The 111,652-nt window shown below is 70.6% G+C and carries 102 protein-coding genes, 2 pseudogenes and 1 riboswitch (1 of these 105 only partly in view); of the genes and pseudogenes, 51 read left to right on the top strand and 53 right to left on the bottom strand.

The genetic code is table 11. The annotated features are described in order from the left end of the window. The 6 genes from WMF11_RS07015 to WMF11_RS06990 all read right to left on the bottom strand — a co-directional run. On the bottom strand, positions 1–1,234 hold the 5' portion of the coding sequence (locus WMF11_RS07015) for a methyl-accepting chemotaxis protein (protein ID WP_437976885.1). 449 nt of this gene lie to the left of the window's left edge; the window shows 1,234 of its 1,683 coding nt (coding positions 1–1,234); it begins with the start codon at positions 1,232–1,234; the stop codon falls past the left edge of the window. Continuing rightward, the gene (locus tag WMF11_RS07010; RefSeq protein ID WP_437976884.1) at positions 1,213–2,208 is read right to left on the bottom strand and encodes a CheR family methyltransferase; all 996 of its coding nucleotides are present in this window, start codon (positions 2,206–2,208) and stop codon (positions 1,213–1,215) included. The genes WMF11_RS07015 and WMF11_RS07010 overlap by 22 nt, the downstream gene beginning before the upstream one ends. Further along, complete coding sequence (locus WMF11_RS07005; RefSeq protein WP_437976883.1) at positions 2,205–2,759, bottom strand: chemotaxis protein CheW; 555 nt, start codon at positions 2,757–2,759, stop codon at positions 2,205–2,207. The genes WMF11_RS07010 and WMF11_RS07005 overlap by 4 nt, the downstream gene beginning before the upstream one ends. A gap of 55 nt (positions 2,760–2,814) precedes the next feature. Further along, complete coding sequence (locus WMF11_RS07000) at positions 2,815–4,503, bottom strand: chemotaxis protein CheA (RefSeq protein WP_437976882.1); 1,689 nt, start codon at positions 4,501–4,503, stop codon at positions 2,815–2,817. Between the two features lie 5 nt (positions 4,504–4,508). Beyond that, entirely contained in the window at positions 4,509–5,060 is a 552-nt protein-coding gene (locus WMF11_RS06995; protein WP_437976881.1) for a chemotaxis protein CheD, read from the bottom strand. Between the two features lie 61 nt (positions 5,061–5,121). After that, positions 5,122–5,523 (bottom strand): response regulator, encoded by a 402-nt coding sequence (locus WMF11_RS06990; protein ID WP_437907656.1) that lies wholly within the window; start codon positions 5,521–5,523, stop codon positions 5,122–5,124. A gap of 745 nt (positions 5,524–6,268) precedes the next feature. Next, positions 6,269–6,383: riboswitch (SAM riboswitch) on the top strand. A gap of 36 nt (positions 6,384–6,419) precedes the next feature. Here WMF11_RS06990 and WMF11_RS06985 point away from each other — a divergent pair. Next, a complete protein-coding gene (locus tag WMF11_RS06985) occupies positions 6,420–7,874 on the top strand; it encodes an aminotransferase class V-fold PLP-dependent enzyme (RefSeq protein WP_437976880.1) in 1,455 nt (484 codons plus the stop codon). 15 nt (positions 7,875–7,889) lie between these two features. Here WMF11_RS06985 and WMF11_RS06980 read toward each other — a convergent pair whose 3' ends face one another. Continuing rightward, positions 7,890–8,906 carry a lipoyl protein ligase domain-containing protein gene (locus WMF11_RS06980; RefSeq protein WP_437976879.1) on the bottom strand — a complete coding sequence of 339 codons (1,017 nt, stop codon included), beginning with the start codon at positions 8,904–8,906 and terminating at the stop codon, positions 7,890–7,892. Positions 8,907–9,026: 120 nt separating this feature from the next. On the opposite strand from WMF11_RS06980, the gene WMF11_RS06975 reads away from it, so the two are divergent. Further along, positions 9,027–10,862, top strand: coding sequence for a vWA domain-containing protein (locus WMF11_RS06975; protein WP_437976878.1), 1,836 nt, complete (start codon positions 9,027–9,029; stop codon positions 10,860–10,862). Between the two features lie 106 nt (positions 10,863–10,968). Further along, on the top strand, positions 10,969–11,922 hold the full coding sequence (locus tag WMF11_RS06970; RefSeq protein WP_437550329.1) for a serine/threonine-protein kinase: 954 nt from the start codon (positions 10,969–10,971) through the stop codon (positions 11,920–11,922). 128 nt (positions 11,923–12,050) lie between these two features. Here the strand turns inward: WMF11_RS06970 and WMF11_RS06965 are convergent, their stop codons facing one another. Next, positions 12,051–12,962: a LysR family transcriptional regulator gene (locus tag WMF11_RS06965; protein WP_437976877.1), complete on the bottom strand. Its 912-nt coding sequence runs from the start codon at positions 12,960–12,962 to the stop codon at positions 12,051–12,053. Between the two features lie 57 nt (positions 12,963–13,019). Here WMF11_RS06965 and WMF11_RS06960 point away from each other — a divergent pair, with 57 nt between their 5' ends. Both WMF11_RS06960 and WMF11_RS06955 read left to right on the top strand, forming a co-directional pair. Then, on the top strand, positions 13,020–14,027 hold the full coding sequence (locus WMF11_RS06960; protein ID WP_437976876.1) for an aldo/keto reductase: 1,008 nt from the start codon (positions 13,020–13,022) through the stop codon (positions 14,025–14,027). Between the two features lie 71 nt (positions 14,028–14,098). Next, the gene (locus tag WMF11_RS06955) at positions 14,099–14,761 is read left to right on the top strand and encodes a glutathione S-transferase family protein (RefSeq protein WP_437550324.1); all 663 of its coding nucleotides are present in this window, start codon (positions 14,099–14,101) and stop codon (positions 14,759–14,761) included. 36 nt (positions 14,762–14,797) lie between these two features. Here WMF11_RS06955 and WMF11_RS06950 read toward each other — a convergent pair whose 3' ends face one another. Next, positions 14,798–15,175, bottom strand: a complete 378-nt coding sequence (locus WMF11_RS06950; protein ID WP_437907650.1) for a response regulator — start codon at positions 15,173–15,175, stop codon at positions 14,798–14,800. Next, complete coding sequence (locus WMF11_RS06945; RefSeq protein WP_437976875.1) at positions 15,159–17,177, bottom strand: sensor histidine kinase; 2,019 nt, start codon at positions 17,175–17,177, stop codon at positions 15,159–15,161. The genes WMF11_RS06950 and WMF11_RS06945 overlap by 17 nt, the downstream gene beginning before the upstream one ends. Before the next feature lie 769 nt (positions 17,178–17,946). On the opposite strand from WMF11_RS06945, the gene WMF11_RS06940 reads away from it, so the two are divergent. The 3 genes from WMF11_RS06940 to WMF11_RS06930 are packed head-to-tail and all read left to right on the top strand — an operon-like array spanning position 17,947 to position 20,625. After that, the gene (locus WMF11_RS06940) at positions 17,947–18,600 is read left to right on the top strand and encodes a hypothetical protein (RefSeq protein ID WP_437976874.1); all 654 of its coding nucleotides are present in this window, start codon (positions 17,947–17,949) and stop codon (positions 18,598–18,600) included. 26 nt (positions 18,601–18,626) lie between these two features. Continuing rightward, complete coding sequence (locus WMF11_RS06935; RefSeq protein ID WP_437976873.1) at positions 18,627–20,138, top strand: hypothetical protein; 1,512 nt, start codon at positions 18,627–18,629, stop codon at positions 20,136–20,138. Between the two features lies 1 nt (position 20,139). Next, on the top strand, positions 20,140–20,625 hold the full coding sequence (locus WMF11_RS06930; protein ID WP_437550315.1) for a hypothetical protein: 486 nt from the start codon (positions 20,140–20,142) through the stop codon (positions 20,623–20,625). A gap of 10 nt (positions 20,626–20,635) precedes the next feature. On the opposite strand, the gene WMF11_RS06925 is transcribed toward WMF11_RS06930, so the two are convergent. The 4 genes from WMF11_RS06925 to WMF11_RS06910 all read right to left on the bottom strand — a co-directional run bounded on the left by WMF11_RS06925 (position 20,636) and on the right by WMF11_RS06910 (position 25,705). Further along, entirely contained in the window at positions 20,636–21,709 is a 1,074-nt protein-coding gene (locus tag WMF11_RS06925) for a hypothetical protein (protein WP_437907645.1), read from the bottom strand. Positions 21,710–21,939: 230 nt separating this feature from the next. Then, the gene (locus WMF11_RS06920; RefSeq protein WP_437976872.1) at positions 21,940–23,361 is read right to left on the bottom strand and encodes a multicopper oxidase family protein; all 1,422 of its coding nucleotides are present in this window, start codon (positions 23,359–23,361) and stop codon (positions 21,940–21,942) included. 86 nt (positions 23,362–23,447) lie between these two features. Beyond that, positions 23,448–25,025, bottom strand: coding sequence for an alkaline phosphatase D family protein (locus WMF11_RS06915; protein WP_437976871.1), 1,578 nt, complete (start codon positions 25,023–25,025; stop codon positions 23,448–23,450). 179 nt (positions 25,026–25,204) lie between these two features. Continuing rightward, entirely contained in the window at positions 25,205–25,705 is a 501-nt protein-coding gene (locus WMF11_RS06910) for a response regulator (protein WP_437907642.1), read from the bottom strand. A 191-nt stretch (positions 25,706–25,896) separates the two neighbouring features. Here WMF11_RS06910 and WMF11_RS06905 point away from each other — a divergent pair, with 191 nt between their 5' ends. The 3 genes from WMF11_RS06905 to WMF11_RS06895 all read left to right on the top strand — a co-directional run bounded on the left by WMF11_RS06905 (position 25,897) and on the right by WMF11_RS06895 (position 30,564). Next, the gene (locus tag WMF11_RS06905) at positions 25,897–26,511 is read left to right on the top strand and encodes an NAD(P)H-dependent oxidoreductase (protein ID WP_437907641.1); all 615 of its coding nucleotides are present in this window, start codon (positions 25,897–25,899) and stop codon (positions 26,509–26,511) included. Positions 26,512–26,769: 258 nt separating this feature from the next. Beyond that, on the top strand, positions 26,770–28,812 hold the full coding sequence (locus WMF11_RS06900; RefSeq protein WP_437976870.1) for an ABC transporter ATP-binding protein: 2,043 nt from the start codon (positions 26,770–26,772) through the stop codon (positions 28,810–28,812). A gap of 99 nt (positions 28,813–28,911) precedes the next feature. Continuing rightward, entirely contained in the window at positions 28,912–30,564 is a 1,653-nt protein-coding gene (locus tag WMF11_RS06895; RefSeq protein WP_437979284.1) for a glycerol-3-phosphate dehydrogenase/oxidase, read from the top strand. Positions 30,565–30,577: 13 nt separating this feature from the next. Here the strand turns inward: WMF11_RS06895 and WMF11_RS06890 are convergent, their stop codons facing one another. The 4 genes from WMF11_RS06890 to WMF11_RS06875 all read right to left on the bottom strand — a co-directional run bounded on the left by WMF11_RS06890 (position 30,578) and on the right by WMF11_RS06875 (position 34,817). Further along, positions 30,578–30,961, bottom strand: a complete 384-nt coding sequence (locus WMF11_RS06890; RefSeq protein WP_437716135.1) for a response regulator — start codon at positions 30,959–30,961, stop codon at positions 30,578–30,580. 230 nt (positions 30,962–31,191) lie between these two features. Next, positions 31,192–32,841, bottom strand: a complete 1,650-nt coding sequence (locus tag WMF11_RS06885; RefSeq protein WP_437976869.1) for a hybrid sensor histidine kinase/response regulator — start codon at positions 32,839–32,841, stop codon at positions 31,192–31,194. Between the two features lie 117 nt (positions 32,842–32,958). Next, positions 32,959–33,636, bottom strand: a complete 678-nt coding sequence (locus WMF11_RS06880; RefSeq protein ID WP_437976868.1) for a hypothetical protein — start codon at positions 33,634–33,636, stop codon at positions 32,959–32,961. Next, on the bottom strand, positions 33,633–34,817 hold the full coding sequence (locus tag WMF11_RS06875; protein WP_437907636.1) for a hypothetical protein: 1,185 nt from the start codon (positions 34,815–34,817) through the stop codon (positions 33,633–33,635). Before WMF11_RS06875 ends, WMF11_RS06880 begins: the two co-directional genes overlap by 4 nt. A gap of 294 nt (positions 34,818–35,111) precedes the next feature. Between WMF11_RS06875 and WMF11_RS06870 the strand changes: the two genes are divergently transcribed. The 5 genes from WMF11_RS06870 (at position 35,112) to WMF11_RS06850 (ending at position 39,441) form a co-directional block, all read left to right on the top strand. Further along, positions 35,112–35,429 (top strand): putative quinol monooxygenase, encoded by a 318-nt coding sequence (locus WMF11_RS06870; protein ID WP_012233804.1) that lies wholly within the window; start codon positions 35,112–35,114, stop codon positions 35,427–35,429. Position 35,430: 1 nt separating this feature from the next. After that, on the top strand, positions 35,431–36,609 hold the full coding sequence (locus WMF11_RS06865; RefSeq protein WP_437976867.1) for an iron-containing alcohol dehydrogenase: 1,179 nt from the start codon (positions 35,431–35,433) through the stop codon (positions 36,607–36,609). A gap of 27 nt (positions 36,610–36,636) precedes the next feature. Further along, a complete protein-coding gene (locus WMF11_RS06860; protein ID WP_437298260.1) occupies positions 36,637–36,837 on the top strand; it encodes a hypothetical protein in 201 nt (66 codons plus the stop codon). A gap of 43 nt (positions 36,838–36,880) precedes the next feature. Beyond that, positions 36,881–38,023 (top strand): class I SAM-dependent methyltransferase, encoded by a 1,143-nt coding sequence (locus WMF11_RS06855; RefSeq protein ID WP_437907633.1) that lies wholly within the window; start codon positions 36,881–36,883, stop codon positions 38,021–38,023. Between the two features lie 251 nt (positions 38,024–38,274). Further along, positions 38,275–39,441, top strand: coding sequence for an acyl-CoA dehydrogenase (locus WMF11_RS06850; RefSeq protein WP_437976866.1), 1,167 nt, complete (start codon positions 38,275–38,277; stop codon positions 39,439–39,441). Positions 39,442–39,480: 39 nt separating this feature from the next. Here WMF11_RS06850 and WMF11_RS06845 read toward each other — a convergent pair whose 3' ends face one another. The 5 genes from WMF11_RS06845 to WMF11_RS06825 all read right to left on the bottom strand — a co-directional run bounded on the left by WMF11_RS06845 (position 39,481) and on the right by WMF11_RS06825 (position 43,008). After that, positions 39,481–39,702 (bottom strand): addiction module protein, encoded by a 222-nt coding sequence (locus WMF11_RS06845; protein ID WP_437976865.1) that lies wholly within the window; start codon positions 39,700–39,702, stop codon positions 39,481–39,483. 58 nt (positions 39,703–39,760) lie between these two features. Continuing rightward, positions 39,761–40,240, bottom strand: a complete 480-nt coding sequence (locus WMF11_RS06840; protein ID WP_437907630.1) for a DUF2383 domain-containing protein — start codon at positions 40,238–40,240, stop codon at positions 39,761–39,763. A 303-nt stretch (positions 40,241–40,543) separates the two neighbouring features. Then, entirely contained in the window at positions 40,544–41,050 is a 507-nt protein-coding gene (locus tag WMF11_RS06835) for a hypothetical protein (protein WP_437907629.1), read from the bottom strand. Between the two features lie 257 nt (positions 41,051–41,307). Next, a complete protein-coding gene (locus WMF11_RS06830; RefSeq protein WP_437976864.1) occupies positions 41,308–42,645 on the bottom strand; it encodes a DNA topoisomerase IB in 1,338 nt (445 codons plus the stop codon). Between the two features lie 12 nt (positions 42,646–42,657). Continuing rightward, positions 42,658–43,008 carry a polyhydroxyalkanoic acid system family protein gene (locus WMF11_RS06825; RefSeq protein ID WP_437716126.1) on the bottom strand — a complete coding sequence of 117 codons (351 nt, stop codon included), beginning with the start codon at positions 43,006–43,008 and terminating at the stop codon, positions 42,658–42,660. 403 nt (positions 43,009–43,411) lie between these two features. Here WMF11_RS06825 and WMF11_RS06820 point away from each other — a divergent pair, with 403 nt between their 5' ends. Together WMF11_RS06820 and WMF11_RS06815 are read left to right on the top strand one after the other, a co-directional pair. Then, positions 43,412–45,256: a hypothetical protein gene (locus tag WMF11_RS06820; protein WP_437976863.1), complete on the top strand. Its 1,845-nt coding sequence runs from the start codon at positions 43,412–43,414 to the stop codon at positions 45,254–45,256. Positions 45,257–45,453: 197 nt separating this feature from the next. Next, the gene (locus WMF11_RS06815; protein ID WP_437976862.1) at positions 45,454–46,980 is read left to right on the top strand and encodes an amidohydrolase family protein; all 1,527 of its coding nucleotides are present in this window, start codon (positions 45,454–45,456) and stop codon (positions 46,978–46,980) included. A gap of 28 nt (positions 46,981–47,008) precedes the next feature. Here WMF11_RS06815 and WMF11_RS06810 read toward each other — a convergent pair whose 3' ends face one another. Next, on the bottom strand, positions 47,009–48,397 hold the full coding sequence (locus WMF11_RS06810; RefSeq protein ID WP_437907624.1) for an MATE family efflux transporter: 1,389 nt from the start codon (positions 48,395–48,397) through the stop codon (positions 47,009–47,011). A gap of 55 nt (positions 48,398–48,452) precedes the next feature. Further along, positions 48,453–49,061: a DUF2239 family protein gene (locus WMF11_RS06805; protein ID WP_437976861.1), complete on the bottom strand. Its 609-nt coding sequence runs from the start codon at positions 49,059–49,061 to the stop codon at positions 48,453–48,455. 111 nt (positions 49,062–49,172) lie between these two features. Here WMF11_RS06805 and WMF11_RS06800 point away from each other — a divergent pair, with 111 nt between their 5' ends. The 3 genes from WMF11_RS06800 to WMF11_RS06790 are packed head-to-tail and all read left to right on the top strand — an operon-like array spanning position 49,173 to position 51,162. Beyond that, a complete protein-coding gene (locus tag WMF11_RS06800; RefSeq protein ID WP_437907623.1) occupies positions 49,173–49,604 on the top strand; it encodes a hypothetical protein in 432 nt (143 codons plus the stop codon). A gap of 14 nt (positions 49,605–49,618) precedes the next feature. Next, positions 49,619–50,791, top strand: coding sequence for a hypothetical protein (locus WMF11_RS06795; protein ID WP_437976860.1), 1,173 nt, complete (start codon positions 49,619–49,621; stop codon positions 50,789–50,791). Next, the gene (locus tag WMF11_RS06790; RefSeq protein ID WP_437976859.1) at positions 50,788–51,162 is read left to right on the top strand and encodes a hypothetical protein; all 375 of its coding nucleotides are present in this window, start codon (positions 50,788–50,790) and stop codon (positions 51,160–51,162) included. The genes WMF11_RS06795 and WMF11_RS06790 overlap by 4 nt, the downstream gene beginning before the upstream one ends. 195 nt (positions 51,163–51,357) lie before the next feature. Here the strand turns inward: WMF11_RS06790 and menD are convergent, their stop codons facing one another. The 4 genes from menD to WMF11_RS06770 form a co-directional block, all read right to left on the bottom strand. Further along, complete coding sequence (gene menD, locus WMF11_RS06785) at positions 51,358–53,103, bottom strand: 2-succinyl-5-enolpyruvyl-6-hydroxy-3-cyclohexene-1-carboxylic-acid synthase (RefSeq protein ID WP_437907620.1); 1,746 nt, start codon at positions 53,101–53,103, stop codon at positions 51,358–51,360. Between the two features lie 232 nt (positions 53,104–53,335). Then, positions 53,336–53,719, bottom strand: a complete 384-nt coding sequence (locus WMF11_RS06780; protein ID WP_437907619.1) for a VOC family protein — start codon at positions 53,717–53,719, stop codon at positions 53,336–53,338. Positions 53,720–53,898: 179 nt separating this feature from the next. After that, positions 53,899–54,594, bottom strand: a complete 696-nt coding sequence (locus WMF11_RS06775) for a hypothetical protein (RefSeq protein ID WP_437976858.1) — start codon at positions 54,592–54,594, stop codon at positions 53,899–53,901. A 117-nt stretch (positions 54,595–54,711) separates the two neighbouring features. Continuing rightward, positions 54,712–55,773, bottom strand: coding sequence for a beta-propeller fold lactonase family protein (locus tag WMF11_RS06770; RefSeq protein WP_437976857.1), 1,062 nt, complete (start codon positions 55,771–55,773; stop codon positions 54,712–54,714). 811 nt (positions 55,774–56,584) lie between these two features. On the opposite strand from WMF11_RS06770, the gene WMF11_RS06765 reads away from it, so the two are divergent. Next, a complete protein-coding gene (locus WMF11_RS06765; RefSeq protein WP_437976856.1) occupies positions 56,585–57,316 on the top strand; it encodes a hypothetical protein in 732 nt (243 codons plus the stop codon). A gap of 49 nt (positions 57,317–57,365) precedes the next feature. On the opposite strand, the gene WMF11_RS06760 is transcribed toward WMF11_RS06765, so the two are convergent. The 6 genes from WMF11_RS06760 to WMF11_RS06735 all read right to left on the bottom strand — a co-directional run bounded on the left by WMF11_RS06760 (position 57,366) and on the right by WMF11_RS06735 (position 65,034). Then, a complete protein-coding gene (locus tag WMF11_RS06760) occupies positions 57,366–58,025 on the bottom strand; it encodes a hypothetical protein (RefSeq protein WP_437976855.1) in 660 nt (219 codons plus the stop codon). A gap of 317 nt (positions 58,026–58,342) precedes the next feature. After that, positions 58,343–58,885, bottom strand: coding sequence for a YkgJ family cysteine cluster protein (locus tag WMF11_RS06755; RefSeq protein ID WP_437976854.1), 543 nt, complete (start codon positions 58,883–58,885; stop codon positions 58,343–58,345). Between the two features lie 83 nt (positions 58,886–58,968). After that, positions 58,969–60,420 (bottom strand): FAD-dependent oxidoreductase, encoded by a 1,452-nt coding sequence (locus WMF11_RS06750; RefSeq protein ID WP_437976853.1) that lies wholly within the window; start codon positions 60,418–60,420, stop codon positions 58,969–58,971. Further along, positions 60,420–62,552: a molybdopterin oxidoreductase family protein gene (locus WMF11_RS06745; protein WP_437976852.1), complete on the bottom strand. Its 2,133-nt coding sequence runs from the start codon at positions 62,550–62,552 to the stop codon at positions 60,420–60,422. The genes WMF11_RS06750 and WMF11_RS06745 overlap by 1 nt, the downstream gene beginning before the upstream one ends. A 99-nt stretch (positions 62,553–62,651) precedes the next feature. Beyond that, positions 62,652–64,361 (bottom strand): WD40/YVTN/BNR-like repeat-containing protein, encoded by a 1,710-nt coding sequence (locus WMF11_RS06740; protein ID WP_437976851.1) that lies wholly within the window; start codon positions 64,359–64,361, stop codon positions 62,652–62,654. An 85-nt stretch (positions 64,362–64,446) separates the two neighbouring features. Beyond that, positions 64,447–65,034, bottom strand: a complete 588-nt coding sequence (locus WMF11_RS06735) for a hypothetical protein (RefSeq protein WP_437976850.1) — start codon at positions 65,032–65,034, stop codon at positions 64,447–64,449. Positions 65,035–65,465: 431 nt separating this feature from the next. On the opposite strand from WMF11_RS06735, the gene WMF11_RS06730 reads away from it, so the two are divergent. The 3 genes from WMF11_RS06730 (at position 65,466) to WMF11_RS06720 (ending at position 68,119) form a co-directional block, all read left to right on the top strand. After that, complete coding sequence (locus tag WMF11_RS06730; RefSeq protein WP_437976849.1) at positions 65,466–65,741, top strand: barstar family protein; 276 nt, start codon at positions 65,466–65,468, stop codon at positions 65,739–65,741. A gap of 821 nt (positions 65,742–66,562) precedes the next feature. Continuing rightward, positions 66,563–67,102 (top strand): hypothetical protein, encoded by a 540-nt coding sequence (locus tag WMF11_RS06725; protein WP_437907608.1) that lies wholly within the window; start codon positions 66,563–66,565, stop codon positions 67,100–67,102. 606 nt (positions 67,103–67,708) lie between these two features. Beyond that, positions 67,709–68,119, top strand: coding sequence for a hypothetical protein (locus WMF11_RS06720; RefSeq protein WP_437976848.1), 411 nt, complete (start codon positions 67,709–67,711; stop codon positions 68,117–68,119). Between the two features lie 106 nt (positions 68,120–68,225). Here WMF11_RS06720 and WMF11_RS06715 read toward each other — a convergent pair whose 3' ends face one another. Then, the gene (locus tag WMF11_RS06715; RefSeq protein ID WP_437976847.1) at positions 68,226–68,936 is read right to left on the bottom strand and encodes a DUF3943 domain-containing protein; all 711 of its coding nucleotides are present in this window, start codon (positions 68,934–68,936) and stop codon (positions 68,226–68,228) included. Positions 68,937–69,264: 328 nt separating this feature from the next. On the opposite strand from WMF11_RS06715, the gene WMF11_RS06710 reads away from it, so the two are divergent. After that, positions 69,265–70,011 carry an SDR family oxidoreductase gene (locus WMF11_RS06710; RefSeq protein WP_437976846.1) on the top strand — a complete coding sequence of 249 codons (747 nt, stop codon included), beginning with the start codon at positions 69,265–69,267 and terminating at the stop codon, positions 70,009–70,011. Positions 70,012–70,099: 88 nt separating this feature from the next. Here the strand turns inward: WMF11_RS06710 and WMF11_RS06705 are convergent, their stop codons facing one another. Together WMF11_RS06705 and WMF11_RS06700 are read right to left on the bottom strand one after the other, a co-directional pair. Next, a complete protein-coding gene (locus WMF11_RS06705) occupies positions 70,100–70,606 on the bottom strand; it encodes a hypothetical protein (RefSeq protein ID WP_437907604.1) in 507 nt (168 codons plus the stop codon). Positions 70,607–70,951: 345 nt separating this feature from the next. Beyond that, positions 70,952–72,529, bottom strand: coding sequence for a PLP-dependent aminotransferase family protein (locus tag WMF11_RS06700; protein WP_437976845.1), 1,578 nt, complete (start codon positions 72,527–72,529; stop codon positions 70,952–70,954). A 68-nt stretch (positions 72,530–72,597) separates the two neighbouring features. Here WMF11_RS06700 and WMF11_RS06695 point away from each other — a divergent pair, with 68 nt between their 5' ends. Both WMF11_RS06695 and WMF11_RS06690 read left to right on the top strand, forming a co-directional pair. Next, the gene (locus WMF11_RS06695) at positions 72,598–73,881 is read left to right on the top strand and encodes a hypothetical protein (RefSeq protein ID WP_437976844.1); all 1,284 of its coding nucleotides are present in this window, start codon (positions 72,598–72,600) and stop codon (positions 73,879–73,881) included. Further along, a complete protein-coding gene (locus WMF11_RS06690) occupies positions 73,878–74,471 on the top strand; it encodes a GNAT family N-acetyltransferase (RefSeq protein ID WP_437976843.1) in 594 nt (197 codons plus the stop codon). The genes WMF11_RS06695 and WMF11_RS06690 overlap by 4 nt, the downstream gene beginning before the upstream one ends. Here WMF11_RS06690 and WMF11_RS06685 read toward each other — a convergent pair. Next, positions 74,375–75,766, bottom strand: a complete 1,392-nt coding sequence (locus tag WMF11_RS06685; protein WP_437976842.1) for a sensor histidine kinase — start codon at positions 75,764–75,766, stop codon at positions 74,375–74,377. The genes WMF11_RS06690 and WMF11_RS06685 overlap by 97 nt on opposite strands. Before the next feature lie 295 nt (positions 75,767–76,061). Here WMF11_RS06685 and WMF11_RS06680 point away from each other — a divergent pair, with 295 nt between their 5' ends. The 5 genes from WMF11_RS06680 (at position 76,062) to WMF11_RS06660 (ending at position 79,375) form a co-directional block, all read left to right on the top strand. Next, the gene (locus tag WMF11_RS06680) at positions 76,062–76,505 is read left to right on the top strand and encodes a substrate-binding domain-containing protein (protein ID WP_437976841.1); all 444 of its coding nucleotides are present in this window, start codon (positions 76,062–76,064) and stop codon (positions 76,503–76,505) included. Between the two features lie 62 nt (positions 76,506–76,567). Next, the gene (gene modA, locus WMF11_RS06675) at positions 76,568–77,398 is read left to right on the top strand and encodes a molybdate ABC transporter substrate-binding protein (RefSeq protein ID WP_437976840.1); all 831 of its coding nucleotides are present in this window, start codon (positions 76,568–76,570) and stop codon (positions 77,396–77,398) included. Beyond that, complete coding sequence (locus tag WMF11_RS06670) at positions 77,395–78,210, top strand: ABC transporter permease (protein ID WP_437976839.1); 816 nt, start codon at positions 77,395–77,397, stop codon at positions 78,208–78,210. Before modA ends, WMF11_RS06670 begins: the two co-directional genes overlap by 4 nt. Next, a complete protein-coding gene (locus WMF11_RS06665) occupies positions 78,210–78,986 on the top strand; it encodes an ABC transporter ATP-binding protein (protein WP_437976838.1) in 777 nt (258 codons plus the stop codon). The genes WMF11_RS06670 and WMF11_RS06665 overlap by 1 nt, the downstream gene beginning before the upstream one ends. A gap of 158 nt (positions 78,987–79,144) precedes the next feature. After that, positions 79,145–79,375, top strand: a complete 231-nt coding sequence (locus tag WMF11_RS06660; RefSeq protein WP_437550225.1) for a hypothetical protein — start codon at positions 79,145–79,147, stop codon at positions 79,373–79,375. Between the two features lie 311 nt (positions 79,376–79,686). Here the strand turns inward: WMF11_RS06660 and WMF11_RS06655 are convergent, their stop codons facing one another. The 3 genes from WMF11_RS06655 to WMF11_RS06645 form a co-directional block, all read right to left on the bottom strand. Next, the gene (locus WMF11_RS06655) at positions 79,687–80,178 is read right to left on the bottom strand and encodes a Fur family transcriptional regulator (RefSeq protein ID WP_437976837.1); all 492 of its coding nucleotides are present in this window, start codon (positions 80,176–80,178) and stop codon (positions 79,687–79,689) included. 93 nt (positions 80,179–80,271) lie between these two features. Next, the gene (locus WMF11_RS06650; protein ID WP_437976836.1) at positions 80,272–80,631 is read right to left on the bottom strand and encodes an ArsR/SmtB family transcription factor; all 360 of its coding nucleotides are present in this window, start codon (positions 80,629–80,631) and stop codon (positions 80,272–80,274) included. Continuing rightward, positions 80,615–81,133 carry an SRPBCC family protein gene (locus tag WMF11_RS06645; protein ID WP_437976835.1) on the bottom strand — a complete coding sequence of 173 codons (519 nt, stop codon included), beginning with the start codon at positions 81,131–81,133 and terminating at the stop codon, positions 80,615–80,617. Before WMF11_RS06645 ends, WMF11_RS06650 begins: the two co-directional genes overlap by 17 nt. A 108-nt stretch (positions 81,134–81,241) precedes the next feature. Here WMF11_RS06645 and WMF11_RS06640 point away from each other — a divergent pair, with 108 nt between their 5' ends. From WMF11_RS06640 to WMF11_RS06630, 3 genes are all read left to right on the top strand, one after another. Further along, complete coding sequence (locus WMF11_RS06640; RefSeq protein WP_437744628.1) at positions 81,242–81,571, top strand: ArsR/SmtB family transcription factor; 330 nt, start codon at positions 81,242–81,244, stop codon at positions 81,569–81,571. Between the two features lie 10 nt (positions 81,572–81,581). Then, positions 81,582–82,091: an SRPBCC family protein gene (locus WMF11_RS06635; RefSeq protein WP_437907591.1), complete on the top strand. Its 510-nt coding sequence runs from the start codon at positions 81,582–81,584 to the stop codon at positions 82,089–82,091. Between the two features lie 122 nt (positions 82,092–82,213). Continuing rightward, a complete protein-coding gene (locus WMF11_RS06630; RefSeq protein ID WP_437976834.1) occupies positions 82,214–82,882 on the top strand; it encodes a glutathione S-transferase family protein in 669 nt (222 codons plus the stop codon). A 121-nt stretch (positions 82,883–83,003) separates the two neighbouring features. Here the strand turns inward: WMF11_RS06630 and WMF11_RS06625 are convergent, their stop codons facing one another. Beyond that, a complete protein-coding gene (locus WMF11_RS06625) occupies positions 83,004–83,861 on the bottom strand; it encodes a ketopantoate reductase family protein (RefSeq protein ID WP_437976833.1) in 858 nt (285 codons plus the stop codon). A gap of 85 nt (positions 83,862–83,946) precedes the next feature. Between WMF11_RS06625 and WMF11_RS06620 the strand changes: the two genes are divergently transcribed. The 7 genes from WMF11_RS06620 (at position 83,947) to WMF11_RS06590 (ending at position 89,338) form a co-directional block, all read left to right on the top strand. Next, complete coding sequence (locus WMF11_RS06620; RefSeq protein ID WP_437976832.1) at positions 83,947–84,813, top strand: LysR family transcriptional regulator; 867 nt, start codon at positions 83,947–83,949, stop codon at positions 84,811–84,813. A gap of 200 nt (positions 84,814–85,013) precedes the next feature. Next, positions 85,014–85,679, top strand: a complete 666-nt coding sequence (locus WMF11_RS06615; RefSeq protein ID WP_437976831.1) for a TetR/AcrR family transcriptional regulator — start codon at positions 85,014–85,016, stop codon at positions 85,677–85,679. A 17-nt stretch (positions 85,680–85,696) separates the two neighbouring features. Then, positions 85,697–85,993 (top strand): YciI family protein, encoded by a 297-nt coding sequence (locus tag WMF11_RS06610; RefSeq protein ID WP_437976830.1) that lies wholly within the window; start codon positions 85,697–85,699, stop codon positions 85,991–85,993. Next, positions 85,990–86,604 carry a DNA-3-methyladenine glycosylase I gene (locus tag WMF11_RS06605; RefSeq protein ID WP_437976829.1) on the top strand — a complete coding sequence of 205 codons (615 nt, stop codon included), beginning with the start codon at positions 85,990–85,992 and terminating at the stop codon, positions 86,602–86,604. Before WMF11_RS06610 ends, WMF11_RS06605 begins: the two co-directional genes overlap by 4 nt. Positions 86,605–86,820: 216 nt before the next feature. Beyond that, complete coding sequence (locus WMF11_RS06600) at positions 86,821–87,462, top strand: class I SAM-dependent methyltransferase (protein ID WP_437976828.1); 642 nt, start codon at positions 86,821–86,823, stop codon at positions 87,460–87,462. Further along, positions 87,459–88,247 (top strand): MBL fold metallo-hydrolase, encoded by a 789-nt coding sequence (locus tag WMF11_RS06595; protein WP_437976827.1) that lies wholly within the window; start codon positions 87,459–87,461, stop codon positions 88,245–88,247. Before WMF11_RS06600 ends, WMF11_RS06595 begins: the two co-directional genes overlap by 4 nt. An 8-nt stretch (positions 88,248–88,255) precedes the next feature. After that, a complete protein-coding gene (locus WMF11_RS06590; RefSeq protein ID WP_437976826.1) occupies positions 88,256–89,338 on the top strand; it encodes a GNAT family N-acetyltransferase in 1,083 nt (360 codons plus the stop codon). Positions 89,339–89,385: 47 nt separating this feature from the next. On the opposite strand, the gene WMF11_RS06585 is transcribed toward WMF11_RS06590, so the two are convergent. Further along, positions 89,386–90,792, bottom strand: a complete 1,407-nt coding sequence (locus tag WMF11_RS06585) for an MFS transporter (protein ID WP_437976825.1) — start codon at positions 90,790–90,792, stop codon at positions 89,386–89,388. Continuing rightward, positions 90,789–91,328: a hypothetical protein gene (locus WMF11_RS06580; RefSeq protein WP_437976824.1), complete on the bottom strand. Its 540-nt coding sequence runs from the start codon at positions 91,326–91,328 to the stop codon at positions 90,789–90,791. Before WMF11_RS06580 ends, WMF11_RS06585 begins: the two co-directional genes overlap by 4 nt. Positions 91,329–91,477: 149 nt before the next feature. Here WMF11_RS06580 and WMF11_RS06575 point away from each other — a divergent pair, with 149 nt between their 5' ends. Next, entirely contained in the window at positions 91,478–92,437 is a 960-nt protein-coding gene (locus tag WMF11_RS06575; RefSeq protein ID WP_437976823.1) for a LysR family transcriptional regulator, read from the top strand. A gap of 34 nt (positions 92,438–92,471) precedes the next feature. Here WMF11_RS06575 and WMF11_RS06570 read toward each other — a convergent pair whose 3' ends face one another. Next, positions 92,472–93,536: an NAD(P)-dependent alcohol dehydrogenase gene (locus WMF11_RS06570; RefSeq protein WP_437976822.1), complete on the bottom strand. Its 1,065-nt coding sequence runs from the start codon at positions 93,534–93,536 to the stop codon at positions 92,472–92,474. Positions 93,537–93,996: 460 nt separating this feature from the next. Between WMF11_RS06570 and WMF11_RS06565 the strand changes: the two genes are divergently transcribed. The 7 genes from WMF11_RS06565 (at position 93,997) to WMF11_RS06535 (ending at position 101,515) form a co-directional block, all read left to right on the top strand. Next, positions 93,997–94,149, top strand: coding sequence for a YetF domain-containing protein (locus tag WMF11_RS06565; RefSeq protein WP_437907579.1), 153 nt, complete (start codon positions 93,997–93,999; stop codon positions 94,147–94,149). 444 nt (positions 94,150–94,593) lie between these two features. Beyond that, entirely contained in the window at positions 94,594–94,872 is a 279-nt protein-coding gene (locus tag WMF11_RS06560; RefSeq protein ID WP_437976821.1) for a BrxE family protein, read from the top strand. Continuing rightward, positions 94,869–96,299, top strand: coding sequence for an ATP-binding protein (locus WMF11_RS06555; protein ID WP_437976820.1), 1,431 nt, complete (start codon positions 94,869–94,871; stop codon positions 96,297–96,299). The genes WMF11_RS06560 and WMF11_RS06555 overlap by 4 nt, the downstream gene beginning before the upstream one ends. A gap of 24 nt (positions 96,300–96,323) precedes the next feature. Continuing rightward, complete coding sequence (locus WMF11_RS06550) at positions 96,324–97,217, top strand: hypothetical protein (protein WP_437976819.1); 894 nt, start codon at positions 96,324–96,326, stop codon at positions 97,215–97,217. Positions 97,218–97,612: 395 nt separating this feature from the next. Next, positions 97,613–99,076 carry a sigma factor-like helix-turn-helix DNA-binding protein gene (locus WMF11_RS06545; protein ID WP_437976818.1) on the top strand — a complete coding sequence of 488 codons (1,464 nt, stop codon included), beginning with the start codon at positions 97,613–97,615 and terminating at the stop codon, positions 99,074–99,076. Continuing rightward, positions 99,073–100,239 (top strand): hypothetical protein, encoded by a 1,167-nt coding sequence (locus WMF11_RS06540; protein ID WP_437976817.1) that lies wholly within the window; start codon positions 99,073–99,075, stop codon positions 100,237–100,239. The genes WMF11_RS06545 and WMF11_RS06540 overlap by 4 nt, the downstream gene beginning before the upstream one ends. Before the next feature lie 148 nt (positions 100,240–100,387). After that, the gene (locus WMF11_RS06535; protein ID WP_437976816.1) at positions 100,388–101,515 is read left to right on the top strand and encodes a hypothetical protein; all 1,128 of its coding nucleotides are present in this window, start codon (positions 100,388–100,390) and stop codon (positions 101,513–101,515) included. Positions 101,516–102,101: 586 nt separating this feature from the next. On the opposite strand, the pseudogene WMF11_RS06530 reads toward WMF11_RS06535, so the two are convergent. The 7 genes and pseudogenes from WMF11_RS06530 to WMF11_RS06500 all read right to left on the bottom strand — a co-directional run bounded on the left by WMF11_RS06530 (position 102,102) and on the right by WMF11_RS06500 (position 111,632). Further along, positions 102,102–103,108: pseudogene (locus WMF11_RS06530) on the bottom strand (virulence RhuM family protein). Positions 103,109–103,188: 80 nt separating this feature from the next. Continuing rightward, positions 103,189–103,485 carry a hypothetical protein gene (locus tag WMF11_RS06525; protein WP_437976815.1) on the bottom strand — a complete coding sequence of 99 codons (297 nt, stop codon included), beginning with the start codon at positions 103,483–103,485 and terminating at the stop codon, positions 103,189–103,191. A 140-nt stretch (positions 103,486–103,625) separates the two neighbouring features. Further along, positions 103,626–107,342, bottom strand: a complete 3,717-nt coding sequence (locus WMF11_RS06520; RefSeq protein WP_437979283.1) for an SNF2-related protein — start codon at positions 107,340–107,342, stop codon at positions 103,626–103,628. A 419-nt stretch (positions 107,343–107,761) separates the two neighbouring features. Continuing rightward, positions 107,762–107,965: a helix-turn-helix domain-containing protein gene (locus tag WMF11_RS06515; protein ID WP_437976814.1), complete on the bottom strand. Its 204-nt coding sequence runs from the start codon at positions 107,963–107,965 to the stop codon at positions 107,762–107,764. Positions 107,966–108,076: 111 nt separating this feature from the next. Beyond that, positions 108,077–109,441, bottom strand: a complete 1,365-nt coding sequence (locus tag WMF11_RS06510; RefSeq protein ID WP_437976813.1) for a S8 family peptidase — start codon at positions 109,439–109,441, stop codon at positions 108,077–108,079. A 104-nt stretch (positions 109,442–109,545) separates the two neighbouring features. Then, positions 109,546–109,842, bottom strand: a pseudogene (locus WMF11_RS06505) (S8 family serine peptidase); the annotation flags it as partial. An 803-nt stretch (positions 109,843–110,645) separates the two neighbouring features. Next, a complete protein-coding gene (locus WMF11_RS06500) occupies positions 110,646–111,632 on the bottom strand; it encodes an AAA family ATPase (RefSeq protein WP_437976812.1) in 987 nt (328 codons plus the stop codon). Positions 111,633–111,652: the final 20 nt, after the last annotated feature.

The raw sequence follows: 111,652 nt of genomic DNA, 5'->3' as shown, positions 1-111,652 counted from the left end.
CGAACGAGCCGATCTCCTTCGCCGCATCCCGGCTTCGCTCGGCCAGCCGCCGCACCTCCGTGGCGACCACGGCGAAGCCCTTGCCGTGCTCGCCCGCGCGAGCCGCCTCGATCGCGGCGTTCAAGGCGAGCAGGTTCGTCTGGTACGCGATCTCCTCGATGATCACGATCCGCTGGGTGATCGCCTTCATCGCCTCGACCGTCTCCCGGACGGCCTGACCGCTCTGCTCCGCGTCCCTCGTCCTCCGGTGCGCCGTCTCCTCGACCTGCTTGCAGTTGGCGGCGTTCTTCGCGATCGTGCCGCTCAGCTGCTGCAGGCTGGTCATCGTCTCCTCCACGGACGCCGCCTGCTCGCTGGTGCCCTGCGACAGGCTCTGCGCCGTCGCCGAGAGCTGCACCGAGACCGACGAGACCGAGACCGCGCCGCCCCGGACCTCGCCGATGAGGCCCGCCAGGCGCTCCGACATGGCCTTCACGGCGCCGAGCATCTGGCCGAACTCGTCGGAGCTCTTCACCGTGACCTGGCCCGTGAAGTCGCCCCCGGCGATGCGCTGGTGGATCGACACCGCCTGGGTGAGCGGCAAGAGGATCATCCTGCTGAAGACGACGGCGAGCACGGCGGCGACGACGATCGCGAGAAGGCCTCCTATCTGCAGCGTCACGTACATCGTCTTGACGAGCGCGTTCGTCGCCGCCTGCCGCTGGGCGAGGAGGGAGATCTCCTCGTCGTCGATCTCCTTGAGCGCCGTGCGCATCTGGTCCATGAGGCCCTTCCCGCGCCCCTGCTTGACCTCCTCGACGGCGCGATCCGCCGGCGCCTTCGCCTCGTCCGCGCTGCGGCGCTGCTGGATGATCGGCTCCAGCACGGAGGAGAGCCACTCGTCGTGGAGCTTGTCGATCCTGTCGAGGCGCGTCTGCTGGCGCGGGTTGTCCCTGGTGAGCTCCCGGGCACGGCTCAGGTTTTTATCGAACCGGTCTCGCCCGCTGCGGTACGGCTCCAGGAACGATTCCACCCCGGTGATGACGAAGCCGCGCTCTCCTGTCTCGGTGTCGAGCAGCGACGCCATGATCTCTCTCGTCGTGAGCATCACCTCGTAGGTGTGCTGGTCCCACGAGCGGGCCTCGTCGAGCTCCGCGAACCTCATGTAGGACGTGCCCGCCAGTCCGAGGACGAGGACGACCATGGCGGCGAAGCCGAGGTAGAGCTTCCGGCCTACTCCGATATGCGCAAGCATGATGCATGCTCCGGGCTAGATGTGGTGCGGCTTCCTGCGAGCCCCGCCGGGGGCAGGAGCCGATAAACGGATGGCGCGACGCACCGCACGCGGTGGTCCGTCCCGTGGAGGCCCTCGGCGTGTCCGAGGAACAGGTACCCTGAAGGCGCGAGGCTGGCGATGAGCCTCGCCACGATCGACGCCTTCGTCGCGGCGTCGAAGTAGATGAGGACGTTCCGGCAGAAGATCAGATCGAACAGGCCGAATCGCTTGGGCGCCGCGTCGAGCAGGTTGAAGCGCCGGAAGGTGATGAGCCTGCGCAGCTCCGGCCGGGCCTTCATGAGGCCCGCGCTCGCGCCCGTCCCGCGGAGCATGTAGCTGCGCAGGCGCTCCTCCGGGATCTCCGAGGCCCGCTCGAGCGGCCACACCGCGCGTTGCGCCTGGTCGAGCGCGCGGACGGACAGGTCCGTCGCGAGGATGCAGATCCCCGGAGCGCCGGGCGACGCGGCGGCGGCCCATGGCGGCGCCTGTCCCGCCGTGTCGCCGCGATCCCGAGAGGGCAGGCTGTCGAGCAACGACATCGCTATCGAGTAGGGCTCTTCCCCGGTCGAGCAGGCCGCGCTCCAGGCGCGCAGCGGGCGGCGGCCGCGCGCGAAGGGCGCTCCGTGGCCCGCGCTCTCGTGCCACGCCGGGAGGATCTCGCGCTCGAGGAGCTCGAACTGAGCGCGCTCCCGGAAGAAATGGGTCTCGTTCGTGCAGATGCAGTCGAGCATGTGCACGAGCTCGCCCTCGCCGTCCGGCGCGGTCACGCGGCGGTAGTACTCGCCGAAGCTGCGGAGCCCGAGCGCGCGGAGCCGGGGCCCGAGGCGGCAGAGCAGGAGCGGCTTCTTCTGCGGGCCGAGCGCGATGCCCGAGGCGCGCTTGACGAGCCGCTGGAACAGCCCGAACTCCTCGTCGCTGAGGGCGCGCGGGCCCAGCTCGGCGAGCGAGATCATGGCCTGTCCCCTTGGCCGGCCGGCGCGCCGTGGCCGCCTGGGAGCGCCGGCGGGGCCCCGGGGGCCGAGGGGCCGGACGGCGTCGAGGCCAGGAGCTCCGCCGGCGAGAGGATGCGGTCGATGTTGAGCAGCAGCACGAGCTTCTGGCCCACCTTCGCCATCCCGAGCAGCTGATCCACGCGCACCTGCGCGCCAAAGGCCGGCGCCTGCTCGATCTCGTCCTCGGAGAGCGTGAGCACATCGCCCACGCCGTCGATGAGCAGGCCGAGGCGGGTGTTCTCGCCGTCGAGCTCGGTCTCGACGATGAGGACGCACGTCCACCGGCTCACCCTCGTCGGCGGCAGCCCGAGCTTGACCGCGAGATCGATGACCGGCACGACGCGGCCCCGGAGGTTCATGGCGCCGACGATGCACGCTGGCATCATCGGGACCCGCGATGTGACGCTGTGCTCGACGATCTCCCGCGCCCGGAGGATGTTCACCGCGTACTCGTCACCCGCGATGATGAAGGAGATGTATTGCGACACGGGGCTCGACGCGTCGGAGATCATGACGCCTCCATGGAGAGAGATGGCAAACGGGCGCCCTGCGCGCCGGGGCGCCGGCTCATCCTGGGCTGCCTCCGGCGGCCGATGGCGCTGCCCTGCGCTCGTCGGGGGCGTCGACCGGGCCGAGGTCCCCGAGGACGCCGCCGAGCAACGCGTCGACGTCGAGGATCATCGCCACGCTGCCGTCGCCGAGGATGGTCGAGCCGGAGATGCCCCGGACGCGGCGAAACAGCTGGCCGAGCGGCTTGACCACCGTGCGCCCCTCGCCGTCGAGGAGGTCGACAACGAGGCCGGCCTCGGAGCCGTCGTGCGCGACGACGACGACGCGCTCCTCCGGCGGGGGAGATCCGCCGAGCCCGAAGAGCGCCCGGAGGCGGACGCACGGCAGCGCGCGCCCGCGCCGGATCATGAGCCCCTGGGCGCCGCCGTGCGCGAGCGTGCCGCGGGGCAGATCACAGCAGGCGAGCACCGCGCGGAGCGGGATCACGTACCGCTCGCCGCCGATCCCGACGGAGAGCCCCTCGATGGTGGCCAGGGTGAGCGGGAGCTGGATCGACAGCGACGTGCCGATCCCTTCGCGGCTCTCGATCCGGATCGTCCCCTGGATCGACTCCACGCTGCGCCGCACGACATCCATGCCCATGCCGCGCCCCGCCAGGTGCGACGACTCCGCCGCCGTGGAGAACCCGGGCTCGAAGACGAGGCTGAAGAGCTCATGATCGGGGAGCGTCTCGGGCGCCGGGTGCCTCCCCAACGCGCAGACGCGGGCGGCGATGCGCTCGCGGCTCATCCCGGCGCCGTCGTCGGAGATCCGGAGCGCGATGCCGCCCCGCTCGTGCGCGGCGTGAAGGGTGATCGTGCCGCAGGGGTCCTTGCCCGCGGCGCGCCGCGCCTCGGGCGGCTCGATGCCGTGACAGATCGCGTTGCGCAGGATGTGCGTCAGGGCGTCCCGGAACCGCTCGACAACGGCCGTGTCCACCTCGACGTCGCCGTGCACGACGAGGAGGCGCGCCTGCCGGCCGTGCGCGTGGGCGAGATCGCGCACCGTGCGCTCGTAATGCCGGAACCAGGGGCCGACCGGCACCATGCGCGCGGCGCGCACCGCCTCCTCCAGCTCCTTGCAGAGCCGATCTTGCTCCTCCATCTCGTCGCGCAGCGCAGCGCCGGCCTCGCCGCGCACCGCGCGGAGCGTCCGAGCGATCCTGTTCCGGCCGAGGGTGAGCTCTCCGATGAGATCCGCCATGCAGTCCAGCTTCTCGACGGCGACACGGATGCTCTTGATGCCGGTCGCTCCCTCCGCGTCGTCCTCGGTCGCGCGGCGCGCGCTCGTCGCCCCCGCGTCCTCCTTCGCCGTGAGCCCTCCATGCCGCGCCTGCTCCAGGCGCGCGACGACCTCTCTGTACGAGGTGCTGCGCTCGGCTTGCCCCCGCTCGACCTCGGCGACGAGCCGGCGAGCTGCGTCCACCGTCTCGAGCAGCAGCGAGACCACGGGCGTCGAGAGCGGGAGCTCGCCGCGGCAGAGCGCCTCGATGATGTCCTCGGCGGCGTGCCCGAGCTCGCTCAGGCCGCCGAGGCCTACCGAGCCGGCGCTCCCCTTGAGCGTATGGGTGGCGCGGAAGACGCGCTGGAGGACCTCGTGAGCGTCGCGGCCGGTCTCGAGTTGCAGCAGCGCGCGCTCGATCTCGTCGAGGATCTCGTGCGCCTCTGGCGTGAACGTCTGGAGCAGCTCGTCGCGATCGCTGTCCATGCGGCTCACAGAGGCTGGATCGAGATGGCGCCGTCGCTCGTCCGGAAGACGATCTTGCGTCCCCGGTTGCCGCCCGTGTCCAGCTGGGCGATCCGTATTCGCTCCGCGCGCAGGAACGCGAGCCCGGCATCCACGTTCTGGGCGCCGAGGTGGGTGCCGCGCTCCCGGAACGCGGAGATGAGGCAGGCGCCCCCGACGACGTGCGCTTGCAGCGCCTGGCTGGAGGCCCCGAGCGCCACGAGCCGCTCGAGGAGGCGCCGGCATGCGAACTCGGCGAAGCGGACCGAGGCCATCGCCGGGTTCGGGCATTCCGGAAGCACGTAATGGTTCATCCCGCCGACGCCGGCGGTGGCGTCCCAGAGGCAGATCGCCACGCAGGACCCAACGATGGTGGTCACCATGGTCGGCTCGGGCGAAGCGAACAGCTGGCCTGGCATGACGTGCTGGGCCTCCGCCGGCAGCGAGCGCCAGCTGGACGGTCCGGCCGACGCGGACGGCGCCCTCGGGCCGGACGGGCTCGTCCTCTCCTCTCCGCCGACATCGTCGGGCAGGGCCATGGATCCATCGTCGCCGCTGGAAGGGGCGAGACGTGCGCCCTCGAATGCCCTCGCCGCCGAGTCAGTCGCCAAGGCAGTTCCTGACCTTTTCCAGGAGCTCCATCGTGTCGATAGGCTTCGTGACGAAATCGGAGCAGCCGCACCGGAATCCCTGTTCCATGTGCGCGACATCGCTCCGGCTGGTGACGAGCAGGATCGGCGTACCGCGCGTCGCGTCCTCCGCGCGCAGCTGCTGGCAGGCGTCGAACCCGTTCATGTGCGGCATGACGACATCAAGGAGGATGAGATCCGGCCGCTGCGCCAAGGCCACTTCGATCCCCTGGCCGCCGTCGTTCGCCGTGATGAGATCGTAGTCCTTGCTCAGCGCCATCTGCTCGATACGCAGGATGGTCTGAGAATCGTCGACCAGCAGAATCTTCTTCCGAGGCATCGTTGCCCCCCCTCGATCCGATTCAGCGGACATGGCCCGGCCGTGCCGTCGCGCATGAGCACGACTCCCCCTCTTCCCACCTACCTGCAGGGCGTCTCCCCCGAGCAGGATCACCCTACCACGAGGGCAGGCGGAATCTCCAATAGAAATTTGCAACAGGCACGCATCTGGTCCCTGTCGGTCGCGATGATTTGCCGGCGCGCCCGGATCCTCTCCATGAGGTTCGCGGCCACGGCGCTGGCGGCACGCGGGCGGGCAGGCGCTGGCAGGCCTGTAGCCGGAGCGCGCGGCCTCGAGTGGAGGCGCCATCCCCGCGGCGGCGGCGATCGAGCGCGGAACAGGCGCGCGAGCTCCGCGACCGTGAGCTCATGGAGGTCGAAGGCCGCTGGAAGGGAGGCGGTAGGGAGACAGGTAGCGGGAAGGCAAAGGATGTGCGCCGCAACCATGCACAGCAAGCCTGAAGGCGCGACGCGCGGGTGCGTTCGGATGTCGCGCCCAGGCAGAGTCATCGTCCACCTGGTCGACGGCCGCCCGCGTCGCCGAGGGGGTGGACACGGAGGAGAGGACGAAGAAACGTCGCGCCCTCTTCATGGCTCAGATTTGGTGTGTTCGAGTTCTTCCCCATCACGGCGCCAGGGATGAGCTTGGGAAACGCTCTGTTGGGCTCCGCCCGACGGCCGTCAAGCGCCCGGGGAGCGCGCGCGAGGAAGACGGAGACCGCTCCGGTCGATCGAGGCGGTCCTTGCCACGAGGCGACCAACGCGGTAATGGTTCGGCAGGTCATGAGCGCCAGCGCGTAGCCCCGGCTCGCTGGCCGACAACCCTCCGATCCGCGGTGGGGTGTCCCGGGTGACGACCTGGCCGGCCGCATGTGCGGCGGGCAAGCGCGGACTTCGGTCGCCCGGAGTCCCCTGGACTCCTGAGGTGATATGTCGATCGCTTCCATCGTGGACTGGCGCCCTTCCGCGGGCGCGCCGGCGCCGTCTGCCCTCGGTTCGCTCCCTTTGCCCGTCGTCGGGGCGGATCTCGCCGTGCCGCTCGTCACCGGCGAGCAGGTGGGCTACGTGAACCTCGATTACGCGGCGAGCGCCCCGTGCCTGCGCTCGGTGCTCGACGCGGTCTCGGCGCTGTTGCCCTGGTACAGCAGCGTGCACCGCGGGGCGGGGTTCGCGTCCACCGTGACGACGGAGCTCTATGCCGCCGCTCGCCGGGAGGTGGCGGGCTTCGTGGGAGCGCGCGACGAGGACACGGTGGTGTTCACGAGGAACACGACCGACGCGCTCAACCTGCTCGCCGCGGCGCTGCCCGAGGACACGACGGTGGTGATGTTCGCCTCGGAGCACCACGCGAACCAGCTGCCGTGGCGGCGCGGCCGGTCTGTCGTCCTCCCGGTGCCCGCGAGCGCGGGCGAGGCGATCGCGCGGGCCGACGACGCGCTGCGCGGCGTGCTCTCACGCCATCGGCTGCTCGCCGTGACGGGGGCGAGCAACGTCACGGGCGAGCTGTGGCCGCTCCCGGAGCTCGCCGCGGTCGCCCATCGCCACGGCGCGCGGCTCGCCGTGGACGCGGCCCAGCTCGCGCCGCACCGCGCGATCGATCTCGCCGGGATCGGGGCCGATTATGTCGCGCTGTCCGGTCACAAGCTCTACGCCCCCTTCGGCGGCGGGGTGCTCGTCGGCCGCGGCGACTGGCTCGACGCCGCGCGCCCCTACCTCGCCGGCGGCGGCGCCGTCCGGCGCGTCACGCACGACGGCGTCGAATGGGCGAGCGGCGCGCCCCGCCACGAGGCCGGCACGCCCAACGTGGTCGGCGCGGTGTCGCTCGCGGCGGCGTGCCGCGCGCTCTCCGAGGTGGGCATGTCCGCCGTGGCGGCGCACGAGGCGCGCCTGCTCGACCGCGTCACGCGCGGCCTGTGCGCCGTGCCCGGGGTCGAGCGCCTCGCGATGTGGGGCCCGGAGAGCCCGCGGATCGGCGTCGTGACGTTCAATGTGCGGGGCCTCCATCCCGGCGCGGTCGCCGCGGCCCTGAGCGCCGAGCACGGCATCGGCGTGCGGGACGGGTCGTTCTGCGCGCACCCGCTCATGACGGCGCTCGCCGGGGATCGCGCGCCGGAGGCGAGCGGGAGCGCGGCGGTGCCCCTCGCGGTGCGGGCGAGCTTCGGCGTCGGCACCGGCGCGGCGGACATCGACCGGTTCGTCCTCGCGATCGCCGATCTCGTCGCCCGGGGTCCCCGCTGGCGTTATCGCCTCGACGGCGGGCGGCATGTCCCCGATCCGGATCCTCGCCCGCGCCCCGCGCTGGCGGGCCTCCTCGCCGGGGGCGCGGCCGGCGCGGCGCTCGGGCCCCTGGCGAGCCAGCTCGCGCCCTGCCAGGCGCTTCTCTGAGGCCTCCGAGGCGGATCAGCCCCCGGGCGCGCGGCCCAAGGCGAGCGCGCGCCGCGCGAGCGCGCGCAGGTCGGCGAGGGTCGCCCCCTCCAGCGGCGAGGCCTCGGCGTCGATGTCCTCGCCGCGCGCCGGCGCATCCCCCCGGCCGAGCGCGTCGAGGAGCCAGCGCGCCGTGAGAACGTCGCCGCCGAGCCACGCGCGCGCCGGTGGAACGTGCGGAACGTTCGAGAGCGCCGCGGCCTCGATCCAGCCGATGGGCACGCGCGCCAGCGCCGCGGCGGAGGCGCCCGGCGGCACCGGGTCGTCGGGCGCGGTCACGGGCTGGAAGCGCTCGGCCGCGAGCTCTGGCGCCTCGCCGCCGTCGAGCAGCGGGAGCGCGGCGCGGAGGGCGACCCCCTCGACGACGGCGCGCGCGAGCGCCTCGAGCGAGAGGCGCGCCGGGAGGACGTCGGAGAGCGCGGCCGGGGCCTTGCCCAGCCAGCGGTCGATGACGCGCTCGTCCGGCGCCGCGAGCTCCGGGGGGATCGCGGGCGGCGCGTCGAGGCCCGCGAAGACCTCGATGAGGACCGCGCCGTCCGGCGTGGCGTCGAGGCCGACCAGCGCGGCGGGGCGGTGCTGCAGCGAGATCCACTCGCGCCCGAAGTAATGCGCGGGCGCGCCGGCGCGGGAGAAGCCCTTGAGAAAGCCGCGCACGTTGCGGTTGAGGAGCGTCCGGGCCGTTGCGTCGGGCGCGAGCGCGGCGGCGTGCGGCAGCGCGAGGGTCCACACGACGCCGCGCCCGCCGAGGAACGCGGCGGTGCCCGTCGTGGCGCGCCGCAGGACCTTCGCGCCGCGCGCGGCGCAGGCCGAGAGGTCGACCACGCGCGCTGCGCGCTGGGCCGCGCCCAGCACCACGGCGGGGCCCTCGACGAGGCTGGCGGCGAGCCAGGGCGCCGCCTCTGCGGAGCCGGCGCGCGCGAGCAGCGCGGGGCCGAGCGCGAGCGCGTCCTCGAGAGGGCGATGAACCGGCGGGAGCGAGTGCATGGCGGGCATCGAGGGAGTCTCCTTGGCGTGAAGCTCGGCGCGCGGCGATGCGGCGAGGCGGCGATCTGCCGGCCTGCGGAAGCCATCGACCCGTTGACGGCAGCCCGGGGCGGGGTGTGCCATGGTGCCATGTTCAACGCCCGCCCCGATCGCCCCTTGCTCCCCGCCGAGCCCTCGGAGCGACTGCTCCGGGTGGAGATCACGGTACCCCGGCCCGAGGGGAGCCAGGCCCGCAAGCCTGTCCACCTCTCGCTGGTGATCGACCGCTCCGGCTCGATGTCCGGCGAGAAGCTCCGGCTCGCGCTGGAAGCTGCTCGCCAGGCCATCCGCACCCTCCAGCCCGGCGACCGCTTCAGCGTGGTCACCTTCGACCACCAGGTCGAGGTGCCCATCCCCTCCACCGAGGCCACGCCCGGAGCGCGGCTCCGCGCCGAGGCCGCGCTCGACACGGTGACAGCGCGAGGCAACACCGACCTGGGCGGCGGCTGGCTCCGCGGCTGCGCGGAGGTGGGCGCGCACCTGCCCGAGGAGGCCATCGGCCGCGTCCTCCTGCTCACCGACGGCCAGGCCAACCACGGGATCACCTCGCCCGACGAGCTGACCTCCCGCGCCCGCTCCCAGCGGCTGCGCCGGGTCACCACCAGCACCCTTGGCCTGGGCGAGGGCTTCAATGAATTCCTCCTGGGCCGCCTCTCCGAGGAGGGCGGCGGCAACTTCTATTTCGCCGCGCGCGCCGACGAGCTCCCCGGCTTCGTCGGCCGGGAGATCGGCGAGGTGCTCTCCGTGGTCGCCCGCGACGCCGCGCTCGTGATCCGCGCGCCCGAGGGCGTCGAGGTGGAGTCGCTCAACGACTACCCCTGCACCCGCGACGGCGGGACCTGCTCTTTCTCGCTCGGCTCGCTCCCGGGCGGGATGGTGCTGGCCCCGATGTTCCGGCTGCGCTTCCCCGCCGGCGCGATCGGCGAGACGCTCCCCGTCAACGTCGCGCTCACCGACCGGGACGGCGCGCTGTCGAAGGAGCCCTGGACGCTGGCGTGGCCTCGGGTCGCGGAGGAGCAGATCCGCGCCCAGCCGGCGGATCGGGAGGTGCTCCGGGCCGCGGCTGCGCTCGACGCCGCCCGCGCTCGCCGGGTGGCCCTGGGGCTCAACGACGCTCGCCGGTGGCAGGAAGCCGCGTCCACGCTGGCCGACGCGGCCAACCGACTCCGAGGCTACGCCGACGGGGATCCCGAGATCCTGGCCGAGGCGGACCGGCTCGACGCCGAGCGGGACGCCTATTCCAGGCCGATGTCCTCCCTGAGCAAGAAAGGCCACTATTTCGACGCGATGATGGCCATGAAGATGGGCGTCCGCGGCCGCGCCAGGCCAGGCCCTCAGGTCCTCGGTCTCCCCACGGCTGCCCGGCTGGCGCCGCTGCTCCGGACGGCATCCCAGGCGCTCGGCGGTGTGAAGGGGGCGCCGGCCTTCGACGTGGACGAGTCGCTCCAGGGGTCCCCGATCCCCGCCGGTCCGCTCTCGCAGCGCGACGAGGACGAGCTGGCCGCCGACGCGGACTTGCTGGACCCAGGCGCCCTCAAGGTGGTCTTCGTGGAGCAGCCCCTGCCGGACGGCTGGTTCTCGCACTGGCATCCGGGATCCCGGACGGCGGTGATCTCGCTGGCCGGCCTGGACCAGCTCATCTCCTTGCCAGCCGCGTCCTTCGTGGCCTACGAGCTGCTCCTCTACGGGCTGCACGCTCTCTCCGCCGAGTATGAGCCGGCGAAGCTGTTGCACGCCGAGACCCTCGCCTGCCTCTTCGACCTCTGCCAGCAGAGGTCCGAGGTGGGGCTCAAGCTCCAGGCCGGTCATGTCTGCGCCGGGTGCCTCGGGAAGCTCTCCACCGTCGGCCTGGATCGCGACGTGGTGACCCAGCTATGGCGAGCGGTCCAGGCGCTCGCTCAGTCGGGGACGTCGACAGGGCGTTGACCGCCAGCATCCCCCGGGGAACGCGGACGAGGCCCTGCAAGAGGGGCGCGGACGAGACCCTGCGGGACGAGGCCCGGCGGGGAGCCGCCGGTGGTAGCATCTCCCCATGGCGACCGAAGAGGAGCTGGCGGAGCAGCGCGTCGGCACGTGGATCGGCCCCTGGGCGGTGGAGAGCGTCCTCGGGGTCGGCGGCATGGCGAGCGTCTTCTTTTGCCGCCGGGCTGACGGGTGCGTGGCGGCGGTCAAGCTCCTGCACGCCGAGCTCGCCGAGATCGAGGCGGTGCGAAAGCGGTTCTTGCGCGAGGGGCCGATCGGGAGCGCGCTGGCCGCCGTGGCGCCGCTCTGCGAGGGGCTCCCCCAGGTGCTGGAGGCCGCGGCCACGGCTGACGGCCTTGTCTACATGGCCATGGAGGTGCTCGAGGGAGAGACCGTGTTCGACCGCATGGCCCGGCACGGGACGCTCCCTGTCGGTCAGGTGATCGCGCTCGGCGAGCGGGTCCTCGACGTGCTGATCGTGGCGCACGAGCACGGCGTCGTTCACCGCGATCTCAAGCCCGAGAACCTCCATATCGGCAACGACGGGCGCGTGAGGGTGCTCGATTTCGGCCTCGCGCGCGTCCTCGACCCGCTGCTCGAGGACGTCGCCGGGGTGCCCGAGATGACGAAGACCGCGACGGGCGTGTCGATCGGCACCGACGATTACATGGCGCCCGAGCAGGCCCTCGGCCTCATCCGCGAGATCGACGGCCGGACGGACCTCTTCGGCCTCGGAGCGACGATGTTCCGGCTGCTCGCGGGCCGCACGATCCACGGCAACCTCGAGGACGCGCGCCTGCTCATCGCGGTCGCCACGGAGAAGGCGCCGCCCCTCGCGATGCACGCCCCCACGGCGCCGCCCGGCCTGTGCGCCGTTGTCGACCGCGCCCTCGCCTTCCTCAAGCAGGAGCGTTATCCCGACGCGAGGACGATGCGCGCCGATCTCGCCGCCGTGCGCGCCGGCCGCGAGCCGCCCTATGCGACGGCCGTTGCGCGGCAGCCGCGCGGGGCGACGGGCGCGTAAAGACCAGGGGCAGACCGCGCTCCAGGTGGAGCCAGAAGGCCGGACGAAAGATCGATGATCTTCGTGCCTTCATGGAACTCTCTCCGGGCCGACGGGCGCTGACGGGCGCTGACGGGCCGGCAGGCCGGTCATCCCTTGCTCAGCTGCCGCGCGATCTGGACGATCTTCTCCCGAGCGAACTTGCACGCTTCGTCGTCGTCCGTGGCGGCGGGCCAGAGCAGCTCCATGTACCCGGGCTGGACCTCGAACGGCAGGGGCTTGGTCCGAAGGTGCGGCCTGACGGCGCGGATGTCGTCGGCGACGATCTCGGGCACGGTCGCCAGCATCGCTGTGCCGTCGATCAGCGCGCCCAGGTTGGAGAAGCTCGCGACGGAGCACCGGATCCTCCGCGTCTTGCCGAGCAGGTCCTCCACGAAGCCGCGCAGGTCCCCGTTGTACGAGACGATGACGTGATCGTGCGCGAAGTACTGGGCCTCCGTCAGCTTGCGCAGGCGCGCGTGGCGCGGGTCGTACAGGCAGGTGAAGCCGGTCTTCAAGAGCCGCTGGCGGCGGACGTTCGAAGGGAGATCGTCGGCGACCGTGATCGCCGCGTCGACGCCGCCGGCGAGCGCGGCGCCCACGGTGCGGAACTGCACGGGGACGGCGACGACGCGCACGCGCGGCGCCTCGCGCTCCAGCGCGCGCAAGAGCGGCGGGAGCAGCCACACCTCGGCCGTGTCGGAGAGCCCGAGGCGGAGGGTGCGCTCGCACGTCTTCGGGTCGAAGGTCGGCGGCGCCAGCGCGGCGTCGATCAGGGCGCCGAGGTGCGGCTTCAGCGACGCGCGCAGCCGTTCGCCGCGGCTCGTCAGCGCGACCCCGCGCCCGCTCCGCACGAAGAGCGGCGCGCCGATCGTCGCGGTCAGGCGCCGGAGCGCGGCGCTCACCGCCGGCTGCGTCAGGTACAGCCGGCTCGCCGCCTCCGTGACGCTGCCCGCCTCGGCGACGACGGCGAAGACGCGGAGCAGGTTCAGGTCGAGGTTTCTCCCATAAACGTCAGGCATGTCGAGAATACATCGTATTCATTGGAGCAATGAAACGCGAGCGCCTAGGGTGACGGCATGACGACGACGAACACCACCAAGCTCGGCAAAACTGGCCCCTTTGTCTCTCCCCTCGCTCTCGGCTGCATGAGCATGGCCGGCGGCAGCCCGTACGGCGAGAGCGACGAGGCGGAGAGCATCGCGACCATCCACGCGGCGCTCGATCGGGGCGTGAGCCTCCTCGACACCGGCGACTTCTACGGCATGGGCAAGAACGAGATGCTCGTCGGCCGGGCCATCAAGGACCGGCGCGACAAGGCCGTGCTCAGCGTGAAATACGGCGGCCTGCGCGCGCCCGACGGCACCTTCCTCGGCTTCGACGCCCGTCCGACGGCGACGAAGAGCTTCCTCGCCCATAGCCTGTCGCGCCTCGGCGTCGACTACATCGACGTCTACCGGCCCGCGCGCCTGGACCCGGCGGTCCCGATCGAGGACACGATCGGCGCCATCGCCGACATGGTGAAGGCGGGCTATGTCCGCCACATCGCCCTCTCCGAGGTGGGCGCGGAGACGATCCGCCGCGCCGCGAAGGTGCACCCGATCGTGGACCTCCAGATCGAGTACGCGGTCGTGAGCCGAGGCCCCGAGGCGACGATCTTCCCCGCGCTCGCCGAGCTCGGCGTCGCGGTCACCGCGTACGGCGTGCTCTCGCGCAGCCTGCTGGCCGGGAGCAAGCCGGCCGGCGCGGGCGACATGCGGGCCCACCTGCCGCGCTTCTCGGGTGAGAACGCCCGGAAGAACCAGGCCCTCGTCGACGCCTTCGTCCGCCTCGCCCAGCAGCGCGGCGTCACCCCCGCGCAGCTCGCGATCGCCTGGGTCCGCGCCAAGGGCGCCGCGCAGGGCGTCACGGTGATCCCGACGATGGGCGCGCGCACGCGGAAGCAGCTCGAGGACGCCCTCGCCGGCCTCGAGATCGCGCTGGCGCCCTCCGACCTCGCCGAGCTCGAGGCCGCCGTCCCTGCGGAGGAGATCGCCGGCGCCCGCTACCCCGCGCCCATGATGGCGATGCTCGACAGCGAGAGGTGACCTCAGGGCGGCCTCATCGTCGATGCATCGAGGAATTGACCGGGTTGGCGGAGAGGAAGAAGAAAGGATCTATGAAACTGTACTTCAGCCGAAACTTGAATCCACGGGTCGCCGTCGCCGTGGCGCGCCACCTCGATGCCCCCGTGGACTACGTCCACGCGGCTCCTCTCGACCCGTCACAGCAGGAGAAGTTCCGAGCGCTGAACCCGAACCTGCGCGTGCCCATCCTGGTCGAGGGGGACCAGTCGCTCTGGGAGACGGACGCGATCGCGTGCCGCCTCTCGCAGCTCACGGGCTCGGACTTCTGGCGCACGGGCGCCGCGCAACCGGAGATGATCCGCTGGTTGAGCTGGGGCACGCACAACTTCGTCGCCGCGTGCGACAAGGTCCACTTCGAGCGGGTGACGAAGCAGCGCTACGGGCTCGGTCCCATCCGCGACGACCTCGTGGCGGAGGGGCTCTCGGGGTTTGCCGAGGCGGCGGCGCTGCTCGAACAGGTGCTGAGCGGCAGGGACTGGCTCGTCGGGAGCGCGGTTTCGTATGCAGACTTCCGGATGGCATCGGTGCTTCCGTTCGCGGATCTCGCCGGCCTGCCGCTCTCGGACTACCCGCGCGTCGCGGCCTGGCACGCGCGCCTGTGGCAGCTCGACGCCTGGCGCGATCCGTTCGCGGGGCTCGATGCCCCGGAGCTCCCGGAGGTTCCGCGCTTCGATGCCACCGGTCGGCGAGGGTGAATGTCTCGAGCGCCGAACGAGCTCCCCGACGCGAGCTCATCGTGTCTTCGCGACCACGGCGAGAAGGGTGTCGAGATCGATCGGCTTCTTGAGCAGCGCACACACGTCCAGGGTGGCTGCCTTGGCTTCCAGAGCGTCGACGCCCGACAGGATCGCCACCGGGATGTCCGCCAGCGCGGGCTCCCGTCGTTTGAGCGCGAGAAACTCCCAGCCATTGATCTCCGGCATCATGAGGTCGAGCAGGATGATGCTCGGGCGGAGGCCGCTGCGGAGCAGCTCCAGCGCCACCGCGCCGTTCTCCGCGCAGACGACCTCGTAGCCGCATGCCTGCAGGAGCTCCTCCACGACGGCGCGAAATCCGCTGTCGTCGTCGACGACCAAGACACCGTCGTGAGAATCATGCTGCAGGCTCATCGGGACCTCCAGCCGGCGGAGACACCTCGGTCGGCAGAGCGTCGCGGCGCCGGTGCAGGGGGAGCTCCACGATGAAGGCAGCGCCCGCGCCGAGCTCGCTCTCGACCCGGATCGAGCCATCATGGCCGTCCACGATCTGGCGGCTGATGTACAGCCCCAGGCCGAGACCGCCGTAGTGCTGCGCCGAGACGCCTCGCTCGAAGCGTTCGAAGATGTACGGCGCGCAGCTCGCGTCGATCCCGATGCCGCGATCGGCGACGACCAGCCTGGCCACCTCCCCCTCGGCCGCGACGCTGATCTCGATCGGGCTGCCCCTTCCATACTTGATGGCGTTCAGCACCAGGTTCGTCACCACCTGCTCCAGACGGGCCCTGTCCCACACACCCACAACGGGAGCGTCTGCCCGCCAGCTCACCGTACTTCCTGCCTGCTTCAGCTCCACGTCGAAGTGCTCCACGACCTCCTGCGAGAGCGCCCGGAGATCGACGTCTCCCAGCTTCAGCTCGAGCTTGCCAGCCTGGATCCGAGCCACGTTGAGCAGATCTTCGATGAGCCTCACGAGCCGCTGGCACTGCCGCTCGGCCATCCGGGCCAGCTTCGTCGCGCCGGCGGGGAGCGTCGTCGCCTCGCGCATCAAGCCTTGCACGGCGAGCTTCAGGCCCGCGATGGGGGTATAGAGCTCATGGGAGGCGATCGACAGGAAGTCGTCGCGCATCCGCACCGCCGCTTCGGCGGCGGTCCGAGCCCTCTGCTCGCGCTCCAGGACCAGGGCGCGCTCCGCCTCGATCCTCTTGCGCTCCGTGATGTCCGTGGAGATGCCGCCCACCGCGTACGGGACGCCGGCGACGTCGCGCAGAGGGAACTTGATGGTGATATAGGTGTGCGCGCCGTCGTCCTCGGGCACCACCTCTTCGTCCTTCAGCGCCGTCCCGGCGAGGAGCGCCCGCCGGTCGAAAGCGCGGAGCGCCTCGGCGTGCTCCCGAGAGAACACGTCATCGTCCCTCTTGCCCACGATGGCCTCGCGAGCGACGCCGAACAGCTCCTCGAAGCGGCGGTTGACGAGGAGGTAGCGCCCCTCGATGTCCTTGACGGAGACGATGGCCGTCGAGCTGTCGATGATGGCGCGCAGGAGCTCCTGGCTCGTGCGCAACGCCTCCTCCGCGCACCTGCACTCCTCCGCGACCTTCCGCAACGCCGCCTCCGTCCGCTCGTGCTCACCGATCTTCCGCCTGAGCTGGGCGTTGGCGTGGCGCAGGTCGGCGGTGCGCTCGGCGACCTGCTGCTCCAGCCGCTCTTTCGCCCGGGCCTCTTCTGTCAGGCGAGCATCGAGGGCGAAGATGGACTTCAAGTCCATCTCGATCACGTCGCGACACTGCTCCATGAGCGCCTGGTAGGCCTTGCTGTAATGGTTCGCGTGGTCATCCAGCACGCAGATCGTCCCGAAGATATCCCCCGTGGGCCAGGAGATCGGGAAGCCGAGATAGGATATCAACCCGAGCTCGATGTCCGGATTCGACTTCCACTGATCGTCTTTCAGGGCGTCAGGGATCAGCAGCGGCGTTCGGGTCTTCATCACGCTCTCGCAGTAGAGGCCGGAGCCGAGGCGCGCTCGCTCGTTGGGCGCGAAAGGGTTCCCCTTCGACTCGCTGGAGACGCAGACGACCATCTCCGGCGGCTCGATTTTCATGATCAGAGCGGCCGGGACGCGCAGGATCTCCGCGAGGAGATCGGTCATCTCCTGCCACTTGCGAGCGATGTCCGTCGGGATGTCGGTCGCGACCGTGCTCGACTGGGCTCCTCGGCCGCTCCCCGGCGGAGGGCTCTTCGTCCCGAGCTCGTCCGTACGTTGCTCCGGCGGGCAGCCCGAGGCGGCCTTGTGCGGCCCGAAACCCGCCCGCTCGGCGCGCTCAGCGCGCTCCGCGGGCTCGCCCGGCCCCGGGTGGCGGGCGTGCTCGACGATGAGCGCGCCTGGCTCCGTGTGATCGTCGGGTCCGGTACGCATGCTCCCTCACGATGAGGAATCGTGCGAAGGCCCATCAGGTTGTCAAGCAATCCACAATGACGCTCACCGACCCCCGAGCGATCCGGCAGCGTACGCGCCCCGGACCGGGTGACGTCACGCCGGCCGGCCCGGGGCGAGCGCGGCGGCTCCCGGGTGTCCGGATGGTGAAAACACGGCGAAGCCGGCGGATCGCCTCCTGGGCCTCGGCGAACAGCCGGGCGTCGTCGAGCGCGACGCCGGACAAGGAGTATCGTCGGACGCTGGGCGCACCGCCGCTCCACGTGTAACACAACCGCTCACGCCGGCGCCGAGGCTGTCCCGCTCGACGCCCGTGAGAGGCCGCCCGGATCCGCGGAGCGCAGCGCGAGCTCGGGTCGCGCTGCGCTGGGCCGCCCTCCGAGGTGCGCAGATTGGCCTTCCACTGGCTGCAGATCGCTGTAGCATTGCCCATGTGCGGGCGGTTCGGGGCATGGCCGCAGTGGAAGGGACGCTGGGACCTGGGCAGACCAGCCACGATGGCAGGTGCCGGGCTGCCCTCCGGTGGGCTCGACAACAGAGAGCATCACTCCTCTTGCAAACTCTGCGTTCGAATGTTGTGCAACGAACCCAACAACAAGGAATGAGCGTGATGTCTGCGAGACTGCTGCATGGACCTCCCCCCTCCGCGTCACGCCGATGGGGTCGAGTCTTTCTGATGGCCAATGCCGTTGCTTTTTCGTTCCTTGGTTGCGTCTACGACAGCGAACAGCCCTGTGGACCTGGCCAGACCGTGAGATCCGTGTCGGAGTACTCGGAGGTCTGCGTCTGCGCCGAGGGTTATGCTGCAACGACGGCGGGCTGCGTGCGCTGCGGCGAGAACGAGGAGATCGAGCCGAGTGGCTGCGTCTGCAAAGCCGGATATGGCCGCGCCGACGCCGCGGCGTCCTGCACGGCGTGTGGCGAGAATGAGGTGACCGGAGCGACAGGGGCGTGCGAATGCGCGACCGGGTTCAGCAGGGCGTCCGCCGGGGCGCCATGCACGGCGACCCCGGCCGGCCTGGCTGCGGCGTGCGACACCGCGACGACGCCTTGCCCCGAAGCAGAGTACAGCTACTGTCACGCCACCTCGGGGACCAGCGGCTACTGCACCAGCCAGGGGTGCGAGGGCCCTGCCGACTGCGCGGGTGGAACCATGTGCGACCTCACGGTCACCCCGTCCTACTGTCGCCGGCCGCCCATCGGCGCGGGGAAGCCCTGCACCGGCGACGCAGATTGCGCAGGGACCGAGGCCACGTACTGCAATATCCAGCTGACGCAAAAGTGTCAGGTTCAAGGCTGCACGCTCTCGCCGAACAATTGCTTCACCGGCACCGTGTGCTGCGACTTTACCGCCTACGGAGTCGAGCAATACCAGTGCGTCGCGGAAGGGAGCTGTCCCAATTGAGAACGCGATCCGTTGCACCCCGCGGCGTGCCCGTTCACCTTGCCTTCGCCGTCTCCTCCGCGCTGTCGCTCGGGTCGTCGTTCGCGGCGGCACAAGCAGCTCCGACGCCTGCGGAGGCCACGGGTCCGGCGGCCCCCTCCGGACCGGCTCCGGCACCGGACGGCTCGGGCGCCGTTCAATCTCCGGAGCCGGCGCCTCCGGCTCAACCTGCCGCGAGCGCAGAGCCGGGCGCAGCAAACACACCTTCGCCGGCGGCCAGCCCGGCTTCGAGCGCCGCGGCGCCTCCACAGGCAGGGGCTGCCGGCCCGGTCGACGCGGGCGCTGCGCCGGGAGTCGACGGAGAATCGGTCGCTCAAGCGCTGGCCGGCGAGGAGGTCGCGGAGGAGCTCACCTCCGGAGAGACCAAGCTCAGCGTCTACGGCTTCGCTGATTTCACCTTCGCCGCGCTGCTCAGCGACAAGAAGACGTCCGGGGCCTTGACCGGAGTGGGCCCGAACCCGACGTTCTACGTCGGCAATCTCAACGTCTACCTCGACTCCAACCTGGGCAAGAAGCTCCGCTCCTTGATCGAGCTCCGCTTCACTTACCTGCCGGACGGGGCGATCGTGACCGACCCGGCGACGTTCCAGAGCGCCCGTATCGGCGCCGCCTTTCCAGACTACACCGACTTCAATCGGCCGAAGAAGGTGGGCGGGGTGATCATCGAGCGCGCGTGGCTCGAATACGCCGCCCATCCTCTCTTCAACGTCCGGCTCGGACAGTGGCTTACCCCGTATGGGATCTGGAACGTGGACCACGGGACACCCGTCATCCTGAGCGCCACGCGCCCCTATATCGTCGGCTCCGAGTGGCTGCCCCAGCGACAAACCGGCATCGAAGCCTATGGAAGTCATGGCATCAATGACACGCAGGTAGGGTACCACCTTACGCTGTCGAACGGCCGTGGCCCGGTCGACAGCTACATGGACCTGGACAACAACAAGGCGGTTGGCTGGCGCCTCTGGCTACGGCAAGACACTCCGTTCGGCAACGTCGCCGTCGGCACATCGGGCTACAAGGGCCGCTACACCGACGCCGGGCAGGTCACGACGCTGGAGGACGGCGCGTTCGTTACCAGCTTCCCGGTCACCGCGAGGTACGACGAGCTCGGCCTGGCCGCAGATCTCAAGTACACCTGGGGCGGCTTCCTGTTCCAGACCGAGTACATCATGCACGATGTACGCTACGACGACGACCACCGGCCTCCTGGCATTACGCCAGGGACATGGACCCCTGACAACCGTGGCTGGGGCTTCTACTTTCAAACGGGTTATCGATTGCCCTGGTACGGCATCATGCCCTGGTTCGGCTTCGAATACGACCGCGCGGGCAAATCCAGCTTCGTGTACGAGGCGTGCGATATCGTCGGGGGCTTGAACATACGCCCCACGGAGAACGTCGTGCTGAAGGTCGTGGGCGTGCATGTATGGATGCCCTACCTGAAAGAGAAGAGCATCGATCTGGATCAATTCATCACGCAGGCCGCGTGGAGTTTCTAGCATGATCGCACGAAGAACCCTCTTGACGTCGTGCGCGTTGGTGTTCGCGGCGGTGGTCACGGCAGCGCCGGAGGAGACGTACGGCGCGGGAGACCTGGGACCTCTGGCGATCGTCGTTTCGAAGAGCTTCCCCGCGGAGGGGATCTCGTTTGGAGATCTGAAGCGCGCGTACATGGGCAACCAGGTCATGGTGAACGGGAAGCTGCTGGTGCCCGTCACCTATCCCAGGGCTGCTCCGGAGCGCATCGATTTCGACGAGGCGGTCCTCGGCATGTCACCCGAAGAGGTGGGTCTCTACTGGATCGATCGCAAGATCCGTGGCCAATCCGGTCCGCCGAAGAGCGTGTCGAACGCGGCCACGGTCGTCTGGATCGTGGGCAGGGTGGACGGGGCGATCGGGTTCGTTCGCGCGTCTGCGGCGGGGAATGACGTCAAGGTGCTTCGCGTCGACGGCAAGCTGCCGCGCGATCCGGGGTATCGTCTCTAGCGCAGGGATTTCATCCCGCCTCGCCGGCCCCCCTCTCGGCCTCTCCCATTCGCCCCTCGTCCTCAGGCGACGCCTCCCACGGCCGCGTGACCTGCGCGGGCCGCACCAGCGGCACCCACGGCCTCGGCCCTGCCGCCGCCATGCGCCCCTCCTCGGCCGCGATCTCCATCAGGCTCTCGCGGCTGATGCTCACCAGCTCGAGGCGCACCGCCTCCGGCATCGATCCCACCCGCGCCGGCTCCGGCATCTCCACCCCGATCGCCGCCGCGTCCCCCTCCCCCGCCGACGCCGACGCCGCGCCGACGCGGATCTCGGGCGCCGACGGCCACGCCCCGCCGAGCTCTCGCCCGATGGCGTCGAGGCTCTCGCGCCCGAGCGCCGCCTCGCCGATGCGGATGTCCGGCAGCGACCCGGCCGGCCGCGCCGGCGCCCCGGGCGACGCCGGCGCCTCGCGCAGCGCGACCGGGCGCGCCAGCGACCGCGGCGGCCCCCCGTTGGCGAGGAGGGCCAGCCCCGCGACCGCGCTCCGCTTGCGGGCCGGCGGCGACGGCGGCGGCGGGCGCCTGGAGGCCGGGGCCGGCGCCTCGCAGACGACCGCGGCCCCGCAGATGGCCGGCGGCACCTCGCGCACCTCACCGACCGGGCGGCGCGCCGAGGCAGGCACCGCCTCCCCCCGCGGCCGCGACCGGGTGCGCCGCGGCGCGCTCCGGATCGGCTGCTGCGCCGCCGGGGTCCCCTCGTCGATGGCACGCAGGCCGCGCTCGATCGCAGACGCCACGTCCCGCCGGTCGGCCCACGTGGGCATCACCACGCAGAGGATCGCCTCGGCGGCCACGCCGAAGTACACGTCGACGGGCGCCGCGCCCCCGTACGGCACCAGATCCTCGCGCCGCAGCTCGACGCACCCGAGCCGCCCTCGCTCCCCGAGGCTCAGCGCCGCCTCGACGATCTGGCTGCGGCCCTCCCTGGGCATGTCGCGCGGCACGCGTTTGGTGATGACCCGCCCCCGCCGGGTGATCACGAACGCGAAGTCCGCCCCCGCAGCCACGTAGGTTCGGTCCGAGATCGCATCGAGATCTACCACGCTCGCATCCTACCCGATCCAGGGCGTCCCCGTCTCGGGATCATGCGTGTCCGCGCGTCGCAGCCCGCTCCCACCGCGGCGGAGGTGCTGTGTTGTGCGAGATACCGACAGAGCCCCTGTTTTTCTACAGCGCTGGTATCAACCCGACCCGCGCACCGCTCACCCCGCGCGTCCTGCTCCGCGCGCTTCGCCGCCTTCGCCCGCCGCCGCGCTCACCGCTCTCATCGCGCTCATCGCAAGACTTGCAGCATCCCCATCATGCCCGCGTCGGCGTGATCGAGGATGTGGCAGTGGAACATCCACATGCCAGGCCGGTTGTCGTAACGCACCGCGAAGCGCGCCGCGCCGTCGACAGGCACGTTCACCGTGTCCTTCCACGCGAGCGGCCTCACCGGCTGGCCATCGGCGCCGAGCACCTGGAAGAAGAAGCCGTGCAGGTGGAACGGGTGATCGAACTCCATCGTGTTCTCGACGGTCCACACCGCGGTCTCACCCACCGCCGCCACGAGCGGCTCCGCCTCCCAGGAGGGCACGCCGTTGATGCCCATCACGAGGTCGCCCTGGCCCTCCTCCCGCGTCAGCTGCAGATCGACGCGCCTCGCCGTCGCCGTGTCGAGCGCCTCGATGCCCCGCGCGATCGCGGGGAGCGGATCCTCCTCGGCCAGGGGCTCGTCCGCGAGGCGCAGCCGGAACGCCTCGACCTCGGGCCTCCCGAAGGTCGCGCCGTAGCCGCGATCGTAGGGCACCCAGCGCACCGAGAGCGTCGCGCCCGGCGCCCCGCGCGGCGTCACGAGCACGTCGGCGCGCTCTCCGGGGGTGAGCAGGATCCTGTCCTCCTCGACCGGATGCTCGAGGAGCCCGCCGTCGCCGCCGATGCGGGTGAAGCGGTGATCCGTGATCAGCAGCTGGTAATAACGGGACTTGGCCGCGTTGACGATGCGCCATCGCTGCCTGAGCCCGGCGCGCGCCCCGATCACCGGGTTGACGCGCCCGTTGACGAGCAGGAGGTCGCCCTCGCGCCCGAACAGCGTGCCGAGGTTGCCGCCCGCCTCCGGGTCCTCGAGCGAGCCGTCGTCGCGCAGGCTGACGTCGCTGAGCACGAGCACGAGCTCGTCGCCGAGCGCCGCGGGCTCGTCCGGATCCTCGACCAGCAGCGGGCCGTAGAGGCCATTGCCCGCCTGCACCGCGGAGTCGACGTGCGGGTGGTACCAGTAGAGCCCCGCGTCCGGCACCACGAAGTCGTACGTGAAGCCTCCGCCCGGCGGCGTCTCGGGCTGGCTGTGCCCCGGCGCGCCATCCATCTCCGCCGGCAGACGCACGCCGTGCCAGTGGACCGTCGTGGGCGCCGGCAGCTCGTTGCGGAGGTGCACGATCACGCGATCGCCCACCCTGGCGCGCAGCAGCGGGCCGGGGAGCCCGCCGTTGTAGGTCCACGTCGGCGTCTTCTTGCCGGCCACGATCTCCACGTCCTCGACCCGCGCCGTCAGATCGACCTCGAGCACCCCCGGGCTCGCGTCGAGATCGCGCGCCGGTCGCAGCGCCACCGCGCTGTTCCACCCCTCGGGCTGCGACGGACGCTCGCCCGCACACCCGATCGCGGCGACGGCGAGCCAGAGGCTCGCGACAGGACCAGCAGAACGCCCGCACAGCATATCGCTGGGACGGATCTTACCACCAACCGGCGGAGAACCCGCGTGATATCGCGGGCTTCGCTGGCCCGCCGCGCGTCAGCTCCCGATCAGCTCACTCGAGGCGCGGCTTCCGGCGGGTCGTCGATGGCGGGCGCCGCCGCCTCTTCGCGGCGCAGGTGGCTCTCGCCGCGGCGCGCGGCGAACGCCGCGGCGAACACCTCGTCGACCTCCGGGCGCTCGGGCGCATCGTACAGGAACCACGCGCCCTGCACGCGCTCCGGCGTCACGTCGAGGACCACGTACCCGCGGCGCCACAGGTCGGCGTACTTGACGTGCGGGTTCGCGAGGACCAGCGGCTCGACCGCCCGGGCCTGCTCCTCGGTGAGCCACGGGGAGGTGATCCCCGGCACCGCGATCTCGACCGCCAGCGCGCCCCGGCCCGTCGCGGCGTCGTAGCGCGCCGGATCGAGCGGCGCCGGCGCGAGATCGATCGCCCACGACGCGTGGGTGTCGCCGCTGAGCACGACGACGTCGCGCACGCGCTCCTCGTCGAGGAGCTCGAAGAAGCGCTGGCGCGCCGCCGGATACCCGTCCCACGCGTCCGTGTTCAGGTCCTGCGGGAGCTGGCCCATCAGCACCTGCTGGCCGATGGCCTTCCACGCCGCCGTCGAGCCCGCGAGCTCCGCGCGCAGCCACGCCTCCTGATCGCGCCCGAGCATCGTCCGCGCCGGCGCCTCGATCGCCGCGCGGTCGCTCGGGTCGGCCTGCCGGTCGCGCCCCCAGGAGCGCGTGTCGAGCAGGAAGAGGTCGACGAGATCGCCGTAGCGCAGCGCGCGCCAGATGCGGGCGGCATCGCGGGGATGCTCGCGGATCGGCATCCACTCCGCGTAGGCGCGCTGCGCGACCGCCCTGCGCTCCTCCCACGACCCCTCGGCAGGCCACGCGTGGTTCCCCGCGCCGCCCTTCCAGGTGTTGTTCGCCAGCTCATGGTCGTCCCAGACCGTGATGAACGGGTGCTGCTGGTGCGCCGCCTGGAGGTCCCTGTCGCGCCGGTACTGGGCATAACGCGCGCGGTAGTCGGCGAGCGTCACGATCTCGTGCGCGGGCTCGTAATGCCGCGCGCTCCCGTACTGGCCAGCGCCGAATTCGTAGATGTAATCGCCGAGGTGGATCACCGCGTCGAGGTCGAGGCGCGCGGCGATGCGCCGGTACCCGTGGAACAGCCCGTGCGCATAGCTCGCGCACGACGCGACGGCGAAGCGCAGCCGCCCCGCGCGGCCGCGCGGCGCCGTCCTCGTGCGCCCGACGGGCGACGATCCGCCGAGGGCGATGAACCGGTAATAATAGGTCTTCCCTGGGTCGAGCCCGCCGGCGTCGACCTTGACCGTGTGATCGCGCTCCTCGTCCGTCAGGAGCGCCCCCGTGCCCACGATCCGGCTGAAGCTGGCGTCGAGCGCGATCTGCCATGTCACCGCCACCGGGCCCGCCTTGCCCGGCGTCACGCGCGTCCAGAGGATGACGGCATCGGGCAGCGGATCCCCGCTCGCCACGCCGTGCTGGAATACCGCCTTCGACAGCTCGCTGGCCGGCGACGGAGCGTCCCCCGACGCCGGCAAAGGCGCGTCGCCGTCCGGCGCGGCGCCCCAGCCGCCCGACAGTCCGGGGAGCGCGGCGAGGCTGAACATGGATACGCTGCAAAGGAGGCTTCGCCGGCCCATCGCCATGATCACGCCCCTTGTCGACCGCGTGCGGTGAGCTGCGTATGACGCACGCACCGCCGCCCCGGCAAGCAGAAACGAGCGCTGTAACGCGTCCGTCGCGCCGCGCTCTCAGCGATGTTCGTTTCGGGCGTCCCGGCGCCGACTCAGGTGTTGCGACCGACCACGTCGAGCAACGCGACGAGATCGACGGGCTTCTTCAGGATGTCGACCGCTCCGAGCTCCGTCGCCCGCGGCGCCGCCCCCGCCGTCAGCACGACCACGGGGACGTCGGAGATCGCCGGCGTGCGCAGCTGCTCTGCGCGGAACGCGTATCCGTCCATCCCGGGCATCATCAGATCGAGCACGATGAGCGCCGGCGTCGGCGCCTCGCGGAGCCTGGCCAGCGCGTCCGCGCCGTCCACGGCCGTCATCACATCGTATCCCTCATCGCACAGGACGGTCACGAGAGCATCGCAGACGCCTTGGTCGTCCTCGACGATGAAGATCGTCTTCCGTCGAGAGGGGCCCTGCTCGGCGAGCCTCCGCCCCATCGCGCCCGGAGGGCACGGCGGCGCGGCCGGCGGATCGCCCCGCTCCGCGCCGCACCCCCTTCCGGGGGCGCACGGGACATCGACGCCGCCCCTGCGCAATCCGCTCCGGACCATCAAAGGACCCATAAGCCGTGGAGCCGCGACGCGCAATTTGAATCGCGACGCGCGCTCTGCGCCATGCGTCATCCACGGCTGCGGGGCCTGCCAGCCTGCCCCTCACGCCGTTCTCGACGATGCCATGACGGGGCGCACGGCGGGCTCATCGGGCATGGCATGGAGCGCTCCGGCCATGGGATCACGGCGGTATGCGGGCTGCATGCGCGCTCGGCATGAACGTGGCCGTGATCTTCTATTCCCGCTATGGCGACACGGCCGCGCTCGCGGCCGCCGTCGCGCAGGGCGCCAGGCAGGCCGGAGCGACCGTGCGGCTCCGGCGCGTCGCCGATCTGACGGTGATCGAGGACCGGTGGAGCGCGGCGAATGAGCGGATCCGCGCCGCGCGGGGACACCTCGCCTCCGTCCCGCTGGCGCAGCAAGACGACCTCTTCTGGGCGGACGGCATCGCCATCGGCTCGCCTGCGCGCTATGGCGCGATGTGCGCGGAGATCCGGCGCTTCCTCGACGGATCGAGGCAGCCCTCGGGAGATCTCGCCGGCAAGGTGGCCTCGGTGTTCTGCTCGCCGTCCGCGGTCGAGGGAGCGCAGCGCGCGACGCTCACGGCGACGCTCGGCTCCCTCGCCGGCCATGGAGTCCTCGTCCAGGCCCCCGCCCGCGCGGAGATGGATCCGACGGGCAGGGCCGCGCAGCGCGACGGCCCGCCTCGGGCGAGCGCGGATCACGCGCCGGCGGAGCTCGACCTCGGGCCGGCGCGCGCCCTCGGCCGGAGGCTCGCGCGGCGCGAGAGCCGGACTCGCGGGTAGGCGCGGAGAGCCGGCCGCGCCGTCGGCCTGTGCCGTTGGCCGCGCCGGCGTCGCCGGCCCTGGAGTCCCGGACAACCGCGCAGCAAATCAGCAAACGCCAACCTCGTCTCCGGCACTCGCGTCGAGCGCGTCCGCGTTGGGCTGTTACACCAGCGGCGATACCTCGCTACTGGTCGTAACCGATGGATCGTCAGGCCGGGCCCGAGATGGGCCGCCGACGACCACCTCAGCCGTAGACAGGAGAGAGCTCAGCGAACCATGAGCGCACCGGCTCACCGCAAGCACTATCATCCTTCGCCTCGGCGCGAAGGCAGGGTCAGGTTTTCGAGGCATTCTCCTCGGACGACCACGCAGCTGACCGCCGCGCGCGCCGCGCCCAGCCAGCCGGCCGGCGCGGAGCGGGTCCGCTTCTTCCTCCGGGTGGGCGCCTATTTCAAGGGCGAGTGGGCGCGCATCGCGGCGCTCGCCGTGCTGGTCTGCGCCTCGATCGCGATCAGCCTGCTCCAGGTGTGGCCCGTCGCCGTGATCGTGGATCTCATCTCGACCGGCCCGCGCACGGGGGACTTCGTCCATCGCATCCTGCTCGCGCCGCTCCCGGACAGCCTGCTCGGCCGCGTCCTCGGGCTCGCGGCGATCACGCTCGTCCTCCGCGTGGCGCAGGAGTTCGTGGGCATGGGCCGCGCCTTGCTCACGTTCCGCATCGGCTATGGCGGGCTCACGCGCGTGCGGCGCGACGTGTACCGGAAGCTCCAGGCGCTCCATATGGGCTATCACCGGGCGCAGCCGCAGGGGGACGCCCTCTACCGGCTCAACCAGGACGCCTCCGGGTTCCACGGCATCCTCAACGTGGCCGTCGCCGTGATGGGGAGCGCGCTGACGCTCGCCGTGATGATCTGCATCATGGCCTCGCGCAGCCTGGAGCTCACGCTGCTCGCGCTCGCGGTCGTCCCGCCGCTCCTCCTCACGAACGTCAGGTTCGGGCGCGTGCTGCACAAGAAGTGCACCGAGGCGAAGGAGGTCGAGAGCGAGTTCGCGACGTCCGTCCAGCGCTCGATGGCGTCGATCGGCCTCGTCCAGGCGTTCGGCCGCGAGGCGGACGAGGAGGCGCGCTTCCACACGACGCTGCGCAACAGCGTGAAGGCGTGGCTCCGGCTCCACCACGACGAGCTCCGCCACACGCTCGCCATGGGCTCGATCCTCGGGCTCGGCGGCGCGCTGGTGCTCGGCTACGGCGGCTACCTCATCGTCCAGGCCCGGGCGGGCGGGGGCGAGGCCGGCATGACGCTCGGCGCGCTGACGGCGTTCCTCGGGTACCTGGGCATGCTCTACGACCCGCTCTGCAAGCTGACCGGCGCCGGCGCCGCGGTGCAGGGCGGCGTCGCGGGCGCGCAGCGCGTCTTCGAGGTGCTGGACCGCGACCAGGCGGTCGTCGACAGGCACGACGCGGCCAGCCTCCCGCCCCAGCCGCGCGCGCTCTCGCTCGATGGCGTCGGGTTCGAGTACCGCCCGGGCCACCCGGTGCTGCGCGGGCTCGACGCGACGATCCGGCCGGGCGAGATGGTCGCGTTCGTGGGCTCGGTCGGCGCCGGCAAGACGACGCTGCTCGGCCTGCTGCCGCGCTTCCACAACCCGACCTGCGGCGCGCTGCGGCTCGACGGCATCGACACGCGCGCGGTCCGCGTGGCCGACCTGCGCCGGCACATCGCGCTCGTCCTCCAGGACAGCATCCTCCTGCCGGCGACGATCGCGGAGAACATCGCCTACGGCCGCCCCTCGGCGACCGACCCCGAGATCCGGAGGGCGGCCGAGATGGCGGGGGCGGCCGGCTTCATCGAGGCGCTGCCGGACGGCTACCGGACGGCGATCGCCGACGGCGGGCTCAACCTGTCGGCCGGCCAGCGGCAGCGCATCGCGATCGCGCGCGCGCTGCTGACGGACGCGCCCATCCTTGTGATCGACGAGCCGACCGACGGGCTCGACGCCGAGCACGAGCGGACCATCGGCGAGGCGCTGCGGGCCCTGAAGGGGAAGCGGACGATCGTCCTGATGAGCCACCGCCTGAGCACGGTCGTCGACTGCGACCAGATCTTCGTGATGGAGCGCGGCCGCATCGTCGAGCACGGCGGGCACGGAGAGCTCCTGCGGCGGGGCGGCGTCTACACCAAGATGGCGCGCTGGCAGCACCTCCACACCGGCCACGCCGCCGCGGCGAAGAGCAGCCCGCGCCGCGTCCAGCCGGCGCCTCCGTCCGACGCGTACCGCGGCGAGGAGGGCAGCTGGGCCGACGGGATGATGGGCTGAGCGAGACGTCGCGAGCGCCATCTGCCGCCCCGAGGCGACGGGGACGTGATAGAGCAGATGGGGGCGCGCGCCGGCCGCGCCTTCGCCGGATCGCCATCGATGCTGCGGGCCACGAACATCGACAGCTTGAGCCGCGACACGTTCGACGTCCTCGTCCTCGGCGCCGGGATCAACGGCGCCGTCGCGGCCGCGGCCCTCGCCGCGCGGGGGGCGAAGGTCGCGCTGATCGATCGGGGCGACTTCGCCGGATTCACCAGCCAGGAGTCGTCGAACCTCGCCTGGGGCGGCATCAAGTACATGGAGAGCTTCGAGTTTCCGCTCGTGCGGAAGCTCTGCACGTCGAGGAACCTCCTCCTCAGGAGCTACCCGTCGTCGGTGCAGGAGATCCGGTTCTACGCCGCGCACGAGCGGGGCTTCCGCCACGGGCTCTTCAAGCTCTTCCTGGGCACCTGGCTCTACTGGATCATCGGCAGCTTCTTCACGCGCATCCCCCGCCTGCTCTCCCGCCGGGCGATCGCGCGGGAGGAGCCGATCGTCAACCTGGACGGCTGCGACGGAGGATTCGAGTACTCCGACGCGTACCTTGTCGACAACGACGCGCGGTTCGTCTGGGGCTTCGTGCGCGCGGCGCTCGATCACGGCGCGCGGGCGGCCAACTACGTCGAGTCGCTCGGCGCGCGGCGCGAGGGGGGCGCGTGGGTCACGCGCGCCCGAGACGTCCTGTCGGGCAGGGACATCTCCATCCGGTCGCGGGTGCTCGTCAACGCCTGCGGGCCGTTCGTGGACGCGCACAACGAGCTGACGGGCCAGCGGACGAGGCACCGCCACATCTTCTCGAAGGGCATCCACCTCATCGTGGATCGGCTCACCGCGAGCCGGCGGGTGCTCACGTTCTTCGCGGACGACGGCCGGCTGTTCTTCGTGATCCCGATGGGATCGAGGACGTGCATCGGCACGACCGACACCCGCGTCGAGGGCCCGCGCGCGGCGGTGACGCCCGAGGACCGGCGCTTCGTGCTCTCCAACATCAACAAGCGCCTCGACCTGCCTCGCCCGCTGACCGAGGCCGACGTCATCGCGGAGCGCTGCGGGGTGCGCCCCCTGGCCGTCGAGGGCGGCGGGGACGGCGAGGACTGGCTGCAGCTCTCGCGCAAGCACGCCCTCGAGGTGGACGGGGCGCAGGCCCACGTGAGCATCTTCGGCGGCAAGCTCACCGATTGCATCAACGTGGGCGACGAGGTCTGCGCCGCCGTGCAGGGGCTCGGCGTCGCGCTGCCCCGCCCTGCGCAGCGCTGGTATGGCGAGCCTGGCGAGGCGCTTCGTAAAGAGTTCTTTCACAAGGCGCGCGCCCTCGATCTCGACGCGCTGACGCCGCCGCGCGCCTCGGAGGCGCTCAGCACGCGGCTATGGCGCCGCTATGGCGCGCAGGCGATCGGGCTGCTCGAGGACATCCAGCGCGATCCGAGGGTGGCCGAGCCGCTGTTCGAAGGGGCGGACGACCTGCGCTGCGAGGTCGCCCACGCCGCGAAGCACGAGATGATCGCGAAGCTCGATGATTTCCTGCGGCGGCGCACGAAGATCTCGCTCTTGCTCCGCCGCGAGGCGCTCGCGAGGTCGCCCGGCCTCCGCGAGGCGTGCGAGCTCCTCTTCGGGGACGAGGCCGACAGGCGGCTTACGGAGTACTTCCACGAGCACGGCGCCGGCCGCCTCGCGGAGGGGAAGGCGCCCGCCGCGGCGCAGCCGGTCAGGTAGCGCCGCGCCCGGCTCACCGCGCCGGCGCGCCGCAGATGCGGTGGACCAGCTCGAGCAGCGGCTCGATCTGGAGCGGCTTCTTCAGCAGGCCCGCGACGCGCAGCCGCGACGCCTCCTGCTCGACCCGCACGTCGGCGGACACGATCACCACCGGGATCGACGCGAGCGCCGGGTCGCGCTGGAGCTCGGCGCGGAGCTGCCACCCGTCCATGACTGGCATCATCAGATCGAGCAAGATCAGCGCGGGCGGCGCGTCCCGCCGCAGCAGCGCGAGCGCCTCGGCGCCGTCCGCGGCCTCCTCGACGTCGTACCCCTCGAACACGAGGAGCTGCGTAAGAATGCTCCTGATATCCAGATCGTCCTCGACGACCAGGATGCGGCCAGTTTTCTCGATCATGACCGAACCTCACGACCGGACTGCGCCGCGCGGCGCGCTTCTTTTGCCGCCCCGCCGAGCAGCCCAGCTGCGGCCCTGACCGATCGAGTGTTCATGGGGCCGGTGACGCAACTTGAGCGAACGCCGCGGCCCTGGCAAGCGGTCGGTCCCGCGGAGCGGCCCCGCGGCGCGCCGGAGCACGGACCGGCGCGCCGCCTGACAGAGCCCGTCCGCCAAGGACGGCGGAGCGCCTACTGAGCGGCCTCCTCGGGAGACTCGTCGGAGGCCCCGCGCGAGCCGGCGTTGCGCTCCTCTCCTGTTCCCGCGCGATGGTCATGGACAGGCAAGAGCACGCGGAAACACGCGCCCTTGCCGACCTCGCTCTCCACGCCGATCTCGCCCCGGAAGCTCGTCACGATGCCGTGGCAGATCGCGAGCCCGAGCCCCGTCCCTTCCCCGATGGGCTTCGTCGTGAAGAACGGGTCGAAGATGCGGCTCCGCAGCTCCGGCGCGATCCCAGGCCCGGTGTCGCACACCTCGATGCACACGCGGCCGGGCGGCGCGGGGGCGGTGGAGATCCGGATCTCGTTCTCCGACACCTTCCCCTCGGGCAGCGCCTGGGCGGCGTTCACGAGCAGGTTCAGGATCACCTGGCCGAGCTGCGCCTCGTTCGCGTGGACGGCTGGCACCGGGCGGAGCTCCAGGACGAGCCGCGCCTTGCTCCGTATCTGCTGCTGCGCCATCCGCAGCACCAGCTGGATCACCGGGTCGACGTCGACCGGGCCGAGCTCGCCGTAGTCGGCCCGCGAGAACGTCTTCAGGCCGCCCACGATGTGCCGTACCCGCGCGCCGCCCTCCGCGGCCTCGTCGAGCGCCGAGAGGAGCGCGTCGAGGCGCGCGCCGGCCCCCTTCGCGCGGAGCTCCTTGCGCGCGAAATCGACGTTCGCGACCATGTACGCGAGGGGGTTGTTGATCTCGTGCGCCACCCCGGCCGCGAGCGTGCCGAGCGAGGCCATGCGATCGGCGAGCTGGAGCCGCGTCTCCATCTGCCGGCGCTCCGTGACGTCGGACACGGCCCCGAGCATCCGGTACGCCCTGCCGGTCGCGTCGCGCAGCACGATGCCCCGGTCGTGGACGTCGGCGTAGCTGCCGTCCGCGAGCAGGCACCGGTACCAGAGCTCGAACGTGCCCTCGTCCCCTTCCATCGCGCGCCGCAGCCCGTTCATCACGCGATCGCGATCCTCGGGGTGGACCCGCTCGAACCACCACACGGCGTCCTCCTCGATGTCGGCGCCGCCCGTGCCATAGAAGCTCCGCATGCGCTCGCTGCCGGTGACGCGCCCGGACGAGAGATCCCAGTCCCAGAAGGCGTCGCTCGTGGCGCGCACGACGAGCCGCATGCGCTCCTCGCTCGTCCGGAGCGCGTCCTCCGCGGCCTTGATCACCTCCGCGGACGCGTCGCGGAAGGAGCGCGCGGCGCGCTCGAGCAGCGCGCGCTCCGCGGGCGCCCGGTCGGCCACGTGCGCCGACGGCCGCCGCACCCACCACACCGCCGCGTCGAGCTGGATGGCGATCGACGGCTCGAGCGCCGCCGCCACGACCGTCGCGCCCGCCTCGAGCAGCGCCGCGGTCGCGCCCGCGCTCCCGGTGACGGCGACCACGGCCACGCGATCGCCCCCGGGCGCCGCGCGCAGCCGCCGGCAGAGCGCGAGCGTGTCCTCGAGCGGCCCCTCGTCCGCCAGCACGGCCACGTCGAACGGCTGAGTCGCCAGGAGATCCAGCCCGGCCTCGACGTCCCGCGCCGGGACCGCGACATAGCCGCGCGCCGCGGCGAGCGCCTGCGCAGCGCCCGAGGGGCCGCCTGGGAAGATCAGGATCCTGGGTGCCTGTGGTCCCGCCACGCGCGCAACATCCCGCGCGCGGCGCGCAGACGCAATACCGGCGCAGCGGTGATCCACGTTCTCGCACGTTCCGGCGCGTCCCCGCGCTTTCCCGCGCGCTCCGCGCCTACCCCCGCCTCACCCGACCCCGGCCCTCCGGTCGTCGAACCATTGCCACGCGTTCGCGAACCCCACGCGCTGGGATGATTTCTTGTAGCAGAGGAAGTAGAGCCTTCCGCCCTGAACACCGCACTCCGTGCGGTCTTTCCAGCAGGTGAGGAGATCCGGGTCCACGGCCGGATTGCTCGAAAGCACCGTCCCTTCCTCGAGCTCCTGTGTCCCGGCGGCGTCCAGGCAGGCCGCCGGGCTGGAGGTCACCGGAATGCCCACCGCGCTCGATTCCACGCCCGTATTGAAGAGCGCCTCGGCCACCCGGCGCACGGCGGCGGCGCGGTCTGGACCGCAGAGAGAGAGGATATCGAGGGTCGCGCGATCGACCTGGACGAGAATGAAATTGCGCCCCTCGATGACGGTGAGCCCGAGCCCGCCCGCGGCGTACTCGTGGCGGAGCAGGTCGGGCGTATCGTCCGTGGCGGCATGAAACGCGTGGCGCGCCTTCACGGCCTCGCCGTGCGGGTTGAGCTCGTCACGGAAGATGGAGTCGCACCAGTAGAACGACTCCGCGCGCGCCTGGGCCGGCACGTCGTCGAACCGCTCGACGGGCGTGAAGCCCTCCGGCGAGACGCGCGCCACGGCCGCGAGCCACCCCGCGATCTTCGCGTCGACGTCTTGCTTCTGAAATCCGTGCGCGTTCATCCCCAGCCTCCGTTCCTGTAGGTCGCCACGATCTGCTCGACGCGGTACCCGTCGTCCGGCGCCGAGCTGAACCAGATGAGCCCCCAGAAGACGCCCAGGATCGGCTCGACGGAATCGAACACGCCTGCGCCCCCCGCGTAATACCTGGTCACGCCGCCGTGGGAGAACTCGAGGCACGCCTCGTACCGGTTGAGCCCCGGGCTGAGCGTCCCGTCGGGCATGCGCGTATGGGACGCCGGGTAGGTCCTCCCCACCTCCACCGGCCCGTCGACGAGCGCGGCGCGCCACACGCGGCCGCCCTCGACCTTCGTGACGTCGAGCCCCGCCCACGGGTTCTGCTCGACGTCGGCCGACAGCGTCCTGCGCCCGCCGCCGACGTTGGGGTCGCCCCAGACCACGATCATGCGCGTCCGCCCCGGGATCCCGAGCTGGCGCAGCATGCCGCGGAGGAGGCGGACGATCGCCTGGCACTCCCCGCTCTCCTCCACGTGATCGGTCATCGGCCAGGCGCCGCCCTCGTCGTTCATGTACGTCGGGTGATGGTACTTCCGGGGCACCCTGGGGCTCGGCAGGAGGGTGTACGTCGGGAACCTGGCCATGACCCCCTCCACGATCTCGTGGGGATTGAGGGTATCCATCGGCGCGATCCAGGAGACCGCCCTGTCCATCCGCTTCAAGGTCACCCCATCTTCCTGCCAGACATCCTGTCTGTCGGTCTGGGGCCTGCCCATCGTGACATAGACGACGTTCGAGGTCCGGGCGGGCGACACGGTAGCTTCCGCCCCTGCAGACCAGCTCAGGGCGAGGTTGAACTTCTGGATCTTCCTCCCGAGCTGCCGCGAGGAGAAGAGATCGAGCGGCCCGGCGACGGCCCCGCTGCCGCGGCTCTCGAGGACGATGCCCCCCGGCCCCACGGCGCGGATCTCGGCCGCCGCCGCGCTGTAGGCGTCGCGCTGCGCGAGCTCGAGCCGGACGACGATGTGCCGCCCCATCGAGATCGAGAGGGGGACGGCGCCCCCCGGCGTCCACTCCGGCCGCGGGCACAGGGCCCCTTCGTTCCTCCAGCCGCTCTCCTCCTTGCAGTCCTTCAGGAGACCGTGATCGGACCTGAACTCGATGGAATGCAGCGCGATGGGCCGCGCCGCATCGGGCTCCGGGCTCTCCGTGGTCGGATCCGCCATATCGACCTTCCTCGCTCGCGGCGCTCATCCACTCGACGCTTGCCGAGCCGCACGCCGGGTCACGACGATCGTAGTGCGCGAGCCGGCCGAGCCAAGTCGGGAGTCCACGCAGGGGGCGACGGCGCTCTGCCGGCCGCCCCGCCACCCGCGCGCCCGCCCCGCCCCCCTCCGCCCCGCCCCGCCCGGGGGCAGCGCGCTCGGCCGAGCCCGCGCGGCCCGCGCGCGCTCTCCCGGAAGGCCGGCCGCGGCGCGAGCCGGGTTCCTGCGGCAGCGCGCCCGAGCTAGATTGCGCGCATGTCCAACAGCCTGTTCGTCGTACATGTGCATGTACGTGTCAGACCCGAGCTCGTCGACGCCTTCCGGAGCGCGACGCTCGAGAACGCACGCGAGAGCGTCAAGGAGCCGGGGATCGCCCGGTTCGACGTCGTCCAGGACACCGAGGATCCCGCGCGGTTCGTGCTCGTCGAGGTCTACAGGACCAAGGAAGCGCCGGCCGCACACAAGGAAACGGCGCATTACCAGCGGTGGCGGGACACCGTCGCGGAGATGATGGCCGAGCCGCGGACCAGCCGGAAATACGTCAATGTCTTCCCTGACGACGCGGGGTATTGACATGGCGCCTCCCAGCAATGAACCCGCCTTCGAGTTCGCCACCGCGACGCGCATCGCCTTCGGCGCAGGCAAGATCGCCGAGGTGCCCGCGGCCGTGCGGGGCCTCGGCGGGACGCGGGCGCTCGTCGTCACCGGGCAGGATCCCGGCCGCGCCGCGCCGCTCCTCGCCGCGCTCGCGGCCGCGGGCGTCGCCGCGGTGCGCTTCGCCGTCGCGGGCGAGCCCACGGTGGACATCGCCCGCGAGGGGACGTCGCGGGCCGCGGCCGAGCGGTGCGACGTCGTTGTGGCGCTCGGCGGCGGCAGCGCGATCGACGCCGGCAAGGCGATCGCCGCGCTCGTCGCGAACGGCGGCGACCCGCTCGATTACCTGGAGGTCATCGGCAAGGGGGGAGCGCTCTCCAGGCCGTCCGTGCCGTTCGTGGCGATCCCCACGACCGCGGGCACCGGCGCGGAGGTGACGCGCAACGCGGTGCTCGCGTCGCCGGAGGCCGGCGTGAAGGCGAGCCTGCGCAGCCCCCACATGCTGCCGCGCCTCGCGGTGGTCGACCCCGACCTGCTCGCGGGCGCCCCGCCCGGGGTGCTCGCGTCGAGCGGGCTCGACGCGCTCTCGCAGCTCATCGAGCCGTTCCTGTCGAGCCGCAGCAACCCGCTCACGGACGGCCTCGCGCGCGAGGGCATCCGCCGCTCGGTGCGCTCGCTGCGCCGCGCGGTCCTGGAGGGCACCGACGCGCCGGCCCGGGACGACCTCGCGATCGCCAGCCTGCTCGGCGGCCTCTGCCTCGCGAACGCCGGCCTCGGGGCCGTCCACGGCTTCGCGGGGCCCGCGGGGGGCATGTACGACGCGCCGCACGGCGCGGTGTGCGCGGCGCTCTTACCCGCCGTCCTGGAGGTCAACCTGCGGGCGCTGCGCGCGCGCGACCCGGCTCACCGCGCGCTGCCGCGCTTCGACGAGCTGGCCGCGCTCGTCACGGGGCGCGCCGGCGCCAGCGCCGAGGAAGGGATCGCCTGGATCCGCGAGCTCTGCCGTGACCTCGCGATCCCGGGGCTCCGGCGCTACGGCATGGCTGAGGCGGACCTCCCGGCGCTGGTCGCGAAGGCCAGGGCGGCGAGCAGCATGAAGGCGAACCCGCTGCCGCTCACCGACGAGGAGCTGTTCGACATCGCGGCGGCGTCCTTGTGATCGCGGCGCTGGTGGTATCATCAGGGGGTGGCAAGCCCGTACCGCACGAGACCGCCCACTCCGCCGCGGGTCCGGTCGATCGACCAGCGGCGGCGGATCAGCGTGGCGAGCCTCGTGTTCGGCATGCTCTGCGGCGTGACGGGGATCTCGCTCGCCGACGAGGGGCGGGCCGAGTGCGCGCTGCTGTTCACGGGCGTCTGCGGCTTCGTCTTGCTCCTCCAGCGCTAGGGTGCACCCTAGCCTTGACCCCACCCCCGACGACCGGAGCTCGATGAAGAACGATCCCGCCCCGAATCCCACCCTCGACGCCATGCTCGCCGCCCAGCGCATCGCGTTTGCGCCCGTCATGTTCCAGGTGGCGCGGGTGATGCGAAACCGCGGCGTCCTCAAAGCGCTCCAGCGCGCTGGCAAGGGCGGCAGGACACCGGCGGAGGTGGCCCAGGACACCGGCCTCTCCGCCTATGCCGCCAAGACCTTGCTGGAGGCGAGCCTGAGCTTCGGCCTGGTGGAGCGCGCAGGCGGCGCAAGCGTCGCGAGCGGCGCAAACGCCCACGCAGAGCCGCGAGAGCGTGGCGAGCGCTACACGATCACGCGGGTCGGGCTCATCGTCGAGAATGACAGGATGACCCGCGTCAACATGGATTTCATCCATGACGTTTGTTACGAGGGCATGCGCTTTCTCGACGAGGCCATCGAGGGCGGCAAGCCGGCTGGCCTGAAGGTCTTCGGCGAGTGGCCGACGGTCTATGAGGCGCTCCCGGCGCTCCCGCCGAAGGTGAGGGAGAGCTGGTTTGCGTTCGATCACCTCTACTCCGACTCCGCGTTCCCCGAGGCGCTGCCCGTCGTGTTCGAGCGGAGGCCGAGGACGCTCCTCGACATCGGCGGCAACACGGGGCGGTGGGCGATCCAGTGCTGCACGCACGACCCCGACGTGCGCGTCACGCTGCTCGACCTGCCGGGCCAGCTGGAGGACGCGCGCGTCAACGTCGAGCGGCACGGGCTGCTCGGCCGGATCATGGGCACCCCCATCGACTTCCTGGATCACGGCCAGGCGTTCCCGACGGGCTTCGATGCCATCTGGATGAGCCAGTTCCTCGTGTGCTTCTCCGAGCCGGACATCGTCCAGATCCTCCGGCGGGCCGCGTCGGCCATGGGGGACGAGACGGTGCTCTGGATCCTCGACACGTTCTGGGATCGGCAGACGAACGAGGTGGCGGTCCACTGTCTTCACGGCTCTTCCCTGTATTTCACGTGCCTCGCGAACGGGAACAGCCGCATGTACAGCGCCGCCGATATCCGGCGTTGCATCGACGAGGCGGGCCTCGTCGTCGAGGCGGAGATCGACCAGCTCGGCCTCGCCCACACGCTGCTCCGGTGCCGCCGGCGCGACGCGCCCGCGGGCAAGCGCGCGTGAGCGTCCAGGTGAAGCGACGCGCGTGGCAGCCTGGACGATCCCGACCCCGGAGCGAGCGGCGACACAACGGATGAGGCGGCTCGGGGCGGCGCGCCCCGTCCGCCGCCGGCGCGGCGTGACCTGCGTTGCGCCGCGGCGATGACCGGGCGTGGCGCGCGCGAACGGCTTTCGCTCGTGGCCCTCGCGTAGCATAGTGGGGCGACGCCGCCACGGCGCCGCGCCGCGCCATGGGCCCACAAGGAGAAACCGTCGTGTCCCACCCCCCGCTCACCCAGCTCTCCGACGAGGAGCGCCTCTTCCGCGACTCGGTGCTTGATTTCGCCCGGAAGCGCGTCGCGCCGCGCGCGGCGGCGATGGACGAAGAGGGCGCGCTCGACCATGATCTGCTCCCTTCGCTGTTCGAGCTCGGCCTCATGGGCATCGAGATCCCGGAGGCGTACGGGGGCTCGGGCGCGGGCTTCTTCAGCGCGATCCTCGCGATCGAGGCGCTCGCCGTTGTCGACCCGAGCGTGAGCGTGCTCGTCGACGTGCAGAACACCCTGGTGGCCAATGCGTTCCTCCGCTGGGGCACCGAGGCGCAGAAGGAGAGGTACCTCCCGCGGCTCGCCCGCGACTGGATCGGCTCGTATGCGCTGAGCGAGGCGGGCTCCGGCTCGGACGCGTTCGCGCTCGCGGCCCGCGCCGAGCGCCGGGGCGACCGCTGGATCCTGAACGGCCGCAAGCTCTGGATCACGAACGCGAACGAGAGCTCGGTATTCCTGGTCTTCGCCAACGTCGATCCGACGAAGGGCTACAAGGGCATCACGGCCTTCGTTGTCGAGCGATCCTTCCCCGGCTTCTCGGTGGGCAAGAAGGAGAACAAGCTCGGGATCCGCGCCTCCAGCACGTGTGAGCTCGTCCTCGAGGACTGCGAGGTGCCGGAGGGCAACGTGATCGGCGAGGTCGGCAAGGGCTACAAGATCGCCATCGAGACGCTGAACGAGGGCCGCATCGGCATCGGCGCGCAGATGCTCGGCCTGGCCGCGGGGGCGTTCGACCACGCGATGCGCTACATGGGCGAGCGGAAGCAGTTCGGGCAGTCGATCGCGAGCTTCCAGGGCGTGCAGTTCCAATATGCGCGCGTCGCCATGGAGATCGAGGCCGCGCGCCTCCTCGTCTACAACGCCGCGCGGCTCAAGGACGCGGGCCAGCCGTTCGTGAAGGAGGCGGCGATGGCCAAGCTGTTCGCGTCCGAGGTGGCCGAGCGGACGGCGTCGCTCTGCATCGAGTTCATGGGCGGCGTCGGCTTCACCAAGGACTACCCTGTCGAGAAGCTCTACCGCGACGCGAAGATCGGGAAGATCTACGAGGGGACGTCGAACATGCAGCTCTCCACGATCGCGAAGCTGCTCCAGGCGGGATACGACGCGAAGGGCTGAGCGGGGAAGTTCACCCCCGTCCCAACACCGATGTTGCCCTCAGCGTCTCTGAGGGCGTGCCTGGGCGACGACCTCATCCCAGGTGAGCCCGACTGGCCCCTCGGCCTCGAGCTCATCGAGGCGCCGATCGAGCTCGACGCGCTGGGCGTCGCTGAGAGGCAGCGCGTCAGGATCTCGCCCGAGGCTCGCCCACAACTCGTCGAGGAGGTCGAGCTGCTCGTCGCGGCTCAGTCGGGTGATGTCCAGCGCAGCCCTGCCCATACGCCCGAAAGTATCGCACGGGGGGCCCGCCCGAACAATCCGCCGACGGCCTCGCGCGTCACGGCAGCTGTCGCTTGAGATCCGCGAGCCACCGGCGCGTCGATACCTGCTGCGGCAAGATCACGTCCCGCACCAGGGCGTGCGACTCGGTGTCGAGCTCCTCGATGTCGTTCCGGTAGTCCTTCAGGCCGTGCTCCTCGCCCTCGGCCAGCGCCGAGAGCGCCGTCTTGTGGCCGAGCGCCACAGCGGTCCCCTCGACGGCCTTGGCGAACGCGCCCCATGGCCCGGAGCTCGCCGGGGGGTCGCCTCCGAGCTCCTCGATCCGCCGGCGCAGCACCTTCACCCGCGCCTCGTGCGACGCGAGGTTGAGCCGGAGGTGGTGAGCAACCCAGCCCTGGCGCGCCGCGGCGATGGCCTGACGGTAGGTCTCGACCGCGGACATCTCACCGCGGCAGAACGATTTGAGCTGCTCGATCGAGTCATCGTCGATGAGTCCGTCCAGGCCCACGCTCTCGTCTGCGAATGCGACCGGTTCCATGGGTACTCTCCTGAGATGTCTGGTGAACGCCCGATTCCTCTCCTCCTTACCTCCCAAGGTGGGCCACCACGCCATACGTCCACGCAGGAGCCGCGATCGCCAGGGATCGTCGCCGCTGGGGAAGGCGCGCGCCCCCTGGTGCCTCAGGGGTACATGTTCGCCTCGTACTGCATCAGTCTCGGCTGAACTCATTCATTCCCTTCAAGTCCCGTTCCAATGTCCGGGACTTCGCGGGCATGAAGCGAGCTCATCGATCCGGCGGCTCCCTTCAGCGGTGATGCGGCGCGCTGAGCGCCGCCGGGCTCACAGCGAGGCGAACACGCGGGCTCCCTGGCCCGTCCCACAGAAGTCGCCGCTGCCTGGGTCTCGCAGGATCGCGCGCAGCGCCGCGGCGTCCTTCTCGTCGCGGGCGAGGGCGCCGAGGAGCATCGCGCCTTCCTTGAGGCGCCTCTCGACCTCCGGCGCGCTCTGCTCGGGGATCCCGGCGTCGACGAGCACGCTGCTCAGGCTGGCCGTCTCGCTCGCCGAGCTCGCGTCCGCGAGCCTCACCGCGATGGGGCCGGCCACCGCGAGCCGCAGCCCCGGGACCACGAGCCCCGCGCTCGCGGCGGCGAGGACGGAGGTCAGCGCGCTCCCGTGCGAGGCCGCGCCGTATGCGCGCGAGCGCAAGATGTGCTGGCGGCGCGTCGCTTCGCTCACGATGGCGCAGACGTCCCGGCGCGTGTGCCCGCTGTCCAGGATGCGCCGGACGACGTCTTCGGCCTCTCCACGTGCTCGCACCATCCCCGTGATCAACCGCTGGCTCGCCATACAGACCTCCTTGGCTGAGGGTTCGCGCCGCGCGCGCTGGTTTCCAAGGAGCTATGCACAACACGAACCGTACCGCGCGCGTATCCGGCGGGAGATCGCCGGCCGCTCGCGAACCCAGCAACAGCGCCCGTCGCGTCCGCGGCACGATGCCACAGCGAGGCGATCACGCTGTGACGCAACGACACGGCAGACCCGTCGGGAATAGCGGGGCGAGGCGCATCCCCGCGCGGCTGCTGCAGCGCTCGCCGCGGCGCGGCTCAGGCCGCGGCGCGTCGTTCCCTGGGGGGACGCGTCGCGCTCTTGCCGGCTCGCGGCGCGTTCACCGCGCGCACCGAGCGCACGCTCTCGCGGAGGCGGGTCACGAGCGGCACGGCCTCTCGCTCGCCGAAGCCGCGGACGATCCGGAGCATCTTCGCCTCTTCCGGCCGGAGCGCCGCGAGCGCCCCGTCCGCGACGGCCTCCTCGGCGTCAATCAGGGACTGCAGGGCGCCCTCCGTGTAGGCGCGGATCACGGCGGGGTGGACATAACAACGCTGGCAGACCGCTCGTGTGTTGCCCAGACGGGCAGACACCCTGTCGATCACCTGCGCCACGCGCTTCTTCACCTGGCGGACCGAGCTCGCGATCTCCATCTCGCAGAAGAACGACGCGCACAGCACGGTGCCGGTCCAGGTGCGGAAGTCCTTCGCCGTGAAGTCGTGGCCCGCGACCGAGCGCAGGTACTCGTTCACGTCGTCCGAATGGATCCTTTGCCGCCGGCCCTCGCCGTCGATGTACTGGAACAGCTCGTGGCCGGGCACGTCCTGACAGCGCTTCACGATGCGGGCGAGCCGCCGATCCCGCACCGTCATCGCGTGCTCCTTGCCGCCCTTGCCCCTGAAGTGGAACCTGATGAGACTCCCCTCGATCTCGACGTGCTCGTCGTGGAGCGTGGTGAGTCCATACGAGTCGTTGTCGCGCGCGTACTCGTCGTTCCCTATGCGGATCGACGTCTCGTCGAGCAGGCGCACCACCGCCGCCAGCACCTTCTCGCGCGGCAGGCCAGGCAGCGCGAGATCCCGCTCGCTCGCCGCGCGGATCGCCGGGAGCGCCGCGCCGAACGCGAGCATGCGGTCGTACTTCGTCTCGTCGCGGACCTCGCGCCAGCGCGGGTGATACCGGTACTGCTTTCGGCCGCGCGCGTCCCGCCCTGTCGCCTGGATGTGCCCGCGCTCGCTCCGGCAGATCCACACCTCGGTCCACGCGGGCGGGATCGCGAGGCGGCGGATCCGCGTGAGCGTCGCCTCGTCCTTGACGGGGCGCCCGTCGGCGTCGACGTAACGGAAGCCTTTGCCCGCCCCTCGCCTGGAGATCCCCGGCTCACCGTCGTTCACGTACCGGAGCCCGGCCGACTCCGCGGACTCGACCGGTGACGGGGTGAGCGGCCCTGTCCCCGCGAGCTCGCCGTCAGCGCGGGCGAGCTCGACCGTCTCGACGGACTCGACCGACACGCTGACGCGGCGCCGGCGGAGGACGACGCCGTTCGCGGCGGAGCGGCGCGGGGCGCTCCGCGGGCGGCGCCGTTCATGGGTGGTCGTGGCGCTTCCGCTCTTCATGGCGCGGGCCGCTCAGAGCGCCTCCTGCGCGACCGCGCTCGGAGCGCGCCGCCGCGCGCGATCGCGGTGCGCGTCATCGATGCACCGCCTCACCTCGGCGTCGATCGCCGCGATCGCCATCCGGTTGAACATGCGCAGCGGCAGGGGCATGTCGATCGCGAAGTCGACGGCCTTGGGCCGGAGCTCGAGCCGCCCGGAGAGCGTGAAGCCCTTGAAGGAGATGCCGACATCCGCGCGCCGCTCGTCGCTCCAGAAAATGGAGGGAGCGTACTCCGCGTATCGATCACAATACTTCGCCATCGCCCGCAGGACCGCGCTCTTCGCTTCTTCGTCGTTCAGGTCGTGATGGACAGTGTGGTTCATGGTGACCTCGGGTGATGGCTGGAAGCTGGAAGATCGACACCAGCGGACCTCCAGCGGCGTCGACGCGACAGGCTCGCCAGCGCCGGCGTTCGCGGGGTTAGCAAGCCGGGTGCCTGCCGGGTCCGACGGGGGCCGAGCGCTCGCGGCAGGGCCATTTCCGGGCGCGTCCGCGCGAGATCGGGCCTCCCCGCGGTCCGCGCATGTCGAGGTTCGCCACGAGCGGGGCAGATCGCCACGGCCAGCCTTGAGCCCGCCCCCTCGCGCCGCGGCTCAGCTCGCGGCATGGCGCGTGCGATCGATGGAGCTCATGCACGCGCTCCTGCACGAAGCTGCCGCGCTGAAGTCTCCACCTGCGCTCAGCGGGCGTTTCGGGCCACGGGCCAGGAGGGCGCTGAAGGCGCTGTTGATCCTGCCTCTCGCGCTGTGGCTCGGCTACGTCGTCGTGGTGAACGTCATGCTGAGCACGGGGCTCATCGCGAGGCTCGTCAGCTACAACCCCGTCGACGCCTCGCTCTATTATGGCTCGGCGTGGAGCCTCTGGCCCGGCGTCGTTCACGTCAAAGAGCTCCGGCTCAGCGGCTCCGACAGCGTGCTTCAGTGGGCGGTGGAGCTCGACGAAGCGGACGTCGATATCCACCTGACCGATCTTCTCCGGAAGAAGTTCTATGCGGAGGACATCCGCGCCACGGGCTTCGTGTTCCGGATGCGGATGCTCGTGGATCCGACGAGCGAGCGCGATCTGGAGGCGCCGCACATCCAGGCGCTGCCGCCCATCCCGGAGTTCGCGAACCCTCCGCTCAAGCCGGAGCTGCCGCCGAAGCACGATCTCGAGAACTCGGACGAGGGCTACAATTTGTGGACGGTGCACCTGGAAGGCATCGACACGACGCTCAAGGAGGTCTGGATCCAGCAAGTCCGGTATGCCGGCGGCGGCCGCGTGCGGGGAGGGTTCTATTACAAGCCGCTCCGCGCCGTTCGCGTCGGGCCCGTCGCGCTGGAGCTCCGGTCGGGCGAGGTCCACGTCGCCGATCGCGTCGTCGCGCGGCTCGACGCCGACGCCGACGTGACGATGAGCACGTTCGACCCGAGGGACGTCGACGGGCTCGACGTCCTCGAAACCGCCTGGGCGCGCGTCCGCCTCGACGCGCAGCTGCCGGGGCTCGATTTCATCCCCCTTCCCGCGGGTGATGGCGCCGGACCCCGGCTCGAGGACGGGAGCGGAGAGCTCCGGACGAACCTCGTCGTGAACCGGGGGAGCGTCGAGCCGGGCAGCACCGCGTCCTACGAGACGAGCCACCTCGTGGCCTCCACCGCGTCGCTCCGCGCGACCGCCGAGGCGCGCGCGGCGCTCCGCGTCGACGAGCGCGGAGCGGCGCGCCTCGCGCTGACGCTGCCCCGCGCGACGCTGGAGCGCCCGGGAAGCGGGTTGCCGCCCATCGTCGTGGAGAGGGCGAGCGCCACCTTCGACGCGCCGGAGCTGCACCTCCTGCGGCTCCAGCCGGGGTTCGCGTCGAAGGTGGATGTCGTCGCCGCGGCGATCCCGGACCTGCGCTGGCTGAACGCCGAGGGCGGCGCGCCGGACGCGCCGCGGTTCACCGGCGGCGCAGCCTTCCTGCGGAGCAGCCTGGAGGTCGACCCGCTGGGCCGGGGGACGGGCTCGCTGCACCTGCTGTTGAAACACGGCGCCCTGCAGTGGAAACAGACGAAGGTGAAGGGCGACGTGGCGGCGCGCATGACGCTCGACGCGGCGAACGTCCTGAATCAGGCAGGCAAGCTGCGGAAGGGCCGCATCGACATCGAGGACCTCGCGGTCGAGCACGAGGGCGAGGCGGTCCCTGGCTGGTGGGCGCACATCGACATCGAGGACGCCGAGGTGAGGCGGGGGCTCATGGAGGCGGCGATCCGGTTGGAATGCAAGGACGCGCGGCCGGCCGTGATGCTGCTCGACGCCGAGGATGCCATTCCCGGCTGGGCCGCGGGGCTCCTCACGATGGAGGGGCTCAAGGCATCCGCGAAGGTGAGGCGCGCGGACGCCGGCGTCGATTTCAGGCTGCTGGAGGCGACGGGGGGCGATCTCGCGATCCGCGGGCGGCTCACGAAGTCCGACGGGCAGACCCCCAGGGGAGCATTCCTCGTGAAGAGCGGGCTGCTCTCGGTGGGGATCGCGCTCGATCGGGACGGGGCCGGCGTGCACCCCCTCGCCGGCGACGACTGGGTAAACGAGAAGATGATTGCGCTGGGCAGGTGATCTCGCGAGACCACGGCGGCGGGCCGTGGGACGACCACCGCGCGGCTCGGCGCCGCATCGCGTCTCACGAGGCTCGACGCTGGCTTCCGCACCGGGTTAGTCTCTGCTTTGCTCAGCCCATCAGAACGCGGCGGTCGGTGTCTCGAGAGACGGGGGCACGACAGAGGGACGCGTGAGCTGAGCAGGAGGAACTTGGTATGTGCCAGAAGCTCTGTGGAAACGACTCGAACCACGATCGAGAGCCGGGCGAGGCGGGCTCGTCTCGTCGCCGGTTTCTCGCGGTGGGAGCTTCAGCGCTCGGTGCTGCGGCGGCCTTCTCGACGCCCGCGGCGGCGATGGGGAGGGCGGAGCACGATGACGACATGCCGCACGGGACCGGCGCCCCGCACCGGCGTTACATCCTGAGAGGCGGCGCCGTGCTCAGCATGGATCCGAACGTGGGGGACTTCGCCCGGGCCGACGTGCTCGTGCAGGGCAAGAAGATCATCGCGGTCGGGCCGCACCTGCACGCGCCAGGCGCGGAGATCATCGACGCGACGGGCACGATCGTGATGCCGGGGTTCGTCGACACCCATCACCATCAGTACCAGACCGCGCTGCGGAGCTTCCTCTCGGACGGCCTCCTGGCCAACGACGGGCTGCCGCACGGAGAGAGGAACTACCTCGACACCATCCACTTCACCATCACGCCGGTCTTCCGACCGCGGGACGCCTTCCTCGCGATACTGGCCTCCTCGCTCAGCCAGCTGGATGCCGGGGTGACGACGGTCGTCGACACGTCCCAGGTGGGCCACACGCCGGAGCACACCGATGCCGTCATCCATGGGCTGCTGGAATCGGGCCGCCGCGCGCTCTTCGTGTACTCGCCGGGCGCGGGCCCCGGCAACATCTTCCCGAACGATCTCGATCGGATCCAGAGCCAGTACTTTTCCTCGACCGACCAGCTCCTGACCCTGGCGATGGGCGGGGAGGTCTTCGACCCCGCGTGGCGCGATTACTGGGCACTCGGGCGCCAACACGGCCTGCCCATCGTGACGCACCTCGTCGGCAGCATCGGCCAGGGGACGCTCATCGAGCAGATCGAGAGCGAGGGCCTGATGGGGCCTGATCTCGAGTTCATCCACGCCAGCGCCATCTCGGAGGCCTCCTGGCAGGCGATCGCCGATTCGGGCGCGAGCGTCTCGATCGCGGCCCCGATCGAGATGACCATGCGGCACGGCATGCCGCCGATCCAGGCCGCGCTCGATCATGGCGTTCAGCCCGCGCTGAGCACCGACGTCGAGTGCACGATGACCGCGGACTTCTTCACCCAGATGCGGACCGTCTTCACGCTTCAGCGGGCGCTCATCAACGAGCGCGCGCTGGCCGGAGAGACGGACCTGCCCGAGCTCCTCACGTGCCGCGACGTCATCCGCCTGGCCACGGTCGAGGGGGCCCGGGTGGCCGGTCTCTCCCACAAGGTCGGCTCGCTGACTCCGGGCAAGGAGGCCGACATCATCCTGCTGCGAGCGGATGCCATCAATGTGGCGCCGCTCAACAACGTGCCTGGGGCCGTGGTGACGTTGATGGACCGCAGCAACGTGGACACGGTCATCGTCGCGGGGAGCATCCGGAAGTGGCGAGGCAAGCTCGTCGGCGTGAACTTTGGCCGGCTCCGCGCCGGCCTCGAGGCGTCCAGGGACTACCTCCTCGACGCGGCGGGCGTCGAGCGCGTGCTCTTCTGAGGCTGTTGCCCCCACCCTCCGCGGCGCGTCACGGCGACACGGGCGCCTTGAGGGCGAGCTCGCGCCGCAGCAGGATCTGCTGGAACCCGAGCTGGCCGAGCGTGGCGGCGACCGACACGAGCCAGATGGTGTGCATGCGGAAGCCGGGGCGCGCGCTCAGGACGAGCACGGGGAGGACGAACGCGACCGCCCGCGCCCCCGAGGCGGCGAGCGAAGGCCAGGTGTTGCCGAGGCCTTGAAAGACGCCGGCGCAGACGAACACGATGCCGCTCGCGAAGTAACTCCAGGAGGTCACCTGGAGGTAGTCGACGCCGGCCGCGACGACGTCCGGCGCGGGCGAGAAGAGCGCGACGAGCGGCGCGGGGAAGACCTGGCAGATCAGGGTGAAGAAGAGCATGAACCCGAGCACGAGCTTCACGCTCTCGAGCGCGGTCTCGCGGACGCGCGCGTGGGCGCCGGAGCCATAGTTCTGGCCGACGACCGCCGCAGCGGAGAAGCTGATCGCCACCGCAGGCATGAAGCCGGCCTGCATCAGCCGCAGCCCGATGCCGAACCCGGCCTGCGCCTCCGAGCCGAAGGGGCGCGTGACCACGTAGATCACGCCCATCGTGACGGCCAGCAACAAGAACTCCGCGCCCGAGGGCAAGCCGATGGCCACCAGCTTTCGCCAGGTGGCGAGGTCAGGCTGCCAGTCGGCGAGGCGGAGGCGAAGGAAGGTCTTGCCGCGCAGCAGATAGACGGCGAGCCCCACGACGGCGGCCGCGGTCGCGAGGAGCGTGGCGAGGCCCGCGCCGAACACGCCGAGCGGGCGCCCCGATACCCAGCCGAAGACGAGGAAGGGCGCGAGGACCATGTTGAGCAGCACGCTCGCGGTCTGGGCCACGAGCCCCGGCTTCATGTCGCCGATGCCGCGCAGGGCCGAGCCGAGCCCCACCATCGTGAACTGCAGCGCGAGCGCCGGGATGAACGCGAGCAGAAAGCTGCTCGCGAGCTCGGCGGTCATGGCGTCTCCCGAGAGCCTCTCGGCGTACGTGCGGTGAAGCGCGAGGCCGAGCACGAGGAAGAGGGCGCCCGCCCACGTGGCGAGGCTCTGCACCTGGTTGAACAGGCGCTGCACCTCGCCGAGCTCCTTCCTTCCGGCCGCCTGCGAGACGAGCGCCACGCAGCCGACCGAGAGCATCTGCGTCGCGGCCAGCGAGACGAACATCAGGTTGCTGGAGACCGCCACGGCGGCGACGGCCTCCTTCCCGAGGCGACCCACCCAGTAGATGTCGATCAGGCCATAGAGGGTCTGGATCGCCATGCCGGCCAGGATGAACAGCATGACGCGCACGACGTGCGCGCGCGGCTTGCCCTGCGTCATGTCGTGCACGCCGCGCGGCGCGGACGGCGCTTCGACTTCGATGTTGGTATCCATATATTTTACCGGGTAGTATCTGACCGACTCGTCGATCGCGGCTCGGCGGCCGCGGCTACCTCGTTCGCCGCGGCTTGCCCTCGTGCGCTGCAGGAAAGGCCCCGCCCTCGCGCAGGAGCTCGTTCAGGTGCTCTCGCACGTCCGCGGGCCAGGAGCGGGTGAGCTCCGTGAAGCGCCGCTTGTCCGACGCGAAGAGCGCGCGCGACGCCTCCTCGAACAGGGGCAGGTCGCCGGCCATGACCCACATGAAGCGGCTGGCGGCGGCGCGGGCCTCCCGGGCGCGGTCCTCGTCCGGGGCGCGCTTGCTGGCCTCCTCCACCAGCCTGCGGAGCGCGGCCGAGATCCCCTGCGGTTGGCGCTCGAGCCACTCCCAGTGCCGGGGCAGGAGCGACACCTCGCGCGAGACGACCCCGAGCTTCGGGCGCCCGGGGCCCGCCCTGGCCGGGCGCTCCGGCCTGGCGCGCGAGAGGACCTGATCGAGGGTGCCCCGGAAGTCGAAGTCGACCTGTTTCCCCGAGGCGTCCTCGAAGATCAGGATCCGGAGCTCCGGATCCGCGTCGAGCCGCCTCTTGGCCTCGCGCAGCGTCTCCTCCAGCGTGCCGCGGACGACGCGCTCGGCGCCGGCGAAGGCGGTGAACGTGGGCAACGTCGGCGGGTCGCTCATGACGGCGACAATATTACCCGGGTAGTTTCCCCTGGCAAGGGCCGGGCGCGACGAGCGTGGCCCGGAGGCTCCGCTCTTGCGGTTTTCCGTGCAAAAGCAGAGAGTGGCGGGATGATGAAGCCCTCGTGCCTTGTGGCGATCGCCGCCTTGCTCGCAGCGCCGCTGCTCACCTCTTCTTCAGCGCGGGCGGACGTCCCGCCGCCCGAGAGCTGCGACACGCCGGGGTCGAGCTGCAACAACGCGGGGCCCGCCTACAACGAGCCTGGCACGTGCACGCAGCAGAAGTGCCAGCGAACGCTGCCGGGCGAGGACGGCGGCTTCACCACGATGGAATACGACTGCAATCTGTGCATTGCGTCGGGCGGGAGCGCGACGTCGGCCACGGGCGGGGACGCGACGTCGACCGGCAGCGCGGGCGCGGACAAGGCGTCCTCGGACGACGGCGGCTGCGCCATGAGCGGTGCCGCCTCGGGCGGCGCGATGGCGGGGCTGATGCTTCTCTGCGGCGCCGCGGCGCTCGTGACCGCCCGCCGGCGCCGCTGAACCGGGCCTCGACCGTGCGCGCGCCCGGTCCTCCGCCCGCGAGCGTGGCCCGCCTGCTCGAGCGCGGCGTCGCGCCGCTCGACGGCGCGCGGCGGCGCCTCTTCGGCCTGCTCCGCCGGAGCGAGCTCGCGATCGCGGTCGTGGCGCGCCCCGATCGCAGGATAGCGACCCTCGCCGCGGCCAACGCGCTCGGCGCCTTCACCATGGCGGTCTTTGCGCCGAGCGCGCTGCTCGTGCTCGGGCCCATCCTGCTCGGCGTCCTGCACGTCGCGGCCGACGTGCGCTACCTCGTGCTGCGGCGCGGGCTGCCGTCGTGGTGGCGCGGCGTCGTCTGGACGGCCTGCGCCGCGCTGGTGGGGCTGCGGGGCGCCCAGGAGCTCTTCGGCTCGGCCGCGGCGCTGCTCCGCGCCGAGCACGCATTGCTCGCCGCCTGGCTCGGCGCCGCGGTCGTCGCCGGCGCGCTCGCGTCGCGCGCGTGGCGGCGCGTCGCGCTGGCCGCCGCCGCCGCCGTGGCGCTGTCGGCGGCGGCGCTCGCCGCGCCGCGCGGCTTCCGGCTCGTCCTCGCGCACGCGCACAACCTGGTCGCGCTCGCGCTGTGGCTCGCGCTCTTCCGCCGCCGGGTTCGCGCGGTCGCCTGGCCGCTCGGCCTCGTGCTGGCCGGGACCGCGCTCCTCGCGAGCGGGGCGATGACCTCGCTCACCCTGCGCGCCGGGTGGCTGGATGCCTTCGGGCTGCACCTCCTCCTGGCGAGCGACTGGCTCGCTCCCGGGCTGCCGACCCGCGCCGCGGTCGCGCTCACTGCATGTTATGCGTTCCTGCAGTCCGTCCACTACGCGGTCTGGCTGCTGCTCATTCCCCAGGAAGATCACCCGGGCCAGCGGACAACCACCTTCCGCATGTCCGCGCGCTCGCTCCGGCGCGACTTCGGGGACGCAGGGCTCGCCGCCGTGGCGGCCGTCGCCGGCCTGGTGCTGATCGGCGCCCTGCGCAGCGCGCTCGGCACGCGCAACCTGGTGCTCTCGCTCGCCTCCTTCCACGGGTACCTGGAGCTCGCGCTGCTCGCGTACTTCTATGTCCGCGGCGACGTCGGCCGGCGCGCCGCGGAGGCGTGCCAGGAGCGGTCCGGGCGCGCGCGCGGGGTGGACCGCGGCGGGCCGGAGATCGCCGCGCAGCCGGCCGCGCCATGAGCCGCGTCTTCACCGATCCGCTGGTGGCCGCCTGGGCGCGCGCGTTCGCGTTCACGCTGCTCATCGAGCTCGCCGTCGCCTCACCGCTGCTCGGCGCGGCGGAGCGGTCACGAGGCCGCCGCGCCGCGCTCGTCGCCGTCGCCAACCTCGCGAGTCACCCGGCGGTGTGGTTCATCTTCCCCTCGCTCGCGATCGGCGCCACGGCGCGACTGGCCCTCTCGGAGCTCTGGGCGGTGCTGCTCGAGCTCGGCGTCTACCGGCTCGCGCTGCGCGAGCTGCCTGCCACGCAGGCCATCGCGGCCTCGGCGCTCGCGAACGGCGCGTCGCTCGGGCTCGGGCTGCTCCTGCGCGCAACGACCGGCTGGGTGTGAGCGGGCCGCGGAGCGCCGCTCCGCCGGCTCCGGAGCGACACCACCGCGCGTCCTGTGCGAGGAGGCCGGCAGAAGCTCCGGAGCAAGAACCAGCCAGAGCCTGCCACACGACCCGCGTCCCGATGCACAGCCCACTCGTCGAGGAGTTTGCCCGCCACGCCGTGCAATTCAGCAGTGCTGGTCTCACAGTTCGGACTATCCGAGCAAAGAGCGGCGAAGCGCGTCGATATCCCGTTTCATCGAACCTGAGGGCACAGCCGCTTCAATCACCTGAACGCCAGGAGATGCTAAGCTCCAGTCCAGCGCCGCGGCGAGCTCGTCTTGACTCGCAACGCGCCTCGCATCGAGCCCGAAGCTCACAGCGAGCTCAGCGAAGCCGATGCCTGCCGGGTTCCTCATCGTCTCGTAGTAACCCGCGAAGCGACTGCACGCCATCAGGTCGAAGATTGCGCCGCCGCCGTTGTTCACGACCACGATCGTGCCTCTCAGCCGAGCGTCGCGTGCGGCCGTCAGAGCGGGCAGATCGTGCAGCATCGCCTGATCGCCGACGAGGAGCATGCCGCTGCCACCGCAACCTAGAAGCTCCCCGATGAAGGTGCCGACCGTTCCGTCGATGCCGTTGACCCCTCGATTGGCGAAGATCCGTTGAGCTCGTTCGGTCGGAGCACACAGCATGTTGCCATGTCTGATGGACATGGAGTTCGCGAGATGCAGGAGATCAACCCCCCGAGCGTTGCAAACCATGGATGCGACGACTGCTTCTCCCCACGGAAGTTCCCGGACGGATGTCTCAATCCGCGTCCTTGCGAACGCAGATCCCTCGCACCAGATCTCCAACCACTCCGCATCACCGACGGCCACTGCGGAGCCAAGCGCGCATAGCATCTCCGCCGATGCATCCCGCACCTGAACGGTCGCAGGCCAGGGGTGATGTCCCAGCGAAAGGTGTTCATCGAACCTAAGCACGGGGCAACGTTGCTCTGCGAGGAAATCTCGCACGACACTCGCGATCGGGGTCCCGCCGAGATGGATCATGACCTCAGCACGAAGGCTGCTCCACCTCGAGTTGCCGAGCAGCAGATCCGCCTCGCTCACGAGATTGACCGTCGGAGGGCGGCGAAGATTGCTTGGCGCGTCGGCAAGTACAGGATATCGTGAAGTCGTCGCAAATTCCGTGACGGCGCTTGGCGACACCCGACAACCTGGCCCGACGACCACAAGACCTCGCATGCCTGGCCTTAGTCCGAAGGTTCCGACGATCTCCTGAAGGTCCACATCGGGCATCAAGCAGGCTGGCGAATCGGTCATGGGCAGGGGCGCCCCCGAATCGCTCCACCGCCCACGACGAGCGAGGTCAGAGAGCGAAGGAACGCGCCATGATGGCTCCTCCTCCGTTGTACACTGGCGGGCCCAGAGCGGTATATTGATATGAAACGGACCAGAGGGGGAGGCGCTCCTCCACCGCTGAACCGCGGCGCTGACCCGACGCCGGAGCGATATGATGGATGCCTCGTCCGCGCAAGGAACTCCCAGAGCCAGAGTGCCTCGAACAAGTGGCGCACAGATCGCAACATGGTCGACCGCACTGCCCGGAGTGCCATCGCGCTTATGAAACGGAGAGTCGCACGATATCACGATGAGCGAGGTGCCCGCCGCGTTGGCCTCTGCGAGGGCCGGGACAACATTGGCGACGGCGGAGCCCATCGTAGTACAGACAGCCGCGGCACGTCCCCCAGCCCGGGCCATGCCGAGCGCCAGGAATGCGCCGCTCCGCTCGTCCGTGTGGACGACGGAGCGGATCTCTTCATTGCCACGCACTGCAAACACCAGCGCTGCGGCTCGACTGCCCGGGCAGAGGACCACGTCCCGCAGGCCGCCACGCGCGAGCTCCTCCACGATGCACCGGCACCACAAGGCGTTTACGCTGTAATCCGATGTCATTCTTGCCCCATCAGCGCGGCTTCTTCAGCAAACCGGAACATCGCGAGGATGCCCCGCGCCATCCGTGAGCTGCCGCCGCCGGATCCACATGTCACAGATCCTAGAAGCACATGTATTCCCGGATTATCGGCAGCGCTCCACACGACACGCCGCAACGAATTCAGTCCGAATTTATCGAGACGCAGACACCGGGCACAGACGCGCACGCACCAGCTTTGTCATAAGCCCAGGATCATTTCCCCTCATGACAAAGCTCGAGCTTGATACCATCGGGATCCTGAAAGAACACGGCATAATGGTCTTGGCCGTAATATCCCGGCGGGTCGAGCACAACTCGGGCGTCGGCCACCAGGACCTGGTGCCACGTGTCCACCATACCTCTGTCCCGCACCGAGAAAGCGATATGATTCAATCCGGGCCGGTACCTATCGAACCCGAACGCGGCGCGCTCCGGAGAGCACGGGTTGAAATAGAAATAGCACGAATCAGAGCGAAACGAAAAATGTTTATCGGATCGCTCGTGCCTCCAGCCCTCAAGAAAACCGAATAGCTTTCTGTAGAACAGGAACGACGCGTCGAGGTCGACGACATTGATTTCCACATGATGGATTGCCAAGGCCTTGTTCCTTCCGGCTGGGGCTGAGGGCGCACGTCTGCCCTAGAGCAGCATGCAGGGACCCCTTTGCGGTGCTCCTGTTGGCATGGATCGCTACCCCCCGCAACCTGAGAGCTTCGACTAGCGCGACGTGCTAGGAGCCTCGTCCAGGCGCGAGCGGCCCTGGGGCCGGCTTCACATCATCGTGGTTCGGTCTGCTCGTCAGGCGCCGGCAGGAACTTGGAGGTCGCCCCGACACTCTCGGCGTGGAGCAAGACCAGACGGGCCACCGGATCACCCCGCCGGATCGCTATCTCGCGCTGGGGTCGTACGGCGATGCTTACTCCGTGCGAAGCGTTAAAGCGCCCGATGCTCTTCGCATCGAGCACGCCGAGCGGGACCTCTAACCCCGGAATGTCCGGCCCCGGCATGATGAGCAAGAACATATCGTCGGGTATGTCGATTTGCCAGCCGAGATGCCATTCCACGCTGCCCTCGCCGTTCGGCAAGAACATGCACATCCACCCTTCTTTGGTGCGATACTGGTAAAATCTGAGCCAATCACTCGGCTTGAGCACGAGCGCAAAGCTATCCCTGTGCCACAGCTGCGTGTAGTCGCTCGCATGCGCAAGCTCCTGCAAAGACTCATGATCGGCTCCTACCTCGACTCCTTGAATCGGCGTGAGCCGTACATCGATCGGACTCGGTACGAGCCAACCCAACTCCTGGCCGAGGCGCCACGGCCGGCAGAGCGGTGGTACGCGACGCGCGCGAAGCCACCTGAACTCTCTTTCATAAAGCTTGGCCTTTCGAGCAGCATCGGATGTCTCGATGCGGTGCTTGTACGGCAGGAGTGCCCATCGATGGATCGCGCGGAAGCAGATTTCTGAAGGCATCGCCCAGCCTCGGAGGTCCAACTGATTCAGCTCGTACTCTGGCCTCGTTGGCCACGGGTCGCGCACGGCGCGGCGAGGCGTGCTGCAGAGCACGTCTCGCCGTGCAGAGCACGTCAATTACCGGTAGAAGATCGCGACGCTGCAGGGACCTTTTCCGACATCCACTTGTGACCAGGATGCTACGGCCCGGGCCGTTCCCGTCGGGGCGGAGAGATCCACGACCGTGACCGTGTTCGGGTTGAACGAGCTGGGCTGTCGAGCGCCTGGCTGCCGAGCGTTCACAGGAGAACTATTCCGCGAGAACGCGCTCGAGTAGAGCGTGCCCCCGTCTCGCGAGACGGCGATACCGCGAGGGCCTGGACCAACCTCGATGCGTCGAGTAATGGCCATCGAGGGGACATCTATGGCGACTACCTCGGATGTGTCCTCCACGCTCACAAAAGCCACCTTCCCATCAGGCGAGAACGCGATGCCGCGGCTACCCTTGCTACCCAGGTCGACCTCGGCGTGGAGTTTGTCAGTCTTGGTCGAGAAGATCGACAGGTACTGGCTCTGCGTGTTGGCTACGAACAACAGCTCGCCGGAAGGATCGAGCGCCGTACTGTAAGGGTGGGCGTCGCTCCGGACCTGCATCCGCCCAACCTCTCGCACGGCCTGAGCACTCGTGTCTACGTCAGCGCGCATAGGGTCAGTCAGCGGCTGGATATCCAACTTGGACACATAGTCGGATCCCCAGATTGAAACGTACGCCCAGTCTCCAGCTTTGCTGATGGCCATATGACGCGGATCACGACCAACGGCGACCTGGGTCACCTCCCGCCGGTGAGACAAGTCGACCACTGACACGGTGTTCGATCCAGAGTTAGAAACAAGGGCAAACCGGTCCCCTGGAACGATCCCGACTCCCCTTGGTGCGACACCCACCTTTATGCGACCGATCTCACGGTTCGAAATGACATCGATTTCGGAGATCGTGTCGCCCGCGCCATTGGACACGTAACCGCGCCCGTCTTTGGTGAATTTGACGCTTCCGCGCGGCGCGTTGCCGACGGGGATCTTTCCACGCAGCACGTAGTTATTCTGCCCTACGCGCTCAACGACCGTGACGACCCCGGAATCCGTGTCGGTGCTACAGACAAGCTCAATCATCGTCCCCTCCGCCTGCGAATTGGCTGCCATTGAAGCAGCTCCTGGTAGCCAGTCAAGAACAGTGACCATGAGCCCATCTTGCGCCCAGGACTCCTGTCCGATCTGGACCGCACATACGCGCTTGGTCCGGCACGGGCACACACAGCAGGACGAGCTCAAGGAGTAAAGCGCTTCGAGGTTGTCAAGGGCGTACCGCCACGCTCACCTCAGAGGGACAGAACGATTAGGCGATTGCGCTGCCACGAGCGTGGACGCCCACGCCGAGGCTGACACCGAAGTACAGCCCGAGCTCGAGTAACCGTGGGCGACGGTCCCGTCCCAGATCACGCCGCCCGGCGACGCCGAGAACGCTGGCTTCAGCTGCATCGTCAGCTCCAGCGGGAGAGCCGGCTTCCATTCCCAGGCGACGCCCCTCCCTGCCACGCCGCCGCTGAACGCGAGCCGCGGCGAAGCGTCGGCGGCGCACGCCAGGCGCTCCCCGCCCGCGCACGACGCGACCAGCGCGGCGGCGACACAGCCCCGGAGCGCCCTGCAGACCTGCCTCGATGGTCGAAACGAGGAACCGAGCACGGAGGCGATCAGAGCACGGCGCAGCTCCAGGCGCCCCGCGGGACGTCATGCCTGAACCGCAGCGCCGCGCCCTCTCCACCGGCTCGGCGCGCCAGGGCAGTGCCGACGGCGGAGCGCCAACTCCGAGCGCCGCGTCCCTGGAACGGAACTCGGCAGCCCCCCTGCGGGCGGGCTCGTCCGGCGCGAGCGAGACGCGACATCGCTCGTTCGCCGACAGCGTGGGTGTTCGTCTCACGCAGCGCGGACGGCTCCGCTGCGCTATGACTGCGAGATGTTTGGTCCAGGGCGCCCTCAGTACCCTCCGCAGCAGCCGCCTCAGTACCCTCCGCAACCCCCGCCTTACTACCCTCCGCAGCCGCCGCCTTACTACCCTCCACCGCCGCCGCAGCGCCCGAAGTCAGGCCTGTCGCCGCTCGTGATCGTGCTCATCGTCCTCGGCGGGTTGTTCGCGCTGGGCGTGGGCGCCATCTTCGTGATCGGCGGCGCTGTGTACCTGGTGGCGAGCGCATCGCCGGAGCAAACCGTCGTCGAGACCACGCCCTCCGGCGTGTCGACCGCCGGCGGTGTCTCGCCGGTGGTGCCCACGTCGACGAGCACCCCGCTTCGCCCCGACCAGGAAGCCGACGAGGTGGCGGGCGAAGACCCGTCCACCGGCGACCGCGCCGCGGGCGACGCCCCGTCGCCTGCTGCCGACGACGAGACGGGCGAGGCGCCGGCGCCTCTGTCGACAGCGGCGCGGACGCCCACCTCACCGAGCGAGGGCTCCTCGAATGGAAGCCCGAGCAACGGTAGCGCGGCGGGCGGGACGTCCTGGTGGTGTACGGCGAGCGCGTCCGTGCGCGTCTGCGGCTTCGCGGGCGCGTGCAACTATCAGATGGTGTTCGGCAACGGCTCGGCGAAGGACCGCTTCATGGCGTCGCAGCAAGCGAAGAGGTCGTGCGAGGCGAGCGCCCGCGCCAAGGGCGCCACGGCCTTCTGCGTCGTGCAGTGCAGCCCTCGCTGACGGGCGATGACGTCGCTCGCTCCGCTCCGCTCAGCTCCTCGCGCCAGCGCTAGTAACCGCCGCTGCCGCCGACCCCCGCCGCGCTGTAGCCAGAGCTGTAGTCGCCGCCGCCCGCGCCCCCGGTGCCGCCCGCAGTCACGTTTCCGCCGTAGTAGTAGTCGTCCGGATCTTCGTAGACGTTGATACCGAGGTTCAACTTGCCGTTGAGCCACAGCTCGCTGCTCCCGATACCGAACGCATACTCGGCCCAGGTCGTCGAACGCGGCGAGACGTACAGGTAGACCCGTTGCGACGAGAGCAGCGTGGCCTCCACGTTCGGATCCGTCACCGTGCCGTCCTCGACCTTCTCGAAGTGCCAGCCCGGAAGGAGCGTGACGCTGTACCCTCCCTGCTCCAGATCGACGAGGAGGGAGGTCTCGTTCGGATCCTGATCCTCGCTGCTGACCGTTACCACAGTTCCGTAGCTACCACCGACAGCCATGGCTGAGGTATTCTCGTCTTCGTAGTAGTAATAACCGTTCGAGATCTCGAACGTGGCGTCGCGGAGCCGATATCGCGCTCCAGACGGCGCATCGGCCGCGAGCGGCAAGCTGATCGCGCCGACGTCCGGCCCGCGATCGGCCCCCTGCGAGCCGCAACCGCTGAGCAAGGCGGCGAACACCACGCCAGCCGCCGCCACCGACCCAAACCCTCTGATCGTCTTGGTCATTCTATCCTCCGGATAAGCTGCCCCTCCGGACCGACGGCGGCGTGTGTCGTGACCTGCCATCGGTCCAGAGTGGGTCACCACCTGAGAGCAACCCGCGGGCCAGCCTGGATTTGCCGTAAATCAGCGCGTTCCCATGGGCACCCGCTCAGCACCTGGCGCACACTGAGCCAATAGTTGAGCCATAGCTGGCCTGTGCCAATGCCGGTTCTGTGCCACCGCGAGCGCACGCAAGCCGAGGCCGGGAGCCTCATGGCACCGACGACCGTCGGTCGGCTGGGCCGGACCGGCTCGTCATCAAACCGGCGGCCCGGCGGCAGCTACCCCTCGCCCGAGAGCACCGCGGCGATCGCGACGCGCTGCCCACGCGGCTGCCCCGCCGCGTCGGCGTGGGCCATGTCGAGGGCGGCCAGCACCGTCGACAGCGTCGTCTGGTCCAGGACCGACGACGCCTCGACGGCGCGGAGGTCTTCTCCCACGAAGTTCTTCGGGCAGGCGTCGATGACCGGCAGCGCGCGCTCGCTGGCCGGCGCGAACCGGATGGGCAGGCCGTGCGTGCGGCAGATGAGCGGCCGCGCCGCGTAGATCGCGCACCTCCCCTCCCCGTCGAGCGCCGGGCACACGCCCGGATCGCCCGCCCGCGCGCGCTCGGCCAGCGCCGCGCGGTCGGCCTCCGGGAGCGCCGCGAGCGCCTCGCGGATCGCGTCGGCCTCGATCGACGTCACCGAGAACCGCCGCCGGCAGCAGTCGCTGCACCCGGTGCGGCAGGCCATCCGCTCGCCGTGGCGGGCGCTCGCGCTCGCGAAGAACGCGTCGACCTTGGTGAAGAGCTCGTGAAGGCGCTCGCGCGGCGTGTGGTGCATTCGCCGGCGTCTATAGCGGGGCGGATCCTCGTGCGCCAAGGCCGCCTCTGCGCCGCTCGGCTCGCCCGGGCGTGCTCTCCACGTTATCCGACGGCCACGGCGCGGCCGCTGGCGACCTCGGGCGAGGGCGCGTGCCGGGCCACGAGCTGGGCGACCTCGCCGCGGCAGGAGCCGCACCCCGTGCCGGCCTTGGTCGCGGCGCACGCCGACTCCAGCGAGCAGGCGCCGCCCTCGATGGCCTCCCGGAGGGTCGCCTCGCTGACCTTGTGACAGTTGCAGACGATGCGCTCGGCCTGCGCCGCCGGCCCCGCGCCGCCGCCGGCGCAGAGCGCCTCCAGAGGATCGGCGGGCAGCGGGTCGCTGCGATCGAAGAGCTGCACCAGCGTGGCCGCGGCCGCGGTGTTGCCGACGAACTGGGCGCCTAGCAGTCGCCCGTCGCGGAGGATCAGCTTCCGGTACGTGCTCTTCCGTGTCTCCACCACCTGGAGCACGTCGTCGCTCTCGAGCTCCGGCTCGGTGCTGCCCATGGAGGTGACGTCGACGCCCGCCACCTTCAGCCGGGTATACAGCTTCGTACCTCGATAGCGCGCCTGCGGGTTCGCGCCCGTCAGGACGTCGGCGAGGACGGCGGCCTGCTCCCAGATGGGCGTGACGATGCCATAGAGCCTGCCCCGGTGCTCCGCGCACTCGCCGATCGCGTAGATGCCGGGCACCTGGGTGGCCATCGTGTCGTTGACGACGATGCCCTTGTTGATGGGCAGGTTGGAGGCGCGCGCCACGTCGACGCGAGGCCGGACGCCGCACGCGAGGACCACCATATCGGCCGGCAGGACGCTGCCGTCGTCGAGGCGACAGCCCTCGACCGCCTCGTCTCCGCAGATGGCCTCGACGGTGCGCCCGGTGCGGACGAAGATGCCGCAGCGCTCGATGTGCTGCTCGAGCATGTCGCCGCCCATCTGATCGAGCTGCGCGTTCATGAGGCTCTTCGCGACGTGGATGACGGTCACGTGGAGGCCCATGTCGCTCAGCACCTTGGCCGCCTCCAGGCCGAGGAGCCCGCCGCCGACCACGATGGCGTTGTCCCCCGCCCGCGCGCTGCCGCGCATCCGGACGCAATCGTCCATCGTCCTGTACACGAAGACGCCCGGGCGCAGATCGCCCTCCGAGGTCGTCATGCCCTCGAGCGGCGGGACGAGCGGCTGGCTGCCTGTCGCGAGCACGGCGACGTCGTAACGATGGCGCGCGCCGTCGGCTGCCACGACCGCCCTCGACCCGGTGTCGATCCGCGCCACGGAGGTCCCGCTGACGAGCCGCACCCCGTTGCGCTCGTACCAGGCAGGGGGCTTCGTGACGATGGAGTCCGGCGCCTCCCCTGCGAGCACCTTGCTGAGCAGGACGCGGTTGTAGGCGCCGCCCCGCTCCTCGCCGAAGACGGTGATGTCGTAGCGGTCCCTGGCGCCGCGCGACATCAGCTCGTCCAGCAGGCGGCACGCCGCCATGCCGTTGCCAACGATGACAAGGTCCTTCCTTCGCATCAGTTCGACTCCGAGACCCGGCGCGCCCTGACGGCGCACACCTTGAACTCCGGCATCCGGCTGGTCGGGTCCAGCGCCGGCACGGTGAGCACGTTGGCGGCCTTCTTGCCGCCCCAGTGAAACGGAGCAAAGAGCGTGTCCGGCCGGATCGAAGGCACGACCGCGACCCGGAAGGTGACCGCCCCTCGCCGGCTCTCGACGAGCAGAGAGTCGCCGTCGACGACGCCGAGGCGCGCCGCCAGCCTGGGGTGGACCTCGACCTTCGGCTCGGGCTTGGCCTCCTCGAGCGTGGAGACCCGGCGCGTCTGGGCGCCGGAGTTGTAGTGTTCCTTGTAGCGGCCCGTCGTGAAGTAGAGCGGATAGGCCTCGTCGGGGAGCTCGGCGGCGGGGCGGTGGTGGACAGCGTGGAACCGCGCCCGGCCGTTCGGGTGATGGAACCGCTCGGCGAAGAGGCGCGGAGTCCCCGGGTGCTCGACCGACGGGCACGGCCAGAAGACGCCTCGGTTCCGGCGTATCTTGTCGTAGGTGATGCCGCTGTAGTCCGCCCTGGCGCCCGCGGTCGCCCGGCGCAGCTCGTCGAACACCTGCTCCGCGGACGTGTACTGGAAGTGCCTGCCCGCGCCGAGGCGGCGCGCGAGCTCGCAGAAGATCTCGATATCGGTCTTCACCTCGGGGGGCGCGGGGCGGACCTTCTGCCGCAGGATCACCCGCCCTTCGAGGTTCGTCATCGTCCCCTCCTCCTCGGCGAACTGCGCGACCGGAAGGAGGACGTGGGCGTCCCGGGCCGTCTCGTTGACGAAGGCGTCACAGACCACGAGCAGATCGAGCGAGGCGAGCCGCCGCTCGATGTTGAGCGCGTTCGGCGACGCGACAGCCACGTTGGATCCGAACACGAGGAGCGCGCGGATCCCCCCCTCGGGGCCGAGCGCGTCGAGCAGCTCGTAGGCGCTCTTCCCCTTGGCCGGCAGCTCGGCAGGGTCGATGCCCCAGACGCGGGCGATGGCCTCCCGGTGCTCCGCGTCCTCGATATGCCGGTAGCCGGGGAGCTGATCGGCCTTCTGGCCGTGCTCGCGGCCCCCCTGGCCGTTGCCCTGTCCGGTGAGGCAGCCATAGCCGCTGTACGGCTTGCCGACCTTGCCGAGCGCGAGCATCAGGTTGATGAAGGAGAGCACGGTGTCTGACCCCTTCGACTGCTGCTCCGGCCCGCGGCCGGAGAGCAGCATGCTGCTCGGCGCCTCGGCGAGCAGCCGCACGGCCTTGAGCTGATCCTGCGTGGAGACCCCGGTCAGCCGCTCGACGTGCGCCGGGTGGTACGAGAGGATGGCGCGCCGGAGATCGTCGAACCCGTCCGTGCGCGCGGCGATGTACGCCGTGTCGACGAGCTTCTCCTCGAGGGCGAGGTAGAGCAGGCCGTTGGCGAGCGCCAGATCGGACCCGGGCGTGGGCTGGAGGTGGAGCGCCGCGGCGCGCGCCGTGTCGGTGCGCCGCGGGTCGACGACGATGAGCGCGCCGCCGTTGTCGCGCTGCGCGAAGATCCATTGCATGATCGGCGGCAGGGTCTCCGCGCAGTTCGCGCCCCAGAGGAGGAGCGCCTTGGTCTGGGCGATATCGGACACGGGGAACGGCAGGCCGCGGTCGATGCCAAATGCCTTGTTGTGCCCCGCGGCCGCCGAGGCCATGCAATAACGGCCGTTGTAATCGACGTTCGGCGACTGGAGGGCGAGGCGGACGAATTTGCCGAGGAGGTAGGTCTTCTCGTTCGTCAGGGCGCCGCTGCCGAACGCGGCCAGCGCCGCGGGGCCGTGGAGCTCGCGCAGCCGGAGGAGCCGCTCGGCGACGAAATCGAGCGCCGTGTCCCAGCGCGCCGGCAGGAGGCGGCCGGCGCGCCCGCGGATCTTCGGCGCCGTCAGCCGCTCGGGGTGATCGAGCAGCGCCGCGGAGGTGAACCCCTTGATGCACATCTGCCCGCGGTTGACGGGGAAATCGTCGTCCGGTCGGACGTCGATCGCCCCCGCGTGGTCCGCGCGATCCGTCATGACCACGCCGCACTGGAAGGCGCAGTAAGGACAGTGGGTGTGCGTGGTCGTCTCGGAGGTGACGATCTTGAGCCGGAGGGAAGAGCGCGGTGCCATGGAGTCGCGTCAGCCACCCTCACCGAGCGTGTCGAGGAGGCTCTCCCTGGTGTAGCAATCACTCTGTTTCGAACGTATTTCTGAGGAATGTGCGGGCAGTTAATCTGTCGACGCCCGATGCCGCCGGCGCAGCAGCAGGTTCTCTCCCAGCGCCCACACCTCGGCCCCATCCCCGCGCACCTCGAACAGGGTGCCCCAGGTGCCGGACGCCTCGCCTCGCCAGGTGTGGCCGCCATCGGTGGAGCGCAGGAGCACGCCGCGCGCGCCGCACGCCCACAGCGCGCCCGCGTCGTCTCCCCAGAGGCTCCTGAGGCTTCCGGAGACCTGGGCCACCACCGCCCAGCTCGCGCCGCCGTCTCGAGAGCGCAGCACGTCGCTGACGCCGAGTCCGCCAGCCACGAAGAGCTCGTCGCCCCTGCCCCAGATCGCGGACAGATCGCGGGAGCTGCCGCTCTCCGCAACTTCCCATGTGGCGCCGTCGTCGATCGTGCGGACGATGGTCCCGCCGGAGCCGACCGCCACGGCGCGCTGCTCCGGCCCTGTCCAGACGGCGCAGAGGCGCGGCTCGTTCGGGACCTCCAGCTCCAGCCATCGTGAACCGCCCGCGACGAGACGGCAGACCCGGCCATCGAGGACGGCGAACGCCCTTGTCTCGTTCTGCCCGTGGACCGAGGCGCCGCCGGGTTTGCCTGTCACTTCTATCCAGGAGCGCCCGCCGTCCTCGGTCCGGATCTGCGAGGCGCCCTCGCCGACAGCCAGGATCGCCTCGCCGCTGCCCCACACGGAGATCAGCGCGCCGGCGTCCTCCACGGCGCTCCTCTCCCAGGTCTGGCCGCCGTCGTGGGTTCGCGCGATGGAGCCTCCGTCGCCCACCAGCACGACCCTCCCCTGGGCTTGCACCCAGAGACCCCGGAACTTCCCCCGGACAGGCACCTTTTCCCACGGCCCGTCGAGCGGCGCGTCCCCTGCCTGGACTGGCACCTTGGTGAAGCTCTTCCCGCCATCGAGGGATCGGGCGGCGGGGCCGTCTCCCACGCACCAGATCGCGCCCTCGTCATCGCCCCACGCCGCGCAGCGGTGCTGATCGGACCGGAGCGCGGTGCGCCTCCAGGTGCGGCCCTCGTCCTCGCTGACCGCCAGGATGCCGCTTTCGCCGGACGCGATCACGAGGCCCGCGGCGCCGAGCCACAGCGCCTTGATCGAGCGCCCGGTCCCGGTGGAATGCGACTCCCAGGACGCGCCCCCGTCCCGGCTCGCGTGGGCATGGCCGTCGCCGTCGCCCACGATCACGAGCCCGCCTCGCGCGCAGAGCGCCCTCGGACTCCGGCCTGGGACCTTGTGGCGCGTCCATGTCGCTCCTTGCAGGGTGGCGAGCTGTCCTTCGAGCGCCAGCGCGAGGAAGCGGCCCTCTGCGTCGACCGCGGCGGCCTCCAGGCAGAGGTCTCCGGGGCTCGGCCCGGCTCCCCAGGTCTGGCCGTGATCGCCGGAGCGGAGCACCGTCCCGCCGAGCCCCACCGCGATGGCCTCGCCGTCGTCCCGCAGGGCGACGCCGCGCAGGTCCGCCGTCGCGCCGCAGCCCACGTCGGACCAGCGCTGCCCGTCATCGCGCGAGGACAGCAGGGTCCCGCAGTGTCCGGCGGCGAGCAGCGCCGCGCCGGAACCTGCGAGCGCGCTCAGGTCCTGGCGGGTGGACGTCTGCACCCTCTTCCAGCGCTGGCCGCCGTCCTCCGAGCGGAGCACGTGCCCCTCGGAGCCCGCGATGACAATCAGGCGACCTCGTCCCCAGACGGCGCTGTGCCGGATGCTCATTCCGGGCACGATACCAGGCCTGTGCACCGGGGGCGCTCGCGAGCTGCCCGACATCCGACAGGCGCGGGGTCAGACCGGAGCGGGGTCAGACATCACCGGGCTCCTTCCGGAAGAAGTGACCGTGCAGGAACTGCCCGTTCGCCGGATCTCGGTGAACGTTGTACTTGAAGCAGCGGCTCGGGCAGCTCACATCGAACAGGCTCGGCGAATCGTGGACGCGCAGAACCGCCGAACACAAGGGGCAAACGGCCTCCACGCCCTCGCGCCTCGCGATGCAGCCGCAGAGGTGCTGGAGCTGTCGACCTTCCGCCTCGTATCGATCGCGGCGGGCGGGTGTCCAGAGGTAGAGCGGCTTGTTCCTTCTTGCGGAGAACGCCCTGGCCTGCGCACGGAACAAGAGATCGACCTTGATCGTGTCATCGCCCGACGAACGATGGAACGCGAACTCAAATTTATAGATGTCGCGGACCGCGCTGTTCGGACCGCAGTACCTCTCGGCGTCGTAGGCCGCCACCAGGGCTCCGCTCGTCGACTCGAAGGGCTGTTCGACCTGTGGCAGCAGTTCCCTCTCCAGAAATGCGCCGAGCGCCTCCTTGAGCTCCGGGGTCATCGCCGCCGAGTGGTAGGCGCTCGCAAAGGGGCCGAATCGGATGTTGGCGAAGGCAGGATGCATCTTCTATCCCCAATACCGTCATTCAGCAGCTGGCGCCAGAGCGACGGCTAAGCCCGCAGCCCGTGGCGTGAGAGCGGCGCCTTCGATAGATGGACAAGTTATTGATACAGCGCTACTTTTCAAGGAGGGAGGCGGATCGCGTGAGGTGCTCGATGTCGACAAGCGCGTGCAGCGTGGCTGTACGGGGGAACCGGTGATGCCGCGGGCCCTTCATCTCGGGCAATGCGGCGGCGGAGGGCGCCCGGCCCCCTGGAGAGGCGTCGACCGCCGCCGGTGCTCGACGGACCTCCCCCATGGCGCTGGACAGCATCGGGGCCTTGCGGCGCAGCGCCGGTTCATGAGACCTTTCGTGGGGGAGACATGACAGGCGACGATCTCGACAGACCTGGTCCGGCGGCTTCGGTTGACCCATCGACGAGTTACTGGAAGGCATGCGAACTATCGTTGTTGACTGCGATACCGTCCAGACAGAAGGAGACTTCTGGTCCGCGTACGTCATTGCGGCAGAGCCGGAAGGTGCGGCGTACTTTGGTCGGAACCTTGACGCCTTCTGGGACGGCCTGAACGGCGGTCCTGGGTGGCCGGGTGAATGTGAGCTCAAGCTCGTCAACACACAGTCATTGCATCGGCTCCGCGATGGACAGTTTGTTCAAAGATTGCGCGACATCGCCAGTCGGTCCATCTTCGTGAAGGTCACACTCGAGTAGCCTTCTACCCCGCCATCCGGGCCGACGGCGTGCCGCCGCGGCGGAATGTCACAGGACCTGGTGTTGCAGGATCGCGGTGACGTCGTGGCGGTCGTCACACGCATCGGCCTTCGCGAGAGATGCTGCGCGGAGGCGGCGCCCTGCGCTCGATAGCACTGTTTCATTTCTCGAACGCCGCCGTTCCAGCCCGCTGCCTGGCGTCGCCCACGGTGTCGCTGCATACTGTGGACGTGATCCCGGCGCGGTTGCGGCGCGGGTCGGATGCGCCTGCCTCCGCACCTCGGGCTGCAGCGGGCTCATCATTTGGCACCGCCGGTGCACAGGGCATCACGGCGAATGGAACCTGCCCTCGCTGATCCGCCGCGGTGCTCCGGGCGCGTCCTCCCAGCGCGAGGATCGCGCGCGGGCGCTGCGGCTCTCGGGGGCTGGCGATTGCCGTGAAGGGAGACGACGTCGCGAGCGGCACGCGCCTCGCCGAACTCTGGACCCACGAGCGAATTGCAGAGCTCGACGAAAGCAAGGCCTGTTCCACTGACCGTGTGACTGGGATCAAATTGCCAATTCCATCTCAATCAGAGATATCCATGAAATGACACGATCGTTTACATGTTGACAGCGTTTTCGCTTCTGAGAATGATACCTCCGCACTGGCCGATGAAGCACGGAGCGGGCTCTTCATTACGGAGCCCACGGGGCATCTTTCGGCGTGACCAAGATGCACCCATGAGCCCCTGCGCCCGACCACGCGCTTGGCTTGGAAACATAAACCATCATAACAACACATTGGCGGACAAATGAACCACTTCTGTCACACGACGCCCATGGGCGTCCTGGTCTGCGGGCTTATCGCGGGAGGCATCTCGCTGAGCGCACCGGCTCAAGCTCAGACGGCGACGTTCGGAGTATACGAAGGAGAGACTTGCCCCGCAGGATACACGCCGTTGCTCCCAGTCGACGCGTTCTGGACGTTTCTCGCCCGCTGCGATGAGCTCCCCTATTCAGGAGTCTTTCGTATCGCGGACGGGAGTTCGATAGACGGCCCGTGGAACAACTGCCAGCAGCATGCCAACGACACCCGCGAGCTGGACTACATCCTCTGCAAACCCAACTACCAGCTCTTTGACATCGGCGGGACTACCTTTGCGGTAGTGAGAGGCGGAGAACAGTGCCTGGAAGGCTTCGAGCACGTGGATTTTGCTACCGCGTCCGCCTACTCCGATGAGATATGCACTCACGTCGGGTACTGGGGAATCGCGAGAATCGGTGGAGGGGGCTCCATTGACGGCGTAGGTTACGGTTGCGGCATCCGCGCGACCGACTCTCGCGAGCTCGGTGATGCCATCTGCGTAGAAATCGAGTAAATATCCCGAACCAGAGGCAGCTTGCGCGATCCCCACCAGCTTGGCAGGCAGGGTGCGCAGCAACCGAACCAGCTGCTTCGGATCGTACCCCTCGCACCGCGCGAACTTCTCGGCGCTCGATCCGCTCCGCTCCCATCGCCAGGAGGGATGCGGATCGGGTAGGTCGTCTATGTGAGCCAGCGCGAGCAGCGTAGCTGTACGGCGGGACGGCCGCTACGAGGAGCTTGACTTTCGAGCCACGCTGCGATTTTCTGGCCCCAAGTTCCGTCGAGGAGTGGGCACTTGGAAGGCGCGACAGCGACCGGCTTGCACAATGTGCACATCGAATGCCCGTTCACCGCGGGGAGCATCCAGCTGGCAGGCATTTCCCTGTGCGACAATTGTTTCTCGCGGCTTCCGTTCGGCGCGCGCAGGGGTGTTCCCGGTCTGCGACCTCTCACGGCGTGCGACACCTGTGGCCTGCCGCTCGCATCGCTCCTCGGTAAGCCGGTGCGGTTGGACGATGGGCGGTGGACGATTCGTTGCGACTGTGGGGACCTCCTGCGAGGCTCACACCGTCGCGGCGCATTGTTCGGCACCTGGGCTTTCGTGGGCGTGCTGCCATCGGTGGAGCTCAACGTCGGTGACGGGCTCATACCCGAGGCCGTCAGGAGCTCGAGTGACCTGGGAGCAACCTGGCGATCGACGGTGATGAGCGGGCTCGACGTGGCTGACCTCGTCAGGTGGCGCTCAGGCACCATCAACAGTCTGGAGTTCTCTGACGGATCGGCTCACAGGTTTTTGATCCAGTTCCGGCGGGAGAATCCCGCCAGCTGGGTCGCATACGGCGGCGCGGGTGTCGACGGCGCAGGCATGCTCCTCTGGGCGCCGCTCATGAGGGATCCCGAGCTTGAGCGGAGGATTGCAGCCATGCTCGACAGAGCGATTCGGTGGAGGCAATCGGCTCTGGCGAGCGGCAAGCAGGAAATGGTGGAGCCGCTTCGCGCCCTCGGAAACTTCTACGCGTATCTCTGCTGACATGTCCTGGAGCGACGGTCTGCTTGGTGCAGAGGTGGGCGGGAACCGCTGTAGTCTCGACGTGGGTACAGCTGCCCGGCGTCAGGCAGCTGTACCCACCTCGAGACTAGCAGTCGAAGACCCCGGCGCCCCGCTCGATCTCGCCGAACGGATCCATGAGCGCGCGCAGGATCAGGCGCGCCGGCGCGCTCTCGATGCCCCCCGCCGCATGCCAGGTCGCGTACCGGAGCTCGCCCAGGAGGACCCCAGCGAGCGGCGTGTAGACAAGATCGAGCGCCGAGGGCCGGACGCCGTTGGCCTCGTAGCCGTACTCCCAGAGGTGGGTGCCGGCGATGGCGAACGCGAGCGCGGCCGGGGCGCCGAAGCGGCATATCCGCGCCCTGAGGTACATCTCGCTCCCGAGCAGGCCGTGGCCGACCACGTTGATCGGCCACGGGTCGTGATCCCACCGGAAGGCGGGCTGAGCGGCGTCGAAGAGCGGCGGCTTCGTGAGCGCCTCGCCATAGTGGTATCCCCATCGCTCCGCGCGAAAGTCGGCGAAGGGCTCGGGCCACAGTACCGCCTCGACGCTGCGGGTCACCGTGAGCACGGTCAGCGTGTGCACGATCGGAGGCGCCCAGACGGGCTCCACGGCCTCGGCCGCGGCAACAGGCGGTGACGCCTGGGGCTCCTGCGTGGCAGGCACGCGCTCCAGCAAGGGGGTCGGGAAGCCAGGCGGAAAGGCGGACTCGGCCGGAGGAACCGCCGTGGTCCGGCCGGCGCACGCGGCGACGAGGACGGCGAGCGAAGCGGCAGTACACAGGCGGATCGGAGCCATCGGGGAGCGGCCGCGGCGCGCGGTGGGTGCGGCGACCAGACTCGAGTCTAGAGCGACCAGCGGGTCGAAGCCGCATGCAAACCGCAAGAAGTTGAGCCGCCAGGTCGCCAGGGACGCCAAGATTGTGGTGTCTTCCTGGTGACCTGGCGGCTCATCTGCATGTCTTCCTGACGACTCGGCGGCTCATCTGCATGTCTTCTTCGCGTGCTTGGCGTCCTTGGCGCTTTGGCGGCTCATTTCTCTGGTTTCCAAGCTGCTCAGCGCTCCAGCGCGACCGCGAGCCTCACAGCACCCCGCCTCGCCGCGGGCTCGCGTAGGCTCCCGCGCCATGGCCGACATCATGCTCATCACGGGCGGCAGCCGCGGGATCGGCGCCGCCACCGCGCTGCTCGCCGCGAGCCGAGGCTACACGGTCGCCGTGAGCTACCTGCGCGACGAGGACGCCGCGGCGAGGGTGGTCGACGAGATCCGCGCGCACGGCGGCGTCGCCCTCGCGATCGCGGCCGACGTGAGCCGCGAAGAGGACGTCGTGCGCCTGTTCCAGACCGTCGACCGCGACCTCGGCCCGATCGCGGCGCTCGTCAACAACGCGGGCGTGCTCGACCGGCAGGCGCGCCTCGAGGACATGAGCGCGGCGCGCGTGGAGCGCGTCCTCTCGACCAACGTCGTCGGCAGCTTCCTGTGCGCGCGCGAGGCGGTCCGGCGCATGTCGACGCTCCGCGGCGGCAGGGGAGGCGCCATCGTGAACGTCTCCTCGCGGGCGTCGCAGCTCGGCTCCCCGGGCGAGTACATCGACTACGCCGCCTCGAAGGCCGCCGTCGACACGCTCACGATCGGCCTCGCGAAGGAGGTCGCCGCCGAGGGCATCCGGGTCAACGCCGTGCGGCCGGGGATCATCGCGACCGACATCCACGCGAGCGGAGGCGATCCAGGGCGCGTCGAGCGGCTCCAGGCGAGCCTGCCGCTGGGCCGCGCCGGCAGCCCCGAGGAGGTCGCGCGCGCCATACTGTGGCTCGCCTCCAGCGAGTCCTCCTACTGCACCGGCTCCCTCCTGGACGTCGCCGGCGGCCGCTAGCACCGCCCGGCAGCCGTCCGGCCAGGGACACGCGACGTCGCTGCATCGCGCTGCCGGGGGCGAAGCCAGGGCGCTCGCGCGCTCGGCCTCAGAGGTCCATGAGGCAGTCGCAGCCGCACTGGACGGTGGCCTCCTGCTGGTTGTATTGCCGCGAGCCGAGAGCGCAGCCGGATTCTTCCCACGTGTCCGTGTCCGTCACCTCGTACGAGCACATCCCCGTGCCTGTCGTCTCGTCGTACCCGTTGAACTCGCAGATCTCACGACAGAGGATGTCCCAGACTTCCGGGTTGTCGTCCCGGATCGCCTCACACTCGTTCTCCGCGTGGGCCTCGAGCGCGTCGATCGCGCGGCTCTCGGCGTTCTTCTTCCGCCCGATGAGGGAACAGGACGAGCCGACGCCGTACGCCTCCATCTCGAACATCGACATGGCCACGGGGACGCAACCGAACCCTTGATATTCGTTCTCGATCGGGCTGGCGAGCGCCTCGACCTCCTCCACGTCGGTCCCCTGCGAACCTTCGAGCCCGCCGCAGCCTCCAGCCGAGGCAACCGACAGCATGAGCACGGACATCCCCACGATCTTCTTGAGCAGCATGAATGTCTCCTCCGTCAACGAGGTCACGGGTCTCGCGGATTGCGACTTCGATGCCAGCCCGTCCTCGCGGCGAGGACCCGCGCGATCTCCGCATGCGCGCGGTCTGCTCCTGCGTTTGGCGCTCGCGCGCCCGTCCTGCGACGCCGGGGGGCCTGCCACACCGACCGGGTGTGACAGGTGTCAGGTGTGGCAGGAGGTGACACGGCGATGGCCTGCATCGGCGTGCTCCTCGGAACGCGCCCGGACCAGCGGGCCGGATCGCGGACGAGCCCTGCTCGTACGGCGCGGTGGTGGGCGCGGCGCTCGCTCACGACGGGCGGTACCCGCATCCCTGGGGGACAGGCACTATCGCGGCGGCGACCCCGGCGGCGCGCCGGCCTCGCCCGCGCCGATCGCCTGCGTCACGACGGCCGCCAGCGTCCGCGCCGCGTCCCGGAGCGCGCCCTCGGAGTGCGCGCCGAACCCCAGGATGAGCCCGGGCGCGCGCGGCGCGCGGGCCGAAGCGCGCGCCGCCGTGACGCGCGAGAGCGGCTGCGCGTCGACGCCCCGCGCCGCGAGCGCCTGGACGATGGCGACGTCGTCCGCGCCCGCGGGCAGGTCGAGCGTCAGCACCGAGCCCCCCGCGGGCGCCCGCGCCCGGACCGCGCTCGGCAAGAGCAGCCCGAGCTCCGCGAGCACGAGGTCGCGCCGGCGCCGCGTCGCCTGCTTCAGCTTCCGGAGGTGGCGCGCGAAGTGGCCCTCGTCGATGAAGTCGGCGAGCGCGGCCTGCAGCAGGTAGGGGGGCGAGCGGGTCGACGCCGCGCGCACCATGGCCACGGCGCGCACCAGCGCGGGCGGCACGATCATGAAGCCGAGCCGCAGGCCCGGGAACAGCGAGCGGCTGAAGGTCCCCACGTGGATCACGCGATCCTTCACGCCCTCGAGGTCGAGGCTGAGGAGCGAGGGCAGCGGGGTGCCGTCGAACCGCAGCTCGCCCTCGTAGTCGATCTCGACGACCACGGCGCGCGCCCTGGCGGCCCAGGACAGGAGCTCGATGCGCCGCGGCAGCGTGAGCCGCGCCCCCGAGGGGAACGCGTAGGCAGGCGACACGAAGGCGACCCGCGCGCGCGGCGCGCCCCGACGTCGATGCGCGCCGGCGCGCACCCGGAGCCCGTCCTCGTCGACCGGGATCGGGACCGGCCGCGCGCCAGCCATGCGCACCGCCGCGCGGAGGGCCAGCGGCCCCGGGTCCTCCACCCAGGCGGCGTCGCCCGGGTCGAGCAGCGCGCGGCAGCACAGGTCCACCGCGGCCTGGGATCCCTCCGTGATGAACACCTGGTCGACCGTCGCGCGCACGCCGCGGGCCACCGCGATGTGGTGGAGCACGGCGCGCCGGAGCAGCGGCGCGCCCCGCGGATCGTGGTCGAGCGCGTCGGCCGCCGACATCGACCGGACGCGGCGCGCGAGGCACCGCTCGAAGATGCGCCACGGGAGCAGCTCGAGGTCCGGCAGGCCGACCCCGAACGGGCGCGACCGCGCGCGGCTGCCGAGGAGCGCGTCGAGCTTGTCGGGGGGCACCACCGCCGAGAGCCGCCGCGCGCTCTTCGACGTGCGCGGCGCGGCCGCCGCCGGCTGGACGCGGGCGGCGCCCTGCCACCCCGCGCGCGCCGGCACGTGCGCGACGACCGGCGCCCGACGAGGGCGCACCACGATGGTGCCGTCCGCGGCCAGCGCCTCGTACGCCGCCACCGCGGTGTTGCGCGACACGCCGAGCTCCCGCGCGAGCTCGCGGGACGACGGGAGCGGGTGATCGGGCTGGAGGACGCCGTCCAGCACGGCGCGGCGCAGCTGCTCGACCAGCTGGGCCGCCAGCGTCGCCGGCGCGCCGCGCTGCAGGTGGAGGAAGGCGTGGGCGGCGTGGGAGGTGGAGCGCGCTGGCACCATCGAAACCGGCTGATCTGGACCTTTCCAGGGTGCCAGATCCGGGGCACCGTGTCGACGAGGAGCCAGCCATGCCCACCGCCGACGACCTCAGGACGGTGTCGACCGCCCGCGAGCAGCCCACCGCCCCCGAGCGGCCCGCCGCTCCCCCGCGGCGGCCGCTCGAAGACGACAAGACGGGCGAGCTCTCGTCGCGCATCGCCCGCCGCGCGGCCGAGGCGCACGCCGGTCAGCCGATCGATCGGCTCCTCGCCGAGGACCTCCCGGGCAACGAGCTGACCACGCTCCTGCTCCATTGCCTGCGCCGGCGCGCGCTGCGGCGGAGCTTCGCCGACGTCCTCGACCACGCGGAGCGCGCGCCCATGACGCACGCCTCGACGGCGGACGCGCGGCGGCTGCACGCCCTCGACGCGGCGGCGTACGCCGCGGCGGCGGGCTTCGAGGCGGTGGATCTCGCCCCGATCGGGCCGCTCGGCGCCACGGCGTGCGCGGGCGTCGAGCCGAACAACGTGCTCGCGACGGTCCGCTTCGCCGAGGTCGCCGCGGACCCGACGACGGGGCTCGCGCTGCACGCCGCGCGGCGCCGGCGGGGGACCCGGGGCGGCGAGCCGCTGCGGTTCTGCGCGAGCCAGCGCGTCCTGCGGATGCAGCCCACGACCCAGCCGGGCTTCACGCCGCACTTCCGCCTGTTCGCCCTCGCGACGGCGGCCCGCTCCCCGGGCCGCGGCGAGGACGACGCGTGCGAGCGGCGCGCCCTGCTCGATCACCTCGTCGTCTGGGCGGACCTCGTCCGCGCGCTGCCTCACGCGGGCTTCCGCGCCGCGGGGCTGCGCGTCGTGCTCTCCGACACGTCGCTGGTCCGCGCGAGCCTCGGCGCGCGCGGCGTCGACGCGGACGCGATGGCGCGGCGGGCGAAGGCGCACGAGCCGGGGTCGACGGAGGCGGCCCTGCGCGAGGCCGGCGTCGATCTGCCGCGGCGCGCGGCGGATCTCGTGGGGGCCGCGCGGTCCCTCGGGCTCGGCCCCGAGCTCCTCGCGCGCGCCGAGCGCTGGGTCGCCGAGGTCAGCGAGCCGCTCGCCCGCGCACGCCCGGAGGTCGAGGTCGCCTACGACCTCGCGCGGCTGCAGGGGCTCGGCTACTACGCCGGGCCGTTCATCCAGCTCGTCGTCCGCCGGGACGACGGCCTCGAGCTCCCGCTCGGGGACGGCGGCGCCTTGCCGTGGCTCGGCGCGCTGCTCTCGAACCGCCGCGAGCGGATGGTCGCGACCGGCATCGGGAGCGAGATCCTCGTGAAGCTCTTCGATCGATCGGAGGCTCGGGCCGGCGAGGCTCGGCCGGAGGGAACGACGCCATGATCCTCGAGATGCCCGCGTTCACCCTGCGTCCCTGGGCGGCGGTCGACGTCGACGCGCTCGTCAAGAACGCGAACGACCGCCGCGTCTGGGCGAACCTCCGCGATCGCTTTCCGCACCCGTACACGCGCGACGACGCCGAGGGCTGGATCGCGCACTGCGCGGCGCGCGCGCGGCCCGGCGAGGCCCTGGCGATCGTGGTCGCCGGCGAGGCGGCCGGCGGCATCGGCCTCGAGCGCCTCGACGACGTGCACCGGAACACCGCGGAGCTCGGCTACTGGCTCGGCGCGGCCTACTGGGGGCGCGGGCTGGCGACCGAGGCGGTGATCGCGCTGACGCGGTACGGCTTCGAGCAGCTGGGCCTCGAGCGCATCCAGGCCGGCGTCTTCGACTGGAACGGGGCGTCCGCCCGCGTGCTCGAGAAGGCGGGTTACGCGCTCGAGGCGCGGATGCGCCGCCACGTCGTGAAGGACGGGCGGCTCGGCGACATGTTGCTCTACGCGCGCGTGTCGCCTCCCGCCGCGGGCGCGGGCGCCTCTGCCGCCGCGGGCGCCTCGTGCCCCGCCGCCTCGGCGATCGGGAGCGTGAAGTAGAACCGGGCGCCCTGCCCGACCTCGCTCTCCACCCAGATGCGGCCGCCGTGCGCGTCGACGATCCCCTTGGCGATGTAGAGCCCGAGGCCGGTGCCCTTCTTCCCGGGCGTCTCGTCCTTCCAGAACCGCTCGAAGATGCTCGTGAGGTTCTGGGGGGGGATCCCCGGCCCCGAGTCGAGGACGGCGAAGCGGGCCATCGCCCCGTCCCGGTCCACCGAGAGGGTCACCTGGCCGCTCTGGGGCGTGAATTTCAGGGCGTTGCCGAGGAGGTTCGACAGCACCTGGAGCACGCGCTCCCACTCCGCGCGGATCACGAGCCCGGGCTCCTTCAGAGATTGCTCGAACCGGACCTGCTTCGACTCGGAGAGCGGCCCGAACATCTCCATCGTCTCGTGCAGGAGATCCTCCACCGCGCACGGCTTCGGCGTCACCGAGAACCTGGAGGCTTGCATCGTCGTCACGTCGAGCATCGTCCTGATGAGGCGCTCCATCCGCAGCGAGACGTGCTCGATCGACTCCGCTTGCTGCCGTGTTCGCTCGGAGTCGGCGCCCCGCCGCAGCCACGCGGCCTTCAGCGCGATGGCGCCGAGCGGGTTGCGCAGATCGTGGGCCACGATGCCCATGAGCTCGTCGCGGGCCGCCAGCGCCAGGCGCGCGGCGTCGCGCGCCTCCCGCGCCTTGTGGTACGGGCCGCCGAGGAGCTTCGTGAAGTACCAGGCGATCCCCAGGCCGGCCAGCACCAGCAAGCCCAGCAGGCCCTCGAGCCACAGCGCCAGCCGGGCTCGCTCCGTCTTCGCGTCATCGTAGAGCTGCTTCAGGACGTCTTGCTTGTGCTCGACGAGGCGGGCGAGGGAGCCCTCGAGATCGCGGTGACGCGGCCTCAGCTCCTCGTCGAACCGGCGCACGAGCTCGCTCGTGTCGCCAGTCCGCGTCCGCTGCCGGGCGGCGAGCAGCTCTTCCTGCATCCGGACGAGGTGCCTGGCAGCCTGTTCGACCTCGGTCACCCGCTCGAGACCAACCGGGCTGAGCGCGTGGTCGCGAAGCGCGCCGACGTGCTCGTCGAAGCGTGCCCTGGCCCTCTTCGCCTGCTCGAGGAGCTCGGGATCACCGGAGATGAGGTAGCCCCTGCCGTGAGACACGATGAGCTCGCTGCTCCACCGGAGCCGCTCCACGAGCGTGATCTCGTGCTCCTTGGCGCGTAGCCGATCGATCTGAGCCTCGGCCACGGACGAGAAGCGCCGCACCGAGAACGCCATGCCGAGCGCCAGGAGCAGGGTGAGGATGGCGTAACCCATCCTCGCCGTGGCCTCGAAGCGCGTCCGCGTCGGAATGACCGAAGTTCCGTCCTCTCGACGGGCGTCGGCGGATCCGTGGGGCTGAGCCACTCCGCGAAAGCTAGACCGCGTTGCGCGAAGAGCAAGGCGCCCCGGCGCCGCACCGCACGGCGAGAAGCGCTCCGGCGGCGAGCGGGAGCGTGGCAGGACAACGCGCGACGAGCGGGGCGACTCGACCTGTCGCGTGGGGCCGAGGGCATCTCAAGGCCGCCGATGGATGACAAGCAAGCATTCCTCGGTGTAAAGAGTGTGCGTCATGACGGACCGCGAGGACGCCGGCCGCGTCCGCGGCGCGGCCGACCTCGATCTCCCTGGCCTGCGCCTCGCCGGCCGGGAGGCGGGCGCCGGCGCCCAGCGGCTCCTCGAGCGCGAGGTCCGCGGCCACGGGCTGCCGATCGAGCTCGCGCGCAAGCCGCACCTGCGGGTCGCCGGCCACCTCGACGTCGCGCGCGCCGTGGCGATGGGCGCGGCGGACACCGGCGTCGCGACGCGCGACGCGGCGATGGCGTTCGGGCTCGGCTTCGTGCCCCTGGCCGAGGAGCGCTACGACCTCGCGGTCCCGCGCGAGGGGCTCGATGACGGCAGGGTGCAGCGCCTGCTCGACGTCCTCGTCTCAGGGGAGTTCCGCCGTGAGCTCTCGGCGCTCGCCTACGACGCTCGGCAGGCGGGCGAGCGGGTCGCCGAGGTGCGAGCGGCATGACGGCGCAAACGGAGCCACGGAACGACGGAACCCAGGAACGACGGAACCCAGGAGTCTCCCCGATGAAGTACCCCCGACGACAGCTGGTGCGCGGCCTCCCCCTCCTGATCCTCGCGGCGTGCCTCGCCGTCCTCGGCGGCTGCGAGCGCCCTTCGCCGGCGTCCGCCCAGCGGGAGGACAGGCTCGTCGTCTTCGCCGCCGCCTCCCTCCGGGACGTGTTCACCGCGCTGGGAGAGGACTTCAAGCGCTCTTATCCGGGCGTCGAGGTCACGTTCAACTTCGCCGGCACGCAGGAGCTCCGCACGCAGCTCGAGCACGGCGCCGCGGCCGACGTGTTCGCCTCGGCGGATCAGCGCCACATGGACGAGCTCGTGAAATCCCAGCGCGCCGCGGGCCCCGTCGTCTTCGCGCGCAACGAGCCCGTCCTCGTCGTCGCGAGCGAGAGCGCCGCGACCGTCCGGGGGTTCGCCGACCTCCCCGCCGCGACCCGCATCGTCATCGGCACCCCCGAGGTCCCGATCGGCCGCTACACGCTGCAGATCCTCGATCGCGCGTCGGCCTCCCTGGGCGGGGATTTCCGCGCGCGCGTGGAGTCCAAGGTCGCCTCGCGCGAGCCCAACGCGCGGCAGGTGCTCGCCAAGGTGCGCCTCGGGGAAGCACAGGCGGGCGTGGTCTACAGGACGGACGCGCTGGCGGCGCAGGACGGCGTGGTCGTCGTGGCGATCCCGCCCGAGGTCAACGTCCTCGCCGAGTACCCGATCGCCGTCGTGTCCGGCGCCCCGCACCCCGGGCTCGCGCGCGCGTGGGTCGACCTCGTGACGTCGGAGGCCGGCCGGACGGCGCTGTGGCGCGCCGGCTTCCTTGTGCCTTCCGGCGGGGGCGCGCCCAGGTGAGCGGACGTCTCCGCGCGGAGCGGGTCGCCCTGGCCGCGGTCGGCGCGGTCCTCGTGGCCTTCCTGGCCGTCCCGATCCTGGCCTTGTTCGCGACGGCCACCGCGGGGGACGTCGCGCAGGGGCTCCGCCACCCCCTCGTGTGGCCCGCGCTGCGCCTGAGCCTCCTGACGACCTCCGCGAGCCTCGCCGTCGTGGTCGTCCTGGGGACGCCGCTCGCCTGGACGCTGGCGCGCTCGCGCGGGCGGCTCTCGCGCGCGGTCGAGGCGGTGGTGCAGCTGCCCATCGTCATCCCGCCCGCGGTCGCGGGCGTCGCGCTGCTGCTCGCGTTCGGCCGCCGCGGGCTCCTCGCCGGGTGGCTCTACCCCGCGGGGTGGTCCGTCTCGTTCACGACGGCGGCGGTCGTCGTCGCCGAGGTGTTCGTCTCGGCGCCGTTCTTCGTGCAGGCGGCGACCAGCGCGTTCCGGAGGGTCGACGCGCGGCTGCTCGTGGTGGCGCGGACCTTCGGCGCGTCGCCGCTCCGGGTGTTCTTCCGCGTGGCGCTGCCGCTCTCGGCCCCTGGGCTCGCCGCCGGGGCCGCGATGAGCTGGGCCCGCTCCCTCGGCGAGTTCGGCGCGACGCTCATGTTCGCCGGCAACCTGGAGGGGCGGACGCAGACGCTGCCGCTCGCCATCTACACGGCGCTCGAGTCGGACCTGCGCGCCGCGCAGGCGCTGTCGATGGTCCTTGTCGTCGTGGCATTCGCGCTGCTCCTGTTCGTGCGGGCCGTGCTGCGGCGCTCCACCGAGGCCGAGCGCCTCGAGGCGGCGCCGTGATGGCGGCGGAGCGCCTCCGCGCCCGCGTGACCGCGCGCGTCGGGCGCCTGCGCATCGAGGCCGAGCTCGACACCGGCGGCGGGTCGCTCGTCCTGGTGGGGCCGAACGGCGCCGGGAAGACGACGTTGCTCTCGCTCCTCCTGGGCGTCTTCCCCGTGGAGCGAGGGCGCGTGGAGGTCGGCGAGGCGGTGCTCCTCGACACGGCGGCCGGGATCGACGTGCCCGTCGAGCAGCGCGGGATCGGCTATGTGCCCCAGGACTACGCGCTGTTTCCGCACCTCAGCGTCCGTGAGAACGTCGCGTTCGCGGTGCGGAGCGATCCCGCGCGGCGGGGGCGCGCGGCCGGCGCCGAGGTCGTCGACGCCATGCTCGACGACCTCGGCATCGCCGCGCACGCGCACCGGCGGACGCAGGCGCTCTCCGGGGGCGAGAAGCAGCGCGTGGCGCTCGCGCGCGCGCTCTCCGTGAGCCCGCGGGCGCTGCTCCTCGACGAGCCGCTCGCCGCGCTCGACGTCCACTCGCGCCGCGAGGTCCGGGCGTTCCTCTCGGACTACCTGCGGACGCTCGCCATCCCCACCGTCGTCGTCACGCACGACGCGACGGACGCGCGGCTCCTGGGAGATCGCATCGCCGTCCTCGAGGCAGGGCGCGTGACGCAGGCCGGCACCTGGGAGGAGCTCTCCGCCCGACCGGCGTCGCCCTTCGTGGAGGAGTTCATCGCCTCGGCGCGCAGCGCCGGCGACGCGCCGCCCTCCCGGAGCGCGGATTCAGCCTGAAGATTCAGCAAGGAGCAGCGAAGACCCTCTGTCACGGCCGGATCTCCGGCCGCGAGGCCATCCGTCCGCCAGTCGCCACCCAGCGCGCAGTTGCCACCCAGCGCGATGATATTGAAAATGAGAATCATTCGCGTTACGGTCTCGCTCGGGAGGTCGACTTGTCAAACTCGAAGGACTGTCGTCACGAAACCCTCGCGTACAACGGCGTCGCGCACGTCCAGCGGTGCCTGGACTGCGGGGGTATCTCGATTCACCTCGGCCCCGTCTCCGTCCGGCTCGACGATTCCAGCCTGGAGGCGCTGTGGGCCGTGCTCGGAGAGGCCGCCGCGGAGCTCCACGCGCGCAGGACGACCGAGGTGATGAACGTGGTGAGGCGAGGTGTCGCGTGAGGGCCCGGGCGCTCGCGCGCGCGGCCTCGACGGCTCTTCCGCTGGAGGGGCCCTGGGGGACGTTCGGCGCGCGGGTCCGGGAGCTCGCGTGCGCGGCCATGGGGCGCCTTGGCCCGTGGGTCGCCGTGGCCGGCTGCGCGGCGATGTTCGGCTTCGTCGGCGCGTTCGTCGCCCTGAGCGCCGGCTGGATCGCGTGGCCTGGCTACCTGACGGCGGTGTCCGGGTCGCTGCTCATGTACGCCGCCTGCCTCGCGGTCGGGCACGCCGGTGATCCCGTCGCGCAGCGGCGCCGGCAGGGCGCCTCTCGCGCGTCAGCCCTCGACGCCGGCAGCGCTGCAGTCCTTGCAGATCCCGAGCAGCTCGTGGACGTGGCCCGTCAAGCGGAAGCCGAATCTCTCCGCGACATCGCGCTGAAGAACCTCGATCGCCTCGAACTCGAACTCCACGACCTTGCCGCAGCGTGTGCAGATCAGGTGGTCGTGATGTTCACGCTCGAACGCTCGCTCGTACCGCGCGCCGTCGCCCTTCGACACGAGCGTCATCTGGAGGAGCCCCGCTTCCACCAGGAGCGGCAGGACCCGGTAGACCGTGGCGGGGTGGGCATCGACGACGCCGCTCTCGCGGAGCTCCTTCAGCAGGTCGTCGACCGAGAAGTGCCCTCGCCTGAGGAGCGCCGCGCGCGCGATGGAGTCGCGGACCGACGACCCCTTCAGGCCGCGCTGCCGCACCGCGCGCCGCAGCCGCTCCAGCGCCCGCTCGAGGCCGGTCTCGTCTAGCGCGGGCGGCTGGGTCACTTGGCGCACGCGGGGAACTATACGAACCGTTCGCAAGATGGTCAACGCTGGCCCAGCACCTCGGCGGAGCTTGGGTCAGGACGTCGCCGATAAGCCGCTCCCTTATCGCGTTTCCCGTTTCCGCGGCGGAGGCGACGGCTCCTCGACCATCCGGCGCAGCCGCTCGAGCGCGCGATCCCAGCCTGCGGAGATGCCGTCGAGGAACACGCGGGCTTCCTCGATCCGCCGCGGCTCGAGCGCGTAGAGGACCTCGCGACCGCGCCGCTCGTGCGTCACGAGGCCCGCGCCCTCGAGCACCCGGAGGTGCTTCACGATGGCCTGTCGCGTCACCTTCGCTCCGTCGGAGAGCGCGGTCGCCGACAGCGCCCCTCCGGCCCCGAGCCGGGACACCACCGACAGCCGCGTCCCGTCGCCGAGGGCGAAGAAGACGTCGGCGACCGCCGGTTCACATGCTTTCGACATACTTCGCGATGTTCTCGGCCTGAGCGGCCCATCCCCCCTCGTTCATGCGGAACGCGCGCTCGCGCCGATGCGCTGGCACACGGTCGAAGCCGGACTCCACGATGGTAAGCAGGGTGCCTTCAGCGACCCCCTCGAGGCGGAACTCGACGAGCGTCGTCGGCTCGTTGTCCGGGTCGGCCTCGGCGTCGATGCCATACGGGATCCAGCGAAAGCTGAAGTACCGCTCCGGCTCGATGCGCTCCACCGTGCAGAACACCGCGCCCTTCTCGGGGAGCTTCACCTTCGAGGGCCGGAGACCGCGGCTCTTCTGGTAGTCCATGATGGCGGCTTCGTTGAGCCCCTCATCGAAGATGCCAGTGAGCGTCTTGCCCGCGACGAACTCGCCCACGAGCTCGATCCCGAACCAGCGCCCGAACTCCCGGGCGTCGGCGATCGCCCGCCACACGCGTGACACGGGCGCGCGCAGCGTGACCCGCTTCTCGATCCTGTCCGTCGATGCCATGTGCAACCTCCTGGATGCACAATAACGAGCCGCTCAGCGAAGTGCAACCATTTGATTGCACATCGCCCTTCGCTTGACTTCCGGCTGTCGATCCACAACCATATGGTTGTGGATTCGCTGAGCACGACCCTGGCCGCCCTGAGCGACGCCACCCGGCGCGCGATCCTCGTGCGGCTCAAGACGGGGCCTGCGTCGGTGCACGAGCTGGCGCAGCCGTTTCAGATCTCGCAACAGGCCATCTCCAAGCACCTGGCAACCCTGGAACGAGCGGGTCTGATCGAGAAGCGGCGCGACGGGCGGCAGCACGTTTGCCAGCTCAATCCCGCGCCGATGCGGGAGGTGGCGAGCTGGGTCGAGCAGTACCGGCAGCACTGGGACGAGGCGTTCGGCCGCCTGGACGACCTCCTGCACGAGCTGCATCCGCCAAAGAAAGGGTGATCACGTCACGATGCAATTCTCTCAAACCCCTCATGAGCCCACGGTCCTCATCGAGCGCACGTTCGATTTTCCGCGCGACGCGGTGTTCGATGCGTGGACGAACCCCGACCTGCTGGCGCGCTGGTTCGCGCCGCGGGGGTGCACCATCCGCTTCGCGCGGATCGACGTCCGGCCGGGAGGGGGCTTCCACTCGTGCATCCACAACCCGCAGTTCGGCGATTGCTGGACCGTCGGTGTCTACCGCGAGGTCGTGCGGCCGGAGCGGCTCGCGTTCACCATGCGGATCGCTGACGCGAACGGGAATCCCGTCTCCTCCGAGAGCCAGGGGCACGATCGGGACTGGCCCGAGGAGACGCTCGTGTCGATCACCTTCACCGAGCGAAACGGGCGGACGCTCGTGAGGCTCGAGCAGAACGTGAGCGAGGCGCTCGCTCGCCGGACCGGCGCGCACCCGAGCTGGCTCCAGATGCTGGACGCGCTCGGCGAGGAGCTGGCGAGGGGCACGCAGAGGCCTGGCTGAACATCGATCCGGCTGATTTTGCGAGAATCTCGGGCGCTCCGATGGAACGCGCGACGGTCTCGCCGACCATGACCACTTGCAGACACGAACCGCTCGCCGACACGCGAAGCAGCAAGGCCACCATGACGACACCGATCCTCTACGCCCACCCCTTCTCGTCCTACTCCCAGAAGGCCTTCATCGCCTTCCATGAAAAGGACGTCCCTTTCGAGCTGCGCCTGCTGGAGCCTTCCAACCCGCAGGCCGGCGTCGAGCTGGCGGCGCTCTGGCCGCTCGGCAAGTTCCCCGTGCTCCGGGTCGGTGATCTCGCCCTGTGGGAGGCGACCATCGTTGTCGAGTGGCTCGACCAGACGCATCCGGATCCTGCCCGCCTGATCCCGCCCGATCCGGACGCCGCGCTCCAGGTGCGGATGTTCGATCGCATCTTCGACAACTACGTCATGAATAAGATGCAGGTCATCGTGAACAACCGCATCCGCGAGATGCAGTCCAACCCGCGCGATGAGTACGGGGAGGTCCAGGCCCGCGCCGCCCTGGACAAGGTCTACGCCTGGCTCGACGGCGAGCTCGCCGGCCGCACCTGGGCGACAGGCGACGCCTTCACCCTCGCCGACTGCGCCGCCGCCCCGTCGCTGTTCTACGCCGACTGGGTCCACCCCTTCGACGACCGCCCGAACCTGCGCGCCTACTACCGCCGCCTGCGCGAGCGCCCGTCCGTCGATCGCGCCGTGGAGGGCGGCCGACCCTATCGCCACTACTTCCCCGGCGGCGCGCCAACCGATCGCGACTAGCTCCAGAGCGCTGGCGCAATGCGCTGATGCAGATCTCCGGGCCAACCTGCAAGACGCACCCGCGTCCTCGCAGGCTTCGGGCTCGCTGCGCCTGCGCACGCCGGGATGTGGCCGGACACCGCTACGGGCGGATCGCCAGCAGCTCGGCGGCCTGATTCGGCACCGCGGTCGCCATCATGTCGATGAGCATCCGGGGCTCCGCGGCGCCGAGCGCGCCGAGCTTCCGGAGCTCCTGGGTGCGGCTCATGAGCCACAACAGGCCGGTGGTGAGCGTGCGCGGCAGACGGCTGAGCAGCGCCACCACGGTGGGCTCGATGGCGTGGCCCAGGCCGCGCACGATGTGAAACCCCTGGGCGAGCGCGGCGGCGTAGCGGCGCGCCTCACGCCATGTGATGCCGGCGTTCCGGTGCGCCACGACGACGCCGATCGACATGAGGGGGATCACCATGGCGGCGTGCGAGCGCAACCATGCGTGCATATCGGCGCTGGTCACGGTCGGGATCCCTGCAGCGCCGAACACCTTCGCCCAGGCCGCATCCCCCACGGTGGTGCCGGGCAGGATGCGCCTCCGCAGCTTGCCGTCGATGAGATGCGCCAGCACGCCGCCGGGGAAGCCGAACGAGAAGCGCTCGGCGCCCACCGCGTCCCGCAGTCGATCCAGCGGCTCGAAGGTGTTGAACATGAACATGATGTGTTTCGCGGCGCTCTGTCGCAGCACGGGTAAGACGCTGTCGACCTGAGGCGCCAGCACCGTCACGAGCACGAGATCGTACGGGACGCTCGGGTCGAGCGTGCCGGCGACGGCCACAGCTGCGCGAGCACCATCGGTCATAACAATGGCGCGGTCTTCCCGCAGGCGCTCCAGCCGCGCGCCGCGCGCGACGGCCGTGACCTCGTGGCCGGCTTTCGCCAGCTGGTAAGCGAATGTACTGCCGATGGCTCCTGTACCAAGCACTGCCATTTTCATGGGAGACAGCATAACCGGCGCCGCACGACGGAGGTTTTGCGCTGGGACAAAACGGTTTTGCGTGGACGAAGATCCGCCGAGATGGCAGGGTCGTCCCATGGACTGGGACGATTGTCGTGTGCTGCTCGAGGTCCACCGCCGCGGGAGCTTCCTCGCGGCCGGGCAGCGCCTCGGCATGTCGGCCTCCACGGTCATGCGGCGCGTCTCGACGCTCGAGCGCGCGCTCGGGCGCTCCGTCGTCCACCGGACGAGCCACGGGGTGCGGCTAGAGCGCGAGGCCCTCGCGCTCGTGAACATCGCCGCCGGGTTCGAGCAAGCGCTCGGGGCGCACGATCGTGAACGAGCCGGCACCGTGCGCCTCTCCGTGCCGGAGGGGTTTGGCGCCGTGGCAGCCCAGGCGGCGCGGCGATGCTGGGAGCAGGACCGGACGACCATCGTCGAGGTGTCTGTCGAGTCGCGGCTGGTGGATCTGGCGGAGCGCGAGGCCGACATCGGGCTCCGCGGGGGTCGTTCGGCCTCGAACGTGCTCATCGAGAAGCGCGTCGGCGAGGTCAGGCCGGCTCTGTACGCGAGCGCCGCTTACCTGGCAGCGCATCTGCCCGGACGCCTGGTCACGCGAGAGGACTACGCAGGCCAGCGCTTCATCGTCGATGAGCGGATCACCCAGGGACTCGGCCCCTTCCACTGGCTCGTGGAGCGCGGCGCGCAGAACTTCCCGCTTCGTTCAAACGCCGTGGAGACGCGGATCGAGGCAGCGCGAGCGGGCATGGGCATCGTGGTGCACGGGGCCGGCGTCGATCTTCCGGGTCTGGAGCCCGTGGCGCTCGACGCCGCGGGTCCGTCGGTCCCGTTCTACGTCGTGATGCATCGAGAGCTGCGCCAGGTGCCGCGCATGCGCGCGATGGCGAGGGCGCTCGGCGAGCTGTTCGCGGAGTACACGACCACGGCCACCGCTCGCGGATGACAGCGGGCCCTCGCGCCGCTCCAGCGTGCCGATCGGCGCGACGGCGGGATCGTGCTGCAGGCGCCGCCGGTCCGTGCCCGTGCCCGCCGGTGCCCGAGTCGTGGCAGGGCGGGCGCAGCGACGCTTGACAGCCTAGGACGATCGTCCTACTAGATCGACTCTCGGCGGCAGCGACAGCGGCCATCCGGCGAGGCGACGCCATGAGCAACCCGACGACGCGCGCTCAGATCGTTCGAGCGGCTGACGGTCTCTTCTATCGACGGGGCTACGAGCACACATCCTTCGCTGATATCGCGGAGGCCGTCGGCATCTCACGCGGCAACTTCTATTACCATTTCAAGACGAAGGACGAGATCCTGGATGAAGTGATCGACGAGCGCCTCGCCACCACGCAGCAGATGCTCGATCGGTGGGAGATCGAGGGGAACAGCCCCGCGGATCGCATACGCAGCTTCATCGGGATCTTGATCGCGAACCGCGCCAACATCAAACGATTCGGTTGCCCCGTCGGCACCCTGTGCGCCGAGCTCGCAAAGCTCGACCACCCTTCTCGGCCGGGAGCCAACCGGCTGTTCACGCTCTTCAGGACGTGGCTGAGCCGGCAGTTCGCGCTGCTCGGCCGGGCGGACGACGCCGATGAGCTCGCGATGCACCTCCTGGCCCGGAGCCAGGGGGTGGCCACGCTGGCGAGCGCCTTCCACGACGAGGCCTTCATCGCGCAGGAAGTGGAGCAGATGCACGCGTGGTTGCTGTCGCTGACGACCAGCGCCGCCCCGCCTGGGCCCGACGCTCGATCGGAGCGGGAGAGCCAGGCGACGCAACGCAAGGCGACACGTGGCCGCCCCCGCGGCAGACGTGAGCCGTAACCCCAGGAGCATGCGCCGTGTTTCTTGTCCTTCTCAAATTCTCCGACAACAAGCGTCAAGCCAGCCTGCACATGGATCAACACAACGCCTGGATCCGGCGTGGCTTCGACGAAGGCGTGTTCGTGCTGGTCGGGAGCCTGAAGCCCAACGGCGGCGGCGGGATCCTCGCGCATCGGACCACGATGGAGGAGCTCCGCGACAGGGTGAACGGCGATCCGTTCGTCGCCGCGGGCGTCGTCAGCGCCGAGATCGTCGAGATCGCGCCGTCTCGAGTCGACGAGCGGCTCGAGTTCCTGCGAGGCGACGCGCCATGAGCGCCGCGACGACCGTGGGGCCCGACGGTCGAGCGCGCTGCCGCTGGTCCGGCGCGGCGCCGGAGTTCATCGACTACCACGATCGCGAGTGGGGGTTTCCCGTGAGCGACGACCGCCGCCTGTTCGAGAAGCTGAGCCTCGAGGGCTTCCAGTCCGGGTTGAGCTGGCGCACCGTCCTCGCCAAGCGTGAGAGCTTCCGCGAGGTGTTCCACGGCTTCGACGTCGACAAGGTCGCCCGCTTCACCGGGCGAGACGTCGAGCGGCTCCTCGGAGATGAGCGGATCATCCGCCACCGCGGCAAGATCGAGGCCGTCATCCACAACGCGCGATGCGCCAGAGAGCTCGCCGAGCGCGAGGGCTCGCTGGCGGCGTTCGTCTGGCGCTACGAGCCCGCCGCGGAGCGGCTCGCGCGCCCGCAGACCGTATCGACATCACCGGAGTCGGTCGCCCTCTCGAAGGACCTGAAGAAGCTCGGCTGGAAGTTCGTCGGCCCCACGACGGTGTACGCGTTCATGCAGGCGATGGGGCTGGTGAACGATCACGCCGAGGGCTGCGTCATCCGAGGAGACGTCGAGCGCTCGCGTGAGCGATTCAAGCGCCCCCGACGCTGACAGCTCGTACCCGTCACGGTCGAAGGCCGCGGAGACGTGGCGGAGAGCGACGACGAGCGCTCCCCACGCGCAGGTCGGCTCCACGCGAAGCGGAGCAGGCTGACCTGGGCGCCGGAGAGCTCGAGGACGAGGACGCGGCAGCTCGACCTCGCCGACGGGCTCGTCCGCGGCCCGCGTCTTGACATTACGGAATCATGTGAGCAACATTCGTTCATCATGTCAAACGAACAGAGCACGCTGAGCACCTTCGAGATGCCCTTCGCGCCGGTTCTGTACGACGCGCTCGTGCGCTCGATCTACCTGCCGGTCGGCGGGGAGCGCTCGCTGCGCGAGGACGTGCTCGCGCGCCTCGGCCTCACCGGAGGCGAGAGCGTCCTGGAGCTCGGCTGCGGGACCGGCAGCTTCACGAGGCTGCTCGTCGCCCGAGGCGCCGCGGTGACCGCGATCGACGGCTCCGACCGCATGCTGGCGCGCGCGCGACGAAAGGCCCCCGGGGCGTCGTTCGCCGCTCGGGATCTGCGCGCGCTCGATCTCGACGCCGGCGCTCGCTACGACGTGATCCTCATGGCGTTCGTGCTGCACGAGCTCGACCCGGCGACGCGCCGCGCGCTGTTCGTGCGCGCGGCGAGCGCGCTCGCGCCGCGCGGGCGCCTGGCCGTGGTCGATCACGCCGTGCCCGCCGAAGGGGGCTACGCGCGCATGTGGCGCCGCTTCCTCCTCGGGCTCGAGCCGCCGACCGTGCGCGCCGTGATCGAGCGCGGCTATCGCGAAGAGCTGGAGGCCGCCGGCCTCGCCTGCTCCGAGCCGATCTCCCTCGCACGCGGGACCGCGCAGCTCGTCTTCGCGGCGCGGCCATGAAGGTGCATCACCTCAACTGCGGCTCCTTCTGCCCGCTGCTCGGCGGCGAAGCGGTCTGCCATTGCTTGTTGCTCGAGACCGCCGCCCACGGCCTCGTGCTGATCGACACCGGCATCGGGCATCACGTGAGCGAGGATCCTCGGCGGCGCATGTCGCGCATGAACCGGTGGACGCTCCGGCCGCGCTTCACGCTCGAGGAATCGGCGCTCACGCAGCTCGGCGCGCTCGGGTTCTCGCCTGACGACGTGCGCCACGTCGTCTTGACCCACCTCGACGTCGATCACGCGGGCGGGCTGCGTGACTTCCCGCGCGCCACGGTGCACGTGTACGCGCCGGAGCGCGCGAGCGCCGAGCGCGCCCCGGTAGACCCGCGCTACGACGCGGCGCTGTGGCGGGACGTCGCGCGGTGGGAGACGTACGAGGATGGCGAGACCTGGCTCGGGTTCCGCGCCGCGCGCGATCTGCGCGGCCTGCCGCCCGAGGTGCTCCTCGTGCCGCTCGTCGGGCACACGCGCGGTCACACGGGCGTCGCCGTTGAAGCGCGAGGACGGTGGCTGCTCCACGCCGGCGACGCCTATCTCGATCCGGTGGAGCTCGACCCCGGGCGGACCGCCCCGTGGGCGACGCGGCTCGCGGCCCGGGTGACCTCGACGCTGCCAGCCGCGCGGCGTGCGAACCTCGAGCGCCTCCGCGAGCTGCGGCGCACGCAGGAGGGCGTGTCGGTCTTCTCGGCGCACTCGCCCGAGGAATATCGCGCGCTCAGCGCCGGGGCGGCGGCGCGGTGACCGCGCGCGTGCGCACGCGCGCGGAGCAGAAGGACGCGACGCGCGCGCGGCTCCTCAAGGTGGCGCGGCGCGCGTTCGCGGAGCACGGCCACGCTCAGGCGAGCATCGGCGCCATCTGTCGCACGGCGCGCGTGACGCACGGCGCGCTCTACCACCACTTCTCCAGCAAGGACGAGCTGTTCGCCGCCGTCGTCGCGGAGCTCTTCCACGACATCGGCGCGCGCGTCCTCGCCGCCGCGCGGTCGCGAGGAGGCTGGGACAGCGTCGCGGCGGCCTGCGACGCCTACCTCGACGCGTGCACGGACGCCGACGTGCAGGCGATCGTGTTCCGCGACGGCCCGCGGGTGCTCCGGTCGTTCGATGACGTCGATCGCGCCGCGAACGCGCCGCTCGTGACGACGCTGCTCGCGGGCTGGATGGAGCGCGGGCTGCTTCGCCCGCGCCCCGTCGAGGCCCTGGCGCGCATGCTCGGCGCGGCGTTCGCCGAGGCGGGCGCGCTCGTCACCGAGGCCGCGGACCCCGTCCACGCGCGCGCCCAGGCCGGCGCGCTGCTCGCCGACTGGCTCCATGCGCTCCGCCGCGCGCCGGGCGAGGCGCCGCGGGTGCTCGCCACCGATCGGCTGGCGCTCGAGCCATGGTCGGCGGCCGACGTTCCCGCGCTCGTCGCGCTCTTCGCGAGGGAGGACGTGCGCTGTCGTGGACCCGGAGGCGAGGCGCTCGACGCCGCGTGGATGGACGGCGCCGTCCGCGCGAGCGACGAGCGCTTCGCGCGAGGCCAGCTCGGGATGTTCGTCGCGCGCAACGGCCAGCGCGCGCTCGTCGGCGTCGCTGGGATCGCGAAGATCCACGGCGAGGTCGAGGAGCTCGTCGTCGCCGTCGACCCGGCGCTCACCCGCCAGCGCTACGGCGGCGAGATGGCGTCCGCCGTCGTGCGCGAGGCGAGCGCCCGCGGCGCGCCCAGCCTGCACGCGAGCGCCGATGAAGCCAACACAGCGGCCGCGCGGCTGCTCGATCGGCTCGGCTTCGTGCGGTGGTCGAGGCGGGGCGCCGTCGTGGCCTACGTGCGCGCCGGCCGCGATCCGGCCGGCTGATCGTCGCCGTCGGGATCGTTCGACGAGCGCTGCCCACTCGCCCACCGTCATGGCTCGCGGTGCGGGCCAGCGCGCAGCGCGCTGACGATCCCGGCGCTCAGCGTCAGCGCGGCGCCGATACCGAGGCCGATGCGCGGCGCGGCATCGACTGGCATGAGCGTGAAGAGCAAGGTCATGACGACAGCGCCCGCCGTCTGGCCGGCCAGCCGCGCGGTGCCCTGCATGCCGCCCGCGGCGGCGCTCCGCGCGCGCGGCGCCGCGAGGAGCATGTTGCGGTTGTTCGGCACCTGGAACAGGCCAAAGCCCGCGCCGCACAGCGCCACGAACGGCACCAGCGAAAGCGCGCTGCCGTGCGCCGGCGACAGCGCGAGCGCAGCGAGCCCCAGCGCGAGACACCCCGCGCCCGCCGCGCACAGCCAGGCCGTCGAGATGCGGTCGGCGAGGCGGCCCGCGACGGGCGCCAGGAGGGCCACGCTCAGCGGCCAGGGCGTGATCAGCAGCCCGGTGCTCAGGGCCTCCTGGCCAAAGCTGTGCCGCAGATGGAAGGGCAGCGCGACAAGCGCCGAGGCCTGTCCCGCGAAGCACGCGACCGAGGCGATCACCGAGACGCGAAACGAACGGCTGCGCAGCAGGTCGAGCGGCACCAGAGGCGCCTCCTTCGGCAGCTCGCGGCGGAGCAACAGCGTCGCGCTCAGGACGGCCGCGGCGAGCAGGCCGGCCCCGAGCGCCGGCGCCGCCGGCAGCAGCTCCGCGCCTGCGATCAACCCGCCGAAGGCCCCCGCATTCAGCGCCATGCTCGTCGCGTCCAGCGCCCGCGCCGTGCCGGGGACCTCGGGGAGGCCGCGCGAGGCGAGGAGCACCGCCACGCCGAGCGGAAGATTGACGGCGAACAGCCAGGGCCAGCTGGCGCTCGAGAGCAGCACGGCGCCGACGGTGGGCGCCGCGGCCGAGGACAGCGCCACGGCGAGCGCGTTCCAGCCGATGGCGGCCGCCAGCTGCGCCTGCGGAACCACGAAGCGCAGCAGCGCCACGCCGAGCGCCATCACGGCGGCGCCCCCGAGCCCCTGCAAAAAGCGCGCAGCGACCAGCCAGTGGAGCGACGGCGCCAGCGCACACAGCACCGACGCGCCCGTGAACAGCCCGACGCCCGCCGTGAACACGGCGCGATAGCCCAGGCTCTCGCCCAGCGCGGCGCACGGCAGCAGGGCCATCACCAGCCCGAGCTGGTAGGCGCTGACGACGCGCACCGACGCGGCGGGCGTCACCTGGAGCGCGTGCGCCAGCGCAGGCAGCGCCACGTTGGCGATGCCCGCGGAGAGCACCACCAGCACCATGGCCGCGAGCACGCACGCAATCGCCTCCGCGCGCGCCGGGCCCTGCACACCGGAAGCCGCCTGATCGGGCGCCTCGCTCGGCAGGGGCGCGCCCGCGATCGAGGTGCGCAGCGCCATCATGTTCCCACCGTCCAGACGCCGTTGCGCTCGACATAGCGGGTCACGCGCCGCGCGACCTGATCTTCCTGTCGGAGATCGCGCTCGGTGAAACGGAACAGCAGCGCCGGGCCGGCGACGCAGCGCGTGTCGTGGATGTCTCCCGGCAAGAACAGCTGCGCCTGTCCGGCGCGCAGCAGCGTCTCGTCACGCTTGACCAGCTGGACGCCGGCCCCGGTCTCGACGCGAGCGTAGGTCGACATCGCGATCTCTCCGCGCTGCAGGGCGTAGATCACCCAGCTGCGACCGTGGTCGTGCGGCGGGCGGTAGAGCCCGGCCTGCTCGGTGTGGCCCTGCAGCACGAAGCCGTGCTCCGCATCCCGGTAGAGCTCCCTGGACGCGGGCGCCTCCTCGTGCAGCGCCGCGAGCCAGGGCTCGGAGGCGTGCGCCTTCGCCAGCTGTTCCAGGTGATCGCGACAGCTGGCGACAAGGGCGCTGCTGAGCGGTCCCCAGCTGGCGCGGGTGCGATGGACGAACAGGTCAAGGGCGTTCTCGGTCATGGGTGGCCTCCGGCTGGGCTCGAATCGACGTGATCCGCGCTTCGACGTTGAAGCTAGAGCGCCGGCACGGATTGCGGAACGCGCAACGATCGCAATCTATATGTGCATCCGACGCCATAGTTCACCCCGACCTCTGGTAGCCTGCTGGCATGTCGCTGCCTGACCTGAACCTGCTCGTGACGCTCGACGTGCTGCTCACGGAAGGCAGCGTCACCGGCGCGGCCCGGCGCCTGCGCCTGAGCCCGTCGGCGATGAGTCGGGCGCTCGCGCGCCTGCGGGAGACCCTGGGCGATCCCCTGCTGGTGCGCGCTGGACGCGGCCTGGTGCCGACCCCACGCGCGCTCGAGCTGCGCGAGCGCGTGAGCCACCTCGTGCAGGGCGCCGAGGCCGTCCTGCGGCCGGCCGAGAAGCTCGACCTGAAGCGCCTGGTGCGCACCTTCACGCTGCGCACCAGCGAGGGCTTCGTCGAGAGCTTCGGTCCAGCCCTGATCGAGCGCACCGGCGCCGAGGCGCCAGGCGTCCGGCTGCGCTTCGTGGCCAAGCCCGACAAGGACAGCGCGCCGCTGCGCACGGGCGCCGTCGACCTCGAGACGGGCGTCGTCGACGAAGACACCAGCCCCGAGCTGCGCACCCAGGCGCTGTTCCGCGACCGCTTCATCGGCGTCGTGCGCAGCGACCACCCCCTCGGCCGCGCGAAGATCACGCCCGCGCGCTACGCCGCCGGACGCCACGTCGTGTTCTCACGGCGCGGCGTGGCCAAGGGGCGCATCGACGAGACCCTGGCCGGGCTCGGCCTGGCGCGCGAGGTGGTGACCATCGTCGGCGGGTTCGCCACGGCGATCGCGCTGGCGCGCGCGACCGACCTGATCGCCACCGTTCCGGATCACCACACAAGGAGCCTTCGTGACGGCCTGTTCAGCTTCGCGCTGCCCTTCGCTGCGCCGGAGATCACCGTCTCGTTGCTGTGGCACCCGAGGCTGGACGCGGACCCCGCTCACCGCTGGTTGCGCGACAGCGTGCGGGAGGTCGTGGCAGGCGGGGAAGAGACGGCGGCGCGGAGCGGGCCTGCCGGGCAGCGCCGCGCGCCACGGAAGAGGCGACGGGGCTAGCGCCGCCCCTCGGCGTTGACGATGACCTAGGGCTTTACCCCTGTGGCCCGGCGGCCAGGCTGGCGGAGTCGATGACGAAGCGATACTTGACGTCGCCCTTGAGCATGCGCTCGTACGCCTGTTCGATCCGCTGGATCGGAATCACCTCGATGTCGGCGACGATCCCCTTCTCCGCGCAGAAATCGAGCATCTCCTGCGTCTCGGCGATGCCGCCGATCGTCGACCCCGCGATCGTCCTGCGCTTGAGCACGAGGTTGAAGACGTTGGGCGACGGGTGGGCGTCCTTCGGCACGCCCACGAGCACCAGGGCGCCGTCCCGCCTGAGCAGCCTCGTGAAGGCGTCGAGGTCATGGCTCACCGCGACCGTGTTCAAGATCATGTCGAAGCTCTCGGCGTGGCGGTCCATCTCGTTCGCGTTGCGCGACACCACGACCTCGTCCGCGCCGAGGGCCTTGGCGTCTTGCCGCTTCGACTCCGACGTCGTGAACGCGACGGTGTGCGCGCCCATCGCGTGGGCGAGCTTGACGCCCATGTGGCCGAGCCCGCCGATGCCCACCACGCCGATCTTCTTGCCGGGCCCGGCCTTCCAGTGCCGGAGCGGCGAATAGGTGGTGATGCCGGCGCAGAGCAGCGGGGCCACGGCCGCCAGCTGATCCTCGCGATGGGTGATCTTCACCACGTACCTGTCGTTGACGACGATCCGCTGGGAGTAGCCGCCCAGCGTGTGCCCGGGGGCGTCCGGGGTCGGAGAGTTGTAGGTGAGCGTCATGCCCCTCTCGCAGTACTGCTCGAGGTGATCGGCGCAGGACGCGCAGCGGCCGCAGCTGTCGACCATGCAGCCGACGCCGACCAGCTCGCCCTTCTTGAAGCGAGATACCTGGGCCCCCACAGCGGACACCCGCCCCACGATCTCGTGCCCAGGAACACACGGATAGAGCGTGCCCGCCCATTCACCTCGGACGGTGTGCAAGTCCGAGTGGCAGACGCCGCAGTAGATGATGTCGATCTGCACATCGTGGTCGCCCGGGGCGCGACGATAGATGTCGAGCGCCTCGAGCGGCTTGTCGGCGGCATGGGCACCAAAGGCTTTCACGGTCATCTTTTACTCCTGGAAGAGCTTGCGCTCCTGGAAGAGGGAGGGCAGGCCCGCCTCGCTCGTCGGCTGCCGGGCCACGTGCAGCACGCAGCACTATCATGCGCTCGGCGTCGGCGGTGAACCAGCGCGCCGAACGGGCAGAAACACGAGCAAATACGCAAATTTAGCAGAAAGCGCACCGAGCGCCCCCCTCCTCGGCCGCGCGGCACACGGTCTGCAGCGGTCCCCTTCTTGCGAGGGCCCCTCCAGCGCGAACGAAGCAGTACTCCCGTGCCCCGAAGGAGGCGGCCATGCCCAGCAACACCGAGATGAGACACCTGCACCGCTGCGTCGAGCTCGCGGCGCTGGCGCGCTGGTCGGCCGCGAACCTCGCTCCCGACGTCCATCCCGCGCGCTGACGCGCGTGGCCGTACTGGTGGGAGGACGCCCATGGAAGGGAACTTTGGTTTTTCCAAGCGAGAACATGCGCCGGGAGATGGTCACCGAGGAGGAGCTGTTGGCGGCCCTTCGCAGGCAAGGGATCACGGACATCACCACGGTGCGCTCTGCCTGCCTCGAGGCGGACGGGGAGATCAGCGTGGTCAAGAAGCAGGGGGCGCAGGGCGGCGAGCAATGAGCCGGACTGACCGACGGCCCCTTCAGCGAGAACACGTGTGCGTCGTGGGCGAGATCGATGCGCACGCGCAGCGGTTTCCACGGAGCCGGCTGACGTTGCTGCGCGAGCGGCTTCGGTCGAGGGCGGAGGCGCTGCGGGTGACCACGACCGGCGGCACGGCGGGGCACGAGCGGCCGCTGGCGCGGGCGCAGGTGAAGCGCCTGCTCGACTTGCTCCTCCTCGCGCCCGATCTTCAAGACGCCGTCCGTGCGCTCGAAGCCACCGACGGCGCAGAGCCCGATGGCCCAGCGGCCCCTCCGGTCGGTGGCCCGCGCGGGGACGTGGGCCCCGCAGCGGGCGGTGTGCGCGTCCGCCATCCGGCGTCGGTAGGTTCCGAGCCACACCTGTTCTTCTCGACTCTGGTCGGGTCTTGTTGGCAGAGTTCGGCCCGGGTAGCGTGCTCCGGTGCACAGGGGATTCCACGCGACCGGAGCGGAGCCGATGATGACCGGAGCAGCGCTTGATCTCGATCGGCTGCTAAAGTTTCGCCTCCTGGTCGCGCGCTTCGGTGAGATGGACCTCGCCAAGTGGTGGAACACCGAGGGCCAGCTCGGGCGCCTCGGATCCGCCGCCCTGCGGCGCGGCCTCCCGCGCGCGCAAGAGCAGCTCGACGCTGCGCTGGCTGGCCTGCGCGACGAGTGTGCGCGCCTCATCGGGGCGGGCAAGAAGGTGGTGCTCTCGTGACGGCCCGCATCGACCTCGTGGAGCTCGCGAGGCGGGAGAGCGAGCAGACGGAATGGAAAGAGAACGTCGCTGACGTCAACGACGTCGTCGAGACGCTCTCCGCCTTCGCGAACGACCTCCAGAATCTGGGCGGCGGCTACGTGGTGTGCGGTGCGAAGGAGGAGAAGGACGAGAGCGGATTTCCCAAGCTCGTTCGCGCGGGGCTGACCGCGGCACGCTTGAAGGAGGTCGAGAACACGGTCCTGACCCGGTGCAGGGATCGCGTTTCTCCGCCTCTGGCGCCGCTCGTCGAGGAGCTCGAGTCGGATGATCCGCAGCGGCGGATCCTGGTCTTCCTCCAACCTGCCACGGGCTCCGCGCACACGTTTCGCCGAAACAACGAGGGGGCGAAGCACTTCGTGCGGGTGAGCCGCTCCACCATCGAGGCGCGGAACGGGCTCCTCAAGGACCTGCTCGTTCGCAAGGGGGCACTGGAGCCCTGGGATCGGAGGCCGTGCAACGCCGCGACCGTGAACGACATCGACCTGCTCACGCTGAGGGACGCGCTGCAGCGCATGGGGGTCTTCACGTTCGACCGTGGTGTCGAGCCCTACCTGGTCGCCGGGGTCCAGCTGTCGCCGTTCGTGCCGTCGCTGTGCGTGGCCGAGCCGCTCTCCGGCGTGCTGCGTCCGAGGAACTTCGCCGTGTTGCTCTTCGGACGAGAACCCCAGCGCTTCATCCCCGGCGCGTTCTCGATCTTCTCCGCGTACCCGGGGCTCGATCGCACCGATCCCATCGCTCGTCGCTTCGAGATCCCCGGCACGCTGCTCGATCAGGCGCGCCGCCTTCAGGAGCTCCTCGACGCCGAAGCCGTGACGCTGTTCGACAAGACCGACCTCGAGGCGCCGAACGCGGAGAAGTATCCACGGCGAGCTCTCCAGGAGGCGATGGTCAACGCGCTCGCGCATCGAGACTATGAGCTCGTCGATCCTGGCCGCTTCACCTCGTACCGTGATCGCATCGAGCTCGTCTCACCGGGGCCGCTTCCCGTCGGCGTGACGCTGGAGAACCTCCGCACGGGTTCCGTCACGCCCCGCTGGCGAAACCAGGCGCTCGCCTGGTTCCTCTCTCGCCTCCAGCTCGCCCAGGCGGAAGGACAAGGTATCCAGACGATCCGCAGCACGATGGCGGCGACGGGCTGTCCCCCGCCCATCTTCGATGCCACGGAGGTCTCCGTGACGTGCGTCCTGCGGGCCCATCCCCGCTTCGAGTCGGCGAAGCTAGGGAAGACCATGTCGAGAGGCGGAGCCACGAAGCCCGCTGCTTCGAAGAAGACCAAGCCGAAGGCAAAGAAGGTCGCATCGAAGTCGAGACCAGCGGCGAAGCCCAGGGAGACCGGCACGAAGGCGACCCAGAAGAGCAGCAAGAAGAGGGTGCGTCGCGGATAAGCGCTGTCGCGGTAGAATGCGCCAGTGAGCAACGTGCCCAGCATCGCCGACGAGGTCGAGCGGTACCTCCGCACCGGCGAGACCGACCCACACAACGCGGCGTGGCCCGGCGAGTTCATGGAGCGTGCGCACCGCGCCCATGAGGAGCTCCGAGGCGCGCTCGTTCGCGAGGTGCGGCGGCGGGCCGAAGGACTCGCGCACGAATCCCTGCCGCACGCCGACGTCGTCGCGATCGCGCGCGGCAAGGTCGAGCCGATGGTGCGGGGGCTGTTCCCGCGGGTCGAGCAGGACGCGGTGCTCGCGACGCTCGAGAAGTCGGTCGTGTTCGTCACGAGCGCGAACATCGAGCCGCTCTTGCTGGAGCATGGATACGACAGCTCGGCGTGGACGCTCGCCAACCTGTACCTCGCGAGCCTCGACGCGGATCTGCTCGGCGAGGACGCGCCGCGCCTCGTTGGCTTGAGCGAGGGGACGACCTGCTATGTCTCGGCCGAGTACTTCGCGGACGACGATCCGTTCGCCGACTTCATCGTTCACGAGGCCGCGCACATCTTCCACAACTGCAAGCGCGCGACCGTCGGTCTTCGCGAGACGCGGACGAAGGAGTGGCTCCTCGATATCGAGTACCGCAAGCGCGAGACGTTCGCGTACTCGTGCGAGGCCTACGCGTGCATCCTCGCGCGCGCCAAGGGCCCAGCCGAGCGCCGTGCGCTCGCTGCGGAGTACGGTGCGACGGCGCGGCTCTCCGAAGAGCGGGTGGACGCGAGCGAGGTCGCAGACATCGTCGCGGAGGCGGCGAGCGCACGGAACGGCTGGAAGATCATCCTCGCGCGGTGCGCTCCGACGAGCCGTCCGCGGTCGGCTATCCAGCTGCTACGGGCGTCGTGGGCCGCTGAGGAGGCTGCCCGGCGTCGGTGATCGAAATGGGCCCCGGTGTCCATGCATGTCGGCCCGTCGGCCAAGCACGCCTTCTACGTCATCGTCCCCCCCCACCGCCGTCACGTTTGCGGGGAACCAGCGCACGCACGCGCTATCGTGACATCACGACACTCTGGGCGCGGGGCGCCGACATCGAACTCCCGGAAGATCGGAGGGTCGGGCAGGTTCGCCACGCGGCGAACGGCAGCTGGAGGCCTCCGGCTGCTGGAGGACCTGCCCCCCCTTCCCGTCGGGCGTTCCATCCGGTCGAAGGGGGTCGCCCCTCGTCCGAGCTGGGATCGCACAGGGTCGAAGGGGGGCCGCATCGGGTCGGAGGGGGCTTCGGCCCGGACCGATTCTGTGACGGCTACGAGAAACGCCCCGTAATTCTGAGCATGAGCCCTTCTCGTCCTCCGGCCGACCCGGTCCAGCACGGCGCCTGGACATCCATGCACACAACCGCCGTTCATGTCCTCCCTGGCATGCTCCGGTTCCTCGGCGTCGCCGAGGACGACCTCGACGACCTGTGCCAGGACGTCCTGCTGGGCGCTTACCGCAGCTTCCCCCGGTACGACCCGATGCGGTCCAGCAGCGCGCGCGCCACGGCCCTGGTGGACTCGCCAGACCACCTGGGAACCGCCGCAGCGCCCGCGCTAGCGGCCGTCCCCGCAGACAGCGCAGCGGGTGACACACCTCGTCGCCCGCGCAGCACACCCACGGGCATGCCCGATCCAGCTCGACCGGAGCGGCTCGGCGAGCACTGGAGGGCAGAGGCGTCGTGGCTCTTCGGGATCGCCTGGCGGCAGGTCCGCCATCACCTGGAGCGCGCCTACCGGCGCCGCGAGGTGCCGGTAGGGCTCGCGGACGCCGCCTGCTTCCAGGAGGCAGACATCGCGGCGAGCAGCGAGCATCACATCGCCGTGCAGGAGCGGCTCGCGCTCGCGATCCGCCTCCTGTCGGAGCTCGCGCCCGAGCGCCGCGCCGTCCTCGTCCTGGCCGACGCGTACGACGTCCCGATGCGCGAGATCGCGCGCGCCCTTTCGCTCAACGAGCACACCGCGGCGAGCCGGCTGCGCCTCGCGCGCCGGGACTACCGCGCCGCCGAGAAGCGGCTGCGCCCCGAAGAGAGACGGGCGCTCCGGTCCAGCGTCCTCGTGCTCCCGCTGTTCTCCGCGACCTCGTTGCGTTCGCTCCGCGAGACGATCCTGCCCGCGAGCGACCCGGCCGCGCCGAGCGCCGGTGCGCGGGTCGATGGGACACGGTGGCGAGCACGCTTCGCGGGCCTCGCGCGCCCGGTCGCCCGGGCCCTTCGACCGGCGCTCGGGTGGGGTGCGGCAGGCGTCGCCGGCGGCGTGCTCCTGGCCGCGTGGCTCGCTCGAGCACCGGTGGACTGGGCGCGCCATCTCGGCCCGGGCGCGATATCGTTCGTCGTCGCGCGGAGCACACATCCGGACCCGACGCCGGAGCCGCGACCCCGGGGCGTTCTCGGTGAAGCGCCGCGCCCCAACGACGCAACGCGCTCCGCCGACACCCAGAGCCCCCGAGACACCCCGAGCCCCCGAGCGCCCGCGGCACGGACGACCGATGGGCCAGGTCAGCGCAAGCCCGCCGGATCGAGGCACGCCCCGGCGCCCCCAGACCAGCGCCAGGATCGGCTCGACGAGGAGCTCGCGCTGCTCGATGCGGCCAGGCAGGCGCTGTTGCACGGCGAGCGCGCCGCCGCCCTGGAGCACATCGATGCGCATGCTCAGCGGTTTCCTCACGGCCGGCTGACGTTGCTGCGCGAGCGGCTGCGATCGAGCGCAGGAGCGCTGCCGGTCACCACGACCGGCGGCACGACGGGGCACGCTCGGCCGTGAGCGCAGAGCCGCCGCGACGCGCGCGCCCCCCGTCGCACGGCCGGCGACGGGGAAAGCAGGCATGGCGCGCGACGCTCGCCTCGCTGGTCGCGGTCGCCATCGCGCAGCTCGCGGCCACGCCGGCCCGGGCCGATCCCGGACCGCGCCGGGCCCGCGTGCGGCTCGAGCTCACGCTCGGCCCAGGCGCCGAGCGCTGCCCCGACGAGCGGTTCCTGCGCGCGGAGATCGCCCGGCGCATGAGCTTCGACCCCTTCGACGCGGAGGCTCCGCTCGCGATGGCGGCGTCGATAGTACAAGAGCAGGGCGAGCTCATTGCGTCGATGTACCTTCGCGATCGCGGCGGCAGGTTGCGCTGGACCGACGGCTACAGGACCCGCGGAGACTGCAAGACGCTGGTTTCGATGGTGGCCCTGTCCATCGCCGTGCAGCTCGACGACCCGGGCGAGCGCCCGCCGCCGCAGGCAGCGCCGGCCCCGCAGGAAGAGCCCGCGACGCCGGCCGAGGCGCCATGCTCCCCCGAGCGCCCGTGCGCGGGGCAGCCGGCGCTGCCACCGAGCGAGACGCCACCCGCGCGCCGCCCGGGCAAGGCGGCGCCGGCGCGCGAGCTGCGATCCGTGCAGGCGCCGCCCTCGAGCAGTGCGGGGCAAGCTGCGGCGGAGCGCTTCCGGTGGAGCGTAGGCGCCGGTGCCACGATGGCGCTGGGGATGACGCCCGGCGTTGCGGTTGGGCCGACGTTGGCGGCCACGGGACGCTGGCCGGCATGGTCGGTCGCGCTGGAAGCCCGCGGGCTCTCGTCGCTGTCGACCAACGTGGACGACGTGCGTGTGGCGACATCGGCGCTCACCGCGAACGCTGCCCTGTGCCTTCACCGGCGGTTTCTCTTCGCGTGCGGGGTCGGAGAGCTCGGCGTGCTCCGTGTCGTGCCCGAAGCTCCAAGGATCGCGAGAATGCTGCTGAATCTTCGTGCCGGAATTGGCCTGCGAGCCGGCGTCAGGTGGCCGCTGTCAGAGGGCCTCTCTGGGTACGGAACGGCCGAGGCGGTCCAGCGCACGATCGACGCGTCACTCCTCCGCCGTGGAGGCATCGCCGAAGGAGAGCGCGCAATCTGGAGCGCTCCCGCGCTCGGTGCGGCGTTCGGGATCGGTCTCGAACTGAACCTATAAGGAGGTCCGGCGGCAGAGGTATCCGCCGTCCCCCAAGGTGACAAGAATGAGAAACTTTTCACGACCGAGGGAATGCTCAGCGCGCGCCAGGCCCGCGGTACGACAGCCGCCTTGCGCTCAGGGCCATCATTCCCATAGGGTACGACGCATGCGCGTTCCGAGCTTTGCCCTCGCAGGCGTCCTGTTGACTGCGAGCTGCACCCAAGCCCCCATCGTCATTGAGGGCCCATGTTCGGACGAAGAGCGCGTCCACTATCCTGAGTGGTGCGAGAAATACGGCGGCGACGGCGGTCAGGGCGGCGGTGGTGGTGGTGACGGCGGCGGTCAGGGCGGCGCTGGCGGTCAGGGCGGCGCTGGCGGTCAGGAGCACAGCGCGCTGTGCTCCGGCCAGTGCGTCTCCCCCGCCCCGCTCGGCTGGTCCGGCCCGGCGCTCCTCTGGTTCGGCCCGCCGGAGGCCACCCCCGACTGCCCCGCCGACGCGCCGACGATCGGGTACGAGGGCTTCGCCGATCTCCAGGAGGTGCCGAAGACGTGCCCGACCTGCGCGTGCGACCCGCCCGAGATCTCGTGTTCGCTCCCCACCGCGTGGGCCGCATCGTCCTCCTCGTGCCCCGGCGACGAGCCCGACGCGGTCACGACGCCGTTCGCCGCGCCCGACGCATGGGACGGCGCCTGCACCGCAGGGAGCGCGATCCCTGCCGATCACGACTGCAACGGCGAGCCCTGCGTGCAGTCGCTGACGATCGCGGCGCCCTCGATCACGGCCGGCGCATGTACGCCGCGCGTCGAAGCCCCGCAGCCCATCCCCCAGAACGCGCTCTTGTGGACGACGCGCGCGAGGGCCTGCGTCGCCGGGGCGCACACCGAGTGCGCCGACGCGACCACGTGCGCGCCGGCAGCGCCGCCCGGGTTCCTGACCTGCGTCTACCACGAGGGCGAAGCCGAGTGTCCGGAGGGCTACGCCCAGAGGCATGTCTTCTATAAAGACGTGCTCGACGGCCGCGACTGCACTCCATGCAGCTGCGGCGAGCCGACCGGCGCCTCGTGCACGATCATGGCGTCCGTGTACCGCGACGCGGCATGCACGGACCTGGTCGCATCGACCCTCGTCGACTCCAGCGTTCCGTTCTGCGGGGTGACACCGCCCGGCGTCGGCCTGGGAAGCAAGTCGGCCGCGGTCATGGCGGTGGAGCCGGGCGCGTGCGCACCGCAGGGCGGCGAGCCCGTCGGCGAGTTCCAGCCGGCCGAGCCGTCCACGTTCTGCTGCATCGCCTGAGCTCGCCGGAGCCGCCGCCGCCCAGCGGGGCCGCGGCCCGGCGCGAGGATGTCCAGATGGACGGGGAGGACGTTCGAACGGCGGGGGCACGCGAATGGCCGAGGCGGCGTCGATGCGCCACACGGCGTCGACAGCCTTTCGCGTGCGTGCTCGGCTCGCGCGTGGCCGTGACCTACGCCTTCTGCTGCCGCTCGATCTCTGCGCGAAGGCGTTCCCCCTGTCGCGGTAGGGACCACCCTTCGTCGCCCTGCTGGCCGACTCGGGCCGCCCCCCGCACAGATCCAAGCATCTGCTGCTAACGCACTCGGCTCCTGTCTCGGATACCAACGTCGAAGCGGTCGCCGAGCCAGGGGTGCATGATCTTGGGTGTCCGGATCCATCGCTGCGATAGCCGGCGCATCGTCTCCCAACTGACTCGCCTGAGCTGACCTCGGCGCGAGAGCGCGTGGCCGCTTACACTTAACGGCGTCGGCGCCCTGAACTGGCCGATTTCGCGGCTCAATACCCAGCCCGCCCGTGCCCCTGTCGAACGCTTCGCCGTCGTCCTCGCGGGCGCCAGTGAGCTCGGTGGGGGCGGCAGTCTTTGTCACGGCCCACCCTTCTTCGATTCGCGTGTTCTACGCGGCTTGGGTACGGGTTTGGCGACGCCGCCCTCGAGTAGCTTTGCGGTCGTCGTGAGGTCATCGAGGTACCGCGCCGAGGCCTCCGTCTCCGTTGCGACGCGGCGCCGCTCGGCGAAGGCGTCGTACTGCGCGCCGGCCCATTCGAGGGCATCGTCGTGCGAGACGCTTCCAGCACCGACCAGCACGGGCAGCTCCGTGTCGGCGAGGAACTTGTCGAGGTCCGCCTCCCAGTCGGACATCCTGATGTCGCGCCTACGTTGCGCGCGGAACTCCGCACGGTCCAGGAACATCACGACGATCCGATTTAGCGTGTCGATCTCCTTGGCGTCGAGGTAGTTCTTCGCCGTGCCGATGTCGCGCTTGAGTACGCGACCGCCGCTCCAGCTCGTCAGCCCCATGTTGGGCTTCTCGGCGTCTGCGCGGCGACGAACGATCTCGGCCGCCGTGAGGCCGTCGCGGCATGGTGCATCTTGTTCTGCATGAACGCGAAGAAACGCAGCGTGGCCTGGTCGCTCTCATCGTAGTCCGACGCGAGCGCAAAAATCTCGCGGATGCGCTGATAGACCCGCGCTTCGCTCGCGCGGATCTCGCGGATGCGCGCGAGCAGCTCGTCGAAGTAGTCCGCGGCGCGGTCGGTGCGCTTGAGTCGGTCGTCGTCGAGTACGAAACCCTTGATGATGTACTCTTTGAGCCGCTCGGCCGCCCACTGCCGGAAGCGCACCGCCGCCGGGCTCCGGACCCGGAAACCGACGGCGATGACCACGTCGAGGTTGTAGTGCTCGACGTCGCGGGCGACCTCGCGGTCCCCCTCGAGTTGAACTGTTCGGTACGACCGAACAGTTGCCCCCGGGTCGAGTTCGCCGTCCTCAAAGATGTGCTTGATGTGCTCGCTGATGGTTCCCTTGGCTTTGCCGAACAGATCCGTGAGCTGGCGCTGGTTGAGCCAGACGGTCTCGTTCTCGAGGCGCACGTCGAGCTTCGTGCGACCGTCCTCGCTGCGGTAGAGCAGGATCTGCCCGGCGAAAACTTCTCCCCTCGGTCCAGCGCGCGTCACGACTTCCTCCGGGCGGCTGGCTTCTTGATTGATGCGCCGGTTGCTACTTTCCTGTTTGTCGACTTCTTCCTGGTGTCAGCCATCTTCCTCGTCACTTTCTTCTTGGTCCTCGCCTTCTTCCGCGTTCCACCCGAGACCTCATCGAGGGCCAGGTGCGTCCGCGTGAGCATGACCTGCTCGGCATGCCGGAGCGCTAACCGGTTGAGGTACTCGACGAGCGACGCATGCTGGTTCTGAAAATCGGCGTTCAGGGCACGATGCGATCGGCTCAGCGCCTCGATGCGAAGCGCCATGATTCAGACAGCCGGCTTTTCAATTACCGCTCCCCATACACGTCCTCGCCGCAGGGCATCGGGGCTCGTGGCTGGTCCTGGTCCTCATGCTCGTCCCGCCGCAAAGTCCAATGCGTCCGACTTGGACCTGGAGCCTGGTCCTATGCGTGCGCGGTGGGGGGTGCAGGGCCACAAGAGAGAGAGAATGGTCCTTCCCCGTCTCCCTCTTCGAGCACGGCGATGAACCGCGCGATGGCCTGAACCTCGGCATCGGGCGCGAGCGGGATGCGTCTGTGAGCGGGGTTGGTGCTCCGCGGAGCGAGGTACCGCCCATCGGGCCCCTCGGCGAGGTGCTTGAACGTGTACTCGCCGAAGTCGGCGTCCCCCTCGTCCGGGCGTCTGACCAACAGGTTCTGACCGGGCGCAGGAGGCGCGGAGCCGGCCCCGAGATGTTCCCACAGGCACCAGGCCCCATGAGGAGCCACCTCGTTCATCGAATCGCCGATCACCTGCGCGACGAAGAAGCCAGAGCGATGGGTGATTCCTTCGACGCGCCCAAAGCCGACAGCCTCAGGGTTCTGGCCCTCAGAGAAGGCACCCGCCGCTGCGCGCAGAGCGACGATCGGCACGGAGTCTGGTGTGCGCCTCTCCGTCCGAACCAGTCGCAGCACGCGGCCTGGAACCTTCCCGTCGCCGCGGGCGCGATCAAACCAGGTCGAGTCATCGCGAACCGCCCGCTGTTTCTCTCGGCCCAGCAGGTACTTCGCGACCCTCGCAACCGCTGCTACAACCGCGGCCCGGTCGTCGAGCTCGAACGACCGCACCTCGACCACCTCGTAGCCGAGGGAGCGAAGCTTCTCACGGAGAAATCGATCGCGCTCCGCTTGCTCCGGGTTGCCGTGAATGTGGCCTGCCATTCCGTCGAGGAAGATGGCGATGCCGGGCTCATCGGCCTCTTCGCCAGGGTAGAAGAAGTCCGGCAGGGTATGATGACTGCCCCCAAGGTCGATCCGCCTCTGCGCCTCCGGCGTCGGCAAGCCTGCCTCGATCAGAAATCGCTTGAACCGTTGCTCGATCACGGTCTGCGGCTGCCCCACCGTGGTCATCGTTCGTGGCAGCCGCTCCGGGATGGGATGCAGCTCCGTCAACGTCGACGGCCCGCGCTCGAGCAGGTCCTTCGCCCGGTGGCGGTCGAGATACTGGTGGTAGAAGCGGTTGCGATAGGTCTGCAGGCAGTCGATGCACGAGCGCTCGCAGGCGCTTGCACACCCCTGCACAATTGCCAGCGCGGCCTCGCGAACTTCGGGCCAGCGCAGCACCAACTGCTCGAGGAGCCCTGAGCCTCCGGGCATCGGATCGTAGAGCAGCACATCCAGCGGGTCGTCGCCCGCGTGACCGATGCTCGTGATCTGCCGGTCCTCGACCTCCATGTCGAGGACTCTCGCTGCACCCATGCGAATCGCCTCGACGAGGCTGAATGCATCCGCTGCGTCGGTCGCCCCCTGAAGGCCGAAGACGTCGACCTCCACGTCAACGAAGAAGCCGGTCGGCCCCACCCGATGGTTGCAGCGCTCCTCGTGCTTCTTTCGGAACTCGTCGCGCGACCGCTGTGACGCGTAGGGAGAGTGAGACTGCCCGCACGCGAGGCAGAGCAGGTAGCCGATCCGGCCTCCACCGACCTCTCCCTTCGGTCCGACGTTCACCATCCGGAGCTGGACCGCGCGACGTGCGTGGAAGGCGGTTTCACCCCAGGTCCATGCCATCCCGCCGCGATGGGCCCCGCGCTCGAGGGCGTAGACGGCAACGGGCATCTGGAAGCGGAAGTCCTCCTCGTCGGAGATCTGCGACTGCGAGGGCAACAGCACGTCGCAGACGGGCACCGCGCGGAGCTCCTCGGCCCCAAGAGGAGCGGCCTGATCGTTCCCTCCGAGCTCGGATACGACCTGCTTGGCAGCATCAACGCGGAGCCGCATCGTGTCGTCCGGCGAGAGCTGGAAGCGCCTCGGAACGAAGCGAAAGCCGTTCGCATAGATGGCGTTGCCCGGGACGTACTCGCGAAGCGCGATCGTCGGCGCTCTCGGCAGATCGAACTCACCGAGTCCCTGCGTCATACGCGGGGGCTCCGCGGTGCCGATGATGCTGCCGGACTCGAGCCCATAGCCGGGGAGGAAGCCCTCGCGCGCGAGCGCGCCCATCGTGTCCGAGTCGTCGCCGCCCCCCTGCGCCTGGGCTCGGGTCCGCTGGGCTTGGCCCTTCAGTCGCTCGATGACGCGCTGGCAACGACGGCGGTGGGCCTGGTCCTCCGGATCGAGGACGCCCTTCTGCGCTTCCTCGCGCGCTAGGCGCGATAGCTCGCCGCGTGCCCAGTCAAGGCGTCGCTTGAATCGGCGCAGTACCTCGGCGAGCGACGACGGCATGCCGTCGACGATCGACTCGAGCCGCTCCCTGGAGACAGCGTCTGCATCCTCCTCTGGCCAGGCCGCGCGGAACGCTCGTTCGACGTCGCGCAGAATGGCATCTCGGTGCAGCCTCAGCAGCGCACCGAGCTCGCTGATGTCGAGCACCTCGCTGCGTACCTCGCCTCCAGGCGTGAAGAGGTACGGCTTCAGCGTCGAGGGGAAACACCTTGCGAGGACCTCTTCGATTTGGAGCCGCTCGCCTTCACTCAATCGGCGAGCGAGTCCGTACAACGCCGTCAGCACGCACGCGTGAACGTGCTTTTCAACGAGAAGAGCGTTCTTGAGGTTGAAGCGAGGCGGCTCGACGGCCCCACCGAGCAGCTTGAGCGGCTCTCGGAAGTAGGCCAGGTCGAAGCTCGTCGACTGCGCGTAGGTGACGTCGTCGAGCTCGGAGTCGACGGCCTCCCGAAAGTTGCGCAACCAGGCGCCGCTCGTGCGGCTTGCCTGACGTTCGCGGCTCTCGCGCTCGGTGTCGTCCTCCGTATCGTCCTGGACGATGCCGCGCACCTTGGAGATCGTGTCGAGCGTGCCCGCTCCGGCATCGTGTGCGCGCAGGCCGTCGAGCAGCGCGAGCCAGCTCTGGCCGAACGCCCACGGCCCGGAGAGGAGGCGCTTCTGCAGCACCTCAAGGGCGAACGCGGCGGCGGCGCGCTCACTCGCAGATGCTCTCGCCGTGGCCTTGTGAAGCGCCTTGCGGAAGTCCCGAAACGCATCCGAGAGGCCGCGCTCCTGCGCGCCGAAACGCAAGACCGGCAGCGCGTCGACGATACGCTCGGAGAAACGAGGCGGTTCTCCGAGCGCGACGTAGGCCTGGTTGATCTCGCTCTTGAGGCGGCGAATGATGCTCTCGGAGACGCGGCTGCGGTCGGTGGCCTCGAGCTCGGACTTGCGCGTGAATCTTACGGGGTCGAGCGCCTCGAGCAGACCGGAGAACGAGCGCGTATGCCCGTTATGCGGCGTCGCCGTGAGAAACACGCGGTGCTCGAACCACGGCGAGATGAGCTGGAGCATCTGCGCGAGGTCGGAGTCCTCCCCGAAGCTCGAGGGCGCGAGGTTGTGCGCCTCGTCGACGATGAGCAGATCCCACCGGAGCCGGCCATCCTCTCCGGGCTCCGCCGTGCCGCGGAACTGCTCGAGAACGTCAGGCTGCTTCAGGTAGTGGTAGCTCGCGATGATTCGCTCGTGGACGCGCCATGGGTTCGCGTCGAGCCCCAGCTCACGCTGAAGCCGCAGCGTATGTGGGCGGTCGACGAAGTCGAACGAGAGCGAGAACTTCTCGTCCATCTCATCGCGCCACTGGGTGCGCAGCGATGCAGGGCAGAGGACGAGCACTCGGCGAATGCGGCGCCGCAGCATGAGCTCACGAAGCACCATGCGCGCTTGCACGGTCTTTCCGAGGCCAACGGCGTCGGCGAGCATCAGCGCGACGCGCGGCATCTCCAGTGCGCGCAGCACGGGGACGAGCTGGTAGGCCTCCGGGTGGATCGCGCCGAACAGCGGCGCGGCGAGCGGGGGACGATCCTCGTCGAGGCCGGAGAACGGGAGCGAGGGGGTCAGCGCCGACCAGCGCGCCGCCCGCACCATCGCGTCGAGCTCTCGCGGCTCCATCGGCGGGGCCGACTCGACACGCGGGAGCGCGGACGGCTCGAGCACGTCGGGATGCGGTTCGACCTCCCACAAGACCTGGTCGGACTCTGCGCCGACGCCGTCGGTGTACTCGACCTCGACGAGGTGGAACCGGCCGCGCTCGTCCGCGTCGAACGGCTGCACGCCGGTGATGAGCGCACGGCGGTTTCGGACAATGGCCATCATCCCTTCACGTGGCGAGGTGTTCCCGGTCACTTCTTTACCTCAGCTTCATCCCCCGCGTCCGCACCGCCGGCGCGGACCCACTCATCGACCTCGGACAGCTTGAACTTCCAGAGGCGGCCGATCTTGTGGGCCGGCAGCCCGCGCCCCTCGATCCAGCGGTACACCGAGTCGCGGGCCACTCCGAGGTGTTTGGCGACGTCTTCGACCGAAACCCAGGGTTCGGTGGTCATCAGGCTTGCTCCGCTCGGCATGGACAGTCCCTGCGGACGGGAGCAGGCTGCACCAGGCTGACTCTGCCAACAAGAGTCGAAGATAGTCGGAGAGCGCCGAAGGGGCGACGGTCAGCCCGCGACCTCGACCGGCACGCCGACCTGCTGGGCCACCGGCGTCCAGAGGTCCGCCTCGACGCCCGGGGTCTCGATGCTCACGACCAGCGCGTACCGCGCGCCGAGGTGGCTTCGGTCGCGCCTAGGCTGGTCCTTCCACCAGCCGCTCACCGGGTAGACCGCGACGACGCCTCGCTCGGCCAGGTCGGCAGCGAAGCCAGAGAGGACGTCCGAATGGACCGAGCCGCGGTTGCGGGCCTGCTCGCCGAGGTACCACTCGGAGGAGTCGCCGCCGGTCGAGGGTTTCTCCTCGTCCTCGTCGAGCGCTTTCTGGTTGAGGCGCTTGCGGAACTCCTCCATCGACTCGGTCGGGCCCTTCACCTCGAAGCGCAGGCCGTGCGAGGCGTAGCGGTGGCGCTTCTTCCAGCCGCGCCGGCCCGGGTTCGGCTCGATGAAATAGGAGAGCGCGACGCGCAGGCGCACAGGCGTCTCGCCGAGGCCCTGCAGCACCTCGCGCGGCCACGGCAACTCGAAGAAGTGGATGTCGCCCATCTGCCGCTCGTTGGGCTTCGTCGGCTTCGGCGCGAACGGCCGGATACGGTCCTGTGCAATGAGCGTGAGCGCGTCGCTCCCGCTGCGGAGCGCGCGCTCGATGCTGGGCACGCCGAAGCCGTAGCGCCGGACGAGTCTCGCGCGCTCGCGCTTGCCGCTCGCACCGCGCAGGGGGGCCAGCATCGCGGGCGTCCACTCGGCGGCGTGCACGATGAGCGCGCGCACTGCCTCGGGCCAGAGCGTCGGGTACTCGGCGGCGATCATCGCGGCCATGCGGGCACCCTGTGCCGTCGCGGCGCTCGTCGCCCAGCTCAGCACGAACGACTTCTCCGAGGGGCGCCAGTGCGTCGAGAGCAGGCTGAGGTCAGGGCACGGAAAGTCGACTTCTCCCTTGGCGTTCGTCACGACGTTGCCGCCTTCGAAGACGACGTCGGGCTTGATCGGCCACGACTCGGCGAAGGTGACGCCCGTCGTGCTCCACGGCGACAGGTCCCCCGGTCGTGCCACGGGCTGCCAGCTCGACCACCTTGGGTCGGTGATGACGGACTTCTCGGTGAAGGCGCCGACCGTGAGCGCGTTCCAGGCCTGGCCCGGATCGTGGATGGGGTCGGTGTCGCTCCGGTCGAGGTGCGCTGGTTGGAGAGCGTTCGGATCGACGTTGCCCGCGCACAACACGAACAGCCGACGAGCAGCCTCGTCACCCTCGTCGAGGTAGACGAGCCCGCGCGTGCTCGTGTCGAACGCGCGTCCCGCCGCGAGCGCGTCGACGGCGGCGGACCAGGAGGTGGGCTGGCCTCGATCGCGCTCGTCCGTCGCGGCGATCGCCATCGAAAAGCAGCGCCTCCGCGAAGGCGCCTGGATCTCGGCACGGCTGCCGCCTCGGCCGTGACGGCACCGTAGAGTTCGGGCGGGTTCTGGCCGTTCGGCGGCAAGATCTTCACCGACTCGAGGCGATGCCGGAGCGCAAGCGGCGACGATCCGGCGAGCACCGGCGCGAGATCGCCGTAGAGCACAAGCCCGGCCATCTCGGTGCCGTGGCCGTCGTGGTCATGGGTTCCCCAGGACGGATCGCAGGCCTGGCAATCCGCGGCGTCGAGCGACGGCTCGAGCAGCGGGTGTCCGCGGTTCACGCCCGTGTCGAGGAGACACACGGCTGGCGCGTCCGCGGGTGGCGGCGCCGTGCGCGCGACGAGCTCCTTCACCCAGTCACCTTGCTCGTCCGGCCCCATGTCGACGAAGACCGTCGCCGTCTCCTTGGCCTTCCGCACCTCGGCGACGTCGTTCAGCACATCGACGGAGGCAGCGAGCTGCGAGGGTGAAGCGCGCAGCAGCGTGACGATGCGGTCGTCGAACTGGAGGCGGCGGGGCGCCACGTCGAGCTGCTTGAGCCCGGCAAACTCGAGCAAGCGCGCGAGCTCGTCGCCATCCTGTCGGCGAAGCCACACCTCCCACCAGATGACCTCATGCTCGTCGGGGTAGGCCTCGGCCGCGTCCGTCCACAGCCCGCGGAGCGTCGCGAGCCGCAGCGTCGCCACAGGGTCGAGCATGTTCTCGTGCCGGCGCTCGCCCTTCTTCTTGGGTGCTGTCTTCGCGTAGCTCTCGAAGCGCTCGAGGAAGTGCTTGACCTTCCCATCGGGCACGAAGACCGTGGCGCGCTCGATGCGGCGAGGTTCCGGCTCGTCCGTCTTGGTGTGGCTCACGGCGACCAGTTCGATGCCCTGCCGGACGTCCTCGAGCGCGCTCATCTGGAGTGGAGCGCCTGGCTGGCTCTCGAACTGCACGTAGATGCCCGGCTCGGCACCGTGCACCGCGATGCCCGCGTCCCGGCGACGCTGGTCGGCCTCCGCGACCGCGGTCTTCAGCGCGCGCTCGAGAGCCTTGCCGTGTTTGCTGCGGCTCGTGGGTGGCGCCGGCTTGGTGACCGCGATCTTCCGCGGGTGAGGCTTGTACGCCTCCGTCGATGGATGACCGGGGACGAGGATGTGCTTGCGGTTGCGAGGAGCGGCCACGCGTCAGTCCCCCCGTGTGCCCGCTACGCGTGCGTGCTGCGTCGTTCCTCGAGCGCGGCCACGAGCTCCGCGTCGCGCACGGCAGTGGTGTGGTCGAGGATGGCGTTCTTCGCGGCCTGCTCGCACGCCATCGCAATCTCGGCATGGCTCAGCCCGTCGGCTGCCTTCGCTGCGACGCTCCAATCGATGTTGCTCGTGTCGAGGAGAGCAAGCCGGCTGCGCATTACGTGCGTCGCGATCTCCGGCGTGGGTAGCGCGTACCCGAGGACCGCATCGAAGCGGCGGAAGAGCGCGCGGTCGAGCAGCCCGACGTGGTTGGTTGCTCCGAGCACGAGGCTGTCGGACTCGTCCTGCTCAAGGAACTGCAAGAAGGAGTTGAGGACGCGCCGGATCTCGCCGACGTCGTTCTTGCTGCCGCGCTCGCCACCGAGCGCGTCGAACTCGTCGAACAGGTACACGCCACGCGTGGCCTGGATCGCGTCGAAGACCACGCGCAGCTTGGCGGCCGTCTCGCCCATGTACTTGGTGATGAGTCCGTCGAGCTGGATGCTGAAGAGCGGCAGGCCGAGCTCACCCGCGAGCGCCGCCGCGGTCATCGTCTTGCCGGTCCCGGGGGGGCCCACGAGCAGGAGCTTCCGCATGGGCGAAAACCCGTGCTCGCGGAGACGGTCGCGTTCACGCTGTTCGGTGAGCACGCGTTCGAGGCGCCTGCGGAGCGCATCGGTGAGCGCCATGTCGGCCACGCGCGTCTTCGGGTAGCCGACCGTGAGCAGCCCCGCGAGCTCGCCTCGGGGCTGCGCGAGCGGGACGGGCTTGGGCCCTCGGACGGGCTCGGTCGCCTTCGCGCGCGCCTTCACCTGATCGACGAGCTCGCGCAGCTCCTGGGCGAACTTGCCGTGGCCGCTCCGTGCCGCCTGCGCCGCCACCTGCATGGCGATCGCGTAGAAGCGCGTGTCGTCGCCATCGGCGTGGCTTCGAATGAGCGCTTTCACCTGGTCCGCGGTGGCCATGGCGTCCTGCGTTGTACCCC

Source organism: Sorangium sp. So ce295, assembly GCF_051527405.1.
Classification (GTDB): Bacteria; Myxococcota_A; Polyangia; order Polyangiales; family Polyangiaceae; genus Sorangium; species Sorangium cellulosum_B.
The sequence above is the reverse complement of the archived record's forward strand: the minus strand, read 5'-3'. Positions and strand labels throughout refer to the sequence as shown.

Excerpts from the sequence above, each read along its gene's own strand:
- WMF11_RS07010 (WP_437976884.1), bottom strand. The coding sequence starts at position 2,208 with ATGATCTCGCTCGCCGAGCTGGGCCCGCGCGCCCTCAGCGACGAGGAG.
- WMF11_RS07005 (WP_437976883.1), bottom strand. The coding sequence starts at position 2,759 with ATGATCTCCGACGCGTCGAGCCCCGTGTCGCAATACATCTCCTTCATC.
- WMF11_RS07000 (WP_437976882.1), bottom strand. The coding sequence starts at position 4,503 with ATGGACAGCGATCGCGACGAGCTGCTCCAGACGTTCACGCCAGAGGCG.
- WMF11_RS06995 (WP_437976881.1), bottom strand. The coding sequence starts at position 5,060 with ATGGCCCTGCCCGACGATGTCGGCGGAGAGGAGAGGACGAGCCCGTCC.
- WMF11_RS06990 (WP_437907656.1), bottom strand. The coding sequence starts at position 5,523 with ATGTCCGCTGAATCGGATCGAGGGGGGGCAACGATGCCTCGGAAGAAG.
- WMF11_RS06985 (WP_437976880.1), top strand. The coding sequence starts at position 6,420 with ATGTCGATCGCTTCCATCGTGGACTGGCGCCCTTCCGCGGGCGCGCCG.
- WMF11_RS06980 (WP_437976879.1), bottom strand. The coding sequence starts at position 8,906 with ATGCCCGCCATGCACTCGCTCCCGCCGGTTCATCGCCCTCTCGAGGAC.
- WMF11_RS06975 (WP_437976878.1), top strand. The coding sequence starts at position 9,027 with ATGTTCAACGCCCGCCCCGATCGCCCCTTGCTCCCCGCCGAGCCCTCG.
- WMF11_RS06970 (WP_437550329.1), top strand. The coding sequence starts at position 10,969 with ATGGCGACCGAAGAGGAGCTGGCGGAGCAGCGCGTCGGCACGTGGATC.
- WMF11_RS06965 (WP_437976877.1), bottom strand. The coding sequence starts at position 12,962 with ATGCCTGACGTTTATGGGAGAAACCTCGACCTGAACCTGCTCCGCGTC.
- WMF11_RS06960 (WP_437976876.1), top strand. The coding sequence starts at position 13,020 with ATGACGACGACGAACACCACCAAGCTCGGCAAAACTGGCCCCTTTGTC.
- WMF11_RS06955 (WP_437550324.1), top strand. The coding sequence starts at position 14,099 with ATGAAACTGTACTTCAGCCGAAACTTGAATCCACGGGTCGCCGTCGCC.
- WMF11_RS06950 (WP_437907650.1), bottom strand. The coding sequence starts at position 15,175 with ATGAGCCTGCAGCATGATTCTCACGACGGTGTCTTGGTCGTCGACGAC.
- WMF11_RS06945 (WP_437976875.1), bottom strand. The coding sequence starts at position 17,177 with ATGCGTACCGGACCCGACGATCACACGGAGCCAGGCGCGCTCATCGTC.
- WMF11_RS06930 (WP_437550315.1), top strand. The coding sequence starts at position 20,140 with ATGATCGCACGAAGAACCCTCTTGACGTCGTGCGCGTTGGTGTTCGCG.
- WMF11_RS06920 (WP_437976872.1), bottom strand. The coding sequence starts at position 23,361 with ATGCTGTGCGGGCGTTCTGCTGGTCCTGTCGCGAGCCTCTGGCTCGCC.
- WMF11_RS06915 (WP_437976871.1), bottom strand. The coding sequence starts at position 25,025 with ATGTTCAGCCTCGCCGCGCTCCCCGGACTGTCGGGCGGCTGGGGCGCC.
- WMF11_RS06910 (WP_437907642.1), bottom strand. The coding sequence starts at position 25,705 with ATGGTCCGGAGCGGATTGCGCAGGGGCGGCGTCGATGTCCCGTGCGCC.
- WMF11_RS06905 (WP_437907641.1), top strand. The coding sequence starts at position 25,897 with ATGCGGGCTGCATGCGCGCTCGGCATGAACGTGGCCGTGATCTTCTAT.
- WMF11_RS06900 (WP_437976870.1), top strand. The coding sequence starts at position 26,770 with ATGAGCGCACCGGCTCACCGCAAGCACTATCATCCTTCGCCTCGGCGC.
- WMF11_RS06895 (WP_437979284.1), top strand. The coding sequence starts at position 28,912 with ATGCTGCGGGCCACGAACATCGACAGCTTGAGCCGCGACACGTTCGAC.
- WMF11_RS06890 (WP_437716135.1), bottom strand. The coding sequence starts at position 30,961 with ATGATCGAGAAAACTGGCCGCATCCTGGTCGTCGAGGACGATCTGGAT.
- WMF11_RS06880 (WP_437976868.1), bottom strand. The coding sequence starts at position 33,636 with ATGAACGCGCACGGATTTCAGAAGCAAGACGTCGACGCGAAGATCGCG.
- WMF11_RS06875 (WP_437907636.1), bottom strand. The coding sequence starts at position 34,817 with ATGGCGGATCCGACCACGGAGAGCCCGGAGCCCGATGCGGCGCGGCCC.
- WMF11_RS06870 (WP_012233804.1), top strand. The coding sequence starts at position 35,112 with ATGTCCAACAGCCTGTTCGTCGTACATGTGCATGTACGTGTCAGACCC.
- WMF11_RS06865 (WP_437976867.1), top strand. The coding sequence starts at position 35,431 with ATGGCGCCTCCCAGCAATGAACCCGCCTTCGAGTTCGCCACCGCGACG.
- WMF11_RS06855 (WP_437907633.1), top strand. The coding sequence starts at position 36,881 with ATGAAGAACGATCCCGCCCCGAATCCCACCCTCGACGCCATGCTCGCC.
- WMF11_RS06845 (WP_437976865.1), bottom strand. The coding sequence starts at position 39,702 with ATGGGCAGGGCTGCGCTGGACATCACCCGACTGAGCCGCGACGAGCAG.
- WMF11_RS06840 (WP_437907630.1), bottom strand. The coding sequence starts at position 40,240 with ATGGAACCGGTCGCATTCGCAGACGAGAGCGTGGGCCTGGACGGACTC.
- WMF11_RS06835 (WP_437907629.1), bottom strand. The coding sequence starts at position 41,050 with ATGGCGAGCCAGCGGTTGATCACGGGGATGGTGCGAGCACGTGGAGAG.
- WMF11_RS06830 (WP_437976864.1), bottom strand. The coding sequence starts at position 42,645 with ATGAAGAGCGGAAGCGCCACGACCACCCATGAACGGCGCCGCCCGCGG.
- WMF11_RS06825 (WP_437716126.1), bottom strand. The coding sequence starts at position 43,008 with ATGAACCACACTGTCCATCACGACCTGAACGACGAAGAAGCGAAGAGC.
- WMF11_RS06815 (WP_437976862.1), top strand. The coding sequence starts at position 45,454 with ATGTGCCAGAAGCTCTGTGGAAACGACTCGAACCACGATCGAGAGCCG.
- WMF11_RS06810 (WP_437907624.1), bottom strand. The coding sequence starts at position 48,397 with ATGGATACCAACATCGAAGTCGAAGCGCCGTCCGCGCCGCGCGGCGTG.
- WMF11_RS06805 (WP_437976861.1), bottom strand. The coding sequence starts at position 49,061 with ATGAGCGACCCGCCGACGTTGCCCACGTTCACCGCCTTCGCCGGCGCC.
- WMF11_RS06800 (WP_437907623.1), top strand. The coding sequence starts at position 49,173 with ATGATGAAGCCCTCGTGCCTTGTGGCGATCGCCGCCTTGCTCGCAGCG.
- WMF11_RS06790 (WP_437976859.1), top strand. The coding sequence starts at position 50,788 with ATGAGCCGCGTCTTCACCGATCCGCTGGTGGCCGCCTGGGCGCGCGCG.
- menD (WP_437907620.1), bottom strand. The coding sequence starts at position 53,103 with ATGACATCGGATTACAGCGTAAACGCCTTGTGGTGCCGGTGCATCGTG.
- WMF11_RS06775 (WP_437976858.1), bottom strand. The coding sequence starts at position 54,594 with ATGCCTTCAGAAATCTGCTTCCGCGCGATCCATCGATGGGCACTCCTG.
- WMF11_RS06770 (WP_437976857.1), bottom strand. The coding sequence starts at position 55,773 with ATGGCAGCCAATTCGCAGGCGGAGGGGACGATGATTGAGCTTGTCTGT.
- WMF11_RS06765 (WP_437976856.1), top strand. The coding sequence starts at position 56,585 with ATGTTTGGTCCAGGGCGCCCTCAGTACCCTCCGCAGCAGCCGCCTCAG.
- WMF11_RS06760 (WP_437976855.1), bottom strand. The coding sequence starts at position 58,025 with ATGACCAAGACGATCAGAGGGTTTGGGTCGGTGGCGGCGGCTGGCGTG.
- WMF11_RS06755 (WP_437976854.1), bottom strand. The coding sequence starts at position 58,885 with ATGCACCACACGCCGCGCGAGCGCCTTCACGAGCTCTTCACCAAGGTC.
- WMF11_RS06750 (WP_437976853.1), bottom strand. The coding sequence starts at position 60,420 with ATGCGAAGGAAGGACCTTGTCATCGTTGGCAACGGCATGGCGGCGTGC.
- WMF11_RS06745 (WP_437976852.1), bottom strand. The coding sequence starts at position 62,552 with ATGGCACCGCGCTCTTCCCTCCGGCTCAAGATCGTCACCTCCGAGACG.
- WMF11_RS06740 (WP_437976851.1), bottom strand. The coding sequence starts at position 64,361 with ATGAGCATCCGGCACAGCGCCGTCTGGGGACGAGGTCGCCTGATTGTC.
- WMF11_RS06735 (WP_437976850.1), bottom strand. The coding sequence starts at position 65,034 with ATGCATCCTGCCTTCGCCAACATCCGATTCGGCCCCTTTGCGAGCGCC.
- WMF11_RS06730 (WP_437976849.1), top strand. The coding sequence starts at position 65,466 with ATGCGAACTATCGTTGTTGACTGCGATACCGTCCAGACAGAAGGAGAC.
- WMF11_RS06725 (WP_437907608.1), top strand. The coding sequence starts at position 66,563 with ATGGGCGTCCTGGTCTGCGGGCTTATCGCGGGAGGCATCTCGCTGAGC.
- WMF11_RS06715 (WP_437976847.1), bottom strand. The coding sequence starts at position 68,936 with ATGGCTCCGATCCGCCTGTGTACTGCCGCTTCGCTCGCCGTCCTCGTC.
- WMF11_RS06710 (WP_437976846.1), top strand. The coding sequence starts at position 69,265 with ATGGCCGACATCATGCTCATCACGGGCGGCAGCCGCGGGATCGGCGCC.
- WMF11_RS06705 (WP_437907604.1), bottom strand. The coding sequence starts at position 70,606 with ATGCTGCTCAAGAAGATCGTGGGGATGTCCGTGCTCATGCTGTCGGTT.
- WMF11_RS06700 (WP_437976845.1), bottom strand. The coding sequence starts at position 72,529 with ATGGTGCCAGCGCGCTCCACCTCCCACGCCGCCCACGCCTTCCTCCAC.
- WMF11_RS06695 (WP_437976844.1), top strand. The coding sequence starts at position 72,598 with ATGCCCACCGCCGACGACCTCAGGACGGTGTCGACCGCCCGCGAGCAG.
- WMF11_RS06690 (WP_437976843.1), top strand. The coding sequence starts at position 73,878 with ATGATCCTCGAGATGCCCGCGTTCACCCTGCGTCCCTGGGCGGCGGTC.
- WMF11_RS06685 (WP_437976842.1), bottom strand. The coding sequence starts at position 75,766 with ATGGGTTACGCCATCCTCACCCTGCTCCTGGCGCTCGGCATGGCGTTC.
- WMF11_RS06680 (WP_437976841.1), top strand. The coding sequence starts at position 76,062 with ATGACGGACCGCGAGGACGCCGGCCGCGTCCGCGGCGCGGCCGACCTC.
- modA (WP_437976840.1), top strand. The coding sequence starts at position 76,568 with ATGAAGTACCCCCGACGACAGCTGGTGCGCGGCCTCCCCCTCCTGATC.
- WMF11_RS06665 (WP_437976838.1), top strand. The coding sequence starts at position 78,210 with ATGGCGGCGGAGCGCCTCCGCGCCCGCGTGACCGCGCGCGTCGGGCGC.
- WMF11_RS06650 (WP_437976836.1), bottom strand. The coding sequence starts at position 80,631 with ATGTCGAAAGCATGTGAACCGGCGGTCGCCGACGTCTTCTTCGCCCTC.
- WMF11_RS06645 (WP_437976835.1), bottom strand. The coding sequence starts at position 81,133 with ATGGCATCGACGGACAGGATCGAGAAGCGGGTCACGCTGCGCGCGCCC.
- WMF11_RS06635 (WP_437907591.1), top strand. The coding sequence starts at position 81,582 with ATGCAATTCTCTCAAACCCCTCATGAGCCCACGGTCCTCATCGAGCGC.
- WMF11_RS06630 (WP_437976834.1), top strand. The coding sequence starts at position 82,214 with ATGACGACACCGATCCTCTACGCCCACCCCTTCTCGTCCTACTCCCAG.
- WMF11_RS06625 (WP_437976833.1), bottom strand. The coding sequence starts at position 83,861 with ATGCTGTCTCCCATGAAAATGGCAGTGCTTGGTACAGGAGCCATCGGC.
- WMF11_RS06620 (WP_437976832.1), top strand. The coding sequence starts at position 83,947 with ATGGACTGGGACGATTGTCGTGTGCTGCTCGAGGTCCACCGCCGCGGG.
- WMF11_RS06615 (WP_437976831.1), top strand. The coding sequence starts at position 85,014 with ATGAGCAACCCGACGACGCGCGCTCAGATCGTTCGAGCGGCTGACGGT.
- WMF11_RS06605 (WP_437976829.1), top strand. The coding sequence starts at position 85,990 with ATGAGCGCCGCGACGACCGTGGGGCCCGACGGTCGAGCGCGCTGCCGC.
- WMF11_RS06600 (WP_437976828.1), top strand. The coding sequence starts at position 86,821 with ATGTCAAACGAACAGAGCACGCTGAGCACCTTCGAGATGCCCTTCGCG.
- WMF11_RS06595 (WP_437976827.1), top strand. The coding sequence starts at position 87,459 with ATGAAGGTGCATCACCTCAACTGCGGCTCCTTCTGCCCGCTGCTCGGC.
- WMF11_RS06585 (WP_437976825.1), bottom strand. The coding sequence starts at position 90,792 with ATGATGGCGCTGCGCACCTCGATCGCGGGCGCGCCCCTGCCGAGCGAG.
- WMF11_RS06580 (WP_437976824.1), bottom strand. The coding sequence starts at position 91,328 with ATGACCGAGAACGCCCTTGACCTGTTCGTCCATCGCACCCGCGCCAGC.
- WMF11_RS06575 (WP_437976823.1), top strand. The coding sequence starts at position 91,478 with ATGTCGCTGCCTGACCTGAACCTGCTCGTGACGCTCGACGTGCTGCTC.
- WMF11_RS06570 (WP_437976822.1), bottom strand. The coding sequence starts at position 93,536 with ATGACCGTGAAAGCCTTTGGTGCCCATGCCGCCGACAAGCCGCTCGAG.
- WMF11_RS06565 (WP_437907579.1), top strand. The coding sequence starts at position 93,997 with ATGCGCCGGGAGATGGTCACCGAGGAGGAGCTGTTGGCGGCCCTTCGC.
- WMF11_RS06545 (WP_437976818.1), top strand. The coding sequence starts at position 97,613 with ATGAGCCCTTCTCGTCCTCCGGCCGACCCGGTCCAGCACGGCGCCTGG.
- WMF11_RS06535 (WP_437976816.1), top strand. The coding sequence starts at position 100,388 with ATGCGCGTTCCGAGCTTTGCCCTCGCAGGCGTCCTGTTGACTGCGAGC.
- WMF11_RS06525 (WP_437976815.1), bottom strand. The coding sequence starts at position 103,485 with ATGGCGCTTCGCATCGAGGCGCTGAGCCGATCGCATCGTGCCCTGAAC.
- WMF11_RS06520 (WP_437979283.1), bottom strand. The coding sequence starts at position 107,342 with ATGCTCGCCGACGCCGTTGGCCTCGGAAAGACCGTGCAAGCGCGCATG.
- WMF11_RS06515 (WP_437976814.1), bottom strand. The coding sequence starts at position 107,965 with ATGACCACCGAACCCTGGGTTTCGGTCGAAGACGTCGCCAAACACCTC.
- WMF11_RS06510 (WP_437976813.1), bottom strand. The coding sequence starts at position 109,441 with ATGGCGATCGCCGCGACGGACGAGCGCGATCGAGGCCAGCCCACCTCC.
- WMF11_RS06500 (WP_437976812.1), bottom strand. The coding sequence starts at position 111,632 with ATGGCCACCGCGGACCAGGTGAAAGCGCTCATTCGAAGCCACGCCGAT.